General features: G+C 30.5%; 97 protein-coding genes, 4 tRNA genes, 1 pseudogene and 1 riboswitch (2 of these 103 cut by a window edge). Of the genes and pseudogenes, 54 read left to right on the top strand and 48 right to left on the bottom strand.

The features are described 5' to 3' along the window. The 5 genes from ruvB to AC2D6T_RS08315 form a co-directional block, all read left to right on the top strand. Positions 1–934, top strand: partial view of a Holliday junction branch migration DNA helicase RuvB gene (ruvB, locus tag AC2D6T_RS08335; protein WP_484681170.1) — the 3' portion only. 89 nt of this gene lie to the left of the window's left edge; 934 of the gene's 1,023 nt are visible here — the last part of the coding sequence; its start codon lies beyond the left edge, outside the window; the stop codon is at positions 932–934. A 3-nt stretch (positions 935–937) separates the two neighbouring features. After that, the gene (locus AC2D6T_RS08330) at positions 938–2,662 is read left to right on the top strand and encodes a SulP family inorganic anion transporter (protein ID WP_484681169.1); all 1,725 of its coding nucleotides are present in this window, start codon (positions 938–940) and stop codon (positions 2,660–2,662) included. Positions 2,663–2,748: 86 nt separating this feature from the next. After that, positions 2,749–4,155 carry an MBL fold metallo-hydrolase gene (locus tag AC2D6T_RS08325; protein WP_484681168.1) on the top strand — a complete coding sequence of 469 codons (1,407 nt, stop codon included), beginning with the start codon at positions 2,749–2,751 and terminating at the stop codon, positions 4,153–4,155. After that, on the top strand, positions 4,156–4,524 hold the full coding sequence (locus AC2D6T_RS08320; RefSeq protein WP_438989797.1) for a rhodanese-like domain-containing protein: 369 nt from the start codon (positions 4,156–4,158) through the stop codon (positions 4,522–4,524). It begins immediately after the preceding gene. A 2-nt stretch (positions 4,525–4,526) separates the two neighbouring features. Next, entirely contained in the window at positions 4,527–4,796 is a 270-nt protein-coding gene (locus AC2D6T_RS08315) for a heavy-metal-associated domain-containing protein (RefSeq protein ID WP_484681167.1), read from the top strand. Positions 4,797–4,836: 40 nt separating this feature from the next. Here AC2D6T_RS08315 and AC2D6T_RS08310 read toward each other — a convergent pair whose 3' ends face one another. From AC2D6T_RS08310 to pnuC, 5 genes are all read right to left on the bottom strand, one after another. Beyond that, positions 4,837–5,700 carry a sigma-70 family RNA polymerase sigma factor gene (locus tag AC2D6T_RS08310; protein ID WP_438989802.1) on the bottom strand — a complete coding sequence of 288 codons (864 nt, stop codon included), beginning with the start codon at positions 5,698–5,700 and terminating at the stop codon, positions 4,837–4,839. Positions 5,701–5,946: 246 nt separating this feature from the next. Continuing rightward, positions 5,947–8,289, bottom strand: a complete 2,343-nt coding sequence (locus AC2D6T_RS08305) for a TonB-dependent receptor (protein WP_484681166.1) — start codon at positions 8,287–8,289, stop codon at positions 5,947–5,949. Between the two features lie 431 nt (positions 8,290–8,720). Next, the gene (arfB, locus tag AC2D6T_RS08300; RefSeq protein ID WP_484681165.1) at positions 8,721–9,125 is read right to left on the bottom strand and encodes an alternative ribosome rescue aminoacyl-tRNA hydrolase ArfB; all 405 of its coding nucleotides are present in this window, start codon (positions 9,123–9,125) and stop codon (positions 8,721–8,723) included. 19 nt (positions 9,126–9,144) lie between these two features. Continuing rightward, positions 9,145–9,741 carry an AAA family ATPase gene (locus AC2D6T_RS08295; protein ID WP_484681164.1) on the bottom strand — a complete coding sequence of 199 codons (597 nt, stop codon included), beginning with the start codon at positions 9,739–9,741 and terminating at the stop codon, positions 9,145–9,147. After that, entirely contained in the window at positions 9,702–10,334 is a 633-nt protein-coding gene (gene pnuC, locus AC2D6T_RS08290; protein ID WP_484681163.1) for a nicotinamide riboside transporter PnuC, read from the bottom strand. The genes AC2D6T_RS08295 and pnuC overlap by 40 nt, the downstream gene beginning before the upstream one ends. Before the next feature lie 306 nt (positions 10,335–10,640). Between pnuC and AC2D6T_RS08285 the strand changes: the two genes are divergently transcribed. Next, positions 10,641–11,360, top strand: coding sequence for a tRNA threonylcarbamoyladenosine dehydratase (locus tag AC2D6T_RS08285; protein ID WP_484681162.1), 720 nt, complete (start codon positions 10,641–10,643; stop codon positions 11,358–11,360). Between the two features lie 62 nt (positions 11,361–11,422). Then, positions 11,423–12,058 (top strand): YceI family protein, encoded by a 636-nt coding sequence (locus tag AC2D6T_RS08280; protein ID WP_347186703.1) that lies wholly within the window; start codon positions 11,423–11,425, stop codon positions 12,056–12,058. A 517-nt stretch (positions 12,059–12,575) separates the two neighbouring features. Here the strand turns inward: AC2D6T_RS08280 and AC2D6T_RS08275 are convergent. Next, positions 12,576–13,037, bottom strand: coding sequence for an Lrp/AsnC family transcriptional regulator (locus AC2D6T_RS08275; RefSeq protein WP_484681161.1), 462 nt, complete (start codon positions 13,035–13,037; stop codon positions 12,576–12,578). A 152-nt stretch (positions 13,038–13,189) separates the two neighbouring features. Here AC2D6T_RS08275 and AC2D6T_RS08270 point away from each other — a divergent pair, with 152 nt between their 5' ends. After that, a complete protein-coding gene (locus AC2D6T_RS08270; protein WP_484681160.1) occupies positions 13,190–14,389 on the top strand; it encodes an aminotransferase class I/II-fold pyridoxal phosphate-dependent enzyme in 1,200 nt (399 codons plus the stop codon). A 221-nt stretch (positions 14,390–14,610) separates the two neighbouring features. Here the strand turns inward: AC2D6T_RS08270 and AC2D6T_RS08265 are convergent, their stop codons facing one another. Then, positions 14,611–15,633 carry a metal-dependent hydrolase gene (locus AC2D6T_RS08265; protein WP_484681159.1) on the bottom strand — a complete coding sequence of 341 codons (1,023 nt, stop codon included), beginning with the start codon at positions 15,631–15,633 and terminating at the stop codon, positions 14,611–14,613. Positions 15,634–15,712: 79 nt separating this feature from the next. On the opposite strand from AC2D6T_RS08265, the gene AC2D6T_RS08260 reads away from it, so the two are divergent. Further along, the gene (locus AC2D6T_RS08260; RefSeq protein ID WP_484681158.1) at positions 15,713–17,182 is read left to right on the top strand and encodes a Na+/H+ antiporter NhaC family protein; all 1,470 of its coding nucleotides are present in this window, start codon (positions 15,713–15,715) and stop codon (positions 17,180–17,182) included. An 18-nt stretch (positions 17,183–17,200) separates the two neighbouring features. Here the strand turns inward: AC2D6T_RS08260 and AC2D6T_RS08255 are convergent, their stop codons facing one another. Next, entirely contained in the window at positions 17,201–17,437 is a 237-nt protein-coding gene (locus AC2D6T_RS08255; protein ID WP_484681157.1) for a hypothetical protein, read from the bottom strand. Between the two features lie 73 nt (positions 17,438–17,510). Further along, a complete protein-coding gene (locus AC2D6T_RS08250) occupies positions 17,511–19,481 on the bottom strand; it encodes a putative porin (protein WP_484681156.1) in 1,971 nt (656 codons plus the stop codon). 94 nt (positions 19,482–19,575) lie between these two features. On the opposite strand from AC2D6T_RS08250, the gene AC2D6T_RS08245 reads away from it, so the two are divergent. Both AC2D6T_RS08245 and AC2D6T_RS08240 read left to right on the top strand, forming a co-directional pair. Further along, positions 19,576–20,175, top strand: coding sequence for a ribonuclease HII (locus AC2D6T_RS08245; RefSeq protein WP_484681155.1), 600 nt, complete (start codon positions 19,576–19,578; stop codon positions 20,173–20,175). Positions 20,176–20,434: 259 nt separating this feature from the next. Continuing rightward, the gene (locus AC2D6T_RS08240) at positions 20,435–21,487 is read left to right on the top strand and encodes a nucleoid-associated protein (RefSeq protein WP_484681154.1); all 1,053 of its coding nucleotides are present in this window, start codon (positions 20,435–20,437) and stop codon (positions 21,485–21,487) included. A gap of 60 nt (positions 21,488–21,547) precedes the next feature. Here the strand turns inward: AC2D6T_RS08240 and lipB are convergent, their stop codons facing one another. Continuing rightward, positions 21,548–22,249: a lipoyl(octanoyl) transferase LipB gene (gene lipB, locus AC2D6T_RS08235; RefSeq protein ID WP_484681153.1), complete on the bottom strand. Its 702-nt coding sequence runs from the start codon at positions 22,247–22,249 to the stop codon at positions 21,548–21,550. Between the two features lie 66 nt (positions 22,250–22,315). Here lipB and AC2D6T_RS08230 point away from each other — a divergent pair, with 66 nt between their 5' ends. Beyond that, positions 22,316–25,603 (top strand): zinc-dependent metalloprotease family protein, encoded by a 3,288-nt coding sequence (locus tag AC2D6T_RS08230; RefSeq protein WP_484681152.1) that lies wholly within the window; start codon positions 22,316–22,318, stop codon positions 25,601–25,603. Between the two features lie 69 nt (positions 25,604–25,672). Here the strand turns inward: AC2D6T_RS08230 and pruA are convergent, their stop codons facing one another. The 4 genes from pruA to AC2D6T_RS08210 all read right to left on the bottom strand — a co-directional run bounded on the left by pruA (position 25,673) and on the right by AC2D6T_RS08210 (position 30,739). Next, positions 25,673–27,298 (bottom strand): L-glutamate gamma-semialdehyde dehydrogenase, encoded by a 1,626-nt coding sequence (gene pruA / locus AC2D6T_RS08225; protein WP_484681151.1) that lies wholly within the window; start codon positions 27,296–27,298, stop codon positions 25,673–25,675. A gap of 654 nt (positions 27,299–27,952) precedes the next feature. Continuing rightward, a complete protein-coding gene (locus AC2D6T_RS08220) occupies positions 27,953–28,948 on the bottom strand; it encodes a DUF3667 domain-containing protein (RefSeq protein ID WP_484681179.1) in 996 nt (331 codons plus the stop codon). Between the two features lie 137 nt (positions 28,949–29,085). Further along, positions 29,086–29,472, bottom strand: coding sequence for a Co2+/Mg2+ efflux protein ApaG (gene apaG / locus AC2D6T_RS08215; protein ID WP_484681150.1), 387 nt, complete (start codon positions 29,470–29,472; stop codon positions 29,086–29,088). Positions 29,473–29,521: 49 nt separating this feature from the next. After that, positions 29,522–30,739, bottom strand: coding sequence for a type IX secretion system plug protein (locus AC2D6T_RS08210; protein WP_484681149.1), 1,218 nt, complete (start codon positions 30,737–30,739; stop codon positions 29,522–29,524). A gap of 204 nt (positions 30,740–30,943) precedes the next feature. Here AC2D6T_RS08210 and AC2D6T_RS08205 point away from each other — a divergent pair, with 204 nt between their 5' ends. From AC2D6T_RS08205 to nqrF, 6 genes are all read left to right on the top strand, one after another. Continuing rightward, positions 30,944–32,293 (top strand): Na(+)-translocating NADH-quinone reductase subunit A, encoded by a 1,350-nt coding sequence (locus AC2D6T_RS08205; RefSeq protein ID WP_484681148.1) that lies wholly within the window; start codon positions 30,944–30,946, stop codon positions 32,291–32,293. Positions 32,294–32,297: 4 nt separating this feature from the next. Further along, on the top strand, positions 32,298–33,497 hold the full coding sequence (locus AC2D6T_RS08200; protein WP_298947289.1) for an NADH:ubiquinone reductase (Na(+)-transporting) subunit B: 1,200 nt from the start codon (positions 32,298–32,300) through the stop codon (positions 33,495–33,497). Between the two features lie 2 nt (positions 33,498–33,499). Then, positions 33,500–34,288 (top strand): Na(+)-translocating NADH-quinone reductase subunit C, encoded by a 789-nt coding sequence (locus AC2D6T_RS08195; protein ID WP_438989820.1) that lies wholly within the window; start codon positions 33,500–33,502, stop codon positions 34,286–34,288. A gap of 6 nt (positions 34,289–34,294) precedes the next feature. Then, positions 34,295–34,939 carry an NADH:ubiquinone reductase (Na(+)-transporting) subunit D gene (locus AC2D6T_RS08190; RefSeq protein WP_298947285.1) on the top strand — a complete coding sequence of 215 codons (645 nt, stop codon included), beginning with the start codon at positions 34,295–34,297 and terminating at the stop codon, positions 34,937–34,939. 80 nt (positions 34,940–35,019) lie between these two features. Then, complete coding sequence (gene nqrE / locus AC2D6T_RS08185) at positions 35,020–35,745, top strand: NADH:ubiquinone reductase (Na(+)-transporting) subunit E (protein ID WP_438989821.1); 726 nt, start codon at positions 35,020–35,022, stop codon at positions 35,743–35,745. A gap of 1 nt (position 35,746) precedes the next feature. After that, positions 35,747–37,057: an NADH:ubiquinone reductase (Na(+)-transporting) subunit F gene (gene nqrF, locus AC2D6T_RS08180; protein WP_298947281.1), complete on the top strand. Its 1,311-nt coding sequence runs from the start codon at positions 35,747–35,749 to the stop codon at positions 37,055–37,057. A 281-nt stretch (positions 37,058–37,338) separates the two neighbouring features. Here nqrF and gldC read toward each other — a convergent pair whose 3' ends face one another. Together gldC and gldB are read right to left on the bottom strand one after the other, a co-directional pair. Further along, on the bottom strand, positions 37,339–37,674 hold the full coding sequence (gene gldC / locus AC2D6T_RS08175) for a gliding motility protein GldC (RefSeq protein WP_484681147.1): 336 nt from the start codon (positions 37,672–37,674) through the stop codon (positions 37,339–37,341). Continuing rightward, on the bottom strand, positions 37,674–38,633 hold the full coding sequence (gldB, locus tag AC2D6T_RS08170) for a gliding motility lipoprotein GldB (RefSeq protein WP_484681146.1): 960 nt from the start codon (positions 38,631–38,633) through the stop codon (positions 37,674–37,676). Before gldB ends, gldC begins: the two co-directional genes overlap by 1 nt. 60 nt (positions 38,634–38,693) lie before the next feature. On the opposite strand from gldB, the gene nadE reads away from it, so the two are divergent. Then, positions 38,694–39,482, top strand: coding sequence for an NAD(+) synthase (gene nadE / locus AC2D6T_RS08165; RefSeq protein WP_484681145.1), 789 nt, complete (start codon positions 38,694–38,696; stop codon positions 39,480–39,482). Between the two features lie 53 nt (positions 39,483–39,535). Here the strand turns inward: nadE and AC2D6T_RS08160 are convergent, their stop codons facing one another. The 6 genes from AC2D6T_RS08160 to AC2D6T_RS08135 all read right to left on the bottom strand — a co-directional run bounded on the left by AC2D6T_RS08160 (position 39,536) and on the right by AC2D6T_RS08135 (position 45,953). After that, entirely contained in the window at positions 39,536–39,667 is a 132-nt protein-coding gene (locus AC2D6T_RS08160; RefSeq protein ID WP_298947274.1) for a hypothetical protein, read from the bottom strand. A 101-nt stretch (positions 39,668–39,768) separates the two neighbouring features. Further along, a complete protein-coding gene (gene dnaG, locus AC2D6T_RS08155) occupies positions 39,769–41,778 on the bottom strand; it encodes a DNA primase (RefSeq protein WP_484681144.1) in 2,010 nt (669 codons plus the stop codon). Positions 41,779–42,028: 250 nt separating this feature from the next. Then, complete coding sequence (gene clpX, locus AC2D6T_RS08150) at positions 42,029–43,267, bottom strand: ATP-dependent Clp protease ATP-binding subunit ClpX (protein ID WP_438989079.1); 1,239 nt, start codon at positions 43,265–43,267, stop codon at positions 42,029–42,031. 94 nt (positions 43,268–43,361) lie between these two features. Continuing rightward, a complete protein-coding gene (clpP, locus tag AC2D6T_RS08145) occupies positions 43,362–44,021 on the bottom strand; it encodes an ATP-dependent Clp endopeptidase proteolytic subunit ClpP (RefSeq protein ID WP_298947268.1) in 660 nt (219 codons plus the stop codon). Between the two features lie 154 nt (positions 44,022–44,175). Next, a complete protein-coding gene (gene tig / locus AC2D6T_RS08140; RefSeq protein WP_484681143.1) occupies positions 44,176–45,498 on the bottom strand; it encodes a trigger factor in 1,323 nt (440 codons plus the stop codon). A 110-nt stretch (positions 45,499–45,608) separates the two neighbouring features. Then, entirely contained in the window at positions 45,609–45,953 is a 345-nt protein-coding gene (locus AC2D6T_RS08135; protein WP_298947264.1) for a phage holin family protein, read from the bottom strand. Between the two features lie 212 nt (positions 45,954–46,165). On the opposite strand from AC2D6T_RS08135, the gene rpe reads away from it, so the two are divergent. The 3 genes from rpe to AC2D6T_RS08120 are packed head-to-tail and all read left to right on the top strand — an operon-like array spanning position 46,166 to position 49,469. After that, complete coding sequence (gene rpe, locus AC2D6T_RS08130) at positions 46,166–46,822, top strand: ribulose-phosphate 3-epimerase (protein WP_484681142.1); 657 nt, start codon at positions 46,166–46,168, stop codon at positions 46,820–46,822. Then, on the top strand, positions 46,823–48,208 hold the full coding sequence (locus AC2D6T_RS08125; RefSeq protein WP_484681141.1) for an exonuclease domain-containing protein: 1,386 nt from the start codon (positions 46,823–46,825) through the stop codon (positions 48,206–48,208). After that, positions 48,189–49,469, top strand: a complete 1,281-nt coding sequence (locus AC2D6T_RS08120; RefSeq protein ID WP_484681140.1) for an FAD-dependent oxidoreductase — start codon at positions 48,189–48,191, stop codon at positions 49,467–49,469. The genes AC2D6T_RS08125 and AC2D6T_RS08120 overlap by 20 nt, the downstream gene beginning before the upstream one ends. A 58-nt stretch (positions 49,470–49,527) precedes the next feature. Here AC2D6T_RS08120 and AC2D6T_RS08115 read toward each other — a convergent pair. From AC2D6T_RS08115 to AC2D6T_RS08095, 5 genes and pseudogenes are all read right to left on the bottom strand, one after another. After that, a pseudogene (locus tag AC2D6T_RS08115) lies at positions 49,528–49,942 on the bottom strand (CBS domain-containing protein). Positions 49,943–50,250: 308 nt separating this feature from the next. Beyond that, positions 50,251–50,324 (bottom strand) — tRNA-Arg (locus tag AC2D6T_RS08110). Between the two features lie 56 nt (positions 50,325–50,380). Next, positions 50,381–50,833: a GatB/YqeY domain-containing protein gene (locus AC2D6T_RS08105; RefSeq protein ID WP_438989825.1), complete on the bottom strand. Its 453-nt coding sequence runs from the start codon at positions 50,831–50,833 to the stop codon at positions 50,381–50,383. A 15-nt stretch (positions 50,834–50,848) separates the two neighbouring features. Continuing rightward, positions 50,849–51,304, bottom strand: coding sequence for an aspartyl protease family protein (locus AC2D6T_RS08100; protein ID WP_484681139.1), 456 nt, complete (start codon positions 51,302–51,304; stop codon positions 50,849–50,851). Positions 51,305–51,357: 53 nt separating this feature from the next. Next, complete coding sequence (locus AC2D6T_RS08095; protein WP_484681138.1) at positions 51,358–52,134, bottom strand: alpha/beta hydrolase; 777 nt, start codon at positions 52,132–52,134, stop codon at positions 51,358–51,360. A 509-nt stretch (positions 52,135–52,643) separates the two neighbouring features. Between AC2D6T_RS08095 and AC2D6T_RS08090 the strand changes: the two genes are divergently transcribed. From AC2D6T_RS08090 to AC2D6T_RS08040, 11 genes are all read left to right on the top strand, one after another. Beyond that, on the top strand, positions 52,644–53,921 hold the full coding sequence (locus AC2D6T_RS08090) for a phage integrase SAM-like domain-containing protein (RefSeq protein WP_484681137.1): 1,278 nt from the start codon (positions 52,644–52,646) through the stop codon (positions 53,919–53,921). A 2-nt stretch (positions 53,922–53,923) separates the two neighbouring features. Continuing rightward, positions 53,924–54,727, top strand: coding sequence for a hypothetical protein (locus AC2D6T_RS08085; protein WP_484681136.1), 804 nt, complete (start codon positions 53,924–53,926; stop codon positions 54,725–54,727). Positions 54,728–54,793: 66 nt separating this feature from the next. After that, on the top strand, positions 54,794–55,054 hold the full coding sequence (locus tag AC2D6T_RS08080; RefSeq protein WP_484681135.1) for a helix-turn-helix domain-containing protein: 261 nt from the start codon (positions 54,794–54,796) through the stop codon (positions 55,052–55,054). After that, positions 55,054–56,127 (top strand): AAA family ATPase, encoded by a 1,074-nt coding sequence (locus tag AC2D6T_RS08075; protein WP_484681134.1) that lies wholly within the window; start codon positions 55,054–55,056, stop codon positions 56,125–56,127. The genes AC2D6T_RS08080 and AC2D6T_RS08075 overlap by 1 nt, the downstream gene beginning before the upstream one ends. A 60-nt stretch (positions 56,128–56,187) precedes the next feature. Continuing rightward, on the top strand, positions 56,188–57,153 hold the full coding sequence (locus AC2D6T_RS08070; RefSeq protein ID WP_484681133.1) for a DUF6371 domain-containing protein: 966 nt from the start codon (positions 56,188–56,190) through the stop codon (positions 57,151–57,153). Between the two features lie 522 nt (positions 57,154–57,675). Then, complete coding sequence (locus tag AC2D6T_RS08065) at positions 57,676–58,200, top strand: hypothetical protein (protein WP_484681132.1); 525 nt, start codon at positions 57,676–57,678, stop codon at positions 58,198–58,200. Between the two features lie 538 nt (positions 58,201–58,738). Beyond that, positions 58,739–62,911 carry a S8 family serine peptidase gene (locus AC2D6T_RS08060; RefSeq protein ID WP_484681131.1) on the top strand — a complete coding sequence of 1,391 codons (4,173 nt, stop codon included), beginning with the start codon at positions 58,739–58,741 and terminating at the stop codon, positions 62,909–62,911. Between the two features lie 2 nt (positions 62,912–62,913). Beyond that, positions 62,914–66,429, top strand: a complete 3,516-nt coding sequence (locus AC2D6T_RS08055; RefSeq protein ID WP_484681130.1) for an Ig-like domain-containing protein — start codon at positions 62,914–62,916, stop codon at positions 66,427–66,429. Between the two features lie 9 nt (positions 66,430–66,438). Next, positions 66,439–66,606: a hypothetical protein gene (locus AC2D6T_RS08050; protein WP_484681129.1), complete on the top strand. Its 168-nt coding sequence runs from the start codon at positions 66,439–66,441 to the stop codon at positions 66,604–66,606. 54 nt (positions 66,607–66,660) lie between these two features. Further along, positions 66,661–67,662 carry a DUF5011 domain-containing protein gene (locus AC2D6T_RS08045; protein WP_484681128.1) on the top strand — a complete coding sequence of 334 codons (1,002 nt, stop codon included), beginning with the start codon at positions 66,661–66,663 and terminating at the stop codon, positions 67,660–67,662. A 178-nt stretch (positions 67,663–67,840) separates the two neighbouring features. Beyond that, the gene (locus AC2D6T_RS08040) at positions 67,841–68,080 is read left to right on the top strand and encodes a hypothetical protein (protein ID WP_484681127.1); all 240 of its coding nucleotides are present in this window, start codon (positions 67,841–67,843) and stop codon (positions 68,078–68,080) included. 240 nt (positions 68,081–68,320) lie between these two features. Here the strand turns inward: AC2D6T_RS08040 and AC2D6T_RS08035 are convergent. From AC2D6T_RS08035 to AC2D6T_RS08025, 3 genes are all read right to left on the bottom strand, one after another. After that, positions 68,321–68,406, bottom strand: a tRNA-Leu gene (locus tag AC2D6T_RS08035). Between the two features lie 21 nt (positions 68,407–68,427). Next, a tRNA-Gly gene (locus tag AC2D6T_RS08030) sits at positions 68,428–68,499 on the bottom strand. A 22-nt stretch (positions 68,500–68,521) separates the two neighbouring features. Next, positions 68,522–68,595 (bottom strand) — tRNA-Asn (locus tag AC2D6T_RS08025). Positions 68,596–68,776: 181 nt separating this feature from the next. Here AC2D6T_RS08025 and AC2D6T_RS08020 point away from each other — a divergent pair. The 3 genes from AC2D6T_RS08020 (at position 68,777) to AC2D6T_RS08010 (ending at position 75,640) form a co-directional block, all read left to right on the top strand. Further along, the gene (locus AC2D6T_RS08020) at positions 68,777–71,512 is read left to right on the top strand and encodes a 2-oxoglutarate dehydrogenase E1 component (RefSeq protein WP_484681126.1); all 2,736 of its coding nucleotides are present in this window, start codon (positions 68,777–68,779) and stop codon (positions 71,510–71,512) included. Between the two features lie 170 nt (positions 71,513–71,682). Next, entirely contained in the window at positions 71,683–72,897 is a 1,215-nt protein-coding gene (odhB, locus tag AC2D6T_RS08015; protein ID WP_438989749.1) for a 2-oxoglutarate dehydrogenase complex dihydrolipoyllysine-residue succinyltransferase, read from the top strand. Between the two features lie 340 nt (positions 72,898–73,237). Continuing rightward, positions 73,238–75,640, top strand: coding sequence for a helix-turn-helix domain-containing protein (locus tag AC2D6T_RS08010; protein WP_484681125.1), 2,403 nt, complete (start codon positions 73,238–73,240; stop codon positions 75,638–75,640). A gap of 404 nt (positions 75,641–76,044) precedes the next feature. On the opposite strand, the gene AC2D6T_RS08005 is transcribed toward AC2D6T_RS08010, so the two are convergent. From AC2D6T_RS08005 to AC2D6T_RS07995, 3 genes are read right to left on the bottom strand one after another with little or no spacing between them, the layout of a single operon-like run. After that, on the bottom strand, positions 76,045–76,860 hold the full coding sequence (locus AC2D6T_RS08005) for a DUF3800 domain-containing protein (protein WP_438989747.1): 816 nt from the start codon (positions 76,858–76,860) through the stop codon (positions 76,045–76,047). Positions 76,861–76,865: 5 nt separating this feature from the next. Beyond that, a complete protein-coding gene (gene recJ, locus AC2D6T_RS08000) occupies positions 76,866–78,551 on the bottom strand; it encodes a single-stranded-DNA-specific exonuclease RecJ (protein WP_484681124.1) in 1,686 nt (561 codons plus the stop codon). 14 nt (positions 78,552–78,565) lie between these two features. Next, positions 78,566–78,997 (bottom strand): OsmC family protein, encoded by a 432-nt coding sequence (locus tag AC2D6T_RS07995; protein ID WP_438989745.1) that lies wholly within the window; start codon positions 78,995–78,997, stop codon positions 78,566–78,568. A 112-nt stretch (positions 78,998–79,109) separates the two neighbouring features. On the opposite strand from AC2D6T_RS07995, the gene AC2D6T_RS07990 reads away from it, so the two are divergent. Both AC2D6T_RS07990 and AC2D6T_RS07985 read left to right on the top strand, forming a co-directional pair. Further along, entirely contained in the window at positions 79,110–81,245 is a 2,136-nt protein-coding gene (locus AC2D6T_RS07990) for an Ig-like domain-containing protein (RefSeq protein WP_484681123.1), read from the top strand. A gap of 12 nt (positions 81,246–81,257) precedes the next feature. Further along, the gene (locus AC2D6T_RS07985) at positions 81,258–81,848 is read left to right on the top strand and encodes a carboxymuconolactone decarboxylase family protein (protein ID WP_298947237.1); all 591 of its coding nucleotides are present in this window, start codon (positions 81,258–81,260) and stop codon (positions 81,846–81,848) included. Here the strand turns inward: AC2D6T_RS07985 and AC2D6T_RS07980 are convergent. The 3 genes from AC2D6T_RS07980 to AC2D6T_RS07970 form a co-directional block, all read right to left on the bottom strand. After that, the gene (locus AC2D6T_RS07980) at positions 81,845–82,189 is read right to left on the bottom strand and encodes a HopJ type III effector protein (protein WP_484681122.1); all 345 of its coding nucleotides are present in this window, start codon (positions 82,187–82,189) and stop codon (positions 81,845–81,847) included. The genes AC2D6T_RS07985 and AC2D6T_RS07980 overlap by 4 nt on opposite strands. A gap of 191 nt (positions 82,190–82,380) precedes the next feature. Next, positions 82,381–83,058 (bottom strand): 16S rRNA (cytidine(1402)-2'-O)-methyltransferase, encoded by a 678-nt coding sequence (rsmI, locus tag AC2D6T_RS07975; protein ID WP_484681121.1) that lies wholly within the window; start codon positions 83,056–83,058, stop codon positions 82,381–82,383. A gap of 64 nt (positions 83,059–83,122) precedes the next feature. Then, positions 83,123–83,482: a cupin domain-containing protein gene (locus tag AC2D6T_RS07970; protein WP_484681120.1), complete on the bottom strand. Its 360-nt coding sequence runs from the start codon at positions 83,480–83,482 to the stop codon at positions 83,123–83,125. 102 nt (positions 83,483–83,584) lie between these two features. Here AC2D6T_RS07970 and aspS point away from each other — a divergent pair, with 102 nt between their 5' ends. The 3 genes from aspS (at position 83,585) to AC2D6T_RS07955 (ending at position 87,624) form a co-directional block, all read left to right on the top strand. Further along, a complete protein-coding gene (gene aspS, locus AC2D6T_RS07965) occupies positions 83,585–85,339 on the top strand; it encodes an aspartate--tRNA ligase (RefSeq protein ID WP_484681119.1) in 1,755 nt (584 codons plus the stop codon). A 145-nt stretch (positions 85,340–85,484) separates the two neighbouring features. Then, entirely contained in the window at positions 85,485–85,616 is a 132-nt protein-coding gene (locus tag AC2D6T_RS07960) for a DUF6503 family protein (RefSeq protein WP_484681118.1), read from the top strand. Between the two features lie 226 nt (positions 85,617–85,842). After that, complete coding sequence (locus tag AC2D6T_RS07955) at positions 85,843–87,624, top strand: chloride channel protein (RefSeq protein ID WP_484681117.1); 1,782 nt, start codon at positions 85,843–85,845, stop codon at positions 87,622–87,624. Here AC2D6T_RS07955 and AC2D6T_RS07950 read toward each other — a convergent pair. After that, positions 87,621–88,148 (bottom strand): hypothetical protein, encoded by a 528-nt coding sequence (locus AC2D6T_RS07950; RefSeq protein WP_484681116.1) that lies wholly within the window; start codon positions 88,146–88,148, stop codon positions 87,621–87,623. The two genes, AC2D6T_RS07955 and AC2D6T_RS07950, sit on opposite strands and share 4 nt — an antisense overlap. Positions 88,149–88,336: 188 nt before the next feature. Here AC2D6T_RS07950 and AC2D6T_RS07945 point away from each other — a divergent pair, with 188 nt between their 5' ends. Together AC2D6T_RS07945 and hflX are read left to right on the top strand one after the other, a co-directional pair. Further along, on the top strand, positions 88,337–88,576 hold the full coding sequence (locus AC2D6T_RS07945; protein ID WP_484681115.1) for a hypothetical protein: 240 nt from the start codon (positions 88,337–88,339) through the stop codon (positions 88,574–88,576). 320 nt (positions 88,577–88,896) lie between these two features. After that, positions 88,897–90,108: a GTPase HflX gene (gene hflX / locus AC2D6T_RS07940; protein WP_438989735.1), complete on the top strand. Its 1,212-nt coding sequence runs from the start codon at positions 88,897–88,899 to the stop codon at positions 90,106–90,108. A gap of 51 nt (positions 90,109–90,159) precedes the next feature. Here hflX and AC2D6T_RS07935 read toward each other — a convergent pair whose 3' ends face one another. From AC2D6T_RS07935 to AC2D6T_RS07910, 6 genes are all read right to left on the bottom strand, one after another. After that, complete coding sequence (locus AC2D6T_RS07935) at positions 90,160–91,281, bottom strand: CNNM domain-containing protein (protein ID WP_484681114.1); 1,122 nt, start codon at positions 91,279–91,281, stop codon at positions 90,160–90,162. Positions 91,282–91,369: 88 nt separating this feature from the next. Continuing rightward, positions 91,370–92,290, bottom strand: coding sequence for a DUF3078 domain-containing protein (locus AC2D6T_RS07930; RefSeq protein WP_484681113.1), 921 nt, complete (start codon positions 92,288–92,290; stop codon positions 91,370–91,372). Between the two features lie 59 nt (positions 92,291–92,349). Continuing rightward, the gene (locus tag AC2D6T_RS07925; protein ID WP_484681112.1) at positions 92,350–93,222 is read right to left on the bottom strand and encodes a DUF3078 domain-containing protein; all 873 of its coding nucleotides are present in this window, start codon (positions 93,220–93,222) and stop codon (positions 92,350–92,352) included. Between the two features lie 33 nt (positions 93,223–93,255). After that, positions 93,256–93,762 carry a DUF2480 family protein gene (locus AC2D6T_RS07920; RefSeq protein WP_438989731.1) on the bottom strand — a complete coding sequence of 169 codons (507 nt, stop codon included), beginning with the start codon at positions 93,760–93,762 and terminating at the stop codon, positions 93,256–93,258. A gap of 106 nt (positions 93,763–93,868) precedes the next feature. Beyond that, positions 93,869–94,189 (bottom strand): DUF59 domain-containing protein, encoded by a 321-nt coding sequence (locus AC2D6T_RS07915; protein ID WP_298947210.1) that lies wholly within the window; start codon positions 94,187–94,189, stop codon positions 93,869–93,871. 11 nt (positions 94,190–94,200) lie between these two features. Continuing rightward, entirely contained in the window at positions 94,201–94,626 is a 426-nt protein-coding gene (locus tag AC2D6T_RS07910; RefSeq protein ID WP_438989730.1) for a SufE family protein, read from the bottom strand. A gap of 151 nt (positions 94,627–94,777) precedes the next feature. On the opposite strand from AC2D6T_RS07910, the gene AC2D6T_RS07905 reads away from it, so the two are divergent. After that, a complete protein-coding gene (locus tag AC2D6T_RS07905) occupies positions 94,778–95,704 on the top strand; it encodes a PfkB family carbohydrate kinase (protein ID WP_484681111.1) in 927 nt (308 codons plus the stop codon). Between the two features lie 69 nt (positions 95,705–95,773). Next, on the top strand, positions 95,774–97,672 hold the full coding sequence (locus tag AC2D6T_RS07900) for an amidophosphoribosyltransferase (protein ID WP_484681110.1): 1,899 nt from the start codon (positions 95,774–95,776) through the stop codon (positions 97,670–97,672). 79 nt (positions 97,673–97,751) lie between these two features. Here AC2D6T_RS07900 and AC2D6T_RS07895 read toward each other — a convergent pair whose 3' ends face one another. Beyond that, entirely contained in the window at positions 97,752–98,360 is a 609-nt protein-coding gene (locus AC2D6T_RS07895; protein WP_484681109.1) for a superoxide dismutase, read from the bottom strand. Between the two features lie 111 nt (positions 98,361–98,471). Further along, complete coding sequence (gene fbp / locus AC2D6T_RS07890; RefSeq protein ID WP_438989726.1) at positions 98,472–99,482, bottom strand: class 1 fructose-bisphosphatase; 1,011 nt, start codon at positions 99,480–99,482, stop codon at positions 98,472–98,474. A gap of 169 nt (positions 99,483–99,651) precedes the next feature. On the opposite strand from fbp, the gene AC2D6T_RS07885 reads away from it, so the two are divergent. The 6 genes from AC2D6T_RS07885 (at position 99,652) to AC2D6T_RS07860 (ending at position 105,889) form a co-directional block, all read left to right on the top strand. Then, positions 99,652–100,131, top strand: a complete 480-nt coding sequence (locus AC2D6T_RS07885; RefSeq protein WP_298947198.1) for a GNAT family N-acetyltransferase — start codon at positions 99,652–99,654, stop codon at positions 100,129–100,131. 2 nt (positions 100,132–100,133) lie between these two features. After that, entirely contained in the window at positions 100,134–101,387 is a 1,254-nt protein-coding gene (locus AC2D6T_RS07880; RefSeq protein ID WP_484681108.1) for an aspartate kinase, read from the top strand. A 55-nt stretch (positions 101,388–101,442) separates the two neighbouring features. Beyond that, a complete protein-coding gene (locus AC2D6T_RS07875) occupies positions 101,443–103,248 on the top strand; it encodes a GNAT family N-acyltransferase (protein ID WP_298947192.1) in 1,806 nt (601 codons plus the stop codon). A gap of 122 nt (positions 103,249–103,370) precedes the next feature. Continuing rightward, positions 103,371–104,330, top strand: a complete 960-nt coding sequence (locus AC2D6T_RS07870) for a 1-aminocyclopropane-1-carboxylate deaminase/D-cysteine desulfhydrase (protein ID WP_484681107.1) — start codon at positions 103,371–103,373, stop codon at positions 104,328–104,330. After that, the gene (locus AC2D6T_RS07865; RefSeq protein ID WP_484681106.1) at positions 104,327–105,175 is read left to right on the top strand and encodes a glucosaminidase domain-containing protein; all 849 of its coding nucleotides are present in this window, start codon (positions 104,327–104,329) and stop codon (positions 105,173–105,175) included. Before AC2D6T_RS07870 ends, AC2D6T_RS07865 begins: the two co-directional genes overlap by 4 nt. Before the next feature lie 198 nt (positions 105,176–105,373). Then, positions 105,374–105,889: a gamma carbonic anhydrase family protein gene (locus AC2D6T_RS07860; protein ID WP_484681105.1), complete on the top strand. Its 516-nt coding sequence runs from the start codon at positions 105,374–105,376 to the stop codon at positions 105,887–105,889. 257 nt (positions 105,890–106,146) lie between these two features. Here AC2D6T_RS07860 and AC2D6T_RS07855 read toward each other — a convergent pair whose 3' ends face one another. Beyond that, on the bottom strand, positions 106,147–106,608 hold the full coding sequence (locus AC2D6T_RS07855; RefSeq protein ID WP_484681104.1) for a Spy/CpxP family protein refolding chaperone: 462 nt from the start codon (positions 106,606–106,608) through the stop codon (positions 106,147–106,149). 162 nt (positions 106,609–106,770) lie between these two features. On the opposite strand from AC2D6T_RS07855, the gene AC2D6T_RS07850 reads away from it, so the two are divergent. Continuing rightward, positions 106,771–108,426 (top strand): mechanosensitive ion channel family protein, encoded by a 1,656-nt coding sequence (locus AC2D6T_RS07850; protein WP_438989718.1) that lies wholly within the window; start codon positions 106,771–106,773, stop codon positions 108,424–108,426. A 168-nt stretch (positions 108,427–108,594) separates the two neighbouring features. Here the strand turns inward: AC2D6T_RS07850 and AC2D6T_RS07845 are convergent, their stop codons facing one another. Beyond that, on the bottom strand, positions 108,595–111,084 hold the full coding sequence (locus AC2D6T_RS07845; RefSeq protein ID WP_484681103.1) for a zinc-dependent metalloprotease: 2,490 nt from the start codon (positions 111,082–111,084) through the stop codon (positions 108,595–108,597). Positions 111,085–111,242: 158 nt separating this feature from the next. After that, on the bottom strand, positions 111,243–112,499 hold the full coding sequence (metK, locus tag AC2D6T_RS07840; RefSeq protein WP_438989272.1) for a methionine adenosyltransferase: 1,257 nt from the start codon (positions 112,497–112,499) through the stop codon (positions 111,243–111,245). Positions 112,500–112,871: 372 nt separating this feature from the next. Further along, a riboswitch (SAM riboswitch) is annotated at positions 112,872–112,996 on the top strand. A gap of 195 nt (positions 112,997–113,191) precedes the next feature. Here metK and AC2D6T_RS07835 point away from each other — a divergent pair. Both AC2D6T_RS07835 and thrA read left to right on the top strand, forming a co-directional pair. Continuing rightward, positions 113,192–114,466, top strand: a complete 1,275-nt coding sequence (locus tag AC2D6T_RS07835) for an O-acetylhomoserine aminocarboxypropyltransferase/cysteine synthase family protein (protein ID WP_438989271.1) — start codon at positions 113,192–113,194, stop codon at positions 114,464–114,466. Positions 114,467–114,524: 58 nt separating this feature from the next. Next, positions 114,525–115,343: the start of a bifunctional aspartate kinase/homoserine dehydrogenase I gene (thrA, locus tag AC2D6T_RS07830; protein WP_484681102.1), read on the top strand. It continues 2,583 nt past the right edge of the window; 819 of the gene's 3,402 nt are visible here — the first part of the coding sequence; the start codon lies at positions 114,525–114,527; its stop codon lies off the right edge, out of view.

The following is a 115,343-nucleotide window of genomic DNA, read 5'->3' as shown; positions in this document are numbered from 1 at the left end:
TTTTACAGGTCAAGACCAAGCAATAGACAATTTAAAAGTTTTTGTAGAAGCAGCCAATCAAAGAGAGGAAGCTTTAGATCATACGCTTTTTCATGGTCCTCCAGGTTTAGGAAAAACAACGTTGGCACATATTTTAGCCAACGAACTACAAGTGGGTATAAAAGTTACTTCTGGCCCCGTTTTAGACAAGCCAGGTGATTTAGCAGGTTTACTCACAAATTTAGATCAAAGAGATGTTTTGTTTATTGATGAAATACATCGTTTAAGCCCCATTGTAGAAGAGTACTTGTATTCTGCTATGGAAGACTATAAAATTGATATAATGATAGAATCTGGCCCAAATGCCAGAACAGTACAAATCAATTTAGAACCCTTTACTTTAATTGGAGCAACTACACGTTCTGGTTTGCTAACAGCACCAATGAGAGCTAGATTTGGTATTAGCAGCCGTTTACATTATTATAAAACAGATTTATTAACCACTATTATACAAAGAAGTGCTCATATTTTGGGTGTTCCAATTTCTATGGAAGGCGCAATTGAAATTGCAGGAAGAAGTAGAGGAACACCAAGAATAGCCAACGCATTGTTAAGAAGAGTTAGAGATTTTGCACAAATAAAAGGTGATGGGAATATTACTATAGAAATTGCAAAATATGCTTTAAAAGCTTTAAATGTAGATGCACATGGTTTAGATGAAATGGATAATAAAATATTGGCAACTATTATAGATAAGTTTAAAGGAGGTCCTGTAGGTATTTCTACAATTGCTACAGCAGTTAGTGAAAATACTGAAACTATTGAAGAAGTATACGAACCTTTTTTAATTCAACAAGGTTTTATAATGCGTACACCAAGAGGAAGAGAAGTTACTGAGTTAGCGTATAAACATTTAGATAGAACAAAAGGAAGAAATCAAGGAGAGTTGTTTTAAAATATGAACATAAAAAAATTAATACCAATTTTAGAGTGGTTGCCCAACTACAATACCTCTTTATTTAAAGGAGATTTAGTAGCGGGTATCACAGTAGGTATTATTTTAATTCCACAAGGTATTGCCTATGCATTAATAGCAGGTTTGCCCCCCATTTACGGTTTGTATTGTGCTTTGGTACCCCAAATTATGTATGCTGTTTTTGGTTCTTCTAGGCAAGTAGCAATTGGGCCCGTTGCTATGGATTCTTTAATTGTGGCAACAGGAGTTTCTACCTTAGCACTAGCAGGTTCAGAAAGTTATATTTCTATCGCTATTTTATTAGCACTAATGGTAGGTTCCATTCAGTTTATAATGGGAGTTTTTAGTTTGGGTTTTGTAGTTAATTTTTTATCAAAACCTGTAATTACGGGTTTCTCATCTGCAGTAGCATTAATAATTGGATTTAATCAATTTAGAAATTTATTTGGGGTAGATTTTGTACAAAGTGATCAATTACAAGTAATCATAGAAGATATTTGGCATCATATAAGCAATTACAATCATCATACAACAATAATTGGTCTTTTATCTGCACTTATCATCATCATTTTTAGAAAGATAAACAAAAAAATACCCAATGCACTTATTGTAGTTGTAATAGGTATTGTAATCATGAAATTTTTTGGGAAAAGTTTTTCTGATGTTTCTATTGTAAAAGACATTCCATCTGGTTTGCCAAATTTTGGTGTACCAGATTTAGATTTCGAACAAATTAAAGAACTATTACCCATTGCATTAACTTTAGTAATGGTGGGTTATTTAGAAACTATTTCTATTGCAAAATCATTAGAAGCCAAACAAGACGAATATAGAATAAGACCCAATCAGGAATTAATTGCCTTGGGTTTAAGTAATATTGCAGGTTCTTTTTTTAAGGCATATCCAAGTACTTCTAGTTTTTCGCGCTCTGCAATCAATCAAGAAAGTGGCGCAAAAACAGGCATGGCAGCTTTAGTTTCTGTGGTAATGGTTTTGATAACCCTCTTATTTTTAACACCACTATTTTATCATTTACCAAAATCGGTTTTAGCAGCAATTATTATTGTAGCAGTATTTGGTTTGGTAAATATAAAAGAAGCAAAATTTTTATGGAAAGCCAACAATTTAGATTTTTGGTTAATGTTAATTACTTTTTTAGCAACATTATTATTAGGAATTAAATATGGCATAATTATCGGAGTAGGTTTATCATTAATCATACTAATTTTTAGAACTTCTAGACCTTATGTGGCTGAGTTAGGCAAGGTGCCAGATTCTAATTTTTATAGAAATAAAAATAGATTTGAAGAAGTTATTATAGAAAAAGATATTTTGGTTTTTAGGTTTGATGCACAATTGTTTTATGCCAACTCTAACTATTTTAGAGATCGTTTAGATGAAATGATAGACCAAAAAGGCAATGCCTTAAAATTAATTGTTTTAGATGCAGAAAGTATCAATAGAGTAGATAGTACAGGTTTAGAAATGCTAAAAGAAAGAGTAAAGTTTTTTCAAAAAAAAGGCATTAACTTCTATTTTGCCGGTGTTAAAGGTCCTGTAAGAGACGATTTATTTAGAAGTGGAATTTTAGATATTATAGATATCAAACATTTCTTTATGAGGGTTAATCAAGCAGTAAAATTTTATAAAACTGGTGATAGAACTCATCAAGAAAAATACGCAAAATACATCCATCAAGCCAATTAATTTTTTTGGTAATAAATGTTACAAAAAAAAATATTTTTTTATCGTTATTTTGTTGTTTATTAAAAGATTAGTAAAAGAAGGATATTATGATTATAGAACAAATTTACACAGGTTGTTTAGCACAAGGAGCATATTACATAGAAAGTAATGGTGAAGTTGCTATTGTAGACCCATTAAGAGAAGTACAAGATTATATAGATAAAGCTAATGAAAATAATGCGAAAATTAAATACATTTTCGAAACACATTTTCATGCAGATTTTGTAAGTGGACATGTAACACTAGCAGAAAAAACAGGCGCTAAAATAGTGTACGGACCAACAGCTAAAACTAATTTCGAAGCAATTACTGCCCAAGATAATCAAGTTTTTAAAGTTGGAGATATCACGATAAAAGTTTTGCATACACCAGGTCATACCATGGAAAGTGCTTGCTACTTATTAAAAGATAAAGAAGGTAAAAATCATGCCCTTTTTAGTGGAGATACTTTATTTTTAGGAGATGTTGGTCGCCCTGACTTGGCACAAAAAGGAGATATTACAGAAAAAGATTTAGCAGGTTTTTTATACGAAAGCTTACAGACCAAAATTATGCCATTAGAAGATGATGTAATTGTATATCCAGCTCATGGTGCAGGTTCTGCTTGCGGTAAAAATTTAAGTAAAGAAACGATTGGTACCATTGGAGAGCAAAAGAAAACCAATTATGCCTTAAGAGCAGACATGACTAAAGAAGAGTTTATAGAGGAAGTTACAGATGGTTTATTACCACCACCAGCTTATTTTCCTTTAAATGTAAAGTTAAATAAAGAAGGCTATAAAGATGTAGACGACATTATTAAAAATAGCGCAAAACCATTATCTGTAAAAGATTTTGAGTTGATTGCAAACGAAACCAATGCGTTAATTTTAGACGTTCGTCATCAAGATGAATTTGTAAAAGGTTTTATACCACAATCTATTTTTATAGGAATTAATGGTGGATTTGCACCCTGGGTTGGTGCTTTAATAAAAGATATTTTACAGCCTATTTTATTAATAGCTCCTGTTGGAAAAGAAGAAGATACCATTACAAGATTATCTAGAGTTGGTTTTGATAACGTTTTAGGTTATTTAGATGGAAGTTTCGATTCTTGGAAAAAAGCAAACAAAGAAATTGATAGTATAGATTCAATTTCAGCAGCAACCTTACAACAGAAAATAGCTCATAAACAACCTGTTTTTGATGTTAGAAAACCTGGAGAATATGATAGTGAACATATAAAAGTAGCAGAAAACACACCTCTAGATTATTTAAATGATTACATTGAAAAATTTCCTAAATCAGACAATTTTTATATACATTGTGCAGGGGGTTATAGATCTGTTATTGCAGCTTCCATTTTAAAAGCAAGAGGCTTTCATAATGTTGTAGATATTGCAGGAGGTTTTGCTGCTATCAAAAATACTGATATAGAAAGAACAGATGCTGTTTGTCCATCTACATTAAAATAAATGATGAGGCAGTTATTTTACATTTTATTTGTTAGTTTCTTTTTTATAAATTGTGATAAGCAACAAGACATAAAAACAATTTCTACTAAAGAATTAAAAATGCTATTGGCAAAAGAAAATATCCAATTAATGGATGTTAGAAGTCCACAAGAAATTAAACAGGGTTTTATAAAAACAGCTGTTTTTGCAAATTATTTTGATACTAATTTTCCAGAAAAAGCGAGTAAATTATTAGATAAATCTAAACCTGTATATTTGTACTGTAGAAGTGGCAACAGAAGTGGTAAATCTGCAATTATTTTACAAGCAAAAGGCTTTCAAGTATACAATGTGCTTGGAGGTTATCATCAATGGAAAAAAGAAAACTAATTATGAAGACAACAACAATAGAAATAGAAAACTTAAAATGCGGTGGTTGTGCAGCAACAATAAAAAAAGGTTTACTGTCTTTAGAGGCCGTAAATGATGTAGCTATAGATGTAGAAAAATCTTTGGTCAGTATTACATCAGAAAATGAAGATGATAGTTTCGTTAAAGAAAAATTATCTAAATTAGGGTATCCACCTGTGGGAGACAAAAATACAGTGATACACAGAGCAAAATCTTTTGTAAGCTGTGCGGTGGGTAGAATAGACTCATAAAAAATAAAAAAGCAAGCTAAATAGCTTGCTTTTTTATTTTTTAACCCAAATATGCTTTTAGCATTTGTGTTTTAGATCTAGATTGCAATCTTCTAATTGCTTTTTGTTTTACTTGTCTTACACGTTCTCTAGACAAATCAAAACGCTCACCAATTTCTGTTAAACTTGCTGCAGTTTCATTGCCAATACCATAAAACATTTTAATTATTTTTGCTTCTTTAAATGTTAAGGTATCCAAAGCTCTATCAATTTCTATAGATAAAGATTGTTTCATTAACTCTTTGTCAGGCTTTGGCGATTCGTCAAACTGCAATACATTGTATAAGTTAGAATCTTCTCCTTCTTTAAAAGGTGCATCCATAGAAACATGTCTACCAGAATTTTTTAAAGATTGTTCAACCTCATGCTCTGTCATATCTAATTGCTTTGCAATTTCTTTATTGGTTGGCATACGTTGTTCGTTTTGTTCTAAACGTGCATATATTTTTTTAATTTTACTAATACTACCAATTTTATTTAAAGGCAATCGCACAATTCTAGATTGCTCTGCTAAGGCTTGCATAATGGCTTGTCTAATCCACCAAACAGCATACGAAATAAATTTAAAACCTCTGGTTTCATCAAAGCGTTTTGCAGCTTTTACCAAGCCAACATTTCCTTCGTTTATTAAATCAGATAGTTTTAAGCCTTGCCCTTGGTATTGTTTTGCAACAGAAACAACAAATCTTAAATTTGCACTTACCAAAGTATCTAAAGCTTTGGCATTTCCTTTTTTAATTTTTAAAGCCAACTCTACTTCTTCATCTGCAGTAATTAACCCAATTTTACTTATTTCTTGAAAATATTTTTCTAATGATTTAGCATCTCTGTTGGTTACTTGCTTTACAATTTTAAGTTGTCTCATATAGTTTTTTAGGTTTGTATTATTTAAGTGATAAAAGTGTAACAATTCTAAAAAGTATTTTTAGAAAATTAGGACTAAGTTTGTAAGATATTTGCGCTAAAAAAAATAATATTTTTACTTTTCTTTCAAAAAAAAGAAACACTTTTTTACCAATTTTCAATATAAGAAAAAAAGAGCGATTTTAACTAAAAATCGCTTCTTTTCACCCTTTTTTAGCTAATTTTTAACTAAAAATGGCTGTTTTTTTTAAAATTTCAGGGTTATACCAATTAGAAAATTTCTGGTTGCTTGTGGGTAATAACCTGCTCCATCCTCGGTAATAGTTGTACCTGGTGTAGTCCAAGTATCATCAAAGGTATAATAATAACCTCTATCTACATATGTTGCATTAAAAATGTTATTTATTAAAGCAGTAAATGTAATTGACTTAAATATTTTATTAGGCGAAATCTGATATACCAAATTTAAATCGCTTGTAAAAAAAGAATCTAACACATCATTTGTAGAAATGTTACTACTTAAATTACTTAAAGATTGTTTGCCTACATATTTAGATAAAAATGAAAACTGTAAATTATCTAAAGGTTGGTAAGTTAAAATATTACCAGCTACTAAATTGGGTGAAAATGAAATGTCTGTATTTCCTAAATTTTCTAAATTACCATTTATAGAAGTTACAAAATCTCTGTTTTTATTATTGCTAAATGCTACATTAGGTTTTATTGTAAAAACATCGTTTAAACGAATATCTGCATCAACTTCTAAACCTAATCTGTAACTGCTACCAGAAGTAGCTCTAACAGGTGCACCCACATCATCTAAAGCGCCTGTTAATACCAATTGATTTTTATAATCCATATAATAGATATTGGTATTTAGCTTTACATTTTCAGACTTTAAACGCCAACCAAATTCGTAATCATTTAAGGTTTCTGGTGTGCTAACGCCGTTTTCAAAATCGTTTCTATTAGGTTCTCTGTTTGCTATAGCAAAAGACGCATATAAATTGTTGTTGTTATTAATATTATAGGTAAAACCAAATTTAGGGTTGAAAAAATTAAAACTAGCATCTACATCAATTGGTACAATATCATTGGTAATACCTTGTGTCTGATAATCTACAAATCTACCTTGTAAATCTATGTATGTAGATAGGTTTTCACTCAATTCTAAAGTTGCTTTAGAAAATAAAGAAAAGTCTGTTTTTTTTGCATCAGAAAAATAATAACGATCTCTAATATTGGTGTTTGGCGCTAAATTTTCGCCCCAAATTACTTCTCCAAAATGGTCTCCTGTATAATTAGAATAAGAAATACCCGAAACTATATTTACACCTCTAGTTTTATAAGTTGCATTAAAATTTGCTACGTAAAAATCGTTGTCTAACCAACGTCTTACAATTAGGTCGCTATCATCTTCTATAAGATTGTTAAAATCTGCAGCACTTTCCTCTTCTTTAAACTGTTCAAAAAAACCAGCTCCTTTTGTATAGTTTAAAGCCAAATTTGTAGCCCAATTATTATTAATTTTTTCGTTCCAATGTAATTGATAATGGTTTTGTTCATAATCATCAACTTCATTTTCATACGTATATGGGTTTTGCCTTCTGTTTTCCTCTAATTGTTGTGCAGTTAAACCAAACCAAGCTTGGTAAGTTCTTTCCTTTCCACCAAAAGTAACTGCTTTAATTAAGGTGTTTTCATCCGTATAAGAACCTTGTAAATAGTATGATTTTAAATCTGCAAATGCTCTATCTACATAACCATCTGAATAAATATTAGACAAACGTCCTGCAATTTCTATATGATTATTTAGTTTTCCTGTACTAAACTTTACAGTATGTTTTCTGGTATTAAAGGACCCGAAAGAATTCGATATTTCTCCAAAAGCCTCTTCAGAAATAGCATCAGTTAAAATATTTAAACTGGCACCAAAAGCTCCAGAACCATTGGTAGACGTTCCTACACCACGTTGTAATTGTAAGTTTTGTGTAGACGATGCAAAATCGCCTAAATTTACCCAAAAACTACCATGACTTTCTGCATCATTGTAAGGGATACCATTTACAGTTACATTAATACGTTCTCCATTAGAACCACGGACACTCATATAGGTGTAACCTACCCCAGCACCAGCATCTGAAGACGAGACTACGTTTGGTAAATAATTCATTAAAACAGGAATGTCTTGCCCTAAATTACGTTTAGCAATTTCTTTTTTAGACAAATTAGAATAGGTAATCGGGATGTCTGCATTTACTCTAATGGCAGATACCAAAATTTCTCCTAAAAGTGTAGCGTCAGGTTTTAACTGAATCATATATTCTTCGTTTTTTGTAATGGTAATTTTTTCTGATATGGTTTTATACCCCATAAAAGAGGCTTGTACTGTGTACACACCTTTGGGGAGTTGTAAACTAAAATTACCACTAAAATTAGAAGAAGTTCCTTTTTTAATGCTTTTAATTAAAATAGTAGCACCAGGTAAAGGTTGCTTATTTTCATCTATAACTTTACCAGAAAGTTTAAATGTTTGGGCGTTTGCAAGTATACTTGCAAACAAGAATAAAAAAAAAGTGATTTTTTTCATTTTAAAGAATTTAAAACGAATAAAAAGAGGTAATTATTCTTGCGATTAAAATTGAATAATTAAATTTTCGACATTATTTGTAATGTCACTCAGTCCCTAAACAGCATTATCTGTTCTAGGTTCATTGGGTATGATCTCAGCCAAATTAGTTGTTAGTCTTTCGTTGTTAGTTTTAGTTTGTTTTTCTAATGGCTAACGTCTAAAAGCTATAGTCTAAAAAAGCACCCCTTTATGAGAACGATGCAAAACTAAGGTGGAAAATACAATTGTGAAACAAAAAAATGATTTTTTTATTAGAAGCTATTTCACGCTATCCACTATATCTTTTTATTTTTTCCTAGATAAACCACGCAAAAAAGCGCGGCACTCGAACTAACAATAAAAAGGATGTCGTTCCTATCGTGGCTAAACTTGTTTGCTATCCTTTGCTTTTACGCTAATTTTGGCTTTTTTCTATGCGCTTTTTTTAATGAGTTTCTTTGTTTGCTATCTGCTTTTCTTTTAAGAGAAGCTCTACCAGGTTTTGTTGGTTTTCGTTTTTTCTTACGAGTTAAATTGGTTTTAAGTAAACTTAAAAATCGTTTAATGGCTAATTCTTTGTTTTTGTGTTGAGAGCGTGTTTCTTCACAAAAAAGAATCAATACATTTTCTTTGGTAAGTTTAGACGAGAGTTTGTCTTTTAGTAATATCTTTTCGCTTTCGGTTAAAGACAAAGAGTTTTGCAAATCGAATGTTAGTTCTATTTTAGAAGAAGTTTTATTTACATGTTGCCCACCAGCGCCAGAGCTTCTAATGGCCTTAAAACTTAATTCTTTAATAATGTTTTCTCTGTGCATATTTCTAAGAAATTGTCAGTTACAGTGCCTCTGAAAACGAATGTAAATTTTCTTTATTTTTTAAAATTTTATCAATAGCTTTTGTAGCATCTTTTAAACGTACTTCCTTACTACCTTTTAATAGAATATAGTTTTTGTTGTACTTTTTTAAAGCATTTTCAAAAGCTGTAAACATTTCTAAACGTTGTTCAGGTCTATCTCTTAAATCGTCTGCTTCCCATGGGGTATCTATGTAGGTTAGCAAATACAAATCATACTTGTTTTCTTTGGCTGCTTTGTTTAATTTATCATCTACATAGCCATCATAAAACTCTTCTGAATATACTTTAGTTTCTAACAAATCTGTATCGCAAATTAAAACTTTATCTGCTTTTTTTGCTAATTCATTTTCTAACTTCATTTGCCCAATTGCAATGGGCAGCAAATCCTCTTTTTCGCAAATTTTCCGTTCGTTATTCCATTTTTCTTGTAAATAATCTCTTGCAAATTCTGGTGCCCAAACTGTGTTGTAATAACGTGCTAAATGTCTAGAAAGTGTTGTTTTTCCTGTAGATTCTGGCCCAAATAAAACAATTTTTACAATGTTAATGGGTTCTTGTGTAAATTCTTTTTCCATGCTAAATAGCCAAAAATGGCAATAAAAGTAAATCCAAAATATTGAAAGCTTGTAAATGTAAAGCCCTTATATAAGTATAAAGGTACAGAAATAAGGTCTCCAATTATCCAAAAAAACCAATTTTCTATTTTACGTTTTGCCATTAACCACATACCTACAAAGAAAATTGCTGTGGTAATAGTATCTATATAAGCAACCCAAGAAATCCATTTATCAAAATAATTATATACAACATACACAAAAACTAGGGTTGCAATAAAAATTAGAAATGCTGTTTTTTTCTCTTTTAGGGTGGTCTTAGAAATTGGTGTAAGATGCGTTTCGTCTACTTTACGTGTCCAAATATACCAGCCATAAATGCTCATTATAAAGTAATATATATTTATCATCATATCACCTAAAAGAGCCCATTTTAAAAGTAAATAAACAAAAATGGAAGTACTAATCATTCCTGTTGGAAAAACCCAAATTTTATTTTGTTTTGAAAACCAAACAGATAAAAAACCAAAAAATACAGCAATAATTTCTAAAATAATATCTAAAGTTTCGTAGGTTTTGTATTTCTCAAAAAGGAAGTTAAAAATGTCTGACATTCGGTTTTGTTTGAAGTTGTAAAAGTAGTCTTTTCTATTATTTCTGCGAAGGCAGGAATCTAAACTAAGTATTAAAAGTAATGTTTGTTGTTTTTTTTTAGACTTAATTGAGATTTTGCAATTTTTATTATGGATTTCTACCTACTTAGTAATAACAAATTAATTTCATGTTTTAAATTATCAATAAAGCATTTGTCATTTTCAAAAATAGCACCAATAACTAATAAATCTGCATTAGCAGAAAATACATTATCTAATAATTAAATATGTTTAATTTTGCTGCTTTATTTTTAAAGTATATATCTTATGAGTTGGTTAGAACGTACTGAATTATTAGTACAAAAACAAGGGTTAGAAAAATTACAAGACGCCCATATTTTAATTGTAGGTTTGGGTGGTGTTGGCTCTTATGCTGCAGAATTTATAGCAAGAGCTGGTGTTGGTAAAATGACAATTGTTGATGGAGATGTATTTGATGAAACCAACATCAACAGGCAATTACCAGCATTACAATCTACCATAGGAAAATCGAAAACCAGTATTTTATCTGCAAGAATCAGGGATATTAATCCAAATATTCAACTAATTGCTTTAGAAGAGTTTTTATCTCCAGAAAGAGCATTTGAAATTGTAACTAAAGATTATGATTACGTTTTAGATTGTATAGATAGTATTACCCCCAAAATAAATTTACTTGTAGCCGCAAGAAGAAAAAAGGTGAAAATAATTTCATCTATGGGAGCAGGAGGTAAGTTAGATGCTACTAAAATTAAAGTAAAAGATATTAGCAAAACTAAAAATTGCACAATGGCTAGAGTTTTACGCAAGCGTTTAAAAGAAAGAAAGGTAGACAAAGGCGTAAAAGCAGTATACTCTGAAGAGGTTCAAATCCCTGCAAGTGTAAAAATAACAGATGGCAGCAATTTTAAAAAATCATATTATGGTACAATTAGCTATATGCCAGCTGCTTTTGGCCTACAAGCTGCTGCACATGTTGTTAATTATTTATTAAAAAGCAAAAAATAGTTTCCAGGGAAAATAAATTACATATATTTGTGCAACTAATAATTTTAAACGATAAAATAAATATGAAAAAAATAATTTTAACACTCGCAGTTGTAGCATCAGTTTTAACTGCATGTAAAGGCGAAAAGAAAGAAAAAGTAGAAACTAAAGAAGAAGTAAAAGTTGAAAAACTTGCAGCTTTAAATAATGTTGATACAGCTAACTCTGAAATTACTTGGAAAGGTACAAAACCAACAGGAGCTCATAATGGAGTAATACTATTAAAAGAAGGTTCTTTACTAATAGAAAATGGTACTTTAACAGGTGGAGAATTTGTAATTGACATGTCTTCAATTAAAAATTTAGACATTCCTGCAGATAATGATGGAAATGCTAAATTAGTTGGGCACCTAACTTCTGCAGACTTTTTTGATGTTGCTACATACCCAACTTCTAAGTTTGTAATTACAAATGTAGAAGAGAAAGAAGATAAATTACACGTAACAGGAAACTTAACAATTAAAGATGTTACAAAAAGCATTACAATACCTGCAATGTTATCAAAAGAAGGAGATACAACTATTTTTAAAAGCGAAACTTTTAATGTAGATAGAGCAGATTTTAATGTAAAATATGCTTCTAAATCATTTTTTGATAATTTAAAAGACAAGTTTATCGATGATATGATGGAATTATCTTTTACTGTAAAAACTAAATAATTATTTCTTTCTTGTAAATAATTATCTTATAAATCAAAAGATCCAAAAAATTTATTTTTGGATCTTTTTTTATCTATAATAACCACTAAAACTACAACAAAGCTCCCATACCAGTAGTGTACACAAAACAACCACGAATTGTATGTTCTAAATAACAATTCTTGAGGATACACAGACAGTAAGGTGAAAATAACTAAGAAGAGCAATCAAATCTTAGGCTTGTTTACAAACTTCTGTAAAAAGACTATTTTTATCTGTATACCAAACAAAAAGTGTTTTAGAAATGGCAATGATTAAGAACATAAATAAAGTACTTTTTCAAAAGCTTTTCCAGTTGATATTTTTCTTGATTGTAAACTGAACATTTTCTATTTATAGTAATACAAATATTACATAAATAAAACCTAATAGTCCCTAGAACCAATTTTATTATTGGTGAAAAATTGAAGTTAAAATAAATAGTAATTTATACAAAAATATAAAAAGCGCGTTAAGAATTTATGGTATAGATTTTACTTTAGTGTAGGTTTATTTCTGTAGTATTTTTTACATTTCCTATGGTAAAAATACTATGCGTACTGCCAATATATTTTATAGCAGTTAATTTGGTAATCATAAAATCTCTGTAAGCTTCCATATTTTCTACATAAATTTTTAAAATATAATCATAATCTCCACTTACGTGGAAACATTCAGAAACTTCTGCTAATTCTATCACTTCACGTTCAAAAGTAGTTACATATTCTTTAGCATGCTGTACCAATTTAATGTGACAAAACACTAAAAAAGACTTTCCAATTTTATTTTTATTTATGATTGCAACATAGTTCTCTATCACTTTTTCTTTCTCTAATTTTTTAATACGCTCATAAACTGCAGTAACAGATAAGTTTAATTGCAAAGACAGTTTTTTTGTAGTCTGTTTGCTGTCTTTTTGTAATAAATTAATTAGTTTTTTATCGATGTTATCTAATACCATACTTAAAAATTTTCTAAAAAAAGAGTAAAGTTGATTTTATAATAGTTTTTAAAACTATATAAAAATATAAATATAGAAATAAAATCTATATTTATTGTAAATCATTGATTAATTATCTGTATCTATTTAATTTTGAACTAAAAACAATAATTATGAAATTCGACCCTGCAGATAAAATTCAAGATTTACAATATTCTAGCGAGTTTGGTGGTGTAAACCCGTCTATTTCAGATTCATCAACCTACACATTTACATCAGCAAAAACCATGTTCGATACTTTTGAAGGAAATGCAGACGGTTGTTACTTATATTCACGCCATTTATCACCTAGTAATTTATATTTAGGCGAAGCTTTAGCAGCTATGGAAGGTACAGAAACAGCCAATGTTTCAGCTTCAGGTATGGGAGCCATTACCCCCGTTTTAATGCAATTGTGTGGCGCAGGAGATCATATTGTTTCTAGTAGAACTATTTATGGAGGTACTTACGCATTTTTAAAAAACTTTATTTCAAGATTTGGGGTAGAAACTACCTTTGTAGACATTACAAAATTAGAAGTTGTAGAAGCAGCAATTACAAAAAACACCAAAGTTTTGTATTGCGAATCTGTAAGTAATCCCTTACTAGAAGTTGCAGATATTGTAGGGTTATCAAAATTAGCTAAAAAACACAATTTAAAATTGGTAGTAGACAATACGTTTTCCCCATTATCAATTTCCCCAGCCAAATTAGGGGCAGATATAGTTTGCCACAGTTTAACAAAATTCATCAATGGTTCTTCAGATACTGTTGGTGGTGTGGTTTGTGCATCCCAAAAAATTATAGATAATTTACGAAATGTAAATAACGGCGCAAGTATGTTGTTGGGTTCTACTATGGATAGTTTAAGAGCTTCATCCGTTTTAAAAAATCTACGAACCTTGCATATTAGAATGAAACAACACAGCTTTAATGCAGCATATTTAGCAGATAAATTCCAAAAAGACGGTTTAAAAACGGTATATCCAGGTTTACAATCACACCCTTCTCATCAACTATTTAAAAGTATGATGAATGCAACATATGGCTTTGGAGGCATGTTAACTATAGATGTAGGTTCTTTAGAAAAAGCCAACGAATTAATGGAGCTAATGCAACAAAAAAATTTAGGTTGTTTAGCAGTAAGTTTAGGCTTTTACAAAACCCTATTTTCTGCTCCAGGAAGCTCTACATCATCAGAAATACCCGAAGAAGAGCAAGCGGCAATGGGTTTAAGTAATGGTTTAATTCGTTTTTCTATTGGTTTAGATGCCAACATAGAAAGAACTTACCAAATCATGAATTCTTGCATGCATCAAGTTGGGCTTTTATAAATTTTTTAGGGCGTTCCCTTTCAGGTCAGGCTTTCACACTCGCTTTTTTTGTAAAAAACAAAAAAGAGCTCAAACAATTGCTCAATCCTTAACGCATATTGCAAATCCGAAAAGGAATTAATTTAAAAATACAATTACATTTTTAGAGTTTACAGGTTTTTGAGCTGAATTTATTTCAGTATCTAAACCTTTGAGTTTTTTTAAAATAAAAATTAAAACTTTTAAATTCCCCAAAAACGTTTTGTAAATTTTGCAAAATCTTCTTTACTGGTTGTATTTCCATCAAAAGGTAAAATATCCCATTCACCATTTTCAAGATATACGGTAAAATTAAAAATCGAGGTGTTTACATCATCAGGATTTACCATAGGATATCTTAAATCAGTATATTTAAAAGTACTAATTTTTTCTTTTTTATGAATTGTAAAATAATCATTACTAAACCATGCTAAGGTTTGTAAATTTTTATCATTCATATCAATAACCTCATGATTTTTAGTAATGGTAATCATTTTATCTGCGGTGGTACTTTTATCAAAATGAGAGTAAAAGGTAAGGTGATATTCTGTGGCTGTTTCTGCAACTGCATACCATAAAATATTGTTTAAAATAGTGGGTTGTGCAGAAAAACGCTGAAAAGAAATACCTGCTTTTTTAAAAGATTTTTTAAAAACACGATTTATATAAAACTTATTAAACAGTGTAAAAACCATGTAAATACTACTTATGTAAATACCAACTTTGGTCCATTGTAATCTTTTTAAGTTCGTTCTTTTCAAAAAAAGTACAACAATCATACAAAATAGAAAAGGCAAGGTATATAATGGGTCAACAACAGAAATATTATTAAAAGCGACTCTGTAATTAGAAAAAGGGGCAAAAAGTTGCGTTCCATAAGGAGTAAAACAATCTAAAAGCGGATGTGTAAAAATGGCCCAAAAGAACAACAGAATCCAATCTTTTAATTGGGTTGTACCAGTTCTTTTTTTTGTATTGTAGAGTTTGTATGTAATCCACCCAAAAGCAAAACAACCCAAAACAGCAAACAGAATAGAGTGCATAAAACCTCTATGAAAAGCCATGGCTTGTATTTCGTTATTGTACAAAAAACTTCCAATAAAAACATCTAAATCAGGAATGGTACCACCAATGGCTCCAAATAATAATGCCTTGTTGCCAATCTTTTTACCTAAAACAAGTTCTCCACAAGCAGCACCTAAAACAATTTGCGTTAATGAATCCATAAACGTAAAAATAGTGTAACCAAATCAATTTGCATAACTTCTTGTAAAATCGTAACATTACAGAACAAAAATTTAAAGAATGTCAGACAAAAAGAAACTTTCAGAAATAGATATTGAAGGTCAAAAAATTATAGATAATAAAGAGTTAAACCTTTTAGAGTCTTTAATTCCTGTGGTAATTTTAATGTGTTTATTGGCATATAATATCTTTTTTGTAGAAGATCAAGAATGGTTTGGTGCCTATACCAATCAATACATATTATTAATGGGAGCTTTGGTTGCAGCAGCTGTTGGTTTTTTTAATAAAATTTCTGTTGGCAATATGATTGCAGAGGTTTGGGAAAACTGGAAAAGTGTTTTTGTACCGATAATGATTTTGTTTTTAGTAGGTGCATTAGCAGGTTCTTGGTTGGTTAGTGGCATTATACCAGCAATGGTGTATTATGGCTTACAGGTTTTAAGTCCTGAAATATTTTTACCAGCAACTGTAATAATAGCAGCTATTATTTCTATTGCAACTGGAAGTTCTTGGACTACTTCTGCAACAGTGGGTATTGCTTTAGTAGGTATTGGTAGTGCTTTGGGTATATCTCCAGGAATGATTGCTGGAGCCGTAATTTCTGGAGCGTATTTTGGTGATAAAATGTCTCCACTTTCAGATACTACAAACTTAGCGCCTGCCATGGCAGGTACAGATTTGTTTACACACATAAAATACATGGCAATTACAACAGTACCAACAATTTTGTTTACTTTAATTGTTTTTGCATTTTTAAGTAGTACAATAGATACTAAAGGTAGTGCAGATATTAGTAATTTATTAGTAACTATAGATACCACTTTTTATATTTCTCCTTGGTTGTTTATAGTTCCAGGAGTTGTAATTGCAATGATTTTATTAAAAACCAAACCTTTAATAGCTTTAGGAGCAGGAGTTATTTTAGCAGCAGTTTTCGCTTTTATTTTTCAAAGTGATGTTTTAGCAAACTTATCTGAAACGAAATTTACCTCAATTATAAATGCAATTTTAACAGACACAAGCATAGAAACTGATAATGATAAATTATCGGAACTTTTTTCATCAGGTGGAATGAAAGGTATGTTATGGACCATCTTTTTAATTATTTGCGCTATGGTTTTTGGTGGTGTAATGGATGCCATTGGAGCTTTGGCAAAAATTACTAAAAGTTTATTAGCTGTTGCAAGCTCTGTTTTTGGTTTGTTTGCAAGTACAGTAGTAAGTTGTTTAGGTTTAAATGCAATAGCGTCAGACCAATATTTGGCAATAGTTATACCCGGTAAAATGTTTAAAAAAGCTTATGAAGATAAAGGTTTAGCGCCAGAAAATTTAAGTAGAACTTTAGAAGATTCTGGTACGGTAACTTCGGTTTTAATTCCGTGGAATACCTGTGGTGCTTATCAATCTGGAGTTTTAGGTGTTTCTGTAGCAGATTATTTTGTGTATGCTATTTTTAATTATTTAAGTCCGTTTACAACGCTGTTGTTTGCTGCTTTAAACATTAAGATTAAGCAGTTAGTTAAAAAGTAATTTTTTCATTTTAACTAATTATTTTTTTTTAAAGATATTTAAAACTCCAGAAATTACCAATAAAACCCAGGGAGTTCCATGCAATATAACATCAAACCAATCTTGGGCTTGCATTGCATTTTTACCAGAAAAAGCATTTCCACCTAAAATCCATTGAATTTTACCCCAAATATGTGGTGGATTAAAAGGGGCTAAACCTAAAGTTAAACTTGCTATTAAAAAAAGTTTCCAGTTATTTATAAGTTGATTTTTCATGTTAAAACTTTTTGATATAATTTTTTTATTGTTTAAAAGTTACTAAAAGTAACATTATATAGTTTGATGATTTTTATATAAACCAATTCCAAACCAAACCAAAACGAATGGTAAAATCTCTATAAGGGTAATTGGGTGCAGTAAAATAGTTCTTTTTTGTAAAACCAGCGGTAGCATTGTCTATTTTAAAGTAAATACGAGTTCTTCGCACTTGTGCATTAAAAAATACATCAAAAGTTGGAAAACCTATTTCTTCATCATTTTGTATTCTAAATTCGCCTAAAAGCGGATTGTAAGCATTGGCATTATATGCTGTAAAATACTTAAAAGTAAACCCCATATTTACCAACATCGGTTTGCCTTTAAACCAATAATCTGTATAGTAAAAAGTATTTCTAGTTACAAATTCTGGTACCCTAAAAACAGAACTACCGCTGCTAACATTTTGGTACATAAATGTATTGTCTAAAGCAAATTTACCCAATCTAAATTCTCTGTTTGCTTTTACTTTTAAGTATACTATTTGGTTTGTAAATTGTTCTGGTTGGCTAGCTTCATTAAAATAGGTGTAGTTATCTATATTGGTAAAATTTAACGAAGTATTTAACCATTTAGATTGTAAGCTAAAACCTAAATCTCTGGTGTTTACATTGCTAAATGTTTCATTTTGCCAGTTGTAATCATCATATTCACTTTGGTGTAAAAGTGTATTAAAATTGGGCGATTTAGAACTCAATAATAAAGTACCTTTTAAAGAAAAAATACTATCTTTTTTATAAACAGCTTCTCCTTTAATATAATTACCAGATAGTCTTCCAGTTCCTGGGGTAATACTTGCATCTGCATTTAACTGAAAGTTTTTAATTTTAGCTTTCCAATCTGCGCCAAAAGAAATGGCATTTCCCTCTATTTTTAATTTGTTGATATTGCTATTACTATTTAAAATAGTATCATAACCATATGTATAACTAGTTAAGTTTGTTTTTGCTTTAAATTTTCCTAAAACATATTTAGAGTTAAATTCTAAATTTAATTCGTTGTTGGTAATGGTACTTTGTGCTTGTTTGTTATTGGGATCAGAAGAACTTGCATCACCAAAAAAAGTAGGCGTTAAAGAAGTTTGTATAAACTCGAAGGATTTATTTTCTTTGGTTAATATATGCCCAATTTTTAAATTGCTAAAATCTTTATTAGTAATGGTATCTTTACTTGCAACAAGTTTATAGCTGTGTTCTAAAAAAATTCTATTTGAGTCAAACTGACTTTCAGTATCTGTTAAGTTTACATCTAAACGTGCTCTTGTTGTAAAATCTGGAGCATCATCTATAAAATTCTGTAAAGCTCCTGGTGTTAATCCACCATTTTCTTGATGGAAAAAATCTTGTGTAGTTAAATGCGCCCTTATTTGATATTGATTTTCTTTAGTTCTGTAATGAAAAGCACCTCTAAAATTACCATTACTAACCAACGCTCTTCTATAAGCACCCAAAGAACGCAAGCCTTTATAAGAAAGAGATACATTTAATCTTTTAGAAAAATTTAGGGTAAACAAAGCATCTAAAACTTGACCTTGTTGTAAACCAGTTCTGTACAATATTTCTGTGGTTGGTGTAGGTACTTCGTAATACTTTATGTCTTCTACATCTAAATAGCTAACTTGTTTTGCAGAAAAACCAATATCAGGCAATCTATAAATAGAATTAAAACTATAGCCTAAGTTATTTAATGTTTGCCCTTGGTTATGAAACTCTAAAAACTCAAATAAATCTTTACGTAAATAATTAAACTTATAGTCTTTTTTAATAGAAAGTGTGGTGTCTATAAAAGTGGTATCTCTTTCGTGAGAAAAAATTTTATAATCTGTGTACTTTGTTTTGCCAGAAAGTGTAACATTTATTTCTCCAGAATTATCTGTTTGTACAATATTTCCATCACGATCAATAGTTGTGTTTTCTCTTTTTGCCCCACCTAATTTACGCTGAGAAAAAGTAATACTTGCCATAAAAAGACAAAGACACAAAAAAGTAAAAAGTTGTTTGTTCATACTAAAAATATGCAAGGACAAATGTAAAATAATAAAACGAAAATAATAGCCAATAATTATTTTGAAAACTGTTAATTCTTCTTTTCTTTGTAAAATGCTAAAATTAAATTACAGTGGCTACACTTTAGAAGCAGGTACAGACGAAGCTGGTAGAGGTTGTTTGTCTGGGCCAGTTGTGGCAGCAGCTGTAATTTTACCTACAGATTTTTCGCATCCTTTTTTAAACGATTCTAAGCAATTATCAGAAAAAAGAAGAGAAGAATTGCGCCCTTTTATAGAGCAAAATGCCCTTGCTTACGGAGTTTCTTTTGTTTGGCAGCAAGAAGTAGATAAAATTAACGTGTTACAAGCCTCTATTACAGGCATGCATCGTTCTATAGAAATGCTTAAAATTGAGCCAGAATTTATAATTGTAGATGGCAATAAGTTTAAAAACTACAAAGAAATTCCGCATAAAACTATTGTAAAAGGCGATGCAAAATATTTAAGCATTGCAGCAGCATCTGTGTTAGCAAAAACTTATAGAGATGAATATATGGCAAAAATTCATCAAGAGTTTCCCATGTATAATTGGCAAAAAAACAAAGGGTATCCTACCAAACAACACAGAAACGCCATCAGGCAGTTTGGTGCCACAGATTATCATAGAAAATCTTTTAAGTTATTGCCAGAACAACTAAAATTAAAGTTGTAATTTTTTAGAAGCTATTTTCTGCTTTTACTACTTGCTTTTTTATGCTTAATTTAATTTATCATCTTTTTTATAAAGGAGTAATTTTATTATTTAGAAAAAATACTAAATAGAGTTCAGCGTAAAAAAAAGAGCTCAGACATATAATTTATCTTTAACTCAACAAAAAGTTCAATTAGGGCTAAACTTGTTTATAAACTTTTAGAAATAACCTTAAACTATTTAAAAATTCAATTATTTTTACGCTCCAAAATTCTTACTGATGATAAAAAAAACCAGAGCAGAAATTACCAAATGTATACTTCATAAAGTGGCAAACAAATTTAATAGTGGGCACAATGTTTTTTCAGAAGATTTAATTCGTTTCGACCAAGAAAGTTACGATTTAATGAAGAGTTTTCTGTTAAAACCCTTTGGTAGTTTAACGCAAAGTTATCGCTTTACACATCATGCAGATGTGCGCTTAAATGAGATTAATAATTATGCATCAGAAGTGTTTAAAGAAGAAAGTACGTTTGTAGAATATTCTAAAAACATTGTAAATCATTTGTACGAACAATCTAATTCTGCGAAAATAAAAACGGGTGATGTTTTGGTCGTTTTCATAGAAGGTATAGAATATAAAGATGTATTAACCGAAGCAGTAGGGATTTTTAAAATAGAAAATAAAGTAGATTTTTTTCAAACCTATTTAGACGATAACGAAAGTTGGGATGTGGTGGTTCAAAAAGGAATTTCAACTAGAAAAATAGACAAAGGTTGTTTGGTTTTAAATACATCAGACACAGAAGGTACTGTTGTTTTTTCTGTAGATAACAATAATTACGATGCCCAATATTGGATAAAAAATTTCTTAGGTGTAAAATTAGCAGACGATTACAATTCACATACACAAAGCTATTTAGAAATGTGTAAAGAGTTTTCTGAAGAAGTGCTAAAACCAGAATTAGGCATGCAAGAACAAGGTAATTTTTTAGCAAATACAGTAGATTATTTTAAAGAACACGAAGCTGTTGACTATCATGATTTTAAAGATGAAGTTTTTGAGCAAGATAAACACAAAGAGTTGTTTGATGATTATAAAAAACACTTCGAAACCTTAAATGATGTGTTAATTAGAAACAATTTTGATGTTTCTGGAGTAGTTTTAAAGAAAGAAAAAAGCAAGTTAAAAACAGAAATTAAATTAGATACCAACATCAATATAAAATTAGATGTAGATGCACCAGAAGCAGCTTCAGAATATTTAGAAAGAGGTTATGATGAAGAGAAAAAAATGAAATATTACAAAGTTTATTTTAATGAGGAGAAGTAGGTTTGTTAGTTGTTAGTTGTTAGTTGGGGATTTTTTTAATATTTAACTTCAAACTTCAAACTAATTTAAAAAAGCATCCACCTCAAAAAGGTTTTTAAAGTGCTTTAAAATTTTAAGTTTTACTTCTTCTTGGTCTAGCTTTTTACCCAATTCAGCCTCCATAGAAGCAACTGCTTTCCCACGAATTCCACAAGGAATTATATTGTCAAAATACCCTAAATTGGTGTTTACATTTAAAGCAAAACCATGCATAGTTACCCAACGTGAAGATCGAATGCCCATAGCACAAATTTTACGAGCAAAAGGAGTATCAACATCTAACCAAACACCAGTTTCTCCTTCACTTCTTTCGCCTTTTAAACCATATTCTGCAATGGTTAAAATAATGCTCTCCTCTAACAAACGCAGGTATTTATGTATGTCTGTAAAAAAGTTTTCTAAGTCTAAAATAGGATAACCCACAATTTGCCCTGGGCCATGGTAGGTAATGTCGCCACCTCTATTTATTTTGTAAAATCTAGCCCCTTTTTCGGCCAATTGTTTTTCAGAAAGTAATAGGTTGCTTAAATCGCCACTTTTGCCTAAAGTATATACATGAGGATGCTCTACAAATAAAAAATAATTATCTGTAATTTTAGAAAGATTTTTTCTTCGGTTTTCAATTTTAACATCTACAATTTCTTGCAAAAGTTTAGATTGATAATCCCAAGTTTCTTTATAATCTTTAACCTTTAAGTCTTTAAGTAGTATGTTTCTGTTCATAATCTCAACAACAAAGATAAATATTTCCTTATATTTGAAAGATTGATATCTACTAAATTGTTATTTATGAAAACCAAACAATTTTACTTATTAAACGTTCTTCTTCTAATGCTTTTTACAGCCTCTATAAATGCGCAAGATGTATGGCAAAAAGTTGACGGAGAAAGCTACTATACTTCAAAAAAAAAAATACGTAGTTTTAAGAATTTTCCCAATAAATACAAGCTTTTTTCTTTAAATACCAATACGTTACAAGCCATATTAAATAGTAATTTAAAGTCTGCAAATATGCAAATTAAATTACCAAATGAATTAGGTAATTTAGAATCATTTATCATTACAGAATCTTCTAATTTTAGTCAAAAGTTATCTGCTAAATTTCCAAATATAAAATCGTACACAGCTATTGGTGTAGATAATCCAACATCTTATGCAAAAATAAGTATGGGTACAGATGGTTTTCATGCAATTATTTTTACAGCAGAATCTAAAACTATTTACATAGACCCTTATACGGTAAATAACAATGACTTTATTGTTTATAAAACATCAGATTTAAATAAAGAAGACAAAGCTTTTAAGTGTGATGTTGCAGCAAGTTCAAAAAATCAATATTCACCTAATTTAAAATCTAATATTGTAAACGATGGAAACCTAAGAACTTTTCGTTTGGCATTGATTTGTAGTGGAGAATATGCTCAATTTCATCTATCAAACCAAAATGTACCAGCAACAGCAACAGAACAAGAAAAAAAAGCCGCTGTTTTATCTGCAATGAATACCTCTATAACAAGAGTTAATGGGGTTTTTGAAAAAGAACTGGCTGTAAAAATGGAAATTGTTGACGATAATGATAAAATTATATTTTTAGAGGCATCAACAGACAATATTACTGATGGAGATCCTAATGAAATGATTGATGAAAGCCAATCAATTGCAGATACTCAAATAGGAAATGCAAACTATGATATTGGACATATTTTTAGTATTGGTGGTGATGGTTTAGCAGGTTTAGGTGTTGTATGTGTCACTAATCAAAAAGCAAAAGGAGTAACAGGTAGAGGCGCCCCTATTGGAGACCCTTATGATATAGATTTTGTTGCGCATGAAATTGGGCATCAATTTGGTGCAACACATACACAAAATAACGATTGTAACAGAACAAATGAAACAGCTGTAGAGCCTGGTAGTGCCTCTACAATAATGGGGTATGCAGGATTTTGTTCACCAGATGTACAAGGGCAAAGTGATGATTATTTTCACGCAGTAAGCATTGCTCAAATGCAGAATATTTTACAATCTTCTGGTAACTGTGCAACATTAACTCCAAACGGAAATAGTACACCAGTAGCAAATGCGGGTTTAGATTACAGTATCCCAAAATCTACACCATTTGTTTTAAAAGGAGAAGCAACAGACGCAGATGGTATACATACCTTAACTTACAATTGGGAGCAGATAGATAATGAAACTGCTACAATGCCCCCATCATCATCTAACTCTGTTGGCCCTATGTTTAGGTCATTTCTTCCAGTTACTAACCCAGAAAGATATTTCCCAAAATTAGAAACTGTAATAAATGGTAATATATCTTCTACTTGGGAAGTAATACCTGCTGTAGCCAGAGAACTTAATTTTTCTTTTTTGGTTAGAGATAATAATGCAACGGGTGGTGCTTTTAATAGAGATGATGTAACAGTTACAGTTACAGATGCAGAAGCTTTTGTAGTCACATCACAAAACTCTGCTGCTACCTGGAATGCAGGAAGCTCTCAAACCGTTACTTGGAATAAAGGAACTACAGACATTGCACCTATAAATTGTTCGAACGTAACTATAAAATTGTCTACAGATGGTGGAGTAACTTTTCCAATCATTTTAAAAGAAAATACACCTAATGATGGTTCAGAAGTTATTTTAGTACCCAATAATGTAACTACTGAGGCTAGAATTATGGTGATGGCTTCAGACAATATTTTTTACAATGTAAATAGTACTAACTTAGAAATACTTTCAACAATACCAACTTTTATAATTACAAATGAAAGTACAAACGTTTCTGCTTGTAATACTGGAAACCAAAGTGTAGATTTTAATTTAAATCTAGATTTTATTAACGGTTTTACAGAAAATGTTACACTTTCTGCAACTGGACAGCCTGCTGGTTCTCTCGTTAGTTTTAGTCCAACTACATTATCAGATGATGGTACAGTTGTTATGAATGTGTCTAATTTAGATGGTACTACAGCACAAGAGTACACCATAAATGTGTTGGGTACATCAACTTCAGTCAGTCAGAATTTAGACGTTTTTTTAAAAGTTACAGCATCTAACTTAACACCAGTTACGCTATCATCACCTACAAATGGCGCAACAGGTGTGGCTTTAACACAAAATTTAATTTGGCAAGCAGATGCAAATGCAATTTCTTATGATGTAGAAGTTGCAAGTGATATCAACTTTAATAATATTGTAGCAAGTGGAAATGTAAGCACAAGTGAGTACACCTTGAATAATGTAAGTGGAGATACCAATTACTTTTGGCGAGTAAAATCTAAAAACAATTGTAATGAAAGTGCTTTTTCACCTACATTTAGTTTTGCAACAGAAGTACCAAGTTATTGTGCTTCTTTATTTACAGATGAAGCAAATGGATCAGAGCATATAACCAATGTGACTTTTGCAGGTATAAATAATAATTCTGGGAATGATACATCAGATGGATACCAAGATTTTACAAGTATAAATGCAAATGTGTTAAAAGATAGAAACTACACTATTAGTGTAACTTTTGATACGGCTGGTTATCAAGATCATTGTTATGTGTTTATTGATTGGAATCAGGATTTTATTTTTGATAAAGCTACAGAAAGGTATGATTTAGGAACAAAATTAGAAGACGTTGCAACAGCTACACTTTCTATTAATGTACCTGCAGATGCAAAACTGGGTCAAACAAGAATGCGAGTAATTATAGAATATGATCATCCAACATATGGTTTTGGAGATGGACCCTGTGATGCAGATCACTTAACAGAATGGGGAGAAACTGAAGATTACTCGATAATTGTAGATAATACAGCTTCAATACTAGATACTTCTTTTGCTAATTTTAATATATATCCAAATCCGAATAACGGAACTTTTAATTTAAATTTAAAAGTAGATATTAATAACAAGGTTCTTATTCAATTGTTTGATGTAAGGGGTAGATTGGTTTCAGTAAAAAAGTATGCTACTACAAAAACAAGCTTTTCTGAAAAAATTACTTTTGAAAATACATCTTCCGGATTGTATTTATTGAAAGTAATCAATGGTAAAAAACAAACTATACAAAAGCTGCTTATAAAATAGAAAGTCTACAAAATAGAAAAGCCTCATTAAATTAAAAATGAGGCTTTTTTTATGAATACTTTTTTATTTCTATCCTAAGAAAGGGTATTTATAATCTTTTGGAGTTACAAATGTTTCTTTAATTAATCTTACAGAGGTCCAGCGTAATAAGTTTTGTGCAGAACCTGCTTTGTCATTTGTACCAGAAGCTCTAGCACCACCAAAAGGTTGTTGTCCAACAACTGCTCCAGTTGGTTTATCATTTATATAAAAGTTACCTGCAGCATTTTCTAAAGCTTTAGAAGCTTTTTCTACAATATACCTATCCGTAGAAAAAATTGCACCCGTTAATGCATACTCTGTTGATGTATCTACCAATTCTAAAGAATGTTCCCATTCATTATCTTCATATAAATAAATAGTAATTACAGGGCCAAATAACTCAGTTGTCATGGTTGCGTATGTTGGCGATTTTGCCAAAATAACAGTGGGTTCTATAAAATAACCTACAGATTTATCGTGGTTACCACCTAAAATAATCTCTGCATCACTGTCTTCTTTTGCGGCGTCTATATATTTAGATATTTTGTTAAAAGAACCTTCGTGTATAACAGCGTTTACAAAGTTAGAAGGGTCTTCTGGAGAACCCATTTTTAATTCGTTTACTTGTTTTGTTAAATGCTCTTTAACTTCTTTCCACATAGAAGTTGGTATGTAAGCGCGAGAAGCTGCAGAACATTTTTGACCTTGATATTCAAAAGCACCTCTAGTAATTGCTGTAGCTACTTGTAAAGGGTTTGCAGAATTGTGTGCCCAAATAAAATCTTTACCACCAGTTTCTCCAACAATTCTTGGGTATGTTTTGTAAGTATGGATGTTGTTGCCAATTTGTTTCCATAAGTTTTTAAATACAGTGGTAGAACCTGTAAAGTGTAATCCAGAAAAATCTGGAGAAGCCAAAACTGTACCAGAAATCATAACAGGATCTCCGTAAACCACATTAATAACTCCATCTGGCAGGCCAGCTTCTTTAAATAAATCTACAATTACTTGTGCAGAATAAGCTTGATGATCAGATGGTTTCCAAACCACAACGTTACCCATTAAAGCAGCAGCTGCTGGTAAGTTTGCAGCAATTGATGTAAAGTTAAAAGGAGAGATTGCATACACAAAACCTTCTAAAGGTCTGTACTCAACTCTGTTCCAAATTCCTGGTGCAGATTCTGGTTGATCTTTAAAAATATCTGTCATGTATTGTACATTAAATTTAAAGAAATCAATCATTTCGCAAGCGGCATCAATTTCTGCCTGATGTACATTTTTAGATTGTGCAATCATAGTTGCTGCATTTATTTTTGCTCTGTAAGGTCCTGCTAATAATTCTGCAGCTTTTAAAAAGATAGAAGCACGTTCCATCCAACTAACACTAGACCAAGCTTGTCTTGCTGCTAGTGCCGAACTAATAGCTTCATCTACATGTTTTTTTTCTGCTGTATGATATTGTCCAACAATATGTTTATGGTCATGAGGTGGTGTAATATTTCTAGTATTTCCTGTTCTTACTTCTTCACCATTTATATGCATTGGGATATCAATATTATCCTTGTACATGCTTCTATAGGTATCTAGTAACTCTTTCCTCTCAGGAGAGTTAGGTGCATAACTTTTTACGGGTTCGTTTACCGCAATTGGTACATTAAAAAATCCTCTTGCCATAATATTATAAGTTTTTAAATTTATTCGTTTTATTTTTAGAATGTAAAGTTACAATTTTTGTTTCAATAATTTTAATAGATGTTTATCATGTTTTATTGCATTAAAACCAAAAATATCTCTAAAAATTAAAATTAATCATAATTTAAAATGTAATTACCTATCTACCTTTAGCTAAAAAATTTTTATACTAACCTCCGATAGAGATGAAACGTATTAAGAAAAACCTTATCACCAAGTAGTTATATGGAAGAAGCTTAAAATTAACCTATCCAAAAGATAAATTGGCTGGTGTTGCATGGATTGGTATTAGCGAAAAAAAATGGTTGATTTGTTTGTTAAATGGTGGTTTTAAAATTTATAAGCGAAAAGCAAATTACCATATGAGTAGAGGTGTAATTTTAAAAAATATTTTATCTACTATAATGTAGTAGCTTTTATTCATAATTTTAATGATATTGAGCTATTTGCCATAATTTTGGTTGATTGGCATATATATATAGCAACCTTTGAATTGCTCTGGGATGGAGAAAAAAAGCACTTAAAAAAACTAACTCAAGCACTATAAAATAGGATCTTCATCAAATTTGTACATCAAAAAACTCAAGCGTTTAAGAAAAGGTAGTTTTGTACGTTGGCTCTCTAAAAAAAAAGATTTTAAAACAACATTAGAGATATAATAGATAGTAAACTAAAGCCGATAATTGCTAATAAGGAATAGCTGAAATTTAGTAGACAGAATTTTATAATTGTTTTTAAATAACCTTGTTGGTAAAATTTTTTCATTGCAATAATTAGGTACATTAAAAACAGTGCTAAGAAAATCCATGTTTCTGGAGTTATGTCTAATATTTCTAAGATAAAATAAATTGAAAACAACATAAAAAATACAGTTTGTATATGGAATACAAAAATCAAATGATCTACATAAGTGTATTTTCTTCGGATATAAAAAAGTTTTAAAAATAAGGTAAAAAAGGGTAATAAAATAAATAGTGCAACAGAACTGTATGAAACTATTTGGCTTAAAAACTCTTCTCTACTATCTTTAGTTGCCAAAGAATTTACAGCTTTTGCTCTGGTATACAAAAATCGATTTGTAAAGTTTTTTTTGAAACCTAAAGAGTCTAAAGCTACATTTATTGCTTTTTTGGGATTTTCCTTTTGGTATTTTAAAAAACTATTTAGTCTATTGTTTTCCTCATTAATAGTAATGTTAAAGTTATTGTTTTCTTTTTTAGTTGTGTCTTTATCTTTCTTAATTTCCTTTTCTACTTCTTCTAAAACTTTTTCTTTTGTTTTTTTAGGAAGAGGAATAAAAGATTTTTCTAGCACTTTAGCTACATTGTTTTTTACAGAGTCGATCTCTTTTTCGTTAAACTCTTTTTTTGCTTTTTCTTTGTTTATTTCGTTCACAATTTTGTCTGCACTATCTTCTGCTAAAACTTCATATTTATCTTTTGTCATAGAAATACCTAAAATTAAAAAGAAAATAATTGAAACCGTTAAGTAAAAACGAAATGGGTTAGAGTACCTGCTTCTTTTACCATCAATATAGTTTTTAGAAACTATACCGGGTTTCATTAGTAAAGGTATAATAGTGTTCCAAAATTTGGCATCAAAATTAAATAGGCCATTAAAAACTTCGTTTATAAAACTTTTAAATGTAATGCTGTTTCCTTTGTTTGCCTGCCCACATTCTGGGCAAAATTTTTCTTGTCCAAAAAATGGATGACCACAATTTAAACACGATGGATCTTTAATTTTAGCAACCTTATTTTTAGATTTTGTTAGTTTAATAAGTCAGGTGTTGTTAGTTGAAACGTTGGTATATAAACTTTAAATTGTTGATAATTATCTAAATTAATCATGGTGTAAAAACCTCTCATAGCGCCTGTATTAGATGCTAAAAAGCATCCAGAATTATAAGTGTATTTATCATTTGGTTTTAAGGTAGGGGTTTGCCCAACAACACCTTCTCCATTTACAATTTCTGTGAGATTTAAAGAATCGTAAATTTTCCAAAAACGATCTGTAAGTTTAACGGTGTGTTGGCTATTATTTTCTATGGTAATTTTATAACTAAAAATATGATATCCTTTTTTGCTTTTAAAACTGGTACCTTTATAATTAGTTTCAACAGAAATTTTAATGCCTTTTGTAATTTGCTGAATCATACAGAGTAAATGTACCTTTTTTGATTTGTTTTTGCAAATAAAATAGGGGCTATCTATTTTGATTAAAAAAACCACTGCCTACACCTATAACTCTGTCATATAAACTACCAAAAGGTTTGTAGTAGGCAATTACAGTGTATTGGTTTTCTGTTTCAAAGAAAGAACCGTTAATTTGATGTGTATTCACCAAACCATCTGCACCAATTGTTGCATAAGTATAGTTGTAAAATCCCTGTTTTAAAAGAATAGAAGCATTGTATGTATTTGTATTCGGGTTAAAATACATTCTGTTTGTATCAGAAATTGAAAAATCATTAAAAGCACCATACACATACACTTCTTTTTCTGTAAACATTTCGTCTACTTGTAAAGTAAAATGCATTAAGGCATAATCTGCTTCTGTATCATTATTATTACCTTCTAAAGTTCGTATCACAAATTGCCCATTGATATCTGGGTTGTAGGTATATTCTAAAAACTCATTATACACATGTGGATATAAATAATGATTAAAAACATCATCTTTTGTAATTTTTACAATGTTTAAACTTTTGTTTCTAATAATTTTACTATCAAAATTTAAATATTCATTATCACCCCAAAAATTTGTTTTGTTGGTATAAGTATATAAAAGCTGATTTGGTTTAAAAAAAGTAGGCTGTAGATTGGAAATGGTTTCGTTCCAGTTATTATTTTTTATGATAGCCACGTTTATTTCTAAACCAGGATTGTTAATTTGAATGTTTGGGTGATTTACAGAAAACTGAATGGTTTGCTGCGTGTTTACTGTTTTGGTATTTCTGCTTCTAACTACAGAAACTCCAATGGTTGTTAAATCTTCATAAAGTACAAAACGTCTTGTAAAAACTACTTCATTAGAAGCATTTATAACAGATAATAAATAATTACCACTTTTAGTAATAACCGTATTTACATTGGGTATTTTAACCTCATAATGACTGTAACTTTGAAACGTATTAAAAGAATTGGTTACATTATTAATGTAATTTTGGTCAAAACCATTTATGTATTGGCTAGAAAGCAATCTACTTTTTTGCCAATCATGTGTCATGTGCTCTATTTTGTATTGATACTCTTTACTATCAGCATCCAAATCATCAAAAGATAAGACTAAAGCAGTACCTAAAGGAACGATTGCAGAAAAATTATTTTCCTGTAAAGATCGTAGTTGAATAGTTTTAATATTTTGAGCTTGTAAAAAACTAACAAAAATTAAAAAAAAATAAAGTATTCTCTTTTTATACATATCACAAAAGTATCAATCATTTACCATAAAAATCAATTTTTAAGCCAAAAATTAATTACGATAAGCTTTTCTATAAATTATTTATTTAGAATTATTATAAATAAGATTATTTTAGCAATATTAACATCCAATTATATGACTCTTCATTTCCAAAATCTTTAAATTTGCATGATTTTTTTAGATAACTAAATATTCCAATTTACTATGTCAAAAGACATTCGTATTAAAAAAGGCTTAGATATTAAGCTTGTTGGCATTGCAGAAAAAACAACTACGATTAGCAATCAAAGTAGTGTTTATGCAGTTAAGCCAGAAGATTTTCACGGAATAATACCCAAATTAACAGCCAAAGAAGGTACAGAAGTAAAAGCAGGAGAGGCACTTTTTCATTTAAAAAGTGATGATCGTATTTTATTTCCAAGTCCTGTTTCTGGTAAAGTTACAGAGGTTATTCGTGGAGCAAGAAGAAAAGTGTTAGCAGTAAAAATAGCTGCAGATGCAACACAATCTTATAAAGATTTTGGTACTAAAAACGCAAGCGAAATGTCTGCGGATGAAGTTAAAAATTATTTATTTGAAGCTGGTTGCTGGCCATTTATAAAGCAACGTCCTTACGACATTGTTGCCAATCCAAATCAGGCACCAAAAGCTATATTTGTATCTGCCTACGCAAGTGCACCATTAGCAGCAGATTTAGACTATACTTTGGCTGGTAAAGAAGCAGAATTGCAAGCAGCAATTTCAGCAATATCAAAATTAACAGAAGGTAAAGTACATGTTTCTGTTGGTGCTAAATCAAACTCGCCATTGGCAAGTTTAAATGGTGTAGAATTACATAAAGTTTCTGGACCACATCCATCAGGTAATGTGGGTACACAAATAGCTAAAATAGATCCTATAAATAAAGGGGAAGTGGTTTGGATTGTTACACCACAAGATTTAGTGGTTATAGGTGAATTGTTTTTAACAGGTAAGTTAAATTTAGCAAGAACAGTTGCTTTAACAGGTTCTCAATTTAAAAATCCAAAATATGTAACTGCAATTGCTGGGGCAAGTATTGCAGATATTACAAAAAATAACCTAAATAACGATAACACTAGAATTATTAGTGGAAACGTTTTAACAGGAAAAGAAGTTAAAGAAGACGAATTTTTAGGGTATTATGACAATCAAATAACAGCAATTCCAGAAGGAGATGATTACGAATTTTTCGGATGGAATAAACCTGTTTTTGATAAAGTATCTACCTCTAGAGCATTAACTTTTTCTTGGTTAACGCCTAATAAAAAGTATGATTTAAATACGAACACAAATGGAGAACATAGAGCATTTGTGGTTACAGGTTCTTATGAACAGGTATTTCCTTTAGACATATATCCAATGCAATTATTAAAAGCATTTATGTATAAAGATTTAGACGAAATGGAAGCTTTAGGTGGTTACGAAGTAGCCCCAGAAGACTTTGCATTAACAGAATTTATTTGTGTATCTAAACAACCTCACCAAAAAATAATTCGTGAAGGTTTAGATTTAATGAGAGAAGAATTAGGATAAGATTATGGGCTTAAAACAAAACTTACACAATTTAAAAGAAAAGTATAAAGGTACAAAAATGGCACCTGCGTTTAACGCAATCCATACTTTTTTATACTTACCAAATGAAGTTACTCATGGAGGAACTCATATCAAAGCAGCAGACGATTTAAAGCGTACGATGAATACAGTAATTACGGCTTTAATTCCTATATTAATTTTTGGTATGTTTAATGCTGGTTACCAACATTATGCAGCTATAGATCCATCACTTAGAACAAATGTTCTAGCAAACTTTTTTACGTTTGATAACCTTTGGATTGGGATAATTAAAGTATTGCCACTTGTAATTGTTTCTTACGGAGTTGGATTGATTGTAGAATTTATTTTTGCAGTTATAAAAGGGCACGAAGTAGAAGAAGGATACCTTGTAACAGGTATGTTAGTACCCTTAATTGTACCTGTAGATACACCACTTTGGATGCTATCAGTAGCAGTTGTATTTGGTGTAGTAATTGGTAAAGAGGTTTTTGGTGGTACAGGTATGAATATCTTAAACCCAGCATTAACTATTAGAGCATTTTTATTCTTTGCATACCCAACGTGGATGTCTGGAGACAAAGTTTGGGTATATGATGCAGTAGAAAGAGCTGGAACTGCTGATGCAATTTCTGGTGAAACCATTTTAGGTAGCTACGCACAAGGACAAGAAGTAATTTATTCTAATTGGGATAAATTTATGGGCTTTATACCAGGTTCTGTAGGGGAAACATCAACATTGCTAATTCTTTTAGGAGCCGCTTTTTTAATATTTACAAAAATAGGAAGTTGGAGAATTATTGTATCAACTTTTATGGGTGCAGCTGTTATGGGTTTAATATTTAACCAAGTTGTAGCAGCAGATATTATTACAGAATCTAGTAAGTTTTACGGATTAATGAACACACCATTTTGGGAACACTTAATGATTGGTGGTTTGGCATTTGGTGCTGTATACATGGCTACAGATCCTGTAACTGCATCGCAAACTAACAAAGGAAAATGGATTTATGGTTTCCTTATCGGTTTCTTATCAATAATGATTCGTGTCTTTAATCCAGCATATCCAGAAGGAGTATTCTTAGCAATATTATTAATGAATGTTTTTGCACCAACCATAGACCACTATGTAGTACAAGGCAATGTTAAGAGAAGAATGAAACGTTTAAAAGCTAAAACTGCTTAATTATGAGTAACAAAACAGATAGCAATAGTTATACAATAATATTTGCCATTGTAATGGTAATTGTTGTAGGGTCATTATTAGCATTTACAGCTTCTTCATTAAAACCTAATATTAAGGAAAATGAAAGAATGGAAAAGCAACAAAATATTTTGTATGCTATGGGTGTAAATGAAAATGAAGAAGGAAGTATTACATTTATATCAACAGAAAAAGTTGCAGAAGCATTTTCAACAAAAATTTCTGAACAAATTGTTTTAGAAGTCAAAGACGGTAAAATTTTAAAAGAAATGAACCGTGATGAATTTATGGCAGCAAACAACAATAAAGAACCTTATTTAATTGATATTAAAAAGCAGCAAACCAGAGCAAAAAATGGTAAATCTCGTTTTTTACCTTTATTTAAAGGTCAACAAGAAAGTAACACTGTTTATGTTGCGCCAATTAGAGGAAATGGTCTTTGGGATGCAATTTGGGGTTATGTAGCTTTAGATACAGATATGATTATTAAAGGAGTATTTTTTGATCATGCTGGTGAAACACCAGGCCTTGGAGCAAACATTAAACAACGTTATTTTATGGATGATTTTTATGGAGAAAAATTATTAACAGAAGCAGGTGTGTTTAAAGGAATTACGGTTGCTAAAGGTAATAATGATCCTAAAAACGAAGATAAAGACGATTATGAAGTAGATGCATTAGCAGGTGCTACAATTACAGGTGATGGTGTTTCTGCAATGATAAAAAAAGATTTAAAGTTGTATTTACCATACTTCAAAAACTTAAAAAAATAAAACACAATGGGACTACTTTCAAAAAAAGACGCAAAGTTAATTACAGATCCATTAGCAGATAATAACCCAATTACGATACAAGTATTAGGTATTTGTTCTGCATTAGCAATAACAGCAGAATTAAAAGCCTCTTTAGTAATGGGGATTGCTGTATTATTTGTTCTTGGTGTTGGTAATGTGGTAATTTCTTTAATGAGAAACATTATACCCTCTAAAATTAGAATTATTGTTCAACTTATTGTAGTTGCCTCTTTAGTAATTATAGTAGATCAAGTACTTAAAGCATTTGCTTATGAACTCAGTAAAACATTATCTGTTTTTATTGGTCTAATTATTACAAACTGTATCATAATGGGCCGTTTTGAGGCTTTTGCATTAGGTAATGGTCCTTGGAAATCTTTTTTAGATGGAATCGGAAACGCATTAGGATATGCAGTAATTTTATTAATTGTTGGTTTCTTTAGAGAATTATTAGGTTCTGGTACTTTATTTGGTATTCCAGTTTTAGGAGACCCAATTGAAAAAACAGGTTTGTACGCTACAGGTTATGAAAATAACGGATTCATGTTAATGCCACCAATGGCACTAATTATTGTAGGTCTAATTATCTGGGTACAACGTAGTAGAAACAAAGCATTAATTGAAGATTAAAAATTAGTTATTAGTTACCGGTTTTTTGTTGATTCTTGTATCTACCAAAACCAAAAGCTAAACACTAAACACTAAAAAATATGGAACATATAGAATTATTTTTCAAATCTATCTTTATAGATAACATGGTATTTGCAGTATTCCTAGGAATGTGTTCATACCTAGCAGTATCAAAAAAAGTATCTACAGCAGTAGGTTTAGGAGCTGCAGTAATATTTGTTTTGGCAATTACAGTACCTTTAAACTGGCTGTTAGATCAATATTTATTACAACCAGGTGCTTTAGTTTGGTTAGGGCCAGAATATGCAGATTATGACTTAGGTTTCTTATCATTTATCATGTTTATTGCAACCATTGCAACCATGGTACAATTGGTAGAAATAATTGTTGAGAAATTCTCTCCATCATTATACAATTCATTAGGAATTTTCTTACCATTAATCGCTGTAAACTGTGCAATTTTAGGAGGAAGTTTATTTATGCAATCTCGTGAAATACCTTCTTTAGGTTTAGCTTTTAACTATGGTATCTCATCAGGAATAGGATGGTTTTTAGCAATTTTAGCAATTGCAGCTATTCGCGAAAAAATTAGATATTCAAGTGTACCACCTGCATTAAGAGGTTTAGGAATTACGTTTATAATAACAGGTTTAATGGGAATTGGTTTTTTAAGTTTTGGAGGCATGTTAACTGGGGGAGATGAAGAAGAAAAACCAGCTACAAAAATAGAAACAACTCTTAAAAATGTAGACGTAGAAGAAGCACAAAAAGAGGAAATAGCAAAAAATACGAAAACCATACAATAATATGATATTAGCAGCAGGCACAACAGGAACTGTTATAGCAACAGTGGTCGCATTTTTAATAATAGCTTTATTATTAATAACTCTATTATTAGTCGTAAAACAAAAATTATCTCCATCTGGTCCCGTAAAGATTATGATTAATGGAGAAAGAGAAATAGAAGTAGCTTCTGGAGACTCTTTATTATCTACTTTAGGTAGTAACAAAATCTTTTTACCATCTGCTTGTGGTGGTGGAGGTACTTGCATACAATGTGAATGCCATGTTACAGAAGGTGGAGGAGAAGCTTTACCAACAGAAGTACCACACTTTTCTAGAAAAGAGTTAAAGGATGGAGCTCGTTTAGCTTGCCAGGTAAAAGTAAAACAAGACATGAACATTTCTATACCAGAAGAAGTTTTTGGTATTAAGAAATGGGATGCAGTTGTTGTAAGAAATTACAACGTAGCCTCTTTTATTAAAGAATTTGTGGTAGAAATACCAGAAGATATGGGTTACAAAGCTGGTGGATATATTCAAATAGAAATTCCTCCTTGTGAAGTAAAGTTTTCTGATATGGACATTACTGCTCATCCAGAAGAGCATGACACTGCAGATAAATTTGAAGCAGAATGGGATAAATTTAATTTAAGACCCCTTGTAATGAAAAATACCGAAACTGTTGAAAGAGCCTATTCAATGGCTTCTTACCCAGCAGAAGGTAGAGAGATTATGTTAAATGTACGTATTGCAACTCCTCCTTTTGACAGAGCCAAAGGTGGTTGGATGGATGTAAACCCAGGTGTTGCTTCTTCGTATATTTTCAATTTGAAAAAAGGAGATAAATGTGTAATTTCTGGTCCTTATGGAGAATTCTTTATTAATGAATCTGAAGCAGAAATGTTGTATGTTGGAGGTGGAGCAGGTATGGCACCAATGCGTTCTCATTTATACCAATTATTTAGAACTCTAAAAACAGGTAGAAAAGTAACATATTGGTACGGTGGTCGTTCTAAAGCAGAGTTATTTTACATAGAACACTTTAGAGCCTTAGAAAAAGATTTCCCTAATTTTAAATTCTACTTGGCATTATCTGAACCTTTAGAGTCAGATAACTGGAAAGTTAAAAAAGATATCAACGATGAAGAAGGTGATGGTTTTGTTGGTTTTATTCATAATTGTGTAATCGAAAATTATTTAAATCATCATGAAGCACCAGAAGACATCGAATTGTATTTCTGTGGTCCACCATTAATGAATAAGGCTGTTCAGAAAATGGGCGAAGATTTTGGTATTGCAGATGAGAATATACGTTTTGATGACTTTGGTGGATAAACCAATAAAAATTTCATAAATTTTTAAATAAACCGATTCAGAAATGAATCGGTTTTTTATTTTTTAATTCTTTCGATAGATGATACATCTATAGCGTGTTTATCAATGATTTTTATATTTTAGACTTTACCAAGTAGAAAAAACTATACTTAAAAAAGAGTTCTCTTTTAAAACATTAAATATGTTTCTAAATGATATTTTGCGTGGTTATTTTCATATTCAAACAACTTAGAATAATCCATCACATTGGGAACATAATCTAACTTATGTTAATTAATATTTTACTTTTTTAACTCTAATTTTTCTGCAAAGTAATCACAAAAATCTTTCATTGTCGCGCTCATTTTCTGATCATCTGTAGCACGTTCAAAAGTATCTGCCATAGACACTAAGGTTTGATGATAAAATTGCTTCATTTCATCTACAGGCATATCTTTTGTCCATAAATCCATACGTAAAGTATCTTTCTTTTTATGATCCCAAACAGATAACATTATTGCTTTAGAGGCTTCATTATCTATACCTCCGTCTTTTGCAGACCAAGTAATTTCTTCTGGTACTTTATTTTCGTCTAAACCAACTTTAAATTTAATTTCTGAATGATGTTTTACTGACATTATCTTTTAGGTTTATATTTAGATTTTTTATATAAATCTAACTCGTTTGTATTTATTAATTCTTGCAAAGATACATCATTATGCTGCATATAAGAACGAACAATTTGCCATCCTACCCAAACACCAATTCTACCAGGAGATAAATTATCTTGCTCCATATAAAACTTAGAAAAAGGTGCTACGTCTAAAAAACGACTATTTAATTTTGTATCTGTGCTAAAAAGCAAATTCTTTTCTACAAAATAACTCCAAATTTGCTCTTCATTTGCTTTTGCCCAAGCCAATTTATCTTCTGCAAAACCAATTTTTTCTTTGTCTGATACTAAGGGTAAATAAGCGTCTAACAAATACATTTTTTTTCCTTCAAAAATCATTTTATTTACAAAACTTCTATTGTTAGATGGTGGTATTTGTTTTTTTACAATCTCTGTAGCAACATCTATAATTAAATGTTCTTTTGAATTGTTTTCTTTTATATACTTGGGATAATCTTTATAGAAAGGATGATTTTTTCCCAAATAAACATCTAAAGAAACAATTAACAAACTATCTGCATAAATTACCCTACTTGCATAATCTATATTGGTAAGCATTGTTACTACTTTTGGAGCTCTAAACTTTGGGTTATAGTATTTTATATGTTTAAACAGATTCGTTAACTGCAATTTATACTCCGTAAAATCCTTATATAATTTCTGAGTTTCTGCAAATAACTCTTGTTCATCTTTATTATATATTTTAGCTAAAGAAACACTATCTGTTATTTGAGGTGGAAAAAAGTAAGGATATTTTTCCTTTAAATCAGGAAGCTGACTTTCTGTAGCCATATAAAAATCTTCCTCAAATCTTTCTATGTTAAAATCTATATTCACCTTAGAAACATCAATTTTATCTTTTTTAGTCTCAGTACATGCAGAAAACACAAATAAAACCATCAAACCAATTAGAAAAAATCTCATAAACTTTGTATATTGTTGTTTTAAAATTAAAACGATAAAAATACTAAATTAGTTTATTACATGAATACAGAAAAAGTAGCAAGTCATATTATAAATTGGTTAAAAACATATGCAGAAAATGCAAAAGTAAAGGGTTTTGTTGTGGGTGTTTCTGGTGGAATAGATTCTGCTTTAACCTCTACTTTATGTGCAAAAACGGGATTGCCAACGTTGTGTGTAGAAATGCCTATACACCAAGCAGAAAGTCAAGTTAGCAGAGCAGAAGAGCACATAAAACAATTAAAAGAACACTTTAAAAATGTTACTAAAACTAGAGTAGATTTAACTTCTACATTTGAAGATTTTAAAAACGCTGTACCTCAAGTAACTGCTTCTGCTAAAGTAGACTTATCTTTAGCTAATACAAGAGCAAGGTTAAGAATGACCACTTTATACTATTTAGCAGGATTAAACAATTATATAGTTGCAGGTACTGGAAATAAAGTAGAAGATTTTGGTGTAGGTTTTTATACCAAGTATGGTGATGGTGGTGTAGATGTTAGTCCTATCGCAGATTTATTAAAATCTGAAGTTTATGAATTAGCAGCCTATTTAAAGGTGCCAACCTCTATACAAAAAGCACAACCTACAGATGGCTTATTTGGCGATAGTAGAACAGATGAAGACCAAATTGGTGCTTCATATGACGAATTAGAATGGGCTATGAAAATGCAAGATACTGGAAAAACTGCTGCTAATTTTAAAGGACGAGAACAAGAGGTATATACCATTTACGAAAGATTGAATCGCATTAACCAACATAAAATGGTACCTATTCCTGTTTGCGAAATTCCACAAGCTTTAAAATAAAAAAAAAGCTATCAAATATTTGATGGCTTTTTTTTTAATTTTTTAAAATGGTTCTACAGTAAGTTTGCTGCCATCATCATTTTTTTAATCCTCATGTGGGTTCTTTTTTTAGAGCCTTTAGAAATTTCAAAAGGTAATAAAATAAATAATTGAATAATTTTTAGTAGTAATAAAATTCTTTTCATAGGTTATTTTTTTTCTTTCTGTAATATACAAATATTTCTATTTTATATAAAACTATCAGAAAATACCTATTTTTAGAATTTAATAAACAATAATATCATAGTTATACAACTCTATTTAATTTCTCAAAAAGTCTAATCTTTAAACCTGTATAGCCTTTTATAGTTTCTAAATCTATGATTTGTTTTTCTGTAGATTCTTTTAGTAATTCTTCTATTTTTTTACCAATTAAAACTCTTCTTAAATTAAAAACAGCATCACTAACTAATTTTGGCAACACTTCTTTTTCAGACTTCACCTCTATGTTTTTACTTTCCCAATTACTTAATTGATGTTTTTCTTCATCCATTAAAATAGAAGTAACTGTTTCAGAAATTTCTACATTTTTATGGTTAACCAAAGCATCTATTTCTAATTTTTCAAATTGATTTAATTGATGAATAATTTCTGTATATATTTCTTGAAATACAGAATTTGTAAATTCTATTTCATCATCCTGTAAATGCACATAAATTTCTGCAGAAACATTGTTATTATATTTTCTAATAGTGGTGGTTATTTTACCATCTTCGTCCTCATTTTCTATTTCTTCAGAAAACTCTGTAACTTCATTACCAAATAATAATAATATTCTTATAATTTCTTTTTCTAAAATAGCTAACTGATCTATTTTTTGAGAAGCAAAACCACCTTTTACCAAGCCCATTTGTGCTTGTTCTTGTTCTAAAAAATATTCTGGGGGTGGCTCATTAGGGTCTTGCTGCTTTGTTTTAAAATTTTGTTTTTTAGCACTTTTACTTTTTTCTTGAATCTCTTTTTTAAGTATTTGTGCCAACTCGCTAAATAAAACACGCTCAGAAATATCCATAATTCTAGCACATTCTTGTACATAAATTTCTCTTTTTATTCCATCTGGTATTTTAGAAATACTTGTTACAATTTCTCTTATTACACTTGCTTTTTTTATAGGATCATTTTTAGAATCTTGTAATAAAAGAGATACTTTAAAATTGATAAAATCTTGAGAATTATTATCTAAGTGCGCTTTTAGTTGTTCTGTTGAATGTGCTTTGGCAAAACTATCTGGATCTTCTCCATCTGGAAATTGCACCACTTTTACATTCATGCCTTGTTCTAGTATTAAATCGATTCCACGTATGGAAGCTCTAATACCAGCTGCATCTCCATCAAATAAAACTGTAATATTTTTTGTTAACCTGTTTACCAAACGTATTTGGTCTGATGTTAAGGCTGTACCAGAAGAAGCTACTACGTTTTCTATACCAGATTGATGAAAAGAAATTACATCTGTATAGCCTTCTACCAGATAACAATTGTCTTGTTTGGCTATTTCTTTTTTTGCCTGATAAATACCATATAAAATTTTGCTTTTATGGTAAATATCACTTTCTGGTGAGTTTAGATATTTAGCTGCTTTTTTATCAGCAGTTAAAATACGACCTCCAAAACCTAAAATACGACCAGACATAGAATGTATAGGGAACATAACTCTACCCTTAAAACGATCGAATTGTTTGTTTTCTTTTACAATAGTTAAACCTGTGGAGGCTAGGTATTTAATATCGTAACCTTTTGCTATGGCTGCGTCTGTAAAACCACTCCATTCATCTAAACAATAACCCAGTTCAAAAGTTTTTATAGTATCGTCTCTAAAACCTCTTTCTTTAAAGTAAGAAAGGCCAATTGCTTTACCTTTATGGGTGTTAAGCATGGTTACATAAAAGTAATCTTTGGCAAATTTAGATACCAAAAACATACTTTCTCTTTCGTTCATTTGAGCTTTTTCTTCTGATGTTTGCTCAGTTTCTTCTATTTCTATATTATACTTTTTTGCCAACCATTTTATGGCTTCTGGGTAGGTGTAATGCTCATGTTCCATTAAAAATGAAATGGCATTACCTCCTTTTCCTGTAGAGAAATCTTTCCAGATTTGTTTTACTGGAGAGACCATAAATGAAGGTGATTTTTCGTCTACAAAAGGACTTAAACCTTTAAAATTACTACCCGCTTTTTTTAGTTGTACAAATTCACCGATAACCTCTTCTACTCTTGCAGATTCGAAAACACGGTCTATGGTACTTCTGGATATCATTTAAAGTTTTAATTTTTAATGTGAAACAAATATAAGGACTTTGTTTTTCTATTTGTTTGGTTGGTTAAAAAAACCTTACAGGTTTAAAAAATCTGTAAGGTTTTTTTTTCTAATTGTTGTTTTAACAAACTTCCTTTTTTAAGTTAGCAATACGCGTTAAGGATTGAGCAATTGTTTGAGCTCTTTTTTGTTTTTTCTACAAAAAAAGCGAGTGCGAAAGCCTGACCTGAAAGGGAACGCCAAAAAAAAATTATGAAGCTGCCTTAAGCTTTTTTAAAGTTGTGTTGGTTAATTTTGCTGCTGCATATTCTTTGGTTACGCTTAATTCTTTTTCGTCAGAACTTGGTAAATCGAACATGGCGTCTGTAAAAATAGCTTCGCACAAAGAGCGTAAACCTCTTGCACCTAACTTGTACTCTACTGCTTTCTCTACGATATAATTTAAAGCGTCATCTGATATAGTAAACGCAACATCGTCTATGATAAACAGTTTTTCATATTGTTTAATTATAGCGTTTTTGGGCTCTGTTAAAATTGCTCTTAGTGTTTTGGCATCTAAAGGATTCATATGACTTAACACTGGTAAGCGCCCAATAATTTCTGGTATTAAACCAAATGCTTTTAGGTCTGATGGTATGATGTATTGCAATAAATTTTCTTCGTCTACTTTTTCTTCATCTAAAGAGGCTCCAAAACCAACAGCTTGCATGTTTAAACGTTTGCTAATAATTCTTTCGATTCCAGAAAAAGCGCCACCTGCAATAAATAGGATTTCTTTGGTGTCTACTTCTATAAATTTTTGTTCAGGATGTTTTCTACCTCCTTTTGGTGCTACATTTACAACTGTACCTTCTAATAATTTTAGTAAGGCTTGCTGCACACCTTCTCCTGAAACGTCTCTTGTGATAGATGGATTGTCTCCTTTTCTGGCAATTTTATCTATTTCGTCTATAAATACGATACCTCTTTGGGCTTTTTCTACATCGTAATCTGCAGTTTGTAACAACCTGCTTAAAATGCTTTCTACATCTTCGCCAACATAACCTGCTTGTGTTAATACTGTTGCATCTACAATAGAAAATGGTACGTTTAACATTTTTGCAATGGTTTTTGCTACTAATGTTTTACCTGTTCCTGTTTCTCCTACTAAAACAACATTCGATTTTTCTATTTCTACCTCGTCTTCATTGTCTTTGGTTTGTAACAATCTTTTATAGTGATTGTATACAGCTACAGACATGGTTCTTTTGGTTTCGTTTTGACCAATGATGTATTTATCTAAAAAGTCTTTAATTTCTTTGGGCTTTTTTAGTGTTAAATCTTTTGATAAACTACTTGATTTTGCCTCAGAAATTTCTTCTTCTACAATACCATGAGCTTGCTCTATACATTTATCGCATATATGGGCATCTACTCCAGCAATAAGCAAATCTGTTTCTGCTTTTTTGCGTCCGCAAAACGAACATTCTAAGTTTTCTTCTTTTGACATTTAATTGGCTTTAGGCAATAGGCTATATACTTTACGCAAAATGCTTTTTATAATTATTTAAGCAAATTGCATATGGCTTTTAGTTTATAGCTTTTTATTTTCTGGCTAATACTTCATCAATCATTCCGTAAGCTTTTGCTTCTTCTGCTTTCATCCAGTAGTCTCTGTCAGAATCGTTATGTACTTTTTCTACGGTTTGGCCTGAATGATTTGCTATGATAGCGTACAATTCGTCTTTTAATTTTAAGATTTCTCTCGCTGTAATTTCGATGTCTGATGCTTGTCCTTGTGCGCCTCCTAATGGTTGGTGAATCATAATTCTAGAGTGTGGTAAAGCAGAACGCTTTCCTTTTTCTCCTGCACACATTAAAACGGCACCCATAGATGCAGCCATACCTGTACAGATAGTAGCTACATCTGGTTTTATAAATTGCATGGTGTCGTAAATACCTAAACCGGCATATACGCCTCCACCTGGAGAGTTGATGTAGATAGAAATGTCTTTATTAGCATCTACACTTTCTAAAAATAATAATTGTGCTTGTATAATATTTGCAACTTGGTCGTTAATTCCTGTTCCTAAAAAGATAATTCTATCCATCATTAAACGAGAAAAAACATCCATTTGTGTAATATTCATTTGGCGCTCTTCCATAATATATGGTGTTAAGCTACTTGTAATTTTTGTGTAGCTTGTACTACTGATACCATGGTGTTTTGTTGCGTATTTTTCGAATTCTTTTCCGTAATCCATTATCTTGATTCTTTTAGTTTTTGTTTTGTAAAGATAAGAACATTTTTCTTATTTATTTCTTAGTTTTTATGGCTAAAAAAACCTGAATTTTACAATTCAGGTTTTCTATTTTACTTTGCTTCTAAAGCAAATTCAGCATATCAAATAAAGATAATTATTTGTATACTTCTTTAATAAAGTCTTCGTAAGAAAGTTCTTTGGTTTTAAAGCTCATGTTTTCTTTATAAAAAGCCAGTAATTTTTGACTGATTAATTGAGATTGTAATTTTTGAGCTTCTTCTTGGTTTTGCAATATTCTACCAGCAATATCATCTAATTCTTTTTCTTCTGGATTCATGTTACCAAACTGTGCCATTTGTGTTCTAATAAATCCTTTTGCATAGTCTACTAACTCTGCATAGTCTATTTTAATGTCGTTATCTTTCATGATTTTTCCTTCAATTAATTGATAACGTAATCCTTTTTCAGATTTATCGAACTCTTCTTTTGCTTCTTCTGCAGTTAATTCTTTTTCTCCTGCAGTTGCTAACCATTTTTGTAAAAATTCTGCTGGTAAATCAAATTTTGTATTTTCTACTAAATGCTCTGTGATGGCATTTAATAAATATTGATCTCCTTGTTGTGTGAATTGTTTTTCTGCGTCTTCTTTAATTTTATCTCTTAATTCAGTTGCCGTTTTTACGCTTCCATCAGGAAATAATTTATCAAACAATTCTTGATCTAAATCTGCTGGTTCTGTTTTGGTAATTTCTTCTACCGTAAACGTAACTTTAATAGCTAAATCTTTAACGTCTTCTTCTGCAATGCCTAAAATGTGTTGTAATTTATTTTCGTCTTCAAATAATTTCTTAGTTTCTAACTCAATTACATCACCTACTTTAGCACCAATAACTTTTTTCTCGTTTTTCTTTCCTTTTAGGTCGTTTACTAAAAAGGTAGATTTTTTATTGATTTCTTTTTCTTCGTTAACAAATGTACCTGTTACGTTTGCATGTTCTGTAGCTGCTTCTATAGAACTCATTTTGCCATAACGTGTTTGTATATTTTTAACTTCTTCGTCTAAAAGATCTTCTGTAGCTATAATATTGTAAGCAGTTACTTTCTTTTTTGGTTTTAAATCTACATCAAATTCTGGCACTAAACCTAATTCGAACTCAAAAGAAAAGTTGTCTGCATCCCAGTTAAAATCTTCTTTTACTCTTGGTAAAGGATTTCCTAAAATGTCTAATTTTTCTTCTGTTATAAATTTATTTAAAGAATCTTGTAAAAGTTTATTTACTTCATCTACCAATACAGATTTACCATACTGTTTTTTAACCATACCCATAGGTACATGGCCTTTTCTAAAACCAGGTATGTCTGCTTTTTTACGATAATCTGTTAATACTTTTACTACTTTTTCTTGATAGTCTTCTGCAACAATATCAACTTTTACCACTGCGTTTAACGCATCTATGTTTTCTTTAGTAATATTCATTTCTTTATGCTCTTATTCTTTAAAAAATCGAGTGCAAAATTACGCTTTTTAATTGATTGCACAAATGTTTAAGTGGTTCTATTTCAGTGATTATTTTATTAATCGAGTTGTTATTTATCATCTTTTAGTAAAGAAAATAATGCAGATCTAAAAAATGACAATAAAATACTAAAAAATAATGCTGCCCAAAAGCCTGAAACAGCAAAGCCATCTACTAATTTATCTGCCAATAATATAATTACTGCATTTATTACAAATATAAATAACCCAAAGGTTACTAGGGTTGCAGGTAGTGTAAAAAAGATTAACAGTGGTCTTACAAACATATTTAACAAAGCAATTACAAAGGCTACAATTATTGCAGATATGTAACCAGATATAGCTACCCCAGGTAAAATATTAGCCAAAACAATTACTGCTACAGCCGTTAATAATATTTTTAAAAATGTTTTCATTTTACAGGTATTTATTTGATAATTAATTAGCTAAAAACGTACCAAATAAAAAAAACTGCTTTTTTGGCAGGTTTTTTCCTGTAAAGGATTCTTAATTTTTTAAAAAAGTTAATTACTGAAACTTTTTTACTACAATTTAAATCACTTTTAAACATGTTGTTTGTTATAAAAGTAGAGCTTTCTTACTATCTTTGTAAAAACAAAATAAAATAATGAGTAATATACTTGCACCTTCAGTTTTAGCAGCAGACTTTGCCAACTTACAACGCGACATAGAAATGGTTAATAATAGTGAAGCAGATTGGTTTCATATAGATATTATGGATGGCGTTTTTGTACCAAACATTTCTTTTGGTATGCCTGTTTTAAAAGCCATAACCAAACATGCTAAAAAAACAATAGACGTGCATTTAATGATTGTAAATCCAGATCAATACATACAAACATTTGCAGATTTAGGTGCCAATATTCTAACAGTACACTATGAAGCTTGCACACATTTACACAGAACAGTACAAGCCATAAAAGCAGCGGGTATGAAAGCGGGTGTTGCTTTAAACCCCCACACACCGATAGCTGTTTTAGAAGATATTATTTCAGACTTAGATTTGGTGTGTATTATGAGTGTAAATCCTGGGTTTGGAGGACAATCTTTTATTGAAAATACTTACAAAAAAGTTAGTCAGTTAAGACATTTAATAGAGTTTACAGCCTCTAATTGCCAAATAGAAATTGATGGCGGTGTTACCAATAAAAATGCAAACCAATTAATAGAAGCTGGTGCCAATGTTTTGGTGGCTGGTAGTTATGTTTTTAAAGCAGAAAACCCAAAAGAAACTATTGCCGATTTAAAAAATATTATAGCATAATTGTATGCGGTTGTCGACATAGAAACTACAGGAAATGGCCCTAAAGGTCAAAAAATTACAGAAATTTCTGTGCTGGTTTTTAATGGCGAAAAAATAGTAAATGAGTTGACAACTCTGGTAAACCCAGAGCAAAACATTCCAGCTTTTATTACAAACCTAACAGGCATTACTAATGCTATGGTTAGAAACGCACCCAAATTTTATGAAATTGCACAAAAGTTAGAAGAAATTACGCAAGATTTAATTTTTGTTGCCCACAATGTTAATTTCGATTACAATATCATAAGAGACGAGTTTAAAAGTTTAGGCTTCGATTGGAAACGTAAAAAACTATGTACAGTGCGGTTAACAAGAAAAATTATTCCTGGCTTACCTTCTTATAGCTTGGGTAATATTTGTTCTGGAGAAAACATTCCAATTAATGGCAGACACAGAGCAAAAGGCGATGCAGAAGCTACTGTAGAATTATTTAGAAGATTGATTAAAAGAGACCAGCATTTTATCATCAATTCTTTTTTAAATCCACGTTCTAGACAAGCTACTTTACCGCCACTTTTAGATAAAAAAACAGTAGATAATTTACCCGAAACTTTTGGAGTTTATTATTTTAAAAATACAGCTAAAGAAATTATTTATGTTGGTAAGGCCAACAATATTAAACAAAGAGTTATTAGCCATTTTTATGACAAAAAGAAAAAAGAACAAGCAATGTGTATGGAAATTGCACATATTTCTTATTCAGAAACTGGTAGCGAATTATTGGCGTTGTTATTAGAATCTTCAGAAATAAAAAACAAATACCCAAAATACAATCGCTCTCAAAAAAATAATAATGCCGCTTTTGGTATATTTTCTTATGAAGATCAAAAGGGAATTATCCATTTAGCATTTAATAAAATTAAATTAGTTTCAAATTCGTTAACTACATTTTACTCTTTGACTGCTTGTAGAGTTTTTCTAGAAAAAATTTGTAAAGAATTTACTTTATGCCCAAAATATTGTCATTTACAAACCAATGTAAAGCAATGTTTTCATCATCAAATTAAAGAATGTAAAGGTATTTGTTGTAACAAAGAACCTGTTTCAGAATATAACAAAAGGGTTTTAAAGGCAATACAATCTGTTAGCGTAGCATTAGAAAATATTGTGATAAAAGAAACGGGGAGGTTTGCAAACGAAATTGGTTTTGCTTTAATTTTAGAAGGAGTTTACCAAGGTTTTGGATATATTGATAAGGAACTAGATGCGCAACTACAAAACCCAGAAGATTATCAATTTTACATACAACCCAAAAGAGATAACAAAGATGTGCAAAAAATATTAACTTCTTATTTACAAAAAAAAGAAGGTTTAAAAGACTTAGAAAATGGAAAAATCGGCATATAAGATACACATTATTGGTGCAGGAGTTAGTGGTTTAATTGCAGCACAAGTTTTAGAAAATCATGGTTATCATCCAACAATCATAGAAGCTAGTGCTACAGTTGGTGGACGTGTAAAATCAGATATTGTAGACGATTATATTTTAGATCATGGTTTTCAGGTGTTGTTATCTTCTTACCCCGCAGCACAAAAATATTTAGATTATAAAGCGTTAGATTTACAAGAATTATTACCAGGAGCCACAATTTTTAAAAATGGTAAAACGCAAACTATTGGAGATCCTTTGCGTAATTTTTCTTTGTTATTTCCTACAATAGTATCATCTATAGGAAACTTTTCTGATAAGCGAAAAATTTTTCAATTAAATAGGCTATTAAAAAAGAAAAAGATAGCTAGCATTTTTAATGAAGAAGAAAAAACAACACTTAAATATTTACAAGATTTTGGTTTTTCTAAAGATATTATCTCTAACTTTTTCAAACCTTTTTTTAGTGGAATTTTCTTAGAAGAAAAATTAAACACCTCTAGTAGAATGTTTGAATTTGTGTATAAAATGTTTGGCGAAGGAAAAGCTGTATTGCCAAAAGGTGGTATACAAGCAATCTCTAATCAACTAAAAGACAAGCTACAAAACACCACTTTTATTTTTAATACAAATGTAAAAGAAGTTTTAGATTCTAAAATTATTTTAGACGATGCACACGAAATTCAAACCCATATAAGTATAATTGCAACAGAAGCCAGTGCATTCATATCAAATTTAAACAATCAGGAAACCAACTGGAAAAGTTGCCATACGTTCTATTTTGAAACTAGAAACAAAGTAATACATAAACCTTTAATTGGTTTAATTGCAGATGGTGATGCTTTGATTAATAATATTTTTTATCATACAAGTGTTGCTACAAAATCTAAAGGCACTGTAGAATTACTTTCTGTAACTGTAGTAAAAGAACATAAATTATCTGAATTAGACTTGATATTAAAGGTTACAGAAGATTTAAAAATTCTTTGTGGAATAGAGGTTAAAAGCCTTTTAAAACAGTATCATATTAAAAAAGCCTTACCCCAATTAAGCAATTTGCAATACGAAATTTCGAGTTCTGAAACCAAGTTAAAATCTACCATATTTTTGGCAGGAGATCAATTGTTAAATGGGTCTTTAAACGCAGCTATGATTTCTGGTGAAAGAGCTGCATTAGGGGTTGTACAAGCCTTAGAAGATGGTTTAATTGTAGATGAGTTAACATCTGAGTATCAATAAAAAAATAGGCTCTTTATAAAAAAAGCCCCTTTTAAAACTACTATTACTAACTCAAAAACTATAATTGTTCTACTAAAAACTTTATTAAATCGGTTGTTGTTACAATACCAACTAACTCGCCATTTTTTGCAACAGGTAGTGCATGAAATTCTTTTGCTGCCAACAATTTAGACACCTCTTTTATGGTAGCATCTGGATCTACAACAGTTACATTTTTAGCCATCACTTGTTTAATGGTAAACATATCATACACAAAAGTGTCTACATTATTTTCATCATCTGAAATATCTGCAAAACTAATTCTTAAAATATCTGTATAGCTAAGCATACCAAGAATTTCTTTATTTCTAACTACAGGTATGTGCCTAATTTTATTTTTTTTGAAAAGTTTTTCTGCTTTTTCTAAAGTATCAGAAACATGTAACTATAACCTTGGTTGTCATTATAGATGATATTGGTGTTCGTTTTTTCATGATTTTTTTATTTAGAATTATAAATCAAATTTCAGGAAAACTATCAAATTAAAAGATGATTTTTATCAGTAATAAACAACAATTTTTTTGGTATTTTCTATAGAATTATGTAGAAAAAAACTACTATTTAAAATATAGATAAACTTTATTTTAAATAGTAGTTTTTCTTATTTAGTGACCTCCACTGTTGACTCTTCTAACTTTATTGAAGATTTAAATCATGTTTTATACTTCGATTTTTGACTATTTAAAATCTAGTACAAAAAAAATATTCCCAAGAATAAAAAATTATTCTTGAGAATAAAAAGTGACTCCAGCAGGATTCAAACCTGCAACCCTCAGAGCCGAAATCTGATATTCTATTCAGTTGAACTATGGAGCCTTTTTTAATTTAAATAACCTTTAACTTGTGCTAAAGATAGCAATTTGGTAATAAAATTATTTCATTAAATGTTTTCTAACCAATGTAGAAATTATTTTTCCTTCTGCTTGTCCTGCTAACGCCTCTTGTACTACTTTCATTACTTTACCCATATCTTGCATTCCAGAAGCATTTAAATTGTCTATGGTTGCAATTACAACACCTTCTATTTCGGCTTCTGTTAAGGCTTCTGGTAAAAACTGTTCTAAAATGGCAATTTCCGCCAATTCAGGTGCAGCTAAATCTTCTCGACCTTCTTTTAAAAAGATGGTAGCACTATCTTTACGTTGTTTTACTTGCTTTTGTATAATTTTTAGCTCTTGGTCTTCTGTTAATTCTTCTTGAGAACCTGTTTCTGTTTTGGCTAATAAAAAAGCAGATTTTACAGCTCTTAAAGCTTGTAAAGCAACTGTATCTTTTGCTTTCATAGCTTGTTTCATCTTGTTCATTACCTCTTTTTGTAAACTCATATTCTATTGTTTTAGTTATTTGTTTTTATTTACCTTTTTAAGGTATAAAATGTTTTTATTATAATCTATTATTGCTTTTCCTTTCTGTAAAATATCTGCCCCAATAATACCTGTAACTTCTTTGGCATTGTGTTGTATTAATGCTGTATTTACGTGCGATAAATCAAACAAAACCAAATTAAAAGTATTGGTTTGCCATTTGTCTATTTTAAGTTGATTTTTTGTGGATATTAGTGTTTCCATATCAGTTGCTCCTGCACCTGCAGCTTTGGTATCACTTTCTTCTGTTTCTAAATTAAAGTGTTCAATCGATTTTAAACCAACACAAGAATTAGAGGCACCTGTATCTAAAATAAAACGACCTTTTACACCATTAATTTTAGCTTTTAATTCTAAATGGTTGGTGGCAATTTTTTTTAATTTTATTTTAATGTATTTTTTCTTTGTTAAGATTTTTTTTAAACGTTTCATAAAAATTTTTAAGATCTCAAAAATACGATTTAATAGATTTAGAAAATACCAACCTACAAAATTTCTTGTAGTTTTTGTTTGTACAATTTAAAGGTTCTAATATTATGATGTGTAGCTTCTTCTAAAGTGATAAAACTATTTGCTGAATTGTTATTTAATTGAAATAGTTTTTTTGCGCCTTTAATAGGTGTAACACGATCGTTTTTACCTTGAAAAATGGTTATTGGTACTTGTATGTTTTTAAAAAAGGAATGTGTTTTAAATTTATATTTTAATAGAAAAGTTGGTGCTAAAAAAAAGGCCTTTTGTACTGCTTTTTTTAAACTATAAAAAGGAGATTCTAAAATAAGATGTTTGGGTTTGTACTTTTCTGCAATTTTAGCAGCAAAAGTACAACCTATAGAATAACCGTAAACTACAATTTTGTCTTCACTATACATTGTGTTGACATATTGATACACTTGCAAAGCGTCTTGATACATTTTTTGTTCATTAAAAGCACCAACGCTTTTGCCATAATTTCTATAATCGAAAATAATTATCTCGTAATTGTAGTCTAAAAGATAAGAAACTCTGTTACCCCATTTTGTTAAATTACCTTTGTTACCATGACAAAAAAGAATGATTCCCTTAGGGTTTTCTAGTTTAAAATGCACTGCATTAATTAGCGTATCATCGTTAGTTCTAATAAATAATTCGTTAAATGTATTTAGAAATTGATATTGATAATTTTTGTTTAGTTTTTTACCATTTAAAAAAATAAATTGCTCTTGAAAGAAATAAAACAAAATACAAAAGGTAATTATAAATAATATTAGTAAATAAATCATTTGTAGAAATTAATTAGAACGAAACTAATGATTTTTAAGGATTCTAAATAATAACTCGACCACCAAATTTACTAGCTAGTATAGTCTGGTTAAAAGCAAGAAAAAACAGAAATGTAATAAATAATCATATTTCTCATTCTTATAGATGTATATAATATACATTGAATAATATTGCAAACGTTCTGGGCGATATTAAAAATATAAGACAAAGTATACGCAGAAAATCGAAGTTCAAACTTTGAAAAAATACTTTGAAAACAATCTTAGCTTACGAATAATAGTTTTTAAAGAGAGTAAACGATTAGTGATAAAAAAGTTTTACCTAAATAAAAAAACCGAGACATATGTCTCGGTTTTTGTACTGAAGATGGGAGTAAAGAGTGTGTTTCTATTTGTATCTCATTAATTCATTTTGCACTTATTATCAGGTATTTATAAAAATAAATCTAGTAAAAAGATACAATATAATCTAATTAAATGTAACTTTACCGTACAAATACCGTACAAAAATGCCAACAGTAAAGTTTTTATATAGATCTACACGAGATATTGCTCCAATCACACTTAGACTATTATTCCGAAATGATTTAAAAGATCATGTTATAGAGTCTAAAACTCAAATTACTTTTACTAAAGAAGATTGGAAATTAATTCAAAACTCAAGACGCATCAAAGATGCTGAATTGAAAAATAAGAAGATTAAGTTTGACAAAGACACTATTGATATTGAAAGTCATGTGTTGACTGCCTTTAATAATTCTAATCCCAAACTAGTCAATAAACTTTGGCTTCAAAAGCAGCTCGATTCTTATTACGGTAATAATGATAAAGAAGTTATATCTGATAAAATCTTAGAGTACTTTGAAAGGTATCTAAAACTAATTGAAAACAACATAAAAAAAACCACTCATACTAGATATAATACTGCATATAAGTTTTTAATGCAATTTATAAGTGAGAATGAATTTTATAATCATAACACCTTAATTTCTGATATTGACGTTGATTTCTATAATGTATATCGGGATTATGGACTTGATAATGAATACTCTTTAAGCACAATAAACAAATACTTTAGCGCAATAAAAACAATGTGTAACTACGCTTATGCCCACCATGGTATTCAATTAAGTCATAGGTATAATCTAATTAAAATGAAAGCTAAGCGTATGCCTATTGTTTACCTAACAATGGATGAGTTAGAGTTAATTAGCAATTTGGAAAGTTATCAACTTGGTCCTAAATTGGATAATATTAGAGACTGGCTTTTAATTAGCTGTTTAACAGGTCAAAGAATCTCCGATTTTATGAAGTTTAATAAAGATAACATAAGAGAAGTTGATGGAATTAAGGTTATAGATGTTTTTAAAAAAAAGGGCGATAAGAGTGTTACTATACCCCTCCTAGATCCAGTTCTTGAAATAATGAAAAAATACAATGGAGATTTTCCAAAAAAGCTCTCGGGTCAAAAGTATAATGACTACGTAAAAGAAGTTGTTAAATTAGCTGGAATTGATGAAATTGTTTACGGAGGTGTTGTAAAAGTTATTCCAGGCAAAGGAAAAAGAAAGATTATGGGAGAATATCCTAGATACGAGCTGATTTCATCACATATTGGTAGAAGGTCGTTCGCAACTAATTTTTATGGAAAAATGAGAACACCATTACTAATGAATATAACAGGACATGTCAAAGAATCAACTTTCTTAGCCTATATAGGCAAGACATCTAAGGATACAGCTGTTGAAGCTGCAAGAGAATTCAAGAAAATAAAAATTAAATTATAACTATGGTAGTACTATTTGAAAAAACAGATTATGAAATAGAGTTGTTTCGAGATGATGCCGCATATGAGTCTGCACACGTCTGGACGAATGAAAAGCATTATATAAGAGATGATGCTGGAGAAATTGAAGAAGATTGGATAAATAATAGATTGAAAATTGTTCATTCCACTTTTGAAAAAGAATACGATTCATACGTTAAAAAGAGAAAGTATTTTTATGGCTGCCCACATGAGCTTTATCTCGAAACATTCAAAGAAAGACTCTCTTTACATTTATCAAAGCATGAAGACTACACATTAATCACATTCATTGAATCTGAGTTCAAGGATGGCGTCTTTTTGTTTAATCGCCCTTATGTTAGTTCCGAAAAGATGCAAAAAATTCAAGCATCACTTAGAAAGCGTTATGAGTTCCTGGTCGAAAGAGCTCAAGAGGAAAAGTACAACATTATTCTTTTAGAAAATGACAAAGTACAAATCAACAAGATTGTAAAAAATACCTTGATAGATGATGATGATTTAATTGAAGATAATAGTGGAGCTTTTGAAATTAAAGAACGAATTATAGTATTATACAAACTAGGCATCTTGGATTATTTATACAATCATCCAGAAATAGACTCTGTTTTAAGGATTGCAAAGGCAGTAAAATCATTTACAGGATTTAACTTTACAACAGTTCAGCCTTATATCAATCCTATTTTTAATAAATATACTGATCAATCGGGAAGTGCTTTAAAAGATAAGGGTCAAGTTGAAAAAATTCAAAAACACCTTGACGATCATGTTCTAAAAGCTAAGAAATAAAAGTTAGGTTCAACCTAATTCTAACCTAACAATCCTTTGCTCTTATTAATTTTAAATAAGTGCAAAATGCATAAAACAAATGTATTCGAGACCACACAAGACCAGCTTGTTGCTAGAGTGGTAAGCGAATTAAAAAATGAATTAAAACAAGCAACCTTCACAGAAAAGTATCTTACCAGGGAAGAAGTTTCTGAATTGCTTAAGATCAGTCTCTCAACAATTCACAATTGGACAAAAAAAGGGATACTACACCCTTATCAGATTGGTGGAAGGGTTTACTTCAAGGCTAGTGAAATTGAAAGTTCAATGATAAAACTAGAGAAGTAATGGAGAGTTTTATAAATTTAGTTAGTCAAGAGCTTGATAATGATATTTTAGAAAATAACATTTCAAAACATAAGGTAGACCTTACAGCCCCTTTACCTCCTCGGGAGGTTGCCTGGGAAATAAAAGACCCAGGGTCTGATGATTATGAAATACTAGGGACACTTGGTAATTTCAGTTTAATTAAGGGTAAAGCAAAATCAAGAAAATCTTTTTTATTGAGTATGGCTGTTTGTAGTGCTCTTAATGATTTTGTTTTTTCAGAGGTTTTCAGATCTCCAGTAGCTCATCAACAAAAAAACATCTTGTTTATTGATACAGAGCAATCAGACTGGCATGTTCAAAAGGCTGCAAGACGAATTTGTAGCCTTGTAGGAGAAAAATCTCCGAGCAAGCTTCATATGTATAAGTTTCGGTCATTAAGTCCATCAGAACGTCTAAATTACACTCAAGAATTGATTGCAAAAACCCCTAACTTAGGTCTTGTTATCATAGACGGAATTAGAGATCTTATAACATCCATTAATGATGAGAGTGAGTCATGTGGAATTGCGTCAAACCTATTAAAATGGTCTGAGGACTATAACATCCACATTGTAACAATCCTCCATGAAAACCCATCTAACGACAAGGCTAGAGGACACCTCGGTACTGAGCTTTCAAATAAGGCGGAAACAGTGATTCAGATTGAGGTTGATCCAAATCTACCCAACATATCTGTTGTAAAACCTTTTAGCTGTAGAAACAAACCGTTTGAACCTTTCGCCTTTGAAATCAAAGACGGTAATCCAACTATTATTTCAGATTATGATACTTCAATTAACGCGGAGAACTCATTTAATCTTAATAACATAGACGATGATACGTTTAAGGATATTTTAATAGAATGCTTCAAAGATAAAGAAGAGATTATGAGAGGTGATTTGAAAAAAGGATTCCAAAATCAACTTAAAATCAAGTTTGGAGATCGAAAAGGTCTAGGTCTCAATAAGATTGATGATATCATTGTTGATTTAAAAAATAAAGGAATCATATCTCAAGAAATGTCACGTAAACCATTCAAGTTAAACAAATAATATTAACTCATAAGTTTAGTCCCTATATATAGGGACTTAAACTGATAAATAGATGAGCGCATGAAAAATTATAGATATAGACTAGATGAAACATCAAAGAAATACAGGTGTCCATCTTGTAATAAGATTAGGTTTGTTCGTTATATCGATAATGAAACGAATCGGTTAGCTGATGAAATTTATGGTCGTTGTGATCGTGAAGTAGAGTGTGGTTATTTCAGTTACCCTAAAGGTTCAAGTACTTTGAGTTCATTAGAGTTCAAACCACCACCGATAAAAAAACCTTCTTTTATTGATACTGAAATGGTTACAAAAAGTATGTCTAGTTATACGATAAACCCTTTTATAAAGTTCCTAAAGTTGAATTTTGATGACAAAACTGTTGACTGGCTTATTGAAAGGTATAGATTAGGAACCTCTAAAAAATTTGGAGGTTCTGTAGTCTTTTGGCAGATAGATAAATACGGCAAGGTTAGAACTGGTAAAGTGATGAATTATAATAGTGAAACTGGAAAGAGGTCAAACGGAATTACTTGGGCTCATAAGCTTATAAATGCCCCTAATTTTGAGCTTAGACAATGTCTCTTTGGGCTTCATCTAGTTACAAAGGGCGTGACTAAAGTAGCGATTGTGGAGAGTGAGAAAACCGCTGTTTTATTCTCGGTAAATAGACCTGATATTGTTTGGTTAGCTACAGGGTCGTTGAGTAATTTTAGTAAAAAACTTCTTGAGCCTCTAAAAGGTTTGGTGGTTAAAGCATTTCCAGATAAGGGTTGTTATGATAAGTGGCTTGAGGTAGCTAATGCTTGTAATAAGGATGGCTTTAATATTCAGGTCTCTAAAATAATGGAAGAGACAGAGGCTGACAAGGGTGCTGATTTAGCGGATATTAAAGATACAATAAGCTACACCGATGAAGAGGTAAAGTTTCATAAACTTATTGAAATTAATCCAACATTTAAAAAATTGGTTAAAACCTTTGATTTACATGATAAATATGGAAAAAAGCTTAGAGATCATGAGTAGCACCCCTCCCAACCATTCACTTACTAAACAAAACATACTTAAACATTCTTATATAAGTAACTGTATATTAATATCTAAAAGGTTTAATTATAGTGTAACAATGATTGGTTCAAAATATTTAGGTGTTTTCTTACAAAAACTAATAACTTCCCTTTATGTGAGACTTGACTATTCTTTCACTGAAAGACGTTCCCTATAGAACGCATATAAAACATATTTAAGTGAAAAACTGAATTGAAAAACGTTCTATTGTAGCGTCTTCGAGACTCCGTATTTTCAGGTGAATTTTTAGAAAGCTTGTCAGTGATGATATCTTTTAGAAGATCCTCGAAACTACTTATATGATAAATTATGGAAAATACTAAACACAAAAGCCCATATAAAAAATAGCTCAGGGAGTTATTATTAAAGAAATTTATTTATTTTTATACAAAAATTGAATACCTATCAGAGATACTTCTTTAAAGACGCTACTTTCCATATAGGTACTAGTTAGGTGTAAGCAAAAACATTAAAATTAGAATGAAAAACAAACGTAAAAAAATTATTGCTCGGGAATTTTTGATTTTTGTTAGTACATTAATTTTTGTAATTATTGTTGGATTTTTATTTAAATCATTATCGCAATATTCTAATTCAAAAGTAGTACAACTTGAAATTTCAAAATTCAGAATATCAGCAACAACTCTCTACCTTTATGATTTAGTAAAAGAAGGAGAATTTAATTCAAAGGAAGATTTTGTTAATTACGTAGAAAAGAATTCTATAAAAGATTGCTATTTAAAAATAAAGGATGGTGCATTCTCGTCTTTATCTGAATTTGAGAAATTCGTTCCTGCAATCGCTATAGAAAGTGAAACTGAAGTATCAAAAAAAGTTTTACTAATTGAGAAAGAAATTCAAAGGATTGAAAATTCATTTTATTATAATGTGAATAATAATTTTTTATTTAAAATAGCTTTAATATTTTTTTCAATAACATTCCTTTTGAGATATATTTATTATGCAGTTAAATGGAGTTTAAGAACATTGAAAGAGAATAATTAGAAAAAACTGCAGGTAACAACGTATATAATTAATGGCTGGTTCTCGCCTACTTACGAAAATCCTCACTTCCAAGTGCCCCCGTATCTATAGGCATTGTTATTGGCTTTGACTTTTAGTAGGCAGTCCTTGCATACAAACACCCATTTCTTTTAATATAATTGCTTTAGGAAAACAGTGACCTTTAAACATCTTTTTTATTGTAAATATAAAAAATTGATTTTTTCTTACATTATATACGACAGAACCTAATTTTTTATTAAAAGTAATATCGATAGAAGATAAATCTTATAACTTTTATTTACTATTTAATTAAATTAATATAAGATAATATTCAATAAACTACATTAAGTTTAATTATAAATAATAATAAATGGCATTAATTATGTGTAATGAATTTTAGTTTTATTAGTACATAACTTATTTTACCTTTTTTAATTTATTTATTGGTGAGTTTAATTTTAGGTTTATAAATAATTTTTAAAAATTTAAATTAAACCCAAAAAAAGATCTATCTATTTATTTCAAATCACCAATTATTATGAAAAAAACACTTTTATTAATAGTCTTTGTAACAAGTATTGTTAATGGACAGGTAACATCAAAAAGAAAATCTATTGCTGATTTTATTCCTGGAAATATAATTGTAAAATTAAAGGATAATTTTGATGCAAAAGTTAATTATTCTAAAGCAGGAGAAGGGAAATCTAATTTAAATATAGGTGCTTTACTTGGTATTGAAAGTAAGATAAGTAATACTAGAATGTTGTTTCATAAAAAGACTATTGAAACAAGTATACTGAATAAGAAAAAAATAAAAGCAAAAAATATAGCCAAAAGCTCTGTTAATTCTAAAAATGGTTTTATTCCTAAAGAGCCTGTAAGTATGAAGAATATTTTTATTTTAAAAACAAAAAATCATAACGAAAATATCTTAGAACTTATAAATCAGATTAAAAATAACCCTAATGTTGAATATGTAGAACCTAATTACACATATAAGATTGATGATTTTGAGATAGGTGATTTTATTTCATCTGAGGAAGCTGACAAACTAAACACTAACTCTTTTGCAGATGTTAACGACCCCTTATATAGTGAGCAATATGCTATTACCACAACAAATATCGACGATGTTTGGAATGATAGTAATAATGGTACAACAGGTGATGGTTCTCAAATTGTTGCTGTAATAGATACAGGAGGTGACTACACACATCCAGACCTAGAAGCAAATACTTGGATTAACGAAGCAGAACTTAATGGTATTGAAGGTTTTGATGATGATGGAAATGGTTACGTTGACGACATTAGAGGATGGGACTTTATTAATGAAGACAATACACCCTTAGATGATAATGCCCATGGAACGCATGTTGCTGGTATAATTGGTGCTGTTGGAAATAATTCATTAGGTATTCGAGGAGCCGCATGGAATGTAAAGTTAATGCATATAAAAGTAATGCAATCCAACGGAACAGGTAATGCATTAGATATTGCAGAAGGAATTGAATATGCTGCAAATAATGGTGCAACTATTATTAATATGAGTATCGGGGGTTATGGTGAATCAGTTACTATGCAAGCGGCTTTAGAAAATGCCTACGCTACATCACTCCTTGTGGCTGCTGCTGGAAATGACGGGAAATGTATTGGTCCAGGTAAATGTCCAGACAAAACTGAAAGTGCTCCATTATATCCTGGTGCTTACAGCTATGTTTTAGGTGTTGAGGACAGTGCTGGAGATTATGATAATTACGACCAAGATGGACCGGTATCTACATCATACGCAAATCTTTTAAATTATGAGGTGAAAGCTCCAGGATCAGGAATTTTAAGTACCCTCCCAGGTGGAGGTTATGGTAATTTAACAGGAACATCAATGGCAACTCCATTAGTTGCTGGTGGAATGGCACTTTATTTAGAGAAAAACCCAAATGATAGTAAAGAATTAATATTTGGAAACTTAATTAATACAAGTACAGGAGCAGGTGGTTCTGTCGACTTTTATGAAGCAATTAATGTAGACCCTACTCCTCAATTAGCAGTTTTGTCAGCGTCTACAAGAGATACCATTTCTGGGCAAAATGGTAATGGTATTTTAGAGCCAGGTGAAACGATTGAAATACTACCACTCATAAGAAATTATTGGGGTCCTTCTGAAGATGTAAGAGTTGGTATCGAATTTGCACAATATGAAGATCAAACAAAAGCGACCATTACAAACGGTGAAATCTCAATAGGAAGTATCAGTGCTTATGCAACTCTTCAGGATTTACAAGAAACCATAAAAATAACTCTTTCTGAAAATATTGCTAATAATGTAAACATACGTTTTGTTTTAACTACTTGGTCAGGACCAAATAAAGATTTCATAAGTAATGAAACTGAATTTATTATTAATGTTAAAAACTCTATACTTTTATCTGGTATTATTTCAAACGATTATACATTTCTAGCAAGTAAAGAATATTTAATTGTAGATAATGTAGTTTTTAATGCTGACGCATCAGTAACCATGGAACCTGGTACAATTATCAAATTCTCGGATGGTAAAGGGATGAATTTTTTAGATAATTCTACTTTAATTTGCAATGGAACTAAAGATGCTAGAGTAACCTTTATTAATGAAAATTTATCTTGGAAGGGTCTTAGTCTGGGAGGTGATGGTAATAAATCTATAAGTTTTACTGACATTAGTGGGGTGGTTGCTCAAAAATTATTTTCAAATGCAAAAAACCTTCAAGTAGCTGATGTTTTAATTTCAGATTCTAAAGTGTGGTACCTGTTTAGTTTATCAACAAATTGTACTTTCACAAAAGTTAATTTTGATGAAATGAGCTATGGGACTAACATAGGCTCTTCACAATACATGACAAATATTACGCATACAAATGTTACAAATACAGTATATGGTTCAGGAAATTCTGGAAGAAAAATAGGAGTTGTAATAGCAAGCGCTTCGCATTCAACACAGTTGGCAGGTCTTAATATATTTAATAATGATTGGCTTCTCTCTGTACCAAGATATGGTAGTATTGGAACGTCATTTCCTGTTTTATCTTATTTAGGTTCTTCTGATACAGACATAGTAAGAACTAAAGTTACAGATCTCTTATCTGATGGGGATTACGAAAGCTTACTTGATCTTGGGCAGATAGCAACAGTTCCTAACGAATTAGCACATGGTATTGTCTGGAAGGTTTTAGTAAATGGTAAAGATGCACAAGACGAATATGAATTAATGGATCCTATTGGGGTAGGTGCTCATGAGTTTAAGGTGTATTTTAATAGAGCCATGGATACTTCAATTCCACCTAAAATCACCTATGGAGTTACAATCCCTTACGTTCAAAAAACAATTACAGAAACTGGCACATGGTCTTCTGATGGCAAAATTTATACTGTAACTCATAATGTTGGTATTGGTGCAGCTGATGGTATTAACAGAATTCGTGTACAAGACGCTCAAGATTTAGATTATTTTAAGATTCCTGTCGAGGATCATCGATTTAATATGTTAATACAGTCTGCAGGTTCTGCCTCAATTGGTTGGTTTGCAACACCTGGTCTTGGAGAAATAACTCTGGAATGGACTGCACCTCCTACAACAGATATAGATGATGTTCTTGGTTATAATATGTACCGTTACCAAATAGATGAAAATGGCAATGAAACGGAAGTTTCTAAAATTAATGATACTCTTATAATCGAAGATAGTGATGATAGCACTTCTGGTATTAATTTTACAGATTATAATGTAGAGGAAGAACAAACTTATTTTTACAAATATAAAATTCTAAGAACAAGCCTAGAGGAAACAGATTTTTCTAGTGTAGTATCTACTGCTCCTTTAACCTCTACATTAGGAGATTCTAATGGTGATTCTTCTGTAAGTGTATTAGATCTGGTTCAAAGTATAGATTACATAATAGGACTAAACCCCAGCCCATTTATATTTAAAGCAGCAGACATTAATAATGATCAAATTATCAATGTTTTAGATATTGTAGGTACTATTGATATTATTTTAAATCCTTCTAGCTCAAAATCTTTCAAAAAAACACGTCAATACTACAAGAACAGTGCTGTTGGTGATGCTATTTTTACATGGGAAGGAAATGATTTATATGTACATTCTGATTTTAATATTGGAGGTATACAGTTAGCCTTTGACAAAGGTTTTAATTTTACAGAATCAGAAAATATATCAAAAATAGAACGTTTAGATTATAATCAAGATAATTCTAAGATAGTTATGTTTTATAGCTTTGATAACAAGACAATAGCCAATAAGAAAACTAAAATATTAACAAGAAATAATCAAGAAAGCGAATTTGATATAACAAAGGCAGTTGTTGGTACTGTTAAAGGAGAAAAATTAAATCCAATATTAAATAAAGAAAACTTATTAGACATAGAAGCTCCTTTCCAAGATAGTAAATTAAACATTTTAGAGATGTACCCAAACCCTTCTCGAGAATTAGTTAACATAACTTATTACTTACCTGAGCAGATGGATCTAGTTACTGTCTCAGTTTATGACCTTCAAGGAAGAAGAGTTTTGGTACAAAAAACATCTTCAGCTCTTGGGAGAACAAAAAACACATTACAGTTGAATAACTTAAGTTCAGGCAGTTATATCCTTGCTGTAAGCGCTTACAAAAATGAAAAAATCAAATATATTTCTAATAAAAAGTTAATTATAGAATAAGAATGAAAAAAATAATCTTATTATTAAACATTTTTATTGTTCAGATTTTTTTTGCTCAAAATGTGATTAAACCTTCTTCTGTAAATACAGATATAAATACGGATTTTACATTCGATATAGATTTTGAAAATACAGACGCGGTAGCAGCTTTTCAATTCGATATAATTTATGATAGTGATGCAATAGATTTATCAACAGGTAGTAGTTTAAGTTCGCGTGCAAGTTCACACTCTTTAAACATAAGAAATATAGATGATAATACTATTAGAGTAATTGGTTTTTCAAACAACAATACATCAATTACATCGGGTATAGGTAAAATATTAACTTTAAATCTAAAAAGTAAAAATGAACCAGATACCTATATAATACAAATAACAAATATCACTTTATCTGATTCTGAAAGTAATTCTTTAAGTTCATCTAGTACAAGCGGTCAAATAACTATTAATGGACCTAGATATAATTTAGAAACTACTAGTATTAGTTTTGGAGATGTTCCTATGCAAAGTACTAGCTTAAAAAATGTTACTATATCAAATACAGGAAATACAGTTTTAGAAATCTCAGGTTATACGTTAGAATCTCCCTTTTTAATAAATACAACCTTCCCAATAAGTATTCTTCCTGGGCAAAATACATCTATTCCAATTGAAGTAAATACATCTTCAAAACAAAATATAAGTAAATCTATAATTTTTAATACGAATGATACAGACCCATTAAGAGCTCTTCAGCAAACAACAATTATCGCAAATATATATGCAGTAAATGAAATTCATATTGGCTCAAATAGTGGTGCAATAAATACATCCATATCAATTCCAGTAAGTATAAATAATATGGAGCCATTTAATGGATTTCAACTTGATATCAATATTCCATCAGGTATCATTTATGAAGCAAATTCAATAGCATTAGTTGGAAGGGAAACTGATCACAACATTATAGCCTCAATGATTAACTCTAATACACTTAGAGTAATAGCATACTCAGAAACAAAAACAAATTTTACTGGCAATTCAGGTGATATATTTTTATTTAAATTAACTCCAAGTGTAAACTCTGGAACTTATTCAATTTCAACATCCGGAGAAATTATATCTAACACAGAGCAAGAGAATATTATATCTAACTCTTACGAAGGTAGTTTAACTATAAATGCTCCGCTTTTATTTATATCTAATTCAGATTCTAACATTAATTTAGGTAGAATTCCTATAAACTCAAATCAATTATCTGAGATAACATTAAAAAATAGTGGTAATTCAGATCTAATTATTGATGAAATTATTTATAATTCTAATACAATTACTAGCGATATAACAACACCATTAACAATTACTCCTAACCAATCTTTAGAAAAAAATATAGCTTTTACTCCTATAAATACTGGATCATTTTCTAGTTCAATATATATACGTCATAATGCTGCTGATGTTCAAAATATAGTCAATATAACAGCAGATGTATTCTCACCTAATTATTTGGTTTTTGAAGAAACCACCTTTTTGATAAATGAAAATAATAATGTTAAGTTAAATATATCAAACTATGAAGATATTAAGGGAATTCAATTTGATTTAAATATTCCTGAAGGCTTTGTTTTTAATACAGATAATATAAATAAAAGTAATGTATTAGATAATTTTGAAATTACAAGTTACGATCTAGGAGATAGAAATTATAGGTTTTTGATTTATACATTAAGTAACCAAATAATACCTGCTAATTCTAATAATATTTTAACATTACCATTTTTTGTAGAGAATACAACAGCTCTAGGCGATTATACGTTTACTATATCGTCCGTTACTCTATCAAATACTAATAATCAAAACGTGGCTTCGGAAATGTTAGAAATAGGCGTAATTCACTTAACAGATAAACTAACTTGGACAGGTTTAACAAATACTAATTGGAATGATACTAGCAATTGGAACACTAGTGCTGTAATACCGGTAACAGCAAATGTACTAATACCAAACGGCATCTCAAATTACCCTGTTATTTCTTCAACAACAGATGTTTATTTATCTAGTTTAATTTTAGAGAATAATGCTTCATTAATAATTGAAAAAGGTGCTTCTTTAACACTGTCTAATGATTTTATTAATAGTGGTTTAATAACTTTACAATCCGATTCAGATGAGTTTTCATCATTATTGGTTAGTGGCACTTCGTCAGGTAACATCACCTACAATCGTTATGTAAATACTGTAGGTATAGGTGAGTGGGATTTAATTGGTGCACCAGTCTCTGGTATGGCATTTAGTAATATAATCACCGATAACAATATTGCAACAAACGGTAGTTTTTATGCAATAGGTTCTTATGATAATGCTACAGATACCTGGACAAATGCTACCAATTCAACCACAGGTAATTTAGCGTTAGGGCAAGGGTATCAAATGGCAACTACAAGTGGTGGTACGCTTTCTTTTACCGGTGCTATTGCTAGCGGAGACCAAAGTGTTACCATAGTGAACAACAATGCAGCAAACTCAGGGGCAGGAAGACGTTGGAATTTAATTGCCAATCCATTTCCATCGTATCTTAATGGAAACTCTAATGCAGATCCAACCGATAATTTTTTAACAATTAATACAGCAGCAATAGACGATAATTTTGAAGCTATTTATGGCTGGAAGGCAGATGGTACAGGATACGCTATTTACAACAATACAAGTTCACCTACTTACATTGCACCTGGTCAAGGCTTTTTTATAGCAGCTGTAGGTAGTGGAGAGGACAAAACAATTTCGTTTACCAAAGCCATGCAAACGGTTACTGGAACCGATGATTTTGTAGCTGCAAAATCTGCTACGAGTTATGAGTTGGTGTTAGACCTGTATAGTGATGGTGTTAAAGAAGACGATACTAAATTCTATTTTAAAGAAGGATTGACTTTAAGCTTGGACCCTGGCTATGATGCAGGAGCTTTCAATCAGACAACAGGCATAAGCTCACGTCTTATAGAACAAGACAATGGGGTAAGTATGGATATCAATGCAATGCCTACAAATGCCTTGAGCAATGCAATTGTACCTCTAACAATAAATCAAGAAGCTGGGATTGCTCTTAAAATTCAAATAGCAACTAGTACGATTCCAGAGGACATAAATGTTTATCTAGAAGACACTGTAGCAAACACGTTTACACTTCTTATAAATGAAAGTTTTGAGCTTACAGCAAAAACTATTTTAAGTGGTATGGGAAGGTTTTTTATTCACTTTACGACAAGCACCCTTTCCACAGACATAGGGAACAGTAGTTCTTTAGTAACCGCCTATAAAGGAACAGGAAATACTTACATTACAGTAGAGGGGTTGCAGCAGCTCTCACAACCTGCAGAATTTATGCTTTACAGTGTTTTAGGGGTAAAAGTAGTATCACAGAAAATACAAAAACCTACACAAAAAGAAACACTATCTACGGTTGGTTTAAAGAAGGGAGCTTACATCCTAAAAGTACAGACAGAAAACGGTGTGTACACCAAAAAAATACTTGTAGACTAAACAATTATCATGAAAAAAAGAAAGAACACAAGAGAGACTATTAATGTTATTAGTAGAAAAGAAGCCATTAAGAAAATGGGTAAGTATGCAGCCTTAACAGCTATGGGCACGTTTATGATACTAAATCCTAAAAAAGCGCAAGCAGCATCTTCCCCCTCGGAACCAGGTGCTTGGTGATAAAACAACTCTTCAAAGAATAATAAAAATGTATTAAAAATTAATAATCTTCTAATGAGACAATTTTTTATATTTATAAATCTACTAATTTGCTTTTCAACAACAGCTAAAAATTATAGTATCGATTCTAAATTTAAAAAAAAAAGTGATTTACTTTCTTTAAACTACTTAAATATTAAAGATACGACTTTATTCAAGGGTAAAGCTTATATAATCCCTGTAAAGTTAGTAAATAATGAATATCTAAAGGCTATTCAATTTGATTTAAATATACCAGAGGGTTTTAATTTTGATATAAATAGTATTGAGAAATATACAATATTAGATAATTTTTCAATAAGCACATCTTCTCTAGGAAATAATAAATACCGATTTATAATTTACACATTTGGGGATAATAATATACCAAAGGGAGATAATAACATTTTAAAATTACCTGTTTTTATTGAAGATTCAATTGAATTAGGTGAATATAGTTTTGAATTTTCTAATATCATTTTGTCTAATAAATTAAATCAAAATATTACAAGCCAATCTGATAAAATATGTCATATTAAAGTGATAGAAGATAATATAATACCTGAAATAACTATAATTGGTAATTTGACAGTATCTATTGAACTAGAAAGTATATATAAAGACTTTGGTGCTACTGCTTATGATAATTTTGATGGTGACATTACCTCTAAGATTATTAGTGAAAACAATGTAGATACTACTATTTTAGGAAGTTATCAGGTGACTTACAATGTCTCTGATAGTAATGGAAATAGCGCTAAAGAAGTAAAAAGAGTTGTAAATGTAGAATCTAGCTTATCAACAATAAAAAATACCAATAAAACAACAAAAATATATCCAAACTTAACAAAAAAATATTGGACAATAGAAAGTGCAATAATTTTAGATTCTATAAAGGTTTATGATGTTTTTGGTAGAATAATATTTTTTATAAATCCTAAATCACAATTTTACAAAATTGATGGTAGTCAATTTTCAAATGGTATATATTTTTTAGTTATAAATGGTAAAAATATAACAAGAGTAATTAAGGTCTAAAGTTTTTACTTAGTTTATTTTTAAAATTAATATTTAATAAACCTAATCGTTTTTTTATTGTTAAGATGTAAACCACGATGGCTAATAATGCAGCATTAATCTTTTATGGGTTGTATTTTGATCTAAGGTTGAAAATAATATTAACATTAGAATTCGTATTTGTTAATATTATTAGTATATGACACACAAAGAATATTTCACAAACAGAATTAATGTGTTTGATGTACCTAAACTTAATAAGGAACAGTTTCTATTTATATTAAAAATTATAAGCTTAGAAGGTGAAATAAATGCCTTAGATCAAATTGAAGATAAGGTTTTAGTTTCAGGATTAAAGCAACAAAAAGTTAAAGAGTTTAACAGGCTAACTAAAAGAAAGAAACCAGAAGATATATATAAGAAGTTGGTTTTTAAATAGTCTTCTCTAAAATAACTATTAGACGTTCTTAGTAGTCGGGCTATATATACATTTCACAGACACTACCTAAAAAGAAAAACGACTTTTAAAATCGATAGGGGGTGTTGTTTTGATAATGATGGTTGGGATTTTTTGGCTTTTTTTCTAAATTTAGATTAATTTACCGTACAATAACCGTACAAATTATAAATCAAAAAAACCTCAACTATTTGATTATAAATAGATTGAGGCTTTTACTTGTACTGAAGATGGGACTTGAACCCATACGAGCATTACTGCTCACTGGATTTTAAGTCCAGCGTGTCTACCAATTCCACCACTTCAGCATTGGTATTATTTCATAATAGAGCGAAAGACGGGATTTGAACCCGCGACCCTCACCTTGGCAAGGTGATGCTCTACCCCTGAGCTACTTTCGCAGTCAATGTTATTATGAACTTGCTCCTCTTCTTGGGCTCGAACCAAGGACCCTCTGATTAACAGTCAGATGCTCTAACCAACTGAGCTAAAGAGGAGTTTGCTTCACATTTGTGTTTAGCGAGTGCAAATATATATCTTTTTAATATATCACCAAATAAAAAGTAAAAAAAAAATTATTTTTTTTACTTTTATTATAACTAAAAAAATTCTTCCTTTTATGCCAAATATTGTATTTTTGTTTTCACAATTAGCTAAAAAGATAGCACAAACTATTATATGGATAAATTTTCGTTTTTAAACGCAGCGCATACAGGCTTTATAGCAGATTTATACGATCAATATTTAATAAACCCAGATTCTGTTGAACCTAGCTGGAGAAGTTTTTTTCAAGGATATGATTTAGCAAATGAAAATTATTCTCTTTCTGATGAAGAAACTTCAATAGAAGTACCACAAGAAGTAAAAAAAGAGTTTTTAGTTGTAGACCTAATCAATGGTTACAGAACAAGAGGGCATTTGTTTACAAAAACAAACCCGGTTAGAGAAAGAAGACAGTATCAACCAGTATTAGATATCGAAAATTTCGGTTTAACTGAAAAAGATTTAGATAAAGAATTCTCTGCTGGAGATGTGTTAGGGTTAGGAAGGGTAAAGCTTTCTAAAATTATAAGTCACCTAAAAACTATTTATTGCGATTCTATTGGGGTAGAGTATATGTATATGCGTAATCCAGAGAAATTAAAATGGTGGCAAAGTCGTTTAAACGAAAATGATAATCATCCTAATTACTCTCAAGATTCTAAAAAATATATACTTTCTAAACTAAACCAAGCAGTTACTTTCGAGAGTTTTTTACAAACAAAATATGTAGGCCAAAAACGTTTCTCTTTAGAAGGTGGTGAGGCCTTAATACCAGGAATCAGTGTAGCTTTAAGAGAAGCTGCAGAAAACCACGGAGTTAAAGAATGTGTTTTAGGGATGGCACACAGAGGTCGTTTAAATACCTTAGTAAACATCTTTAAAAAACCGGTAAGAGATTTATTTAGCGAGTTTGAAGGAAAAGATTTTGAAGATGATGACATTGATGGTGATGTAAAATACCATTTAGGCTTAACGTTAAGTAAAACCTACAGAGATGGCAATGAAATTAAGATGAACTTAGTTCCAAATCCATCTCATTTAGAAACTGTTGCAGCAGTTGCAGAAGGTATTACTAGAGCAAAAATAGATAGAAAATATAATGGAGATTCTAGTAAAATATTACCCATTGTAATTCATGGTGATGCAGCAATTGCAGGCCAAGGTATTGCATATGAAGTAGTACAAATGGCAAAATTGAATGGCTATAAAACAGGAGGAACAATTCATATCGTTGTAAACAACCAAGTTGGGTTTACTACCAATTATTTAGATGCACGTTCTAGTACCTATTGTACAGATGTTGGTAAAGTTACATTATCGCCAGTTTTACATGTAAATGCAGACGATACTGAAGCTGTATGCCACGCAATGCAAATGGCATTAGAGTTTAGAATGAAATTTAAAACCGATATTTTTATTGACTTATTAGGATATAGAAAATATGGCCATAACGAAGGTGATGAACCTCGTTTTACACAACCAAAATTATACAAAGCAATATCTAAACATAAAAATGTAAAAGATATTTATGCAGAAACATTGTTAAAAGAAGGTAGTATAGATAAAGATTATCTAAATACAATTACTACTGAATTTAAAGAAATGCTTAACACGCAATTCGATTTATCTAAAGAAGATAAAAACTCTAAAGTAAAAGAGTTTATGAAATCTACTTGGGAAGGTTTTGAGCGTGAACAATTAGCCACTATGTTACAGCCTGTAGATACAAAATACAAATCAGACAGGTTAAAGCACATTGCTAAAGTAGTTTCTACAGTTCCAGAAGGCGTTAAATTTGTAAGAAAAGCAGAACGTATTTTACAAACAAGAGCAAAAATGGCATTCGAAACCAATCAATTAGATTGGGGAATGGCAGAAAACCTAGCTTATGGTTCTTTAATGGAAGAAGGTTTTAATGTGCGTATTTCTGGCCAAGATGTAGAAAGAGGTACTTTTTCTCACAGACACGCTATTTTACGTGATGAAATTACCGAAGATAGAATTAATTTATTAAATACAAACCCAGATACAAAAGGTCAAATGACCATTTATAACTCTTTATTATCTGAATATGGAGTGTTAGGTTTTGATTATGGTTATGCCATGGGAAATCCAAATACGTTAACCATTTGGGAAGCACAATTTGGAGATTTTTCTAACGGTGCACAAATTATGTTTGACCAATATATTTCTGCTGCAGAAGATAAATGGAAATTACAAAACGGAATTGTAGTGCTTTTACCTCATGGTTACGAAGGGCAAGGTTCTGAACATTCATCTGCAAGAATAGAACGTTATTTACAGTTGTGTGCAATTGATAATATGACAGTTGCCAACTGTACAACACCAGCAAACTTTTATCATTTGTTACGCAGACAAATGAAACGCGATTACAGAAAACCATTAATTGTGTTTACACCAAAAAGTTTGTTACGTCATCCAAAAGTAGTTTCTACTATAGAAGATTTAGCAACTGGCGAATTCCAAGAAGTAATAGATGATACCATCAACCCAAAAAATGTAAAAAAATTAGTTTTTTGTATGGGTAAATTCTATTATGACTTATTAGAAGAAAGAGAAAACCTAAATAGAGATGATGTTGCTTTGGTAAGAATAGAACAACTATTTCCTTTACATTTAGATAAAATACAAAAAGTAATAGACAGATATCCAAATGTAGAAAATTATATTTGGGCACAAGAAGAACCTAGAAATATGGGAGCTTGGAGTTTTATGTTAGAGCGTTTTGATTTGGTAAAACTAAATGTATGCTCTCGTAAATACTATGCAGTACCCGCAGCAGGTTCTAGTACACGTTTTAAAAAGCGTCATAGAGCAGTTATAGATAGTGTTTTTAACGATGATGAGTAAGCGCGTTAAGGATTGAAACGACATCCTTTTTTTGCTGTCAGTTCCAGTGAAATTTCTTTTTCAGAAATTTTGTATCGAGAACAAAAAAGCAAAAAAAGATACAGTGGAAAGCCTGTTTAAACGCCCAAAAAATAAAAAAAGAATTTCAGATTAAAATAAAATAAGAAACCATGAGTGTTTTAGAAATGAAAGTTCCCTCTCCAGGAGAATCAATTACAGAAGTAGAAATTGCAACTTGGTTAGTTGAAGACGGAGACTATGTAGAAAAAGACCAACCCATTGCAGAAGTAGATTCTGACAAAGCAACTTTAGAGTTGCCTGCTGAAGAAAGTGGAATTGTCACTTTAAAAGCAGAAGAAGGAGATGCTGTAGAAGTTGGTGCTGTTGTTTGTTTGATTGATATGGATGCTGCAAAACCAGAAGAGAATGCTGCTCCTGCCAAAGATGAAGCTCCTAAAGAAGAAAAGAAAACGGAACCTGCTCCAGCTCAAAAAGCAGCTACTTATGCAACAGGAACCGCTTCGCCAGCTGCTAAAAAAGTATTGGCAGAAAAAGGAATTGACGCATCAACAGTAAAAGGAACTGGAAAAGAGGGTAGAATTACCAAAGATGACGCTGTAAAAGCAGTACCATCTATGGGAACACAACCAGCAAACGGTACTCGTGGTATAGAACGCAAGAAAATGTCGATGTTACGTAGAAAAGTAGCAGAGCGTTTGGTAGCTGTAAAAAGCGAAACAGCCATGCTAACTACGTTTAACGAAGTAAATATGCAGCCAATTTTCGATTTACGTTCTCAGTACAAAGAAGACTTTAAAGCAAAACATGGTGTTGGTTTAGGGTTTATGTCTTTCTTTACATTAGCGGTTGTTAGAGCGTTAAAAATGTATCCAGATGTAAACTCTATGATAGATGGAGATTACCAAATAAAACACGATTTTCAAGATATTTCTATTGCAGTTTCTGGCCCTAAAGGCTTAATGGTACCTGTAATTAGAAATGCAGAAAACTTGTCTTTTAGAGGTGTAGAGTCAGAAGTAAAACGTTTGGCTTTGCGTGCAAGAGATGGACAAATTACAGTTGATGAAATGACGGGTGGAACCTTTACCATTACCAATGGTGGTGTATTTGGTTCTATGTTATCTACACCAATTATAAACCCTCCACAAAGTGGAATTTTAGGAATGCACAACATTGTAAACAGACCTATGGCTGTTAATGGCGAAGTTGTAATACAACCAATTATGTATGTTGCCTTGTCTTACGATCACAGAATTATTGATGGAAGAGAATCTGTAGGTTTTTTAGTAGCTGTTAAAGAAGCTTTAGAAAATCCTATAGAATTGTTAATGGATAACAATCCAACAAAAGCATTAGAAATGTAGCCCAGAATCTGGGTTCATAAGCATGTAAAACTGAGCTTGTCGAAGTCTTGAACTGAGCTTATCGAAGTTTATCATAAAATATTAAAATCCTAAGCTTTTGCTTGGGATTTTTTGTTAGTAGTTATTTTCTGTTTGGAATTAATCCTGGGCAAAGACGGAAGTATATAAAAAGAGCTAAACTTTGTCTGTTGACTTTTTAATCAAAAAACCCAAAATACAAAGACTTCGTATACGCCTTATTAAAACACCCGCATCTGCTAAACTATTTACAAAACTCCAAAATCACACCTTTTATTTAGTAAATAATTTTTAATTATTTACCTTGCATCAAAAAGAAAAAATGTCCAAAAATCCTGAATTAGAACTTGCCCTAAATTTTATAGAAAAAACAGATAGAAATCTGTTTATTACAGGTAAAGCAGGTACAGGAAAAACTACTTTTTTACATAAAATAAAAAACGAATCTTTAAAAAGAATGGTTATTGTAGCACCAACAGGTGTTGCAGCTATTAACGCAAAAGGTGTTACGATACATTCGTTTTTTCAAATGCCTTTTGGCCCAATTTTACCAAATCAAACTCAAAACAACCAACAACGTCGGTTTTCTAAAACAAAAATAGATATTATAAAATCGTTAGATTTAGTAATTATAGATGAAATTTCTATGGTTCGTGCAGATTTACTAGATGGTATAGACCAGGTAATGAGGCGTTATAAAAACCGAAACAAAGTATTTGGTGGTGCACAAGTTTTAATGATTGGCGATTTGCAACAGTTAGCTCCTGTTGTAAAACCAAACGAATGGAGTTTATTGCAAAGTTATTACGAAACAGTATATTTTTTTAGTAGTAAAGCTTTTCAAGAAGCCCATGTAGTTTCTATTGAATTAAAACATATTTATCGTCAAAAAAACGAAGATTTTATTAAAATTTTAAATGAAGTTAGAAATGATAATTTATCATCATCATCTGCAGAAATTTTAAATAAAAATTACAATCCTTCTTTTTCTCCAGAGAAAGAAGAAGGTTATATCACCTTAACTACGCACAACAACAGAGCCAATTTAATTAACAATTCTGAGCTGAATAAAATTAAAAATAAAAGTCATTTTTTTACGGCAGAGGTTTCTGGTAAATTCAATGAAAACTCTTTTCCTAATGACGAAAAGTTAGAGCTAAAAGTTGGAGCACAGGTGATGTTTATTAAAAACGATTCGTCTTTAGAAAAAAGATATTTTAACGGAAAAATTGGTGTTGTAACCGATATTTCTAAAGAAACTGTAACGGTACAATGTGCTAATGAAGCAGATGAAATTGTTACAGAAAGAGAAAAATGGGAGAATATAAATTACTCTATAAACGACGAAACCAAAGAAATTAAAGAAGATTTGGTGGGTTCCTTTTCTCAAATTCCATTGCGTTTGGCTTGGGCAATTACCATTCATAAAAGTCAAGGTTTAACCTTTGAAAAAGCTATTATAGATGCAGAAGCCTCTTTTGCACATGGGCAAACTTATGTAGCTTTAAGTAGGTGTACTTCTTTAGAAGGCTTGGTTTTAAAAACTAAAATAACTAGCAATGCCATTATAAACGATAGTACTGTAAGTGTTTTTAATCAATCTGTAGAAGACAACCATCCAGATGAAAGTATTTTAAACGAATCTGAAAAACAGTTTCAATTAAACTTGATTGCAGAACTATTTGATTATCAGACTTTCTTATATCCCATTACTCGTTTAATAGATATCTTTTACAAGAATCAAACTTCTATTAAAGGTGATGTTATAGATCATTTACAAACTATAAAAGATGATGGTGTAGTTGCTTTAATGAAGGTTTCAAATGGATTTAAAAATCAATTACAAAATATTTCTGAAGCTAATATTTTACCAGAAAATAGCTCTCAAATTCAAGAGCGCTTTACAAAAGGAGTAGATTATTTTTTAAATCATACCAAAACAAATATTCAAAAATCTTTAGATGCCATTTCATTTTCTACAGATAATAAAGCTGTAAAAAAAGATTTTTTAAAACAGTTTGATGCTTTGCAAGAAAAATTAGAAGAAAAATTATTTGCATTGCAAAAAATGTCAAAGGGTTTTAAAACCAAAGCGTATTTAGAGGTAAGAGCAAAAGCAGTTTTGCAAAAAACACCACCCAAAAAGAAGAAAAAATCGCCTTCTCAAAGAGACCCATTATTAGCTTTAAAATTGCGCGAATTAAGAGACGAAATTCGCATTGCAGAAAACATACCCGCTTTTCAGGTATTTACGCAAGAAACCTTGTATGCCATGTGCGATGCTTTACCTAGAACAGAAAAAGAACTGATAAAAATCAAAGGCATGGGTAAAATTCGTGTCCATAAATATGGCGAAGAAATTTTACAGGTAATAGAAACCTATTGTAAAGAAAACGGAATTAACCAATTTAACGAACAGAAAAAAGAAGATAAAAAACCGACCAAACAAATTACGTTTGAGCTTTTTAAATCTGGATTTTCCATAAAAGAAATTGCCAAAGAACGCAGTTTAACAACAGGTACTATAGAAAACCATTTGGCAAATTACATTCCTTCTGGAGATATTGATGTGTTAGAATTGATAGATTTAAAACGCTACAAAAAAATATTGAATCAAATAGAAGAGGCTGGAGATGTAAAGGGTTTAACAGTGCTTAAAGAAAAAGTAGATACAGATATTACATACATGGAACTAAAAATGGTTTTAATGTCTATGGAGCGGTAATTTTCTTTTTTTTAGAAGCTATTTCCAGCTTTCGCTACTCAATCTTTTTGCTAAAAAAAGCAAAAAGGATTTCAAACAAATAGCTCAATCTGGGCTAGACTTATTTGCCGACAAATTCGATAATTTTAATTATGTAAGAGATATTCTAAAACACTTAAAAGTAAATCATATAAAACTAGAAAGAGAAGTTAATGCAAGCACTTCTGGTTCTGCAAGTATTGTTTTTTTTTGATCATAAAGGAAATACTATTTTAATTGATTAGCATGTTTAAGTTTATGTTAATCAAAGATTAAAAATCTAAATATATTTTTTCAATTTATAAAAAAAATGTAATTTTGTGTTAATATTAAGTCTGCGAAACACGAAAGTCGACTACATGTCGTTTTTTAAATTTATTTTAAAATTAGTGTTTTAGTGGGCTTATTTTATTTTTAGAAGTAAGAGGATTATTTTTGTTATCATAATAATTTCCCCATTTTTCATACTTTTTTAAATCATACAAATCTATAACTAATTTTATTTGACCTTTTAAATAGTTATAATATCTGGTTTCCCCTTTTTCAAAAACTCTTTGTATTGTCCAACAAAAATAATCTGCAAGATTTAGTAGAGGGTCTTTTGTTGGATAGTTAACGTTAAATACAACTTTTGTTTTAATATTAGAAGTAGCATTGCTTTTTGAAAATCTTTGCTTTGCTTTTAGAAAGGCTAATTCTAAATTATGGTTTTTTGTGCTTTTCCCTCTTTCAGAAATATGCATTACTAGTTTTTCATGTTTAGAAAGCTTGTTTTTTAAAAGATGTGATAATAAATCAGCATAAAAATATTCCTCTTTTCCTTTATGTTTTGTTTCATATCTTTCAATACTTTTTCTACCTACAACCGCTTCAAAACTACAATCAATCGTTTTAATTAAATCAAACATTTCTTTTCTAATCTCTGGAATGTCATCAGTTGCATGAAGATAATAACCACTTTTATTATTTTTTTTAATTACACTAGGAACTCTATAGAATTCATCTAATGAAATTTTATTTTGAAGAGAGTTAATTTTTTCTCTAACCTCATCTAGTGGATCTTTAACCTTTATCATCCCTAAAATAAAAACATTTGATACTCCATTTGTTCCAATAATATTTTTCTTTCCTTTCCCATAAAAAGTAGTATCTCCAGCTTCATCTAAAAAACGATGAAAATCCATTAATTTCTTTTTCTTCATAATTTCTATTTCAAATCCTTTAAAACTAATTGCACAGACTTATAACCTTGCCACTCATTTTCCTCTAAAGCATACACAATATCAAATTTGTCTTGTACAACATCCATTTTATCACCCAAATTAAAACCAATGGCATTATAGGTTTTTTGGTTATCACCTTGAAAAATATTTAATTTTAAATGCGTTTTGTCTGCACCTACTTTTTTACCATAACCATTATCTCTTACACAAGTACTTTTAAAAACGGGTTTCATATTTTGTGGACCAAAAGGTGCCATTTGCTGAATAATTCTAAAAAATTTAGGGGTTATTTCAGACAGTTCTAACGCTGCATCAATAGCAATTTCTTGAGTTAATAATTCTTTGTTGATGGTTTTTGCAACTACTTCTTCAAACTTATTTTTAAAATTTTGGTAGTTTTCTGGTAACAAAGTCAAACCAGCAGCATATTTATGGCCACCAAATTGTTCTATAAATTCGTCACATTCTAATAGTGCATTGTATACATCAAACCCTTTTACAGATCGTGCAGAAGCCGCTAGTTTATCGCCACTTTTTGTAAATACTAAAGTAGGTCTGTAGTATTTTTCTATCAATCTAGAAGCTACAATACCAATAACACCTTTGTGCCAATCTTCTTGAAAAACTACAGATGTAAAACGCTCTTCTTCTTCATTATCTATAATTTGAATAACAGCTTCATCGGTTATTTTTTTGTCTAAATCTTTTCTATCAGCATTAAAAATTTCTATGGATGCTGCAAACTCTACGGCAGCTTCAAAATCCATTTCTGTAAGTAATTCTACAGCATAATTACCATGTTTCATTCTGCCAGCAGCATTAATTCTGGGAGCAATGATAAATACTACATCTGTAATGGTTAATTCTTGTTTTTTTATTTGATGAATAATGGCTTTAATTCCGTTTCTAGGTTGTTGATTAATTACTTGCAAACCAAAATAAGCCAACACTCTATTTTCGCCATTCATGGGTACTATATCTGCAGCAATGGCAGTGGCTACCAAATCTAAATAAGGTACAAAATCTTTTATCGTTTGATTTCGTTTAGAGCCCAAAGCTTGAATCAATTTAAACCCAACACCACATCCACAAAGTTCATCAAAAGGGTAGTTGCAATCTTCTTGTTTTGCATTTAAAACAGCTACCGCATCAGGAATTTCTTTTCCTGGTTTGTGATGATCACAAATTATAAAATCGATATTTTTTTGATTTGCATAGGCTACTTTGTCTATGGCTTTTATACCACAGTCTAAGGCAATTATTAGAGAAAAATTGTTGTCTTCAGCAAAATCAATTCCTTTATAAGAAATCCCATAACCCTCCTCATATCTATCAGGAATATAAGTGGCAATATTGGAAGTTATTGTTTTTAAATATGAAGAAACCAAAGATACAGCTGTGGTGCCATCTACATCATAATCTCCATACACTAAAATATTTTCATTATTTGCAATGGCTATTTCAATTCTTTGTACCGCCAAATCCATGTCTTTCATTAAAAAAGGGTCATGAATATCTGTTAAACTGGGCCTAAAGAATTTTTTAGCTTCCTCAAAAGTTTCAATATTTCGTTGACAAAGAATTTTTGCAATTATTAAATCGACTTGAAGTTCTTTAGCTAGATTTTTTACTTTTTGTGTATTAGGTTCAGGTTTTAGTGTCCATCTCATAGCAAGTTATTGGGTTACTTTTCTAAAGTATGTAAATATATTTCTGTTTCTACAGTGGCAAATTGTCTAAACATTTCCATGACTCCACAGTATTTTGTAACGGATAGATTTACAGCTTTTTGTATTTTTTCGGGTTTTAAATCTGAATCTGTAAAATGGTAATCTACTTTTACGTTTTTATAAAATTTCGGATGTTCATCTGTTAATTCTGCAGTAACAATTACTTTAAAATCAGTAACTTCTGCACGCATTTTTTCTAATAAAGAAATTACATCTAAACCAGAACAACCTGCTAAAGAAGAAAGCATTAACGCTTTGGGTGCAAAACCAACTGTATTTCCATTGTCTTGAGATTTATCAAACATGGTTAATTTATGCCCACTAAGATTGTCGGTTTCAAAATGCGATTTCCCTGTCCAAACTGTACTAACAATATTTTTAACCATAAATAATATTTTTTAAATTTGAAGTATTAAATTGTGCTTCTTTACAAAAATAAGAAAAGCTTATAAGTTAATGATAAATTTAAATAAATCTCTTTGCAATAAAACCAAAATTTTGCTTGGCTTTTGCTTTTCTCTAGTATTATTTTTGCATGCTCAAGGAAGTCCACCAGAACTTTCTGCAACTGGAGACCAAGCTTATTGTATAGGAAGTCCTATAAAAATAGTTACCAATTTTACAATAACAGATCTAGATGATACTACAATTGATTTTTTTTACATACAAATCTCCTCTGGATATCAAGTAGGTTTTGATCGATTAGAATTGAGTGGAACTCACCCAACTATTTCTCAAAGTTGGAATATGAATGAGGGGAAATTAACTTTGACTTCTTCAACGACTCCAGGAATGTTACTAACTGAATTAGAAAACGCAGTTAAAGATGTAGTTTTTGTAACTACTGCTACTTCTGTAATTACAGAAAAATTATTTTCTCTATCTGCAGATGATGCTAATTATTTACCTGAAACTGATCATTTTTATCAATTTATATCTGCACCAAATATTACTTGGAAAGATGCTAAAATAGCTGCTGAAAATAGTACGTATTATGATAGACAAGGATATTTGGCAACTTTAACAAGTGAAGTAGAAGCAATTTTTGCTGGTAAACAAGCTTCTGGTTCGGGTTGGATTGGTGGTTCTGATGAAGAAACAGAAGGGGTTTGGAAATGGGTTACTGGACCAGATGATGGTACGGTTTTTTGGAATGGAGCTGTAAATGGCTCTACACCAAATTATGCAAAATGGAATAATAATGAACCTAATGATTTTAGAGGAAATAATTCTACAGGTGAAGATTATGCACATATTACAGATGCATCAATTGGGATTGTAGGTGCTTGGAACGATTTGCCAAATGAAGGTGGTACTGGTGTTTATGCAGCAAAAGGTTATTTAGTAGAATATGGTGCATCTGGTGATCCAAAATTAAATATTGTAGCAAGTACTAGAATTTATATACCGCAGATAACTTCAATAACTGAAGGCAGAATTTGTGAATCTGGAATAACAACATTATCTGCGACATCAGATGAAGGTATAATAATTTGGTTTGATTCACAAATTGGAGGTACAGAATTAGATAGAGGTACTAATTTTATAACACCCACAATAAATACAACTACAGATTATTTTGCAACAGTGTCTGTAAACGGATGTACAACATTACCAAGAACTAAAGTTACCGCTTCTGTAACACAAAGACCACAAATTACCAATATTTCTGAAGATGTAAATTGTGGTGGTTCCGCAGATTTAGTAGCAAATTCAACTAGTGGAACTGTTTTTTGGTACGATTCTCTAACGAGTACAACTCCTATTTTTTCAGGAAATAATTTTCAAACCCCAAATTTAACAACAACTACTTCTTATTTTGTAGAAGCTAGTTTATTTGGCTGTACCTCTACAAGAAAAGAAGTTGTTGCAACAGTCGATAGCACGATTCCATATTTTGAATTGGAACAAGATACTTATATTTTATGTAGTGATATTGGATCTATAACTTTAAGAACTATCAATTCGAAAGGAAATTATACTTATAGCTGGTCAAAAGAGAATCAAACTATTTCTGGTAATACCACTGAAATATCTGTTTCAGAACCTGGTTTATATACTGTAAAGGTATTTTCTGACGCTGGTTGCAAATATGTAGAAAAAACCATTATTGTAAAAAACTCAGAAATAGCAAGCATTACTAAAGAAGATGTAATTATTATCGATGATAGTAACAATAATTCTATGGAGATAATTGTGTCAAATATAGGAATAGGAGATTATGAATTTTCATTAGATAATGAATTTGGAGGGTATTCTAAAAATAATATTTTTGAAAATATTACAACAGGGACGCATACTTTATATGTAAGAGATATTGGTGGTTGTGGTATATCATCTTATCAATTTTCAATTTTAGAATATCCAAGATTTTTTACACCAAATGAAGACGGAATCAACGATTATTGGTCAATAAGAGGGTATGATAAAAATGTAAACCCATTATCAGAAATATATATTTATAACAGATTTGGAGTTTTATTATACAAAATGGATGCATCTGGACCCGGTTGGAACGGAACTTATGAAGGAAAAAAGCTACCCTCAAATACGTATTGGTTTAAGACTTTACTTACAGATCAAAATGGTTTGTCCATAGAAAAAAATGGAAGTTTTAGTTTAATAAGAAAATAAAAAATTAGATTTATGCCCTTAGTAACACCACTATCATCGGAGCACGATTTAGAAACAAAAAAATTAGCAGAATTTTTTAATGAAACTTTAGGGTTTTGCCCAAATTCGGTATTAACCATGCAACGTATACCTGCAATTTCTAAAGCTTTTATCAATTTAAACAAAGCAGTTATGGCAAACCAAGGTAGAGTTACATCTGCTTTAAAAAGAATGATTGCTTGGGTTTCTAGTAACGCATCAGGCTGTAGATATTGTCAAGCACACGCCATTAGAGCTGCAGAACGTTATGGCGCAGCACAAGAACAATTAGATAATATTTGGGAATACAAAACACACCCAGCATTTTCAGATGCAGAACGTGCAGCCTTAGATTTTTCGTTAGCAGCTTCTGTAATACCTAACGCTGTAAATACTAAAATTAAAAAGGAACTTTACAAGTATTGGGATGAAGGTGAAATAGTAGAAATGTTAGGTGTAATTTCTTTATTTGGATACTTAAATCGCTGGAACGATTCTATGGGAACCACTTTAGAAGAAGATGCTATAGATTCTGGAAATCAGTTTTTAGGCAAACACGGTTTTGAGGTGGGTAAACATATTTAATCTATTTTGGTTAAAGCTTGCTTGTCAAAAGATAAACCATCAAAACCTGTTTTTATAAAATTTCTAATATTTTGATGCGATGTTCCATTGATATCTTTTAAAACAGACTGATAATGCTCGCCAAAACAAAAAAGTGTCTCTTCTTTGTTTAATTGTTGGTGCACTGCAAATGCAAATAATTTACAAGAACCCGAGTTTTCTCCTGCTTTATTTTCAATTGCTCCATTTCTAAAAGCAGTAGGTATAAAGTTATAATTATCTTCTATTACTTGCATGGTTTCTGCAAACAAAATTGTTGTTGGGTTTTCTTTTAGTTTGGTTTTAAAGTTTTGGATGTTCATTTTAGTATCTTTATAAAGTGTCAAATTTAAAGCAAAAAAGATACCAAAGAAAATGTTTTTGTAAAAGTAAAAAAAGACGCAAACCCATTTTATTTATGTAAATGGTAAAGTTAAAGGCAAAAAATATTTTCAATATAAGTTCATAAACCTACAAATTTTTTAAAACCTTGTAGGTTTTCTTTTTTTAAAAGTTATTTGGAAGACTTCCCCTCAACAACCACAACAATTTCTCCTTTTGGAAGTTTCGCAGTATAATGAGCCAATACTTCTGTAGCAGTTCCTCTAATAGTTTCTTCAAACATTTTTGTAAGTTCTCTAGAAACAGAAACTTTTCTATCTGCTCCAAAATACTCTATAAAATGGCTTAATGTTTTCACCAATTTGTGTGGCGATTCATAAAAAATCATCGTTCTTGTTTCTTCTGCTAACAATAAAAAACGTGTTTGTCTCCCTTTTTTTACAGGTAAAAACCCTTCAAAAACAAACTTGTCATTAGGCAAGCCAGAATTTACCAAAGCTGGCACAAATGCAGTTGCACCAGGTAAACATTCTACCTCAATATTATTTTCTACACAAGCTCTTGTTAATAAAAAACCAGGATCTGAAATAGCAGGTGTACCAGCATCCGAAATTAACGCACAAGTTTCTCCAGCTTGCAAACGTTTTAAAATCCCCTCTATAGATTTATGTTCGTTATGCATATGATGACTGTGCATTTGCGTAGCAATTTCAAAATGCTTTAACAATTTACCACTGGTACGTGTATCTTCAGCCAAAATAAAATCCACTTCTTTTAAAACTTTAATAGCTCTAAAAGTCATGTCTTCTAAATTACCAATGGGTGTAGGTACTAAATATAATTTGCTCATTTTTTTTGGTTTATAGTCTTTAGTTGGCGTCAAATTAGATCAATAATTATAAACCAACAACTAATTAAATTTCCTCATAAGTTTCCATAGTAATATCGGCAACAACATCTCCAGTATGTTTAGTAGATAGAGGCTCAAACAATAAAATATGTACTTCTTCTTTGGCAACAGGTTTGTGTTCAACACCTTGTGGTACAATGTAAAATTCGCCTTCATTTATGGTGATGATTTTATCTCTTAAATGAATTTCTAAAATGCCTTTTTGTACTATAAATAACTCATCTTCATGGTCGTGCTTATGAAAAACAAATTCGCCTTTTACTTTGGCTAATAAAATTTGTTGCCCATTTAACTCACCTATTTTTTTAGGCGACCATTGGTCTGAAAACAAATTAAATTTTTCTTGAATATTAATGACACTCATAAAGACAAATTTACAAAGATTTTATGGGAATAAAACAGTAGTAAAAACAATCGAAATTTCTTTAAAAATGATTAATTTTGCTCCTTACTAAACAATAAAGTAATGTATAGAAGTCATTCTTGTGGCGAGTTAAGAGATTCGCATATAAATACAGAAGTAACCTTAGCTGGTTGGGTGCAAAAATCACGTGATAAAGGATTTATGATTTGGGTAGATTTACGAGATAGGTATGGTATTACTCAACTAATTTTTGATGAAGAGCGTACCCCAGCAACTATGATGGAAAAAGCAAAATCTTTAGGAAGAGAGTTTGTTATACAAGTTACAGGTATAGTAATTGAGCGCGAATCTAAAAACAATAACATAGCAACTGGTGCTATAGAAGTGTTGGTTTCTCAATTAGAAATTTTAAATGCAGCTAAATTACCACCTTTTAAGATAGAAGATAAAACAGATGGTGGAGAAGATATTAGATTGAAATACAGATATCTCGATATCAGGAGAAATCCTGTAAAAGATAGTTTGATTTTTCGCCATAAAGTAACTATGGAAGTCCGTAAATATTTGTCTGACCAAGCATTTATAGAAGTTGAAACGCCATATTTAATAAAATCTACTCCAGAAGGCGCACGTGATTTTGTGGTACCAAGTAGAATGAATGAGGGTCAATTTTACGCTTTGCCACAATCTCCTCAAACCTTTAAACAACTATTGATGGTTGGAGGAATGGATAAATATTTTCAGATTGTAAAATGCTTTAGAGATGAAGACTTACGTGCAGATAGACAGCCAGAATTTACACAAATAGACTGTGAAATGGCTTTTGTAGAGCAAGAAGATATCTTAAATATTTTTGAAGGCTTAACACGTCATTTATTAAAAGAAATTAATGGAGTAGAGGTAGATAAATTTCCAAGAATGTTGTTTGATGATGCTATGCGTTTGTATGGAAATGATAAGCCAGACATCCGTTTTGGAATGGAGTTTGGCGAGTTAAATGAAGTAACACAACACAAATATTTTGGGGTGTTTAATAACTCAGAATTAGTAGTTGGTATTGCAGTTCCTGGTGGAAATGCCTACACAAGAAAACAAATAGATAATATTATTAAATGGGTAAAACGCCCGCAAGTAGGTGCTTTAGGGATGGTTTATTGTCGTGTAAACGAAGATGGTACTTTAAAATCTTCTGTAGATAAATTTTACAACCAAGAAGATTTAGCAAAATGGGCAGAAGTTACAGGAGCAAAACCAGGAGATTTAATTTGTATTTTATCTGGAGAAACCAATAAAGTAAGAACGCAATTGTCTGCTTTAAGAATGCATTTAGCAGAAGAATTAGGTTTACGTAAACCTAATGAGTTTGCACCACTTTGGGTAATTGATTTTCCATTATTAGAATTGGACGAAGAAACGGGTCATTACCATGCAATGCACCATCCATTTACATCGCCAAAACCTGGTCAATTAGAATTATTAGATACAGATCCAGGAGCAGTAAAAGCCAATGCCTATGATTTAGTATTGAATGGAAACGAGATTGGTGGAGGTTCAATTAGAATTCACGATAAGCAAATGCAAGCAACTATGTTACGTCATTTAGGTTTTTCTGAAGAAGATGCTAAAGCACAATTTGGTTTCTTAATGGATGCTTTTGAATATGGTGCACCCCCTCATGGAGGTTTGGCTTTTGGCTTAGATAGACTAGTTGCTATTTTAGGAGGTCAAGAAACTATTAGAGATTTTATTGCATTCCCAAAAAATAATTCTGGTAGAGATGTAATGATAGATGCGCCAGCTTTTATAGATAATGAACAATTGAAAGAATTAAGTTTGAAATTAAATATTCAAGAATAAATATTTAAGTTGAATTTATTTTAATTTCTTTTTTAAGAATATTTAGTAAACCTTGCAGCTTTTTAAAAACTGTGAGGTTTTTTTTATGAATAAATTTAGTACATTTAAAACATGAAAAACCTACTTCTTTTTTTTCCTTTGCACTATGGCAATTAATGGCAACACAAACCCACCTGAAGAACTCAAAAAGAAATTCAGTTTAAGTAACGAGCGAGCTAATTTGTATAAAAATTATTATACATATTTATATGGTTTGCCCATGAAATTAAAAAACTAAGAAACTATTATTCACGAAAAAGTAGAAAAAAATTAAAAGAAAAGAATACTTGGTTTTAAAAGCGACTTATAAAAAATAGAGCTTAGTATTATAATAAAAACAAAATATATTTAGGTATAGATATTTTATCGGCAACCAAAAATTAAAAAAATGTCAAAGCAAATTTATGAGGCGATTATCTATTTAAAGACTGCATCATTTTATTCGCAAAAACAACAAAAAAACAATGGCATCATCAAAAAAAATATTTAAAAAAATACTAGTTTGGAGATACAAAAACATCTCTGAAAGACAATTTGTATATGTTTTAAGTATTTTGGTGGGCTTTTTAGCAGGTTTTGGTACTGTAATTCTAAAAAACTTAACACATTATATTCAACTTTTGCTAAGTATCGATTTTGTAAAAAAGTATCAAAACTCCATGTACTTTGTGTTTCCTATTATTGGTTTGATAGTGGTGGCAATCATCAAAAAAAAATGGCTTAAAAAACACATTGGTCATGGTATTTCTTCAACCTTGTATGCCATTTCTAAACGTAAAGGAATTATACCAAGATACAATATGTATGCCTCTTTAATTACGGCGCCACTTACGGTTGGTTTTGGTGGTTCTGTAGGTTTGCAAGGACCCGCAGTTAGCGCTGGTACAGCTTTGGCCTCCTATACGTCTAAGTTGTTTCATATGAACACAAAAACTAGAATGTTATTAATTGGTTGTGCAACAGCAGGTGCTATGTCATCTATGTTTAAAGCACCTATTGCAGGTATCGTATTTGCTTTAGAGGTATTTAGTTTAGATATTGCTTTTGTATCACTTGTACCTTTATTGTTAGCCTCTGTAGCAGCTATTGTAACTTCTTATTTGTTTTTAGGTTCAGATGTTTTATTAGGCTTTGAATTGAATGATAAATTTCAAATAAGCGAAATTGGTTTTTACGCTATCTTTGGTGTTGTAACAGGAATTACTTCTGTATACTTCTCTGTAGTTTATTTTGCAATTAGAAAGTTTTTTCATCTTTTTGAAAAACGATTTACAAGATTAATTTTAGGGAGTTTAGTAATTGGTTTTATTTTATATTTAATGCCCTCTTTATATGGTGAGGGGTATGGTTTAATCAATAATCTTCTTAAAGGAAACCATATTGCAGCTATTGGGAACACTCCATTTTCTTTTAATCATGATAATATTTGGTTGGTCATTTTCTTTTTATTGTTAATTACCATTTTTAAAGCGATTGCTATGAGTACTACTTTTGCTGCTGGTGGTGTAGGTGGAATTTTCATTCCAACTCTAGTAATGGGGAGTGCCTTAGGAAATGCTTTTGCCAAAATTATTAATAATATAGGCCTTGGCTTTCAGGTTTCGGAAGCTAATTTTACATTGATAGGGATGACAGGTTTAATGGCAGGTGTATTGCACGCTCCATTAACAGCTATTTTCTTAATTGCAGAAATTACTGGTGGCTACGATTTATTTGTGCCACTAATGTTGGTCGCTGCTATTTCGTTTTCTATTACAAAATACTTTATTTCTAACTCTATTTATACCTATAAATTAGCTCAAAGAGGAGAACTCATTACCCATGATAAAGATAAAAATGTAATGATGATGTTACAAATTGACAAGCTAATTGAAACCAATTTTAAACCAGTACACCCAGAAATGTTATTGGGAGACATGTTAAAAAAAGCAGTAGCAACTTCTATAAGAAATATTTTTCCGGTAATTAATAAACAAAAACAATTTTTGGGGATTGTATTGTTAGACGATATTAGACCCGTAATGTTTGATACAGAAATGTACAACAGCATTAAAGTAGAGGCTATAATGAAAGCTGCACCAGAAATTATAAAAGAAACAGATCCTGTAGAAAAAGTGATGCAGAAATTTAAAACCAGTGGAGCATGGAATTTACCCGTAGTTAAAGATGGTAAATACATTGGTTTTATTTCGAAATCGAAATTGTTAACTGCTTACAGAAATAAATTGGTAGAAGTAACTGCTTAAAACCAAGGATTTTCGTTGGTTTCTAGTTGTTTTTGACTTTTTATAATAGACTTAGATTTAAACTCATTTTCGCCAACTAAAAGACAAGCGTATAGTAAGAAAATTATTTTCAATTCATTTGTATTTAAAACTAATAACTCTACTCTTTTATTGGTAAAAGATTCATCAAATTCAGCTATTTTTTCACCATCTTTAAAGATAGATTTCTTTTTCTTGTAGTGCACTTTTATTTCGTAATTGCCTGATAATAGGTCAAGCTTAAAAACTGTATTTCTGTTATTTTGAGCAATTAAAATAGATAAATCTGCAGTTTTTTGAGAGATTAAATACACCATTCTCCATTTCCAAAACTGGAATTTTTTGGTGATAGAAAATACAACCTCGTTTTTAGCATTTTTTATTTCTGCACAAGTTTTTCCAAACTCCATAAACCAAAAAGAAGAATAAATAACTTCATTATTAACGGCTTCAGAAATTTTTAAGATATTGTTATTTTGAGATATATGATATCGTTTTAAACTCATAGAAATACAATTTTATCAAATTTAGACGATGTATTTTTACCTGGCAATAATATTCATAAAAAAATGCTTAATAATTTATAAAATATAGATTACTCTGTTAAAAGTTTTAAAAGAGAGATTGATTTGTGAAAATTTATGAAATTCGTATCAAATTATTTTTAAAGATAGACTTTTTGTAATTTTGTAACATGAAAAAAGTACTAACAGTATTGTTTATTGTTTTTTTAGTTTGGATGTCTATTGGAGGTTATTTAATAAATACAGAACATGAAAAAGCAAAAATTGTTATGGGTTTAGGGGTTTTGTATTTGTCTTTTATATTTATGCCCATTTTTATTTATTACAGATATAAAGATGGTAAGTATAAAAAATACATAATAAATGATGATAAATTAAAAAACGCATTTAAACAACAAGGAAAAGGATAATCTCCCTTTTTTAGAAAACATACACATGAAAATAGTCTGAAAACCACCTTAATACCAGGGTCAAATATAGGTTCTAAAAAGGTATCCTTTATAATTATCTTCAAAACATTTTCTACTAAAAATATATTTTTTTAACATTAAATAAAGAATTTATTAATACCACTTTAAGAATAATATTCAAAACGAAATTATAAATTTGTACTGCGGGAAACTTAGTAGACTTTCTGTATTTGAATTTGAGTTATATAAATTAAATCTAGACTTTTGTCTAGATTTTTTTTGTGCCAATTTCAAACTAAATCTTTGTATTTTTGTAAATTATGATAGACGCAAAAGAAGCCATTTCCGAAAAAGCCATATTAATCGGTATTATTACCCAACTTCAAGATGAAGAAAAGTCTGAAGAATATTTAGATGAACTGCAATTTTTAACAGAAACTGCCGGTGGTGTTCCTATAAAACGTTTTGTACAAAAAATGGACAAACCCAACCCTAAAACATTTTTAGGAACAGGTAAGTTAGACGAAGTAAAAGCATATATAGACAGGCATCATGTGGGTACGGCTATTTTTGATGACGAATTATCGCCTGCACAATTAAGAAATATTGAGAAAATATTAGATTGTAAAATTTTAGATAGAACCAATTTAATTTTAGATATTTTTGCACAAAGGGCACAAACAAGTTCTGCAAAAACTCAAGTAGAATTAGCACAAAGCGAATATTTATTACCACGTTTAACAAGACTTTGGACTCACCTTGACAAGCAAAAAGGGGGTATTGGTATGCGTGGACCAGGAGAAACAGAAATAGAAACAGATAGACGTATTATTAGAGATAAAATTGCAGTATTAAAAAAACGTTTAAAAACCATCGATAAACAAATGGCTGTGCAACGTAAAAACCGTGGTAAAATGGTTCGTGTTGCATTGGTTGGGTATACAAATGTTGGTAAATCTACTTTAATGAATGTTGTTAGTAAAAGTGATGTTTTTGCAGAAAATAAATTATTTGCAACATTAGATACTACTGTGCGTAAAGTGGTTATTAAAAATATTCCTTTTTTAATGACAGATACAGTTGGGTTTATTAGAAAATTACCTACGCAATTAGTAGAGTCTTTTAAATCTACTTTAGATGAGGTTCGTGAAGCAGATTTGTTGTTACATGTTGTAGATATTTCTCATCCAAATTTTGAAGACCATATAGCTTCTGTAAACACTATTTTGGCAGATATTAAATGCGATGACAAACCAACTTTAATGGTGTTTAATAAAATTGATGCCTACGAATATGAAACCATAGATGATGATGATTTGGTAACTGAAAAAACAAAAGAACATTATACATTACAGGATTGGAAAAAAACTTGGATGAATGATAAAGAAGTAGCCTCTATCTTTATTTCTGCTTTAAACAAAGAAAATTTAGAAGATTTTAAAGAAAAAACATATGAAGAAGTAAAAAAGATTCACATTCAGCGTTTTCCTTATAACGATTTCTTGTATTATGAATATAAAGAGGAAGAATAAAAAAATGAGACAAGGTTAAATTAAGCCTTGTAGCTCTTTGTTTAATATATATTATTTTTCATCAGATTTTACATTCTCAATAATGCCCATTCTTTTGGCTCTGGTTTTCCATGATTTCCTTGCTAAATCTTGTAGATCTGCAACATTATCGCTTTCATCCATAATTTCTAAACCCAACAGGGTTTCTATTACATCTTCTTGAGAAACAATTCCACTAACAGAGCCATACTCATCTACTACCAAAGCAATATGTTCTTTTTCTTTAATAAGTTTTTCAAATAAATCAGGAATAGATAACTCTCTATTAGTAATTAAAATAGTTCTTTTTATAGTTGCTAATTTTTCTTTACCCTTACCATCTATAATCGCCTTATATAAATCATCTTTTAAGAAATACCCTGTAATTTCATCAGGATTGTTGGCAAAAACAGGAATTCTAGAAAAACTTAGTGTTTTATGATTTTCATAAAATGATTGAATATTTACATTTTCGTCTGCAGTTTTTAAAACGGTTCTAGGGGTCATAACATCACTTACCTTAATCTCCTTAAAACCCAATAAATTTCTAATTACTTTGCTTTCATTTTTTTGAAAAACGCCTTCTTTTTCAGCCATATCTGCCATCACTAAAAAGCTTTCTCTACTTAAAATACTACCATGACCTTTACCACCAATTAGTTTTGTGGTTAATTGTAAAACCCATAAAATTCCTGTATATTTTAAAGGAAAAATCATTATTTTTAGGGCTTTAGTTGTAAAGTTAGCTAATTCTTTCCAATAGGTTGCACCCATGGTTTTAGGTATAATTTCTGAAGCCACTAAAATTAAAACCGTCATAATTGTAGATACAAAACCTACCATTATATCTTCGGTAAATTGTATGCTTAAAAAACTTCTACTCGTAGTACCATACATTTCTGCATACGCAACTTTTGCTTGTACACCTACCAAAATAGCACCTACTGTGTGTGCAATGGTATTTATAGTTAAAATGGCAATTAAAGGCTTGTCTACATCTTTTTTTAGTTTTTCTAAAGACGCTGCATATTCCAAACCTTCACTTTTTTTAAGGTTGATAAATGTTGGAGTTATGCTTAATAATACAGCTTCTAAAATAGAACACAAAAACGAGAAAAATATAGAAACGGTTGCATAAATAATTAGAAAAGTCATAAAACAATAAGGTTTATGCGAATTTACATAAAATAAAAAACCTCAAGAATTTCTTCTTGAGGTTTTCTGTAAAATATGTTGTTTTTGTTTAGAAAGAGTAGCTTAAACCAAACAACCAATAAGATTGTAACTTATTGTCTACACTGTTAAAAGTCTCTACAGGATTGTCTATTAATGCATTTTGTAAAGCTTCTTGTTTGTTTTTACGCAAACCAAGTTCAAAACCAACACCTACACCTTTCCAGATTGTGTAACCTAAAGAGTTGGTTAATGTCCAGTTAGAAAAATCTGTAGATTTGTAGCTATGAAACATTGATAAATTAGATTTTACACTAAGTTTACCATATTTGTTTGTGTAATCTGTTACTACTTTTGCTCCTAAAGAAGATTCAAAAACAGTATCTCCACTACTAAATACAAAGTTGTAGTTTCCTGGGTGAATTACCACAACTAAATGGCTTGATGGTGTCCATGTTGCCCCTGCGCCAAAATCTAAATAACCAGGATTATTAAAGTTTTCTATAAGTGTTGTTCTGTATTCTCCTAAAGCAGAAATTGCCCAAGTTTTACTTAATCTTCTACCATATAAAGAAGAAATGTTAAAAACATCTGTAGCAGTTTCAAAATTAGGGTTGTCAGTTGCGCTATCTTTATCATCAAACTTTACCCATCCTAAATTAACAGATGCAGCGTTTCTCCAAAAAAAATCTTCTTTTATTAAATTGGCAAATCCATTTACAGAAATACCAATGTTTGCAGATGATGTGTTTGGAGCAGTTCTTGCGTACCAATTATTAAAGCCAGCAATATTTCCACCAATAGTACCAAAAGCACCAATTTTCCAACCAGGTAATGCATCTATTTTAGACTGCAATCCTTTAGCTTCTTTTTGTAATTTAGAAATCTCTCCCTTTTTTTCTTTTAGTTCTTTTTTTAATTCTACTTCAGTTTGTGCATTTGCAGTAAAACTTACACATACAAATACAATTAAAACAATTAATTTTTTCATTAGATTTTTTTTAAGTTTATAGTATGTAAAAGTACTTTATTCTAGTAAACCAAAAACTATTAATAAGTCACTTTTTCGTGGAAGTTATAATTTACACCCAAACCAAATAATTGTCTAAATTGTATTTTACTAGCAGTATTATCATCTACAATGGCTTGAAAAGTTAGTTGCATTTTAATATGCTTATTTACTTTAAAACGAATGTTAGTTTGGTAATCTATATCAAGGTTACCAACATTTGCAAGATAATCTGTATAAATAGATAAAATATTTTCCATTTCAATATTCTCCATTAGTACAAACTTATAGTAACCAGATAAGTTAAAACCCAAACTAAACGCAACTGTTTCTCCTTGGTCTACACCAAATCTGCCAGCATCTTTAGTAAAAAAATCGTTTACAAATGTATATCTGGCTGTAGCTGGTGCAATGTTTAAGTTTATGTCATCAGATTTTTTCCATAACATACCTGGTCCATAAGTTAAATACGCGGGCGATAAAAACTCTGAGACTAATACTTTTGGGTCTTTTTTATAATCGTAACCTTTTGCATACTGTGTTCTAAAATTGGCTATAAACGAAAAAAACCAATATTTACTCGTTTTAAAACCAAAAAGAGAATTCACTTCAAAACGGTCATCTGTTTTTCTATAACCTTTTTCACTAATATGACTCAAACCATATCCTGTTATAATTCTAGTATCCCAGTTTACGTTCTTTTTTTTGTAGTTAAAATCGTAATTTATATTGATATTTCCTGCAACTGTATTTTCACCACCCGAAGCCCAATTAGAAAAAGAAGATTGGTTAAATATAAAAGCAAATCTTCCGTTAATTTTCCATTTTGGCTTAGGTAAGGTGTCCTGTTTGTTTTTTTGAGAATAAAAAGTTGTAGCCAGTAGCATAAAAAAAAGGATAAATATTCTTTTCATGAAGCACTTTTAAAATGACAAGCAAAAGTAAAATTATTTCTTGGCTTTGAAAATTGGTACTGTAGAACAGGCCTCTCCAAACATAATAGATTTTGCTATGGGTTGTAATTTTGTTATTAATAAAGAGTATGCAGCATTAGGTATGGGTTTTTCTGCACAACCTTTTATGATTACAGGTACATCTGTAAATTCTTTGTAGTCTATAAATTCTAATAATTCTTGATATAAAACAGTCTCTAACAATTCTAAATTACCGATAACCACTTTGTTTGCATAAGGGTTTAACTCTGCAGCAACCAACATAAAAGCCCAAGAAGGTATAATAGCATCTACAGAACAAGTAATTGCTACAAAACAATTTTTGTATTTAGACCAATCATGGTTTTTTACGTAGGCTCTAAAATCTACTTCTTTTAGAATAAGTTCTTGAAAAAGCCAATCTTTTATATCAAATAAAACGCGTTTTCCATCAGGATAAATTTCCTCAAGGTCAAAGGTTTTTAGTTTGCTATTAGCAACTCTGTTTACAATTTCTTCCATTTTATTTTTAGTTTCAAAGTTGTTCTCGATACAATTTCGATGAAAAATCGAAATCACTCGAACTTACAATGACTGCGAATTGTTGACTAGCTAATGCCAACTAATTTTACAGCATGCCCAATTCTAATTTAGCTTCTTCGCTCATCATTTCTTGCGTCCAAGTTGGATCAAAAGTAATTTCTACTTCACACTCGTTAATTTGTTTTAAAGATTTTACTTTTTCCTCTACATCTCTTGGTAAACTTTCTGCAACAGGGCAATTTGGCGAGGTTAATGTCATTAAAATTTTTGCGTTGTTTTCATCAGAAACAAAAACATCATAAATTAAGCCAAGTTCGTAAATATCTACAGGTATTTCTGGATCGTAAATGGTCTTTAAAACGCCTACAATCTTATCTCCTATTTCCTCTAATTCTTTATCTGTCATTTTGTAAAATCTTAGTTTTCTAATTTAGTTTGTTGTGCAATTGCATACATTTTTATTTGTTTAATCATAGAAATCAACCCGTTCGCTCTTGTTGGAGACAAATGCTCTTTCAAACCAATTTCGTCAATAAAATTGGTTTCTGCGCCTAAAATATCTACAGGTTTTTGCTCAGAAAAAACACGCAATAACAATGCCACAATTCCTTTGGTTAAAATAGCATCGCTATCTGCTGTAAATTTAACTTTATCATTTTCTAGTTCAGAGTACAACCAAACTTTAGATTGGCATCCTTTAATTAAATTTTCTTCTAATTTATAGGTTTCGTCTATTATAGGTAAAGATTTACCAAGTTCTATAATATATTCATAACGCTCCATCCAATCATCAAACATAGAAAACTCATCAATAATTTCTTCTTGTATTTCTTTGATAGTCATTTTTAAAACTTATTTTTGCAGTATCGCAGATACCTTAATTATAGTGCAAAAATACGATAAAAATGCATTAAACGTAACTGTAGAATATAAGAATATCAAATATTAACTATTATAATAAATTCCTTCCTTTTGCGAAGGTTAGAATACTAAAATGAGTAAATTATTAGCAGTTGGTACTGTAGCTTTTGATGCCATAGAAACACCTTTTGGTAAAACCGATAAAATTTTAGGTGGTTCAGGATCTTACATAGGATTATCTGCATCTCAATTTGGAGTAGAAACAGGCATTGTTTCTGTTGTTGGTGGAGATTTTCCTGCATCGTATTTAGAAATGATGAATTCTAAAGGAATCAATACGGATGGAGTTGAAATAGATAAAGACGGTAAAACTTTTTTCTGGAGTGGAAAATATCATAATGATATGAATTCGCGCGATACTTTACTCACAGAATTAAATGTCTTAGAAACATTTACACCAGTTGTACCAGCAGATTTTAAGGATGCAAGTATTGTTATGTTAGGTAATTTACACCCATTAACACAAGCATCTGTATTAGATCAAATGAACCAAAGACCAAAATTAGTAGTTTTAGATACTATGAATTTTTGGATGGATATCGCCTTAGATGATTTGCATACAGTATTAAAAAGAGTAGATGTAGTTACTATAAATGATGAAGAAGCGCGCCAACTTTCTGGAGAATATTCTTTGGTAAATGCCGCTAAGAAAATCCATACAATGGGGCCAAAATATGTGGTGATAAAAAAAGGAGAACATGGAGCTTTGTTATTTAATGAAGGAAAAATGTTTTTTGCACCAGCTTTACCATTGGCAGAGGTTTTTGATCCAACAGGAGCTGGAGATACTTTTGCAGGAGGTTTTTGTGGTTATTTAGCAAAAACAGAAGATGTTTCTTTCGAAAATATGAAAAATGCTATTATTTATGGTTCTAATTTAGCATCCTTTTGTGTAGAAAAATTTGGTACAGAACGCATGCAAGATCTTACAGCGCAAGAAGTTAAGTTGCGTTTGAAAGCTTTTAAAGATTTAACACAATTTGATATAAAAATATCTTAATTTTAATCCGCAGTATTTACGCTGCGGATTTTTTTATAAAACACACACAACTAAAAACTATTATTACCAATGAGTGACGCTATTAAACACGAATGTGGAATTGCACTTGTTCGATTAAAAAAGCCTTTACAATTTTATAAAGATAAATACGGTTCTGCTTTTTACGGAATTAACAAAATGTATTTATTGATGGAAAAACAACACAACCGTGGTCAAGATGGTGCTGGTTTTGCAAGTATAAAATATAATGTGGCACCAGGTACAAGGTACATTAGTAGAGTTAGATCTAACCAGCCACAACCCATACAAGATATTTTTGCACAAATTAACCAGCGTTTAAATGGTGTTTTAGAGCAAAACCCAGATAAAAAAGACGATGTTGCTTGGCAAGAAGAAAATATGCCTTATGTAGGAAACCTTTTTTTAGGACACGTTCGTTACGGAACTTTTGGTAAAAACAGCATAGAAAGTGTGCATCCTTTTTTACGTCAAAGTAACTGGAAACATCAAAATTTAATAGTTGCAGGTAATTTTAATATGACCAACTCTAAACAATTATTAGAAGAATTGATAGAGTTAGGGCAGCATCCAAAAGAGTTTACAGATACGGTAACTGTAATGGAAAAAATTGGTCATTTTTTAGAAGACGAAGTGGCTAAATTATACCAAAAAGCAAAGAAAAAAGGATTCAGTAAAAAAAATGCATCGCCATTTATAGAAGAAAATTTAAGCCTTAAAAAAGTTTTAAAACGCTCTTCCAAAAACTGGGATGGTGGTTATGCAATGGCTGGTTTAGTAGGCCATGGAGATGCTTTTGTGTTAAGAGACCCAAATGGAATTAGGCCTACTTATTTTTATGAAGATGATGAAGTGGTTGTTGTAGCATCAGAAAGACCAGTAATACAAACCGTTTTTAATGTAAATATTGATGAAATTAAAGAATTAGAAAGAGGGCATGCATTAATTATTAAAAAAAATGGTAAAACATCTATCAAACAAGTTTTAGAACCAAGAGAAAAAAAAGCCTGTTCTTTTGAGCGTATTTATTTTTCTAGAGGTAGTGATGCAAGTATTTACGAAGAAAGAAAAAATTTAGGAAAATTTGTATTTCCAGAAATTTTAAAATCAATTGATAGTGATGTTTCAAATACTGTTTTTTCTTACATACCCAACACAGCAGAAACCTCTTTTTATGGGATGACAGAAGCTGCAGAAGATCTATTAAATCAGCAAAAAACAGCTAAAATCTTAGCTGGTGGAAAACAATTATCTGCAGAAAAAGTAACTCAAATTTTATCTGAAAGACCCCGTTTTGAAAAAATTGCAATCAAAGATGCAAAATTAAGAACATTTATTGCAGATGATAGCAGTAGAGATGATTTGGTAGAACACGTTTACGATGTAACTTATGGGGTTGTAAAATCTACAGATAATTTGGTAATTATAGACGATAGTATTGTACGTGGTACTACCTTAAAAAAGAGTATTATTAAAATTTTAGACAGATTAAGTCCTAAAAAAATAGTAGTAGTTTCTTCTGCACCGCAAATTCGTTATCCAGATTGTTATGGTATAGATATGGCAAGAATAGATGCCTTTATTGCATTTAAAGCAGCTATTGCTTTGTTAAAAGACACCAACCAAGAACATATTATAGACGAAGTTTATAAAAAATCGAAAGCACAACAAAAAACTGAAGATGAAGGTATTGTAAATCATGTAAAAGAAATTTATAAACCTTTTTCAGCTGAACAAATTTCAGCAAAAATTGCAGAAATGCTAAAAACAAAAGATATAAAAGCAGAAGTAGAGGTAATTTATCAATCTATAGAAGGCTTACATAAAGCTTGTCCAGATAATTTAGGAGATTGGTATTTTACAGGAAATTACCCAACTCCTGGAGGTCATAGAGTAGTAAACGAAGCCTTTATAAACTTTTATGAAGGAAACGATAAAAGAGCTTATTAACCTCAATCAAGTTTTAGAACGCATAAAAAAAGCATCCAATTTATTGGATGCTTTTTGCGTATATATAAAATGCTGAAATTTATTTAGCTTCAGCGTAGCGTCTTTCAACTTCATTCCAATTGATTACTTTAAAGAAAGCATCAATATAATCTGGTCTTCTGTTTTGGTAATTTAAGTAATATGCATGTTCCCAAACATCTAAACCTAAAATAGGTGTTCCTCCACAAGTAACGCCAGGCATTAATGGATTATCTTGATTAGGTGTAGAACAAACTTCTACTTTTCCTCCAGGAAGCACACATAACCAAGCCCAACCAGAACCAAATTGTGTAGCTGCTGCTTTAGAAAAAGCATCCATAAATTCTTCTTTAGAACCAAAAGCGGCTTCAATAGCATCTTTTAATTCACCAGATAAAGTACCTTTGTCTTTTGGATTCATAACTGTCCAGAACAAAGAGTGATTATAATAACCACCACCGTTATTTCTAACAGCACTATTATTCATGTCTAAATTTGTTAAAATATCTTCAATAGATTTACCTTCTAAATCAGTACCTTCTATTGCTGCATTTAATTTTGTTGTATATCCATTGTGATGTTTGCCATGGTGAATTTCCATAGTTTTTGCATCAATATGTGGTTCTAATGCATCATGTGCATATCCTAATTCTGGTAATTGAAAAGCCATTTTTTTATTGTTTATAAGTTAGTATTTTATTTGTAAATGTAAAATTACTTAATATGTAAGTAAATCGCAAAATATTAGCCTTTTCTTAACTTATAGCAGTATAAGAACAATTTATTCGCCATATATTTTCATAAACTCCTCTACTTTTTCTACCATATTTTTACTACCGCAAATAAAAGGAACTCTTTGATGAAGTTCTGTTGGTATAACATCTAAGGTTCTTGTATAACCATCGGAAGATTTACCATTAGCTTGTTCTGCTAAAAATGCCATTGGGTTACATTCATAAAGCAAACGTAATTTCCCATTTGGATTTCTAGAGCCTTTTGGATACATATAAATACCTCCTTTAATCATATTTCTGTGAAAATCTGATACTAAAGAACCAATATATCTACTCGTGTAAGGTCTGTCTCCATCTTCTTCTTGACAATATTTTATGTATTTTTTTATTCCTAAAGGGAAATCTAAATAATTACCTTCATTTACAGAGTAAATACTGCCATCTTCTGGAAAAGTCATATTTGGATGCGATAAATAAAACGAACCAATTGCAGGGTTTAAGGTAAAACCATTCACACCATCTCCAGTTGTATATACCAACATTGTAGAGGTTCCGTAAACGATATAACCTGCAGCTACCTGTTTATTTCCTTCTTGTAAAAAATCTTCTAATTGTACAGGTGTTCCAACAGGTGTTACGCGTCTGTATATAGAAAAAATGGTACCTACAGAAACATTTACATCGATGTTAGAAGAACCGTCTAAAGGATCAATTAAAACCACATATTTATTTTGATGATTCTCATCTTGACTGTTAATCGTTATAAAGCTATCTTCTTCTTCACTTGCAATACCACAAACAATGTTTCTTTTGGTTAAGGTTTGTATAAATTTATTATTGGCATAAACGTCTAACTTTTGTTGATCTTCACCTTGAATATTTGTGCCGCCAATGGCACCAATAATATCTACCAAACCAGCTTTATTCACCTCATGATTTACTACTTTTGCAGCTAACCTAATAGAGTTTATAAGCCTAGAAAGCTCACCAGAAGTGTATTTAAATGCGTGTTGATTTTCAATAATAAATTCGCCAAGAGTTTGTTTTTTATGCGTCATTTTAATAGATATGGTTCTTAATACAAATATGTTATTTTTTTTTTACTATTTAATTTTTTACATCAGTTAATTTACCTGTTTTTTTAAACAAATCATAAAAAAATGTGTAAAATATTCAAAAAATTTTGTCAAGTATCAAATAAACTATCTTTGTATAAAATTTGTAAAAATGAGTTTTATAATTAGAAGAGCAATAGAAAAAGATGTACAAGCGGTGCACGATTTAATTACAGAATTGGCAGTTTTTGAAAAAGAACCAGATGCGGTAGAAATTACTGTACAAGATTTATTAAATGATGGTTTTTCTGAGCGCCCAAAGTTTAAATTATTTGTTGCAGAAGAAAATAATACAGTAATTGGTATTGCTTTGTTTTATGAAAGATATTCTACTTGGAAAGGAAAAACCATACATTTAGAGGATTTAATTGTTACAAAAAGTAGACAAAAAATTGGAGCAGGCAAAGCTTTGTATACAGCTGTTTTAAAATATGCTTACGATCATAATTTTAATAGAGTTGCTTGGGAAGTTATAGATTGGAATACCAACGCAGTTAATTTTTACAAAAGCACAGGAGCAACCTATTTAAATGATTGGTCTGTGGTGCAAATGAATAAAGAAAACTTAGCAAAATTTATTGAAAATAATTAGAAATGAAAATTTTTAAATTTGGAGGTGCATCTGTAAAGGATGCTGTAAGCGTAAAAAATGTTACAAACATTTTACAATCCGAAGGTACAGAAAATACATTAGTTGTAGTTTCTGCAATGGGTAAAATTACCAATGCTTTTGAAGACGTAATAGAAGCTTATTATAACAAAACAGATAATTTATCTGAAAAATTAGGAGTTATAGAAGATTTTCATAAAGCTATCATGGATGATTTATTTGAAAAAGAGGCTCCAATTTATAAAGAAATAGATATTTTATTGGGCGAGTTAAGTTGGTTTTTAGCTAGAAATACATCGCAAAGATATAATTATGTGTACGACCAAATTATTTGTTTTGGTGAGTTGTTATCTACCAAAATTGTTAGTGCTTATTTAGAAAAAATTGGTGTAGCAAATAATTGGTTCGATGTAAGAAATTACATAAAAACAGATAGTAATTATAGAGATGCAAAAGTTGATTGGAACTTAACCCAAGAACTTATTTCTAAGAAAGTAGATGCTTCTAAATTAAACATTACACAAGGTTTTATAGCTGCAAACGATACAGAAAATACAACCACTTTAGGTAGAGAAGGATCTGATTATACAGCTGGTATTTTTGCATATTGTTTAAATGCAGACAACGTAACTATTTGGAAAGATGTACCTGGTGTTTTAAATGCAGACCCACGCGTTTTTGAAGATACTACTTTGTTAAAACAAATTTCTTACCAAGAAGCTATAGAGATGGCATTTTATGGAGCATCTGTAATTCACCCCAAAACTTTACAGCCTTTACAACAAAAAGAAATCCCATTATTAGTACGTTCTTTTGTAAACCCAAAAGAAGCTGGTACAAGAATTTCTAAAGGGTCTAATTTAGAGCCTTTAATACCTTGTTTTATTGTTAAGAAAAATCAAATTTTAGTATCTATTTCTGCTTTAGACTTTACTTTTATGGTAGAAAATAATATTAGTTATATTTTTAAGAAATTACACGATTATCAATTAAAAACCAATCTAATACAAAATTCGGCTATTAGTTTTTCTATCTGTATAGATAATAAATTTAATAAGTTTGATAGTTTTTACGAAGAACTAAAAACGGAATTTAAAATAGACGTACAAAAGAAAGTAGATTTGTATACAGTGCGTCATTTTGATGACAAAGCAATTGAAAGTATACAAGAAAAAGGTACTTTTTTGTTAACGCAAGTTAATAAGGAAACTATGCAAATTGTTTTGGATGCAAAATAATTGAATTCCTATTTCATTTTTTTAGTATGTTTGTATGAAGCTCTAATAGTATTTTATGGCATTAGTAACCTCTAAAGAAATTGCACAAGTAATTGGTATTCAGAAATTTAGATTTCTAGGTACTTTTGTAGGATGGATTTTATTAAGAATACTTCGTATATCTACCATTAATAAAATTTACGATAAGAATAAAAATAAATCTGAACTAGATTTTTTAAACGGTGTTTTAGACGATTGTAATATAAAGTTTGAAGTTCCAGAAGATGATCTTAAAAGAATACCAAAAGAAGGTCCTTTTATTACAATTTCTAATCATCCTTTAGGGGGGATAGATGGCGTTTTACTATTAAAGTTATTGATAGAAAAAAGAGCTGATTATAAAATAATTGCCAACTTTTTACTACATAGAATAGCGCCATTAAAGCCTTATGTAATGCCCGTAAATCCTTTTGAAACCAGAAAGGACGTAAAATCTAGTGTAGCAGGAATTAAAAGTGCTTTATCACATTTAAGAGAAGGAAAACCTTTGGGAATTTTTCCTGCAGGAGAGGTGTCTACCTATAAAGATGGTAAATTAAAAGTAGATAAGCCTTGGGAAGAAGGTGCAGTTAAATTGATAAAAAAGGCAGAAGTACCTGTTATTCCTATATATTTTCATGCCCAAAATAGTAAACTTTTTTACTTTTTATCTAAAATTTCAGATACGTTAAGAACAGCTAAATTACCATCAGAAGTGATTTCTCAAGGAGGTAGAGTTGTAAGAGTTAGAATAGGAAAACCAATTTCTGTAAAAGACCAAAGTGATTTTAAAGACATTCCGTCTTTTTGTGAGTTTATAAGAAAGAAAACCTATATGTTGGCAAATCCTTTTGAAAAAGCTCACAAACTAATTTCTACTCAAAATATAAAAATTAAAAAGCCAGCAAAAAAAATTGCTGCTCAAAAAAATGTAGATTCATTTATTAACGAAGTAAATATTTTAAGAGCTAAGAATAGTAGATTATTAGAAAGTAAAAACTACGAAGTGTTTTTTGCGGGCGCTAAAGAAATACCAAATCTATTGCATGAAATTGGTAGGTTAAGAGAAATCACGTTTAGAGAAGTAGGTGAGGGCACCAATAAATCTTTAGATTTAGATAAGTACGATAAATATTACTCCCACCTTTTTTTATGGGATAGAGAAGCTAGTTGTTTGGTAGGAGCTTATAGAATGGGACTTGGTAAAGATATTTTTAAAAAGTATGGTATCAATGGGTTTTACGTGCAAACCTTGTTTAAAATAGAACCAGAATTACACCAAATGATGAGCAATACCATAGAGATGGGACGTGCTTTTATTGTAAGTGAATATCAACAAAAACCCATGCCACTATTTTTATTGTGGAAAGGAATTGTACATGTTACTTTACGTTATCCAGAATATAAATATTTAATGGGTGGTGTTTCTATTAGCAATCAATTTTCAGATTTTTCTAAATCGTTAATGATTGAGTTTATGAAATCTCATTATTACGACCCATACATTGCCCAATATATTTATGCCAAAAAAGAATACAAGGTAAAACTAAAAGATGGTGATAAAGACTTTGTATTTGATGCTACTAAAGCAGACATGCAAAAGTTTGATAAAATTATAGACGAAATTGAACCAGGAGCATTAAGAATTCCAGTTTTATTAAAGAAATATGTAAAACAAAATGCCCGTTTGGTAGCTTTTAATGTAGACCCAAAGTTTAACAATGCTGTAGATGGTTTAATGTATATAAAAGTAGCAGACATACCAGAAAGTACAGTAAAACCTGTGATGGAAGAATTTCAAGCAGAGTTAGAGCGTAAAGCTACTGAATTACAGAATAAATAGATTTTTTTCAAAAATAAGCCCCTTAAACATCTTGATTTAATTTGAATTAAATTTGTTTTTAAATTGACAATGACAAGTTTTTTTAATAGTTTAAAAAAAATAACTATTATTTTTGTGTTTAAATGCATAAAGAACTCAATTCCTTTTTTTTTCAAGATTTTATTGCTGAAAATCAACACGTTCATCTACCTATTTTAGAAGAAAAAAAAGTAACACTTTACATAAAAAGAGAAGACGTAATCCATCCTTTTGTTTCAGGTAATAAGTTTAGAAAACTAAAGTACAATTTAACAGAAGCTAAAAAACTTAAAAAAAATACCTTACTTACATTTGGTGGAGCTTTTTCTAATCATATTGTTGCAACTGCTGTTGCTGGTAAGTTGGCGGGTTTTAAAACCATTGGTGTTATTAGGGGAGATGAGTTAGCTAAAAATTTAAAAGAAACGCTAGTTAATAATGCTACTTTACAAGAAGCCCATAAAAACGGAATGAAATTCCATTTTGTTTCTAGAGAAAATTACCGACAAAAAAATAGCCTTGGTTTCGTAGAAAAATTAAAAAATAAATTGGGTGATTTTTATCTAATTCCAGAAGGAGGTACTAATTGTTTGGCCGTAAAAGGTTGCCAAGAAATTTTAACAAAATTAGATCATAATTTCGATTATATTTGTTGTGCAGTTGGCACAAGTGGTACAATTTCTGGTGTTATTAATTCTTTAGAAAAGCATCAAAAGGTAATAGGTTTTCCTGCTTTAAAAGGTGATTTTTTTGCCGAAGAAATAAAAAAATATACCATCAAAAACAATAATTGGACTATCGTAAAAAATTATCATTTTGGGGGTTATGCAAAATATAATGACGAGCTCATTCGTTTTATAAACAATTTTACAGATCAAACTAAAATTCAGTTAGACCCAATTTATACAGCTAAAATGCTATTTGGTATTTTAAATTTAGTTCATAAAAATTATTTTCCAGAAAATAGTAAAATTTTAGCAATTCATACTGGAGGGTTGCAGGGTATTACAGGTTTCAATCAAAAATTAAAACAAAAAAATAAAGCGCTAATTAATTATTTATGAAGTTAAAAATACTTTTCAGTTTCCTATTATTATTGATTTTAGCAAGTTGTGGTTCTAATAAAAAGGTGATACATAAAAAAAATACAGGGGTGGTTATTGCAGAGCCAAAACCTAAAGAATTACCTTCTGTAAATCAAGTTGAATTTACTAAAAAATTAGCTAAAAAAAATCCTCGATTAAATAAACAAACCCTTGCTTATATTAAAAAATATGCACCTATTGCTGTACAAGAAATGCACGAATATAAAATACCAGCAAGCATAACTTTGGCACAAGGTATTTTAGAATCTGGTAGAGGTAGAAGTGAGTTGGCTTTAAAATCTAACAATCATTTTGGTATTAAATGCCATACACAATGGAAAGGAGAACGAGTGTATCATGATGATGATGAAAAAGGCGAATGTTTTAGAAAATACGTATATCCAGAAACCTCTTATAATGATCATTCTTTGTTTTTAACCCAAAGAAAACGTTATGCTTTTTTGTTTGATTACCCTATAAAAAACTACAAAAAATGGGCTTATGGATTAAGAAAGGCAGGTTATGCTACAGATAGAAAATATCCTGTAAAATTGATTCAAATCATAAAAGAGTATAAATTGTACGAGTTTGATAAATTCAAAAAATCTAAATTTAAAAAGGAAGTTAAAAAACTGAATAAAAACAACGAAATAGAGCAGGCTATTGTGATACAAAAAACAGCTAAAAACTATTATATTGTGCAAAAAGGAGATACCCTATATGCAATTGCAGCAAAAAATAATATTACTATAGAATTGCTTAAAGAAATCAATAATTTAGATGGTAATACCATTTCTATTGGACAGAAATTATTAATAAAATAAGTTTCTAGTCTTTTAGTTCGAGTCATTTTAAGGAAAGAAAAATTGTGTCGAGATTTTTTTTTATCTTTTAATTTAATGTCTTACTTTAAGAATTATTTGATACAAGTGGCAATCAGTTTGTCATATATTCTATTGATATTTGAGGTAAAAATTTCAAAATTTGTATGCCTGTAAAACCAACACCAAAAAACTAAAATTATGCCCATTATAAAACCTGTAAAAGGTAAACATCCACAAATATTTAAAGATTGTTACATAGCAGAAAATGCCACTATTGTTGGTGAGGTTTCTATAGGCAAAGAATGTAGTGTTTGGTTTAATGCTGTTATTAGAGGAGATGTTCATTTTATAAAAATTGGTAACAAAGTAAATATACAAGATGGAGCTGTAATTCATGCCACATATCAAAAATCGCCCACAATTATTGGTAATAATGTTTCAATTGGTCACAATGCAATTGTACACGGTTGCACCATTAAAGACAATGTTTTGATTGGTATGGGTAGCATTATTATGGACGATTGTATTGTAGAATCAAACTCAATAATTGCAGCAGGTGCTGTAGTTACAAAGAATACACATATAGAAAGTGGAAGTATTTACGCTGGTATACCTGCAAAAAAAGTAAAAGACATTTCTCAAGAATTAATCTCTGGCGAAATTGATAGAATTGCTAACAATTATGTAAAATATTCAAGTTGGTTTAAAGATTAACAATCTTTTATTTTTTTATAAGTTCATCTTTATTTGGGCGTTTTAACAGGCTATCCATTCTATCTTTTTTTTGTACTGATTTTTTTTAGCACTTTTCTATTTAAACTTAGTGTTTTTTTTAATTGAAATATTGTTTCTAGTCTAGAAAAAAAAGGATGCCATTTCTATCCTTAACGCAGAAAATAACTCTCAAAATAAAACCCGACCCCTATCTAGAAACCGGGTATTATATTTCAAATAAATACGATATTGTATAATTATTTTCTTCTCATTTTTTTACCTCTTTTTTCTTGCATTTTTTTCATTTTCATTTTTTTTGTCCGTATTTTTCTTGCTTTCTGCATTTTCTCAAACTTTTCAAACTGCTCTTTATTTAAAATTTCTTTCATGCTATTTCTCATCGCAATTTGATTGTCTAACATTTTACTCTTTAAAGTATAAACTTCGTCTGCAGTGGGTTTTTTACGTTCTTTTCTAGCTTCTTTTCTTTTTTCCATAAAAGCTTTTCTCTCTGTCATTTTAGCTGCAATTAAAGGCTTAATTTTGTTCTTTTGGTTTTCAGATAAATCTAAGTCTAGGGTCATTTTTTTAATTGCTAAATTAGTATGTTGTTCAATGGTAAGCTGTGGTCTTTTATGACTTCTTTTTTTCTGTTTTTGTGCTTGTGTTGTAAATGTAAAAGCAAATACAAATGCTAAAATTGTTGCTAATTTTTTCATGTTTTTTAAATTTTAATTAATGTTTTATGTTGTTAGGACCTAGTAACTTTAAAAAGGTTTAATTATAGATACCTATTTATTAATATTTATACTTCTTAGGCCTTTAAAAAAAACAAATAGATTAAATTTGTAATTCTATTTATAAATAATTAAATTATTTACATGAAAAATATCATCTATATTATCTTGATTTTTCCATTATTTGTATTTGCTCAAGTACAAGATAAAGACTCTGTAAAAGTAGACTTAAGTAGCCCACATGCAATTATTTATACGCATTTATATTTCCTACAATCAGATTCTTTTCAACCCAAAAAAGCGGCAAAAACTATTTATGGGTTATCTGAAAGTAAAGCAGAAAAAAAGGCCATAAAAATAAAACAAGTTTTAGATGGCAAGGGGTTGTATGTAGATTTAGATAGAGTGCCTACAAATCCTAACTACAAAGATAGTATTGGCTACTCTTCTTATTATAAATATGTTTTATTTCCTCAAAGAATGCCACAAATTTATGTAGAAAAAGTTGACGATAAATGGTATTATTCATCAGAAACTATTGCAAAAATAGACGATATTTACAAAGAGGTTTTTCCTTGGTATGTACAACAAATACAAGAAATCATTCCAGTTTCTGGACATAAAAAGTTTTTTGGGATAGAGATATGGCAGTTTATTGCCTTAGTTTTACTTTTCGTTTTGGCTTATATTTTGTTTTTAGTAGCAAAAAGAATTGCTTTTTTTGTACTGCAAAAAATAAAATCGGTCATTCAGAAAAACACTTCTTTTGAGGTAAATACAGTTTTAAAAAAATTAGCACATCCAATTAGTTTGTTAATTACAACTGCTTTTGTAGATAAAATATTTCCGTCCTTACAATTCAGTTTAGAAATTAATACCTGGGTATTCTTAGCCCTTAATATAGCTGCAACTGTTTTTTGGATTTATGTTTTCTTAAAGCTTGTAAAAGTAATTATGAAAATTTACAGCGAATACACAGAAACTACACATAATAAGTTAGATGATCAATTAGCCCCTATCGTAAATAACTTTTTTACAGGTTTAGTTATTTTAATTGGTGTTTTTAGGTTGCTAACACTTTTTGGTGTAAATACAACCACAATGTTAGCAGGAGCAACCATAGGAGGGTTGGCATTCGCTTTAGCATCTCAAGACACTGTAAAAAATCTAATAGGTACCATTATGATTTTTTTAGACAAACCCTTTCATATAGGAGATTGGATTGAAGCAAGTGAAGTTGTAGGTACCGTAGAAAAAGTTGGTTTTAGATCTACAAGAGTGCGCGCTGCAGATACTTCTGTATACCAAATACCCAATAGTAAATTGTCTGAAATTGTTATTAATAACAAAGGTTTACGATTGTTTAGACGTTATAATACAAATTTAGGTTTGCGTTATGATACACCACCAGAATTAATAGAAGCTTTTGTAAAAGGTGTTAGAGAAATTATAATAGCACATCCAGAAACACGTTCAGATTCTTACAATGTAGAGTTTACAGGTTTTGGTGATTCTGCATTATTAGTAATGGTAAATGTATATTTTAAAAGTTTGGCCTGGGGTGTAGAGCAATCTTCTAAGCATAGATTACATATTGCAATTATAAAATTAGCAAAAGCACTGGGTGTAGATTTTGCATTTCCATCGACTACTGTTACAATAGAAAATTTTCCAGAAAAAAAAGCCATCAACCCAAAATATGATACAGAGTCTACAAGAATTAATGAAGCAATATCAAAAGTTTTAGAAGAATTTAATCAAGAAATTGTAGCGGCTGAAAATGAAGAAAATAGAATTTAAAAATTTAACTCTGAATTTTTAAACTTACACAGTTTTTAGGATAGTGTCAATTACTATAGTCTATATAATCTAGATATATAAGATTTTTTTTATATAGTAGATAGTTCATTTTTTTAAAAAAAAACCTCATCATTATAGATGAGGTTTTGTGTAAAAAAATGGTGATTTTTATTTAGGTTCTAGAATCATATCAATTCTGTCTACTACATCTTGTAAATGGTAACGTCTTAAAGTGTTACCACTATTCATGGCCCTTTTAACATCCTTTTGCAAGCGTTTTAATTCTCCTCTTAAAACAGATTTAACATCAGATTGGTTGATGGTAATTCCACTTTGCTTAAAGTAACCACGGTTTGTACCTCTTTGGTTTTTAGCTTCGTTTAATAAGTAGTTTAATCTATCTAAATGAGCTCTTTGTAAATTTCTTCTATAAGTATCTATAGAGCGTCCAGAGTAAACTTCATTCCAAACACCTTTGCGTAAATCATTCATCATGGTAACTAATGTGTAAGCTTTTGAAGATCCATTTAAAGTTTCGTTTTCAATCATTCTAGCCATTCTACCAGCATCTAAAATGTTATTTAGGGTTCTCGCTTGTAAACCTCTAACTCTTTCTATAGAGCCAGAAAATTCTGTTTTGCTAAAAATATTTTCGTCTAACATCCAGGTAGGAGTTTTAAATAACTCATTAATTACAAATTGTAAAGCTTCTCTCTGTTTTGCTTTATCTACATGTGTATATACAGCTCCTTCTTGGTCAGATGTCTTGTAATATTCATAAACACCACCAATGTTTGCAGAAACATGCCCCATATATCTATTAAACTGACTTAATAATTGGCCATACATGGTAGATAACTCATCATAATTTTTTCCTTTTTCGGAAGTCCATTCTTCCAATCTAGGTAAAATTCTTTTTAAATTTTTAATACCATACATAGAAGCTTTCATTGCGTCATCTCCTAAATCTTCCGTTTGAGAGCTAGGGTCTACAACACCACCAGCTTGTTGGTGACCAAATCTGTACATTGGGTCTCCAGCATGTTTTAAAATCCAAGCATCTAAAATTGGTTTTTCTTCTTTAGCAGTTTTATTTAAAATAGGTCTATATCCCCAAGCAATTGCATACTTATCATACACGCCAATATTAGGCATTAAAGCTACATCTTCATCATCAGGTTGCGCTATATAATTAAAACGTGCATAATCCATAATAGAGGGTGCTGTTCCATATTTTTTTGTAAATGTTGCAGAGCGTAAAGAATCTACAGGATAAGCAACAGAACTCCCCATATTATGAGGCAATCCTAAAGTATGTCCTAATTCATGAGAAGATACAAATCGTATTAAACGTCCCATAACTTCTGTTTTAAATTCATTTCCACGTGCATCTGGGTTAATGGCTGCAGTTTGTATAAAGAACCAGTTGTGTAATAATGTCATTACATTATGGTACCAGTTTATATCAGACTCTAAAATTTCTCCAGAACGGGGATCACTTACGTGAGGTCCGTTTGCGTTTGGTATAGGAGAAGCTAAATATCTAATTACAGAATAACGTACATCTTCTGGACTATATTCTGGATCTTCTTCTTTAGTTGGTGCTCTTTTACCAACAATTGCATTTTTAAAACCTGCAGCTTCAAAAGCAACTTGCCAATCGTTTACACCTTGTATAATGTAAGGAACCCACTCTTCTGGTGTTGCTCTATCTACATAATATACAATTTGTTTTTTTGGCTCTACAAGTTCTCCTCTTTTAAACTTCTCAATATCTTCCTCTTTAACTTCTAAACGATATCTGTCTAAATAAGTAACTGTTTTACTTTTTTGAGCTTCTAAGCCATAATCAGTTTGTCCTCTTGCAAACCAACCAACTCGCTCATCAAAATATCTTCGTTTCATTGGTACTTTTGGTAATAAAACCATAGAATTACTCATTTCTAAAGTTATAGACCCTACAGCACTATTAGATGGGGCTTTGTTTGCAAGATATGTTTTTACATGTCTTACTTCTATATTTCTTGGATAGCTACTTACTCTTTCTATGTAAGAACGTGTTTTATCCATTCTTGTAGCTTGGTATCTTTTTCTGTAAAAAGAAGGAAAGCCTAAAGGTTTTACGTCTGTAGAAAATAAAGACGTCGCATCTATTACTGTTGCAGTAGAATCTTTACTAAAAGCTTTAATTGGAAAAGAAAATAAAATAGGTTCTAAATTAGAGTTTACTACCGCTTCATGCACTGGTAAAATTGTATCAGCAACTACATCATGAGATACGACTCTTAATAAGATATTTTTATTTTTTTTCTCCCAGCGTAAAACTTGTGTGTTGGTTTTACCACCACCAAAACCAATATTACTTGCAGTTTTAGCTATTCTTGTAACCATTAACATTTCTCTTCTTAAAAGAGAATCTGGTATTTCGAATAAATAATTATCGTCTTTGGTATGTACTTTAAACAGACCCTCGTCTGTTTTATGCTTTTTAGTTACAACTTTACTGTAAGGTTGAATGTCTCCTTTTTTAGGCTTAGGTTTAGCAGCTGTTTTTGGGGCTTCTTTTTTCTTTTTCTTCCAGAATTGAGCAGCAGTTTCTGTTGAAAAACCGAATACAAAAGCAACTAAAAGAAGTTTGATTAGGACTTTTTTGGTCATTATAAATTTGATTTAAATTAGTATACCCGAAGTTAGGTAAACTGATTAGGATGCATTCTTAAATTTTTGTTAAAGAGATTTGCTTTTTTTTGTTAAAATTCAACACAAAAAAAGCCTTTAGAATGAACTCTAAAGGCTTTAAATAAAGGTTTTATTTTTTAAAGATTAAATGTTTGTTTAATCTTTTCTACATAATCTAATTTTTCCCAGGTAAAGGTTTCTACTTCTTCAGAAACAGTTTCTCCCATTGGATTTGTAAACGTAACTGTTTTAATTTCAGGAGTTCTTCCCATGTGTCCATAAGCTGCAGTTTCTGAGTAAATAGGTGTTCTTAATTTTAAACGTTGTTCTATAAAATAAGGACGCATATCAAAAATACCTGCTACTTTTTTACTAATTTCTCCATCAGTTAAATCTACGTTCGATGTTCCGTAAGTTTCTACATTAATACTTGTTGGTTTTGCTACTCCAATAGCATAAGAAACTTGTACTAAAACCTCTTTACAAAGACCTGCTGCAACTAAGTTTTTAGCAATATGTCTTGTTGCGTATGCTCCAGACCTATCCACTTTACTTGGGTCTTTTCCAGAAAAAGCACCTCCACCATGTGCACCTTTACCACCATAAGTATCAACAATAATTTTTCTTCCTGTTAAACCAGTGTCTCCATGAGGCCCTCCAATTACAAAAACACCAGTTGGGTTTATATGGTAGGTAATATTATCTGTAAATAATTTTTGAATGTGATTTGGTAGTTTTGCAACCACTCTCGGAATTAAAATTTCTACGATATCTTTTTTGATTTTTGCTAACATGACATCATCAGATTTATCAAAATCATCATGTTGTGTAGAAATAACAATAGCGTCTATTCTTTGAGGTTTATTGTCATCAGAATACTCAATAGTTACTTGGCTTTTTGCGTCTGGTCTTAAATAAGTAATATCATTATTTTCTCTTCTTAAAGCAGCCAATTCTTTAAGTAATCTATGAGATAATTCTAACGCCAAAGGCATGTAATTTTCTGTCTCATCTGTTGCATAACCAAACATCATACCTTGGTCTCCTGCACCTTGTTCTTCTGGGCTAGATCTATCTACACCTTGGTTAATATCTGGAGATTGTTCGTGTATGGCAGATAAAACCCCACACGAATTTCCATCAAACATATATTCTCCCTTGGTATAACCAATTTTATTAATTACGTCTCTAGCAATTTGTTGAACATCTAAATAAGTTTTAGATTTGACTTCACCAGCCAAAACAACTTGTCCTGTTGTAACCATGGTTTCGCAAGCAACTTTACTACTTTTATCAAAAGCTAAAAAATTATCTATTAATGCATCAGAAATTTGATCTGCAACTTTATCTGGGTGTCCTTCAGAAACACTTTCTGAGGTAAATAAATATGACATAATATTGTTTTTTTATTTAAAATAATTTAAATGAAAAATAAATTTTGATTGCAAGGTCGCTAAAAGAAGTAGGGATTTACTGCTTTAGCATTTTTTTAATGAGGTTGCAATCAGTTCAAATTTTTCCTCTAAGTTTGGTGCAAAGCTACATTATAAAAATATAATTGAACATAATTTTACAATAATTTTTTTTGATAGTATCATTAATTAAACAATATTAGGCTCTTTATACTTTTCTTTTTAAAGAATGATGAATTTTTTGAGCTTTTAATTAAAGAATCTGTATTAAAATTAAAAAAACTACTTTTTAATTTGGATATTAAATTTTTCTAAACATATATTTGCATTCACAAAGTTCAATAACTTATTGAAATGTTATCAAGAAAGGTGGAGGGATTAGACCCTTTGAAGCCTTAGCAACCCTTTTCAAGAGGAAAAGAAGGTGCTAAATTCTACTTAGTTTCAGATTCATTTATCAGAAATTAGATAGATAACCCAAAACAATTGCACGTTCGTGTAATTGAATAATTCTTAATAACATTTTTCTAGTAAGTACATCAGCAAAAAAAAGAATCTGATGCATTTGACTTTTGGTTTAATCAGAAATTGATTCACAATTTAAAAATTGTGTTTCTTTTAAAAACTGTTCCTGAACAGACAGGAATTTAAATTAACTCAAAAAAAATAGAAAAATGAGTACACAAAAATTAGCAACCAATGCGTTGCACGCAGGACATGATGTAGCAGCCAATGGAGGTACAAGAGCAGTGCCAATTTACCAAACATCATCGTATGTTTTTAACAATTCAGAACATGCAGCAAATCTTTTTTCGCTACAAGAATTAGGGTTTATTTACACAAGGTTAAACAACCCAACCAATCAAATTTTGCAAGATCGTTTAGCGGCTGTAGAAGGTGGTATTGGAGCTGTAGTTTTTGCTTCTGGTACAGCGGCCATTTCAACTGGTTTGCTAACCTTGTTAAAAGCTGGAGATCATATTGTGGCTTCTAGTAGTTTATATGGTGGAACTTACAATCTTTTAAGCGTTACATTACCAAGATTTGGTATTACAACTACTTTTGTAGATGCTTCAAACCCTGAAAGTTTTGAAACTGCTGTTCAAGATAATACAAGAGCCTTTTTTGTAGAATCTTTAGGAAATCCTAAATTAGATGTATTAGATCTAGAAGCAATTTCTATACAAGCAAAAAAAGCAGAAGTTCCTTTTATAGTTGATAATACAGTAGCAACACCAGCTTTATTAAACCCAATCAAACACGGTGCAAATATCGTAATTCATTCACTTACAAAATATATTGGTGGTCAAGGAACATCTTTAGGAGGCGCAATTATAGATGCTGGAACTTTTAACTGGGCTAATGGTAAATTCCCTGAGTTTACAGAACCATCTGCAGGATATCATGGATTAAAATATCATGATGTTTTAGGAGCAGCATCTTATACTTTTAAATTAATTTTAGAAGGTTTACGTGATTTTGGTGGAGCTTTAAGTCCAACAAATGCATTTAATATTATTCAAGGTTTGGAAACATTGCCTGTTAGAATTCAAAAACATTCAGAAAATGCACTAGAATTGGCAAAATGGTTAGAACAACAAGAGGAAGTTGCTTGGGTAAACTATCCTGGTTTAGAGAGTAATAAATACAATGCCTTAGCTAAAAAATACTTACCAAAAGGGCAAAGTGGAATTGTAACTTTTGGACCAAAAAAAGGTTTTGAAGCTGCAAAAACAATTGCAGATAAAACTAAAATATTCTCTTTATTGGCAAATATTGGCGATACAAAATCGTTAATTATTCATCCAGCAAGTACAACACATCAACAATTAGATGAGGCAGCTCAAGAAAGTGCAGGTGTGTCTCAAGATTTAATTAGATTGTCTGTTGGTATTGAGGATTTAGAAGATTTAAAAGCAGATTTAAAAGCCGCTTTTTCAGAAATATAATTAGAAAAAAAACGAATTTCACAGGTTTTTAAAACCTGTGAAATTTTATACTTTAAATTTGGAATATCCATTACAACATATCAAAATTAAAAATTTTACCACAGAATTGGGGACTAAAATTCCTGAGTTGAATTTAAGTTACCAAATTTTTGGTCAAGATTTAGGTACAGCACCGGTGGTTTTAATCAATCATGCATTAACAGGAAACAGTGATGTTGCTGGCAAAAATGGTTGGTGGATTGATATTGTAGGAAAAGAAAAAGCCATAAATACAGAGGTTTACAGTATTTTATCTTTCAATATTCCTGGAAATGGTTTCGATGGTTTTTTAATTGAAAATTATAAAGATTTTATAGCCAGAGATGTTGCTAGAATTTTTATTGAAGGATTAAAAAAACTTAAAATAAATAAATTATTTGCATTAATTGGTGGTTCTTTAGGTGGTGGAATTGCTTGGGAAATGGTTGCTTTAAATAATAAATTAACGCAACATTTTTTACCCATTGCCACAGACTGGAAATCTACAGATTGGTTAATTGCCAATTGTCAAATACAAGAGCAATTTTTGGTAAATTCTAGTAACCCTGTGCACGATGCAAGAATGCATGCGATGTTGTGTTACAGAACACCAGAATCTTTTAAAGAGCGTTTTCATCGAACTAAAAAAGAAAATTCAGATATTTTTAATGTGGAGAGTTGGTTGTTGCATCATGGCAAAAAGTTGCAAGAACGTTACCAATTATCTTCTTATAAGTTGATGAATCAATTGCTAAAAAGTATTGATGTTACTCAAAATGAAGAAAAAAACAGCAGTCTTTTAGATAAAGTTGAAGCAAATATTCACATTATAGGTGTAGATTCAGATTTATTTTTTACA

This window comes from Polaribacter sp. YIW18 (assembly GCF_057219325.1).
Note: the sequence above shows the minus strand (reverse complement) of the source record. Positions and strands in the feature narration are given on the sequence as shown.

Bases quoted from the DNA above. Each gene is read 5' to 3' on its own strand.
- AC2D6T_RS08330 (WP_484681169.1), top strand. From the start codon at position 938: ATGAACATAAAAAAATTAATACCAATTTTAGAGTGGTTGCCCAACTAC.
- AC2D6T_RS08325 (WP_484681168.1), top strand. From the start codon at position 2,749: ATGATTATAGAACAAATTTACACAGGTTGTTTAGCACAAGGAGCATAT.
- AC2D6T_RS08320 (WP_438989797.1), top strand. From the start codon at position 4,156: ATGATGAGGCAGTTATTTTACATTTTATTTGTTAGTTTCTTTTTTATA.
- AC2D6T_RS08315 (WP_484681167.1), top strand. From the start codon at position 4,527: ATGAAGACAACAACAATAGAAATAGAAAACTTAAAATGCGGTGGTTGT.
- AC2D6T_RS08310 (WP_438989802.1), bottom strand. From the start codon at position 5,700: ATGAGACAACTTAAAATTGTAAAGCAAGTAACCAACAGAGATGCTAAA.
- AC2D6T_RS08305 (WP_484681166.1), bottom strand. From the start codon at position 8,289: ATGAAAAAAATCACTTTTTTTTTATTCTTGTTTGCAAGTATACTTGCA.
- arfB (WP_484681165.1), bottom strand. From the start codon at position 9,125: ATGCACAGAGAAAACATTATTAAAGAATTAAGTTTTAAGGCCATTAGA.
- AC2D6T_RS08295 (WP_484681164.1), bottom strand. From the start codon at position 9,741: ATGGAAAAAGAATTTACACAAGAACCCATTAACATTGTAAAAATTGTT.
- pnuC (WP_484681163.1), bottom strand. From the start codon at position 10,334: ATGTCAGACATTTTTAACTTCCTTTTTGAGAAATACAAAACCTACGAA.
- AC2D6T_RS08285 (WP_484681162.1), top strand. From the start codon at position 10,641: ATGAGTTGGTTAGAACGTACTGAATTATTAGTACAAAAACAAGGGTTA.
- AC2D6T_RS08280 (WP_347186703.1), top strand. From the start codon at position 11,423: ATGAAAAAAATAATTTTAACACTCGCAGTTGTAGCATCAGTTTTAACT.
- AC2D6T_RS08275 (WP_484681161.1), bottom strand. From the start codon at position 13,037: ATGGTATTAGATAACATCGATAAAAAACTAATTAATTTATTACAAAAA.
- AC2D6T_RS08270 (WP_484681160.1), top strand. From the start codon at position 13,190: ATGAAATTCGACCCTGCAGATAAAATTCAAGATTTACAATATTCTAGC.
- AC2D6T_RS08265 (WP_484681159.1), bottom strand. From the start codon at position 15,633: ATGGATTCATTAACGCAAATTGTTTTAGGTGCTGCTTGTGGAGAACTT.
- AC2D6T_RS08260 (WP_484681158.1), top strand. From the start codon at position 15,713: ATGTCAGACAAAAAGAAACTTTCAGAAATAGATATTGAAGGTCAAAAA.
- AC2D6T_RS08255 (WP_484681157.1), bottom strand. From the start codon at position 17,437: ATGAAAAATCAACTTATAAATAACTGGAAACTTTTTTTAATAGCAAGT.
- AC2D6T_RS08250 (WP_484681156.1), bottom strand. From the start codon at position 19,481: ATGAACAAACAACTTTTTACTTTTTTGTGTCTTTGTCTTTTTATGGCA.
- AC2D6T_RS08245 (WP_484681155.1), top strand. From the start codon at position 19,576: ATGCTAAAATTAAATTACAGTGGCTACACTTTAGAAGCAGGTACAGAC.
- AC2D6T_RS08240 (WP_484681154.1), top strand. From the start codon at position 20,435: ATGATAAAAAAAACCAGAGCAGAAATTACCAAATGTATACTTCATAAA.
- lipB (WP_484681153.1), bottom strand. From the start codon at position 22,249: ATGAACAGAAACATACTACTTAAAGACTTAAAGGTTAAAGATTATAAA.
- AC2D6T_RS08230 (WP_484681152.1), top strand. From the start codon at position 22,316: ATGAAAACCAAACAATTTTACTTATTAAACGTTCTTCTTCTAATGCTT.
- pruA (WP_484681151.1), bottom strand. From the start codon at position 27,298: ATGGCAAGAGGATTTTTTAATGTACCAATTGCGGTAAACGAACCCGTA.
- apaG (WP_484681150.1), bottom strand. From the start codon at position 29,472: ATGATTCAGCAAATTACAAAAGGCATTAAAATTTCTGTTGAAACTAAT.
- AC2D6T_RS08210 (WP_484681149.1), bottom strand. From the start codon at position 30,739: ATGTATAAAAAGAGAATACTTTATTTTTTTTTAATTTTTGTTAGTTTT.
- AC2D6T_RS08205 (WP_484681148.1), top strand. From the start codon at position 30,944: ATGTCAAAAGACATTCGTATTAAAAAAGGCTTAGATATTAAGCTTGTT.
- AC2D6T_RS08200 (WP_298947289.1), top strand. From the start codon at position 32,298: ATGGGCTTAAAACAAAACTTACACAATTTAAAAGAAAAGTATAAAGGT.
- AC2D6T_RS08195 (WP_438989820.1), top strand. From the start codon at position 33,500: ATGAGTAACAAAACAGATAGCAATAGTTATACAATAATATTTGCCATT.
- AC2D6T_RS08190 (WP_298947285.1), top strand. From the start codon at position 34,295: ATGGGACTACTTTCAAAAAAAGACGCAAAGTTAATTACAGATCCATTA.
- nqrE (WP_438989821.1), top strand. From the start codon at position 35,020: ATGGAACATATAGAATTATTTTTCAAATCTATCTTTATAGATAACATG.
- nqrF (WP_298947281.1), top strand. From the start codon at position 35,747: ATGATATTAGCAGCAGGCACAACAGGAACTGTTATAGCAACAGTGGTC.
- gldC (WP_484681147.1), bottom strand. From the start codon at position 37,674: ATGTCAGTAAAACATCATTCAGAAATTAAATTTAAAGTTGGTTTAGAC.
- gldB (WP_484681146.1), bottom strand. From the start codon at position 38,633: ATGAGATTTTTTCTAATTGGTTTGATGGTTTTATTTGTGTTTTCTGCA.
- nadE (WP_484681145.1), top strand. From the start codon at position 38,694: ATGAATACAGAAAAAGTAGCAAGTCATATTATAAATTGGTTAAAAACA.
- AC2D6T_RS08160 (WP_298947274.1), bottom strand. From the start codon at position 39,667: ATGAAAAGAATTTTATTACTACTAAAAATTATTCAATTATTTATTTTA.
- dnaG (WP_484681144.1), bottom strand. From the start codon at position 41,778: ATGATATCCAGAAGTACCATAGACCGTGTTTTCGAATCTGCAAGAGTA.
- clpX (WP_438989079.1), bottom strand. From the start codon at position 43,267: ATGTCAAAAGAAGAAAACTTAGAATGTTCGTTTTGCGGACGCAAAAAA.
- clpP (WP_298947268.1), bottom strand. From the start codon at position 44,021: ATGGATTACGGAAAAGAATTCGAAAAATACGCAACAAAACACCATGGT.
- tig (WP_484681143.1), bottom strand. From the start codon at position 45,498: ATGAATATTACTAAAGAAAACATAGATGCGTTAAACGCAGTGGTAAAA.
- AC2D6T_RS08135 (WP_298947264.1), bottom strand. From the start codon at position 45,953: ATGAAAACATTTTTAAAAATATTATTAACGGCTGTAGCAGTAATTGTT.
- rpe (WP_484681142.1), top strand. From the start codon at position 46,166: ATGAGTAATATACTTGCACCTTCAGTTTTAGCAGCAGACTTTGCCAAC.
- AC2D6T_RS08120 (WP_484681140.1), top strand. From the start codon at position 48,189: ATGGAAAAATCGGCATATAAGATACACATTATTGGTGCAGGAGTTAGT.
- AC2D6T_RS08105 (WP_438989825.1), bottom strand. From the start codon at position 50,833: ATGAGTTTACAAAAAGAGGTAATGAACAAGATGAAACAAGCTATGAAA.
- AC2D6T_RS08100 (WP_484681139.1), bottom strand. From the start codon at position 51,304: ATGAAACGTTTAAAAAAAATCTTAACAAAGAAAAAATACATTAAAATA.
- AC2D6T_RS08095 (WP_484681138.1), bottom strand. From the start codon at position 52,134: ATGATTTATTTACTAATATTATTTATAATTACCTTTTGTATTTTGTTT.
- AC2D6T_RS08090 (WP_484681137.1), top strand. From the start codon at position 52,644: ATGCCAACAGTAAAGTTTTTATATAGATCTACACGAGATATTGCTCCA.
- AC2D6T_RS08085 (WP_484681136.1), top strand. From the start codon at position 53,924: ATGGTAGTACTATTTGAAAAAACAGATTATGAAATAGAGTTGTTTCGA.
- AC2D6T_RS08080 (WP_484681135.1), top strand. From the start codon at position 54,794: ATGCATAAAACAAATGTATTCGAGACCACACAAGACCAGCTTGTTGCT.
- AC2D6T_RS08075 (WP_484681134.1), top strand. From the start codon at position 55,054: ATGGAGAGTTTTATAAATTTAGTTAGTCAAGAGCTTGATAATGATATT.
- AC2D6T_RS08070 (WP_484681133.1), top strand. From the start codon at position 56,188: ATGAAAAATTATAGATATAGACTAGATGAAACATCAAAGAAATACAGG.
- AC2D6T_RS08065 (WP_484681132.1), top strand. From the start codon at position 57,676: ATGAAAAACAAACGTAAAAAAATTATTGCTCGGGAATTTTTGATTTTT.
- AC2D6T_RS08060 (WP_484681131.1), top strand. From the start codon at position 58,739: ATGAAAAAAACACTTTTATTAATAGTCTTTGTAACAAGTATTGTTAAT.
- AC2D6T_RS08055 (WP_484681130.1), top strand. From the start codon at position 62,914: ATGAAAAAAATAATCTTATTATTAAACATTTTTATTGTTCAGATTTTT.
- AC2D6T_RS08050 (WP_484681129.1), top strand. From the start codon at position 66,439: ATGAAAAAAAGAAAGAACACAAGAGAGACTATTAATGTTATTAGTAGA.
- AC2D6T_RS08045 (WP_484681128.1), top strand. From the start codon at position 66,661: ATGAGACAATTTTTTATATTTATAAATCTACTAATTTGCTTTTCAACA.
- AC2D6T_RS08040 (WP_484681127.1), top strand. From the start codon at position 67,841: ATGACACACAAAGAATATTTCACAAACAGAATTAATGTGTTTGATGTA.
- AC2D6T_RS08020 (WP_484681126.1), top strand. From the start codon at position 68,777: ATGGATAAATTTTCGTTTTTAAACGCAGCGCATACAGGCTTTATAGCA.
- odhB (WP_438989749.1), top strand. From the start codon at position 71,683: ATGAGTGTTTTAGAAATGAAAGTTCCCTCTCCAGGAGAATCAATTACA.
- AC2D6T_RS08010 (WP_484681125.1), top strand. From the start codon at position 73,238: ATGTCCAAAAATCCTGAATTAGAACTTGCCCTAAATTTTATAGAAAAA.
- AC2D6T_RS08005 (WP_438989747.1), bottom strand. From the start codon at position 76,860: ATGAAGAAAAAGAAATTAATGGATTTTCATCGTTTTTTAGATGAAGCT.
- recJ (WP_484681124.1), bottom strand. From the start codon at position 78,551: ATGAGATGGACACTAAAACCTGAACCTAATACACAAAAAGTAAAAAAT.
- AC2D6T_RS07995 (WP_438989745.1), bottom strand. From the start codon at position 78,997: ATGGTTAAAAATATTGTTAGTACAGTTTGGACAGGGAAATCGCATTTT.
- AC2D6T_RS07985 (WP_298947237.1), top strand. From the start codon at position 81,258: ATGCCCTTAGTAACACCACTATCATCGGAGCACGATTTAGAAACAAAA.
- AC2D6T_RS07980 (WP_484681122.1), bottom strand. From the start codon at position 82,189: ATGAACATCCAAAACTTTAAAACCAAACTAAAAGAAAACCCAACAACA.
- rsmI (WP_484681121.1), bottom strand. From the start codon at position 83,058: ATGAGCAAATTATATTTAGTACCTACACCCATTGGTAATTTAGAAGAC.
- AC2D6T_RS07970 (WP_484681120.1), bottom strand. From the start codon at position 83,482: ATGAGTGTCATTAATATTCAAGAAAAATTTAATTTGTTTTCAGACCAA.
- aspS (WP_484681119.1), top strand. From the start codon at position 83,585: ATGTATAGAAGTCATTCTTGTGGCGAGTTAAGAGATTCGCATATAAAT.
- AC2D6T_RS07960 (WP_484681118.1), top strand. From the start codon at position 85,485: ATGGCAATTAATGGCAACACAAACCCACCTGAAGAACTCAAAAAGAAA.
- AC2D6T_RS07955 (WP_484681117.1), top strand. From the start codon at position 85,843: ATGGCATCATCAAAAAAAATATTTAAAAAAATACTAGTTTGGAGATAC.
- AC2D6T_RS07950 (WP_484681116.1), bottom strand. From the start codon at position 88,148: ATGAGTTTAAAACGATATCATATATCTCAAAATAACAATATCTTAAAA.
- AC2D6T_RS07945 (WP_484681115.1), top strand. From the start codon at position 88,337: ATGAAAAAAGTACTAACAGTATTGTTTATTGTTTTTTTAGTTTGGATG.
- hflX (WP_438989735.1), top strand. From the start codon at position 88,897: ATGATAGACGCAAAAGAAGCCATTTCCGAAAAAGCCATATTAATCGGT.
- AC2D6T_RS07935 (WP_484681114.1), bottom strand. From the start codon at position 91,281: ATGACTTTTCTAATTATTTATGCAACCGTTTCTATATTTTTCTCGTTT.
- AC2D6T_RS07930 (WP_484681113.1), bottom strand. From the start codon at position 92,290: ATGAAAAAATTAATTGTTTTAATTGTATTTGTATGTGTAAGTTTTACT.
- AC2D6T_RS07925 (WP_484681112.1), bottom strand. From the start codon at position 93,222: ATGAAAAGAATATTTATCCTTTTTTTTATGCTACTGGCTACAACTTTT.
- AC2D6T_RS07920 (WP_438989731.1), bottom strand. From the start codon at position 93,762: ATGGAAGAAATTGTAAACAGAGTTGCTAATAGCAAACTAAAAACCTTT.
- AC2D6T_RS07915 (WP_298947210.1), bottom strand. From the start codon at position 94,189: ATGACAGATAAAGAATTAGAGGAAATAGGAGATAAGATTGTAGGCGTT.
- AC2D6T_RS07910 (WP_438989730.1), bottom strand. From the start codon at position 94,626: ATGACTATCAAAGAAATACAAGAAGAAATTATTGATGAGTTTTCTATG.
- AC2D6T_RS07905 (WP_484681111.1), top strand. From the start codon at position 94,778: ATGAGTAAATTATTAGCAGTTGGTACTGTAGCTTTTGATGCCATAGAA.
- AC2D6T_RS07900 (WP_484681110.1), top strand. From the start codon at position 95,774: ATGAGTGACGCTATTAAACACGAATGTGGAATTGCACTTGTTCGATTA.
- AC2D6T_RS07895 (WP_484681109.1), bottom strand. From the start codon at position 98,360: ATGGCTTTTCAATTACCAGAATTAGGATATGCACATGATGCATTAGAA.
- fbp (WP_438989726.1), bottom strand. From the start codon at position 99,482: ATGACGCATAAAAAACAAACTCTTGGCGAATTTATTATTGAAAATCAA.
- AC2D6T_RS07885 (WP_298947198.1), top strand. From the start codon at position 99,652: ATGAGTTTTATAATTAGAAGAGCAATAGAAAAAGATGTACAAGCGGTG.
- AC2D6T_RS07880 (WP_484681108.1), top strand. From the start codon at position 100,134: ATGAAAATTTTTAAATTTGGAGGTGCATCTGTAAAGGATGCTGTAAGC.
- AC2D6T_RS07875 (WP_298947192.1), top strand. From the start codon at position 101,443: ATGGCATTAGTAACCTCTAAAGAAATTGCACAAGTAATTGGTATTCAG.
- AC2D6T_RS07870 (WP_484681107.1), top strand. From the start codon at position 103,371: ATGCATAAAGAACTCAATTCCTTTTTTTTTCAAGATTTTATTGCTGAA.
- AC2D6T_RS07865 (WP_484681106.1), top strand. From the start codon at position 104,327: ATGAAGTTAAAAATACTTTTCAGTTTCCTATTATTATTGATTTTAGCA.
- AC2D6T_RS07860 (WP_484681105.1), top strand. From the start codon at position 105,374: ATGCCCATTATAAAACCTGTAAAAGGTAAACATCCACAAATATTTAAA.
- AC2D6T_RS07855 (WP_484681104.1), bottom strand. From the start codon at position 106,608: ATGAAAAAATTAGCAACAATTTTAGCATTTGTATTTGCTTTTACATTT.
- AC2D6T_RS07850 (WP_438989718.1), top strand. From the start codon at position 106,771: ATGAAAAATATCATCTATATTATCTTGATTTTTCCATTATTTGTATTT.
- AC2D6T_RS07845 (WP_484681103.1), bottom strand. From the start codon at position 111,084: ATGACCAAAAAAGTCCTAATCAAACTTCTTTTAGTTGCTTTTGTATTC.
- metK (WP_438989272.1), bottom strand. From the start codon at position 112,499: ATGTCATATTTATTTACCTCAGAAAGTGTTTCTGAAGGACACCCAGAT.
- AC2D6T_RS07835 (WP_438989271.1), top strand. From the start codon at position 113,192: ATGAGTACACAAAAATTAGCAACCAATGCGTTGCACGCAGGACATGAT.